The sequence below is a fragment of the Streptomyces sp. NPDC023481 genome (genome assembly GCF_055560195.1).
Genome location: NZ_JBVHJE010000006.1, coordinates 56,921 through 168,811 on the forward strand (window position 1 = coordinate 56,921; position 111,891 = coordinate 168,811).

At 72.2% G+C, this 111,891-nt stretch carries 101 protein-coding genes, 1 tRNA gene and 3 pseudogenes (1 of these 105 running past the window's edge); 54 read left to right on the top strand and 51 right to left on the bottom strand.

All coding sequences use genetic code 11. The features are described 5' to 3' along the window. Positions 1-24: 24 nt before the first annotated feature. The 4 genes from ACZ3ZD_RS14465 to ACZ3ZD_RS14480 form a co-directional block, all read right to left on the bottom strand. The gene (locus tag ACZ3ZD_RS14465; protein WP_467396609.1) at positions 25-702 is read right to left on the bottom strand and encodes a DUF8185 domain-containing protein; all 678 of its coding nucleotides are present in this window, start codon (positions 700-702) and stop codon (positions 25-27) included. Beyond that, positions 699-1,115: an acyl-CoA thioesterase gene (locus ACZ3ZD_RS14470; protein ID WP_467396611.1), complete on the bottom strand. Its 417-nt coding sequence runs from the start codon at positions 1,113-1,115 to the stop codon at positions 699-701. Before ACZ3ZD_RS14470 ends, ACZ3ZD_RS14465 begins: the two co-directional genes overlap by 4 nt. Positions 1,116-1,121: 6 nt before the next feature. Continuing rightward, positions 1,122-2,786 carry an energy-dependent translational throttle protein EttA gene (ettA, locus tag ACZ3ZD_RS14475; RefSeq protein WP_467396613.1) on the bottom strand — a complete coding sequence of 555 codons (1,665 nt, stop codon included), beginning with the start codon at positions 2,784-2,786 and terminating at the stop codon, positions 1,122-1,124. Positions 2,787-3,218: 432 nt separating this feature from the next. Next, positions 3,219-3,494, bottom strand: coding sequence for a hypothetical protein (locus ACZ3ZD_RS14480; protein WP_467396615.1), 276 nt, complete (start codon positions 3,492-3,494; stop codon positions 3,219-3,221). 206 nt (positions 3,495-3,700) lie between these two features. Between ACZ3ZD_RS14480 and ACZ3ZD_RS14485 the strand changes: the two genes are divergently transcribed. Then, positions 3,701-4,192 (top strand): MSMEG_6728 family protein, encoded by a 492-nt coding sequence (locus tag ACZ3ZD_RS14485; protein ID WP_467396617.1) that lies wholly within the window; start codon positions 3,701-3,703, stop codon positions 4,190-4,192. A gap of 35 nt (positions 4,193-4,227) precedes the next feature. Here ACZ3ZD_RS14485 and ACZ3ZD_RS14490 read toward each other — a convergent pair whose 3' ends face one another. The 4 genes from ACZ3ZD_RS14490 to ACZ3ZD_RS14505 form a co-directional block, all read right to left on the bottom strand. Further along, positions 4,228-5,592, bottom strand: coding sequence for a Cys-Gln thioester bond-forming surface protein (locus ACZ3ZD_RS14490; RefSeq protein ID WP_467397180.1), 1,365 nt, complete (start codon positions 5,590-5,592; stop codon positions 4,228-4,230). A gap of 357 nt (positions 5,593-5,949) precedes the next feature. Then, positions 5,950-6,429, bottom strand: coding sequence for a single-stranded DNA-binding protein (locus ACZ3ZD_RS14495; protein WP_467396618.1), 480 nt, complete (start codon positions 6,427-6,429; stop codon positions 5,950-5,952). Positions 6,430-6,733: 304 nt separating this feature from the next. Then, positions 6,734-8,914 carry a YfjP family GTPase gene (locus ACZ3ZD_RS14500; protein WP_467397182.1) on the bottom strand — a complete coding sequence of 727 codons (2,181 nt, stop codon included), beginning with the start codon at positions 8,912-8,914 and terminating at the stop codon, positions 6,734-6,736. Positions 8,915-9,106: 192 nt separating this feature from the next. Then, positions 9,107-10,714 (bottom strand): dynamin family protein, encoded by a 1,608-nt coding sequence (locus tag ACZ3ZD_RS14505; protein ID WP_467396619.1) that lies wholly within the window; start codon positions 10,712-10,714, stop codon positions 9,107-9,109. 320 nt (positions 10,715-11,034) lie between these two features. Between ACZ3ZD_RS14505 and ACZ3ZD_RS14510 the strand changes: the two genes are divergently transcribed. The 3 genes from ACZ3ZD_RS14510 (at position 11,035) to ACZ3ZD_RS14520 (ending at position 13,573) form a co-directional block, all read left to right on the top strand. Next, positions 11,035-11,110: transfer RNA gene (locus tag ACZ3ZD_RS14510), tRNA-Arg, on the top strand. A gap of 1,186 nt (positions 11,111-12,296) precedes the next feature. Further along, complete coding sequence (locus ACZ3ZD_RS14515; protein WP_467397184.1) at positions 12,297-12,401, top strand: CPCC family cysteine-rich protein; 105 nt, start codon at positions 12,297-12,299, stop codon at positions 12,399-12,401. 800 nt (positions 12,402-13,201) lie between these two features. Further along, entirely contained in the window at positions 13,202-13,573 is a 372-nt protein-coding gene (locus ACZ3ZD_RS14520) for a hypothetical protein (RefSeq protein ID WP_467396621.1), read from the top strand. Positions 13,574-13,575: 2 nt separating this feature from the next. Here ACZ3ZD_RS14520 and ACZ3ZD_RS14525 read toward each other — a convergent pair. Continuing rightward, a pseudogene (locus tag ACZ3ZD_RS14525) lies at positions 13,576-13,677 on the bottom strand (IS5/IS1182 family transposase); the annotation flags it as partial. A 1,480-nt stretch (positions 13,678-15,157) separates the two neighbouring features. Here ACZ3ZD_RS14525 and ACZ3ZD_RS14530 point away from each other — a divergent pair. The 8 genes and pseudogenes from ACZ3ZD_RS14530 (at position 15,158) to ACZ3ZD_RS14565 (ending at position 19,353) form a co-directional block, all read left to right on the top strand. Further along, positions 15,158-15,337, top strand: a complete 180-nt coding sequence (locus tag ACZ3ZD_RS14530) for an excisionase family DNA-binding protein (protein ID WP_467397185.1) — start codon at positions 15,158-15,160, stop codon at positions 15,335-15,337. Positions 15,338-15,393: 56 nt separating this feature from the next. Continuing rightward, a pseudogene (locus tag ACZ3ZD_RS14535) lies at positions 15,394-15,691 on the top strand (hypothetical protein); the annotation flags it as partial. Positions 15,692-15,791: 100 nt separating this feature from the next. Next, a complete protein-coding gene (locus tag ACZ3ZD_RS14540; protein ID WP_467396623.1) occupies positions 15,792-16,013 on the top strand; it encodes a hypothetical protein in 222 nt (73 codons plus the stop codon). A gap of 48 nt (positions 16,014-16,061) precedes the next feature. After that, the gene (locus ACZ3ZD_RS14545; protein ID WP_467396625.1) at positions 16,062-16,241 is read left to right on the top strand and encodes a hypothetical protein; all 180 of its coding nucleotides are present in this window, start codon (positions 16,062-16,064) and stop codon (positions 16,239-16,241) included. Positions 16,242-16,342: 101 nt separating this feature from the next. Continuing rightward, positions 16,343-16,651: a hypothetical protein gene (locus ACZ3ZD_RS14550; RefSeq protein ID WP_467396627.1), complete on the top strand. Its 309-nt coding sequence runs from the start codon at positions 16,343-16,345 to the stop codon at positions 16,649-16,651. A 347-nt stretch (positions 16,652-16,998) separates the two neighbouring features. Then, positions 16,999-17,457: a hypothetical protein gene (locus ACZ3ZD_RS14555; RefSeq protein ID WP_467396629.1), complete on the top strand. Its 459-nt coding sequence runs from the start codon at positions 16,999-17,001 to the stop codon at positions 17,455-17,457. Between the two features lie 306 nt (positions 17,458-17,763). Continuing rightward, on the top strand, positions 17,764-18,723 hold the full coding sequence (locus ACZ3ZD_RS14560; RefSeq protein ID WP_467396631.1) for a D-2-hydroxyacid dehydrogenase family protein: 960 nt from the start codon (positions 17,764-17,766) through the stop codon (positions 18,721-18,723). 339 nt (positions 18,724-19,062) lie between these two features. Further along, entirely contained in the window at positions 19,063-19,353 is a 291-nt protein-coding gene (locus tag ACZ3ZD_RS14565; protein ID WP_467396633.1) for a chaplin, read from the top strand. Between the two features lie 102 nt (positions 19,354-19,455). Here ACZ3ZD_RS14565 and ACZ3ZD_RS14570 read toward each other — a convergent pair whose 3' ends face one another. From ACZ3ZD_RS14570 to ACZ3ZD_RS14600, 7 genes are all read right to left on the bottom strand, one after another. Then, positions 19,456-20,316, bottom strand: coding sequence for a tyrosinase family protein (locus tag ACZ3ZD_RS14570; RefSeq protein WP_467396635.1), 861 nt, complete (start codon positions 20,314-20,316; stop codon positions 19,456-19,458). Next, a complete protein-coding gene (locus ACZ3ZD_RS14575) occupies positions 20,300-20,815 on the bottom strand; it encodes a tyrosinase family oxidase copper chaperone (protein ID WP_467396637.1) in 516 nt (171 codons plus the stop codon). The genes ACZ3ZD_RS14570 and ACZ3ZD_RS14575 overlap by 17 nt, the downstream gene beginning before the upstream one ends. Before the next feature lie 100 nt (positions 20,816-20,915). Further along, positions 20,916-21,428, bottom strand: a complete 513-nt coding sequence (locus ACZ3ZD_RS14580; protein ID WP_467396639.1) for a hypothetical protein — start codon at positions 21,426-21,428, stop codon at positions 20,916-20,918. Between the two features lie 187 nt (positions 21,429-21,615). Further along, positions 21,616-22,119, bottom strand: coding sequence for a DUF5949 family protein (locus ACZ3ZD_RS14585; protein ID WP_467396641.1), 504 nt, complete (start codon positions 22,117-22,119; stop codon positions 21,616-21,618). A gap of 157 nt (positions 22,120-22,276) precedes the next feature. After that, positions 22,277-22,564 (bottom strand): hypothetical protein, encoded by a 288-nt coding sequence (locus tag ACZ3ZD_RS14590; RefSeq protein ID WP_467396643.1) that lies wholly within the window; start codon positions 22,562-22,564, stop codon positions 22,277-22,279. A 153-nt stretch (positions 22,565-22,717) separates the two neighbouring features. Beyond that, entirely contained in the window at positions 22,718-23,677 is a 960-nt protein-coding gene (locus tag ACZ3ZD_RS14595) for a hypothetical protein (RefSeq protein ID WP_467396645.1), read from the bottom strand. A gap of 297 nt (positions 23,678-23,974) precedes the next feature. Continuing rightward, positions 23,975-24,214 (bottom strand): chaplin, encoded by a 240-nt coding sequence (locus ACZ3ZD_RS14600; protein WP_467396647.1) that lies wholly within the window; start codon positions 24,212-24,214, stop codon positions 23,975-23,977. Between the two features lie 213 nt (positions 24,215-24,427). On the opposite strand from ACZ3ZD_RS14600, the gene ACZ3ZD_RS14605 reads away from it, so the two are divergent. From ACZ3ZD_RS14605 to ACZ3ZD_RS14645, 9 genes are all read left to right on the top strand, one after another. Then, positions 24,428-25,483, top strand: coding sequence for a DUF3344 domain-containing protein (locus ACZ3ZD_RS14605; protein ID WP_467396649.1), 1,056 nt, complete (start codon positions 24,428-24,430; stop codon positions 25,481-25,483). 55 nt (positions 25,484-25,538) lie between these two features. Beyond that, complete coding sequence (locus ACZ3ZD_RS14610; RefSeq protein ID WP_467396651.1) at positions 25,539-26,789, top strand: glycosyltransferase family 4 protein; 1,251 nt, start codon at positions 25,539-25,541, stop codon at positions 26,787-26,789. Next, a complete protein-coding gene (locus tag ACZ3ZD_RS14615) occupies positions 26,786-28,207 on the top strand; it encodes an exopolysaccharide biosynthesis polyprenyl glycosylphosphotransferase (protein WP_467396653.1) in 1,422 nt (473 codons plus the stop codon). The genes ACZ3ZD_RS14610 and ACZ3ZD_RS14615 overlap by 4 nt, the downstream gene beginning before the upstream one ends. A gap of 3 nt (positions 28,208-28,210) precedes the next feature. Beyond that, the gene (locus ACZ3ZD_RS14620; protein ID WP_467396655.1) at positions 28,211-29,569 is read left to right on the top strand and encodes an O-antigen ligase family protein; all 1,359 of its coding nucleotides are present in this window, start codon (positions 28,211-28,213) and stop codon (positions 29,567-29,569) included. Between the two features lie 385 nt (positions 29,570-29,954). Beyond that, a complete protein-coding gene (locus ACZ3ZD_RS14625; protein WP_467397188.1) occupies positions 29,955-31,616 on the top strand; it encodes a lipid II flippase MurJ in 1,662 nt (553 codons plus the stop codon). After that, positions 31,600-32,361 (top strand): polysaccharide deacetylase family protein, encoded by a 762-nt coding sequence (locus ACZ3ZD_RS14630; protein WP_467396657.1) that lies wholly within the window; start codon positions 31,600-31,602, stop codon positions 32,359-32,361. Before ACZ3ZD_RS14625 ends, ACZ3ZD_RS14630 begins: the two co-directional genes overlap by 17 nt. Then, positions 32,358-33,515 (top strand): glycosyltransferase, encoded by a 1,158-nt coding sequence (locus tag ACZ3ZD_RS14635; RefSeq protein WP_467396659.1) that lies wholly within the window; start codon positions 32,358-32,360, stop codon positions 33,513-33,515. The genes ACZ3ZD_RS14630 and ACZ3ZD_RS14635 overlap by 4 nt, the downstream gene beginning before the upstream one ends. After that, the gene (locus ACZ3ZD_RS14640; RefSeq protein ID WP_467396661.1) at positions 33,512-34,159 is read left to right on the top strand and encodes a lipopolysaccharide biosynthesis protein; all 648 of its coding nucleotides are present in this window, start codon (positions 33,512-33,514) and stop codon (positions 34,157-34,159) included. The genes ACZ3ZD_RS14635 and ACZ3ZD_RS14640 overlap by 4 nt, the downstream gene beginning before the upstream one ends. Further along, on the top strand, positions 34,156-35,295 hold the full coding sequence (locus tag ACZ3ZD_RS14645) for a GNAT family N-acetyltransferase (protein WP_467396663.1): 1,140 nt from the start codon (positions 34,156-34,158) through the stop codon (positions 35,293-35,295). Before ACZ3ZD_RS14640 ends, ACZ3ZD_RS14645 begins: the two co-directional genes overlap by 4 nt. Positions 35,296-35,344: 49 nt before the next feature. Here the strand turns inward: ACZ3ZD_RS14645 and ACZ3ZD_RS14650 are convergent, their stop codons facing one another. From ACZ3ZD_RS14650 to ACZ3ZD_RS14665, 4 genes are all read right to left on the bottom strand, one after another. Further along, the gene (locus ACZ3ZD_RS14650) at positions 35,345-36,652 is read right to left on the bottom strand and encodes a glycoside hydrolase family 26 protein (RefSeq protein ID WP_467396665.1); all 1,308 of its coding nucleotides are present in this window, start codon (positions 36,650-36,652) and stop codon (positions 35,345-35,347) included. Between the two features lie 410 nt (positions 36,653-37,062). Next, positions 37,063-37,920, bottom strand: coding sequence for a chaplin (locus ACZ3ZD_RS14655; protein ID WP_467396667.1), 858 nt, complete (start codon positions 37,918-37,920; stop codon positions 37,063-37,065). 104 nt (positions 37,921-38,024) lie between these two features. Then, complete coding sequence (locus ACZ3ZD_RS14660; RefSeq protein ID WP_467396669.1) at positions 38,025-38,267, bottom strand: chaplin; 243 nt, start codon at positions 38,265-38,267, stop codon at positions 38,025-38,027. A gap of 234 nt (positions 38,268-38,501) precedes the next feature. Continuing rightward, positions 38,502-38,900: a rodlin gene (locus ACZ3ZD_RS14665; RefSeq protein ID WP_467396671.1), complete on the bottom strand. Its 399-nt coding sequence runs from the start codon at positions 38,898-38,900 to the stop codon at positions 38,502-38,504. A 244-nt stretch (positions 38,901-39,144) separates the two neighbouring features. On the opposite strand from ACZ3ZD_RS14665, the gene ACZ3ZD_RS14670 reads away from it, so the two are divergent. Then, a complete protein-coding gene (locus ACZ3ZD_RS14670) occupies positions 39,145-39,543 on the top strand; it encodes a rodlin (RefSeq protein WP_467396673.1) in 399 nt (132 codons plus the stop codon). A gap of 95 nt (positions 39,544-39,638) precedes the next feature. Here ACZ3ZD_RS14670 and ACZ3ZD_RS14675 read toward each other — a convergent pair whose 3' ends face one another. The 8 genes from ACZ3ZD_RS14675 to iolC form a co-directional block, all read right to left on the bottom strand. Further along, positions 39,639-40,493, bottom strand: a complete 855-nt coding sequence (locus ACZ3ZD_RS14675; RefSeq protein WP_467396675.1) for an ABC transporter permease — start codon at positions 40,491-40,493, stop codon at positions 39,639-39,641. Next, a complete protein-coding gene (locus tag ACZ3ZD_RS14680; RefSeq protein WP_467396677.1) occupies positions 40,490-43,141 on the bottom strand; it encodes a CocE/NonD family hydrolase in 2,652 nt (883 codons plus the stop codon). Before ACZ3ZD_RS14680 ends, ACZ3ZD_RS14675 begins: the two co-directional genes overlap by 4 nt. A 138-nt stretch (positions 43,142-43,279) precedes the next feature. Next, the gene (locus ACZ3ZD_RS14685) at positions 43,280-44,671 is read right to left on the bottom strand and encodes an APC family permease (protein WP_467396679.1); all 1,392 of its coding nucleotides are present in this window, start codon (positions 44,669-44,671) and stop codon (positions 43,280-43,282) included. Positions 44,672-45,050: 379 nt separating this feature from the next. Further along, positions 45,051-46,553: a CoA-acylating methylmalonate-semialdehyde dehydrogenase gene (gene mmsA, locus ACZ3ZD_RS14690; RefSeq protein ID WP_467396681.1), complete on the bottom strand. Its 1,503-nt coding sequence runs from the start codon at positions 46,551-46,553 to the stop codon at positions 45,051-45,053. Positions 46,554-46,569: 16 nt separating this feature from the next. Continuing rightward, positions 46,570-48,447: a 3D-(3,5/4)-trihydroxycyclohexane-1,2-dione acylhydrolase (decyclizing) gene (gene iolD, locus ACZ3ZD_RS14695; RefSeq protein WP_467396683.1), complete on the bottom strand. Its 1,878-nt coding sequence runs from the start codon at positions 48,445-48,447 to the stop codon at positions 46,570-46,572. Further along, complete coding sequence (gene iolB, locus ACZ3ZD_RS14700) at positions 48,444-49,283, bottom strand: 5-deoxy-glucuronate isomerase (protein WP_467396685.1); 840 nt, start codon at positions 49,281-49,283, stop codon at positions 48,444-48,446. Before iolB ends, iolD begins: the two co-directional genes overlap by 4 nt. 7 nt (positions 49,284-49,290) lie before the next feature. Further along, a complete protein-coding gene (locus ACZ3ZD_RS14705; RefSeq protein WP_467397190.1) occupies positions 49,291-50,169 on the bottom strand; it encodes a Cgl0159 family (beta/alpha)8-fold protein in 879 nt (292 codons plus the stop codon). 431 nt (positions 50,170-50,600) lie between these two features. After that, entirely contained in the window at positions 50,601-51,551 is a 951-nt protein-coding gene (gene iolC / locus ACZ3ZD_RS14710) for a 5-dehydro-2-deoxygluconokinase (protein WP_467396686.1), read from the bottom strand. A gap of 313 nt (positions 51,552-51,864) precedes the next feature. Here iolC and ACZ3ZD_RS14715 point away from each other — a divergent pair, with 313 nt between their 5' ends. Further along, positions 51,865-52,065, top strand: a complete 201-nt coding sequence (locus ACZ3ZD_RS14715) for a helix-turn-helix transcriptional regulator (protein ID WP_467396688.1) — start codon at positions 51,865-51,867, stop codon at positions 52,063-52,065. Between the two features lie 42 nt (positions 52,066-52,107). Here ACZ3ZD_RS14715 and ACZ3ZD_RS14720 read toward each other — a convergent pair whose 3' ends face one another. Continuing rightward, entirely contained in the window at positions 52,108-53,151 is a 1,044-nt protein-coding gene (locus tag ACZ3ZD_RS14720; RefSeq protein WP_467396690.1) for a zinc-dependent alcohol dehydrogenase family protein, read from the bottom strand. A 358-nt stretch (positions 53,152-53,509) separates the two neighbouring features. On the opposite strand from ACZ3ZD_RS14720, the gene ACZ3ZD_RS14725 reads away from it, so the two are divergent. The 4 genes from ACZ3ZD_RS14725 to ACZ3ZD_RS14740 all read left to right on the top strand — a co-directional run bounded on the left by ACZ3ZD_RS14725 (position 53,510) and on the right by ACZ3ZD_RS14740 (position 55,277). Continuing rightward, on the top strand, positions 53,510-53,752 hold the full coding sequence (locus tag ACZ3ZD_RS14725; protein WP_467396692.1) for a hypothetical protein: 243 nt from the start codon (positions 53,510-53,512) through the stop codon (positions 53,750-53,752). A gap of 154 nt (positions 53,753-53,906) precedes the next feature. Further along, a complete protein-coding gene (locus tag ACZ3ZD_RS14730; RefSeq protein WP_467396694.1) occupies positions 53,907-54,248 on the top strand; it encodes a hypothetical protein in 342 nt (113 codons plus the stop codon). Positions 54,249-54,416: 168 nt separating this feature from the next. Continuing rightward, positions 54,417-54,674 carry a hypothetical protein gene (locus tag ACZ3ZD_RS14735; RefSeq protein WP_467396696.1) on the top strand — a complete coding sequence of 86 codons (258 nt, stop codon included), beginning with the start codon at positions 54,417-54,419 and terminating at the stop codon, positions 54,672-54,674. 258 nt (positions 54,675-54,932) lie between these two features. Continuing rightward, positions 54,933-55,277, top strand: coding sequence for a hypothetical protein (locus ACZ3ZD_RS14740; protein WP_467396698.1), 345 nt, complete (start codon positions 54,933-54,935; stop codon positions 55,275-55,277). 144 nt (positions 55,278-55,421) lie between these two features. Here ACZ3ZD_RS14740 and ACZ3ZD_RS14745 read toward each other — a convergent pair whose 3' ends face one another. From ACZ3ZD_RS14745 to ACZ3ZD_RS14755, 3 genes are all read right to left on the bottom strand, one after another. Further along, entirely contained in the window at positions 55,422-55,712 is a 291-nt protein-coding gene (locus ACZ3ZD_RS14745) for a hypothetical protein (protein WP_467396700.1), read from the bottom strand. A gap of 123 nt (positions 55,713-55,835) precedes the next feature. Further along, positions 55,836-56,126 (bottom strand): hypothetical protein, encoded by a 291-nt coding sequence (locus tag ACZ3ZD_RS14750; RefSeq protein WP_467396702.1) that lies wholly within the window; start codon positions 56,124-56,126, stop codon positions 55,836-55,838. A 219-nt stretch (positions 56,127-56,345) separates the two neighbouring features. After that, a complete protein-coding gene (locus ACZ3ZD_RS14755; RefSeq protein WP_467396704.1) occupies positions 56,346-56,828 on the bottom strand; it encodes a hypothetical protein in 483 nt (160 codons plus the stop codon). Between the two features lie 456 nt (positions 56,829-57,284). Here ACZ3ZD_RS14755 and ACZ3ZD_RS14760 point away from each other — a divergent pair, with 456 nt between their 5' ends. After that, entirely contained in the window at positions 57,285-58,106 is an 822-nt protein-coding gene (locus ACZ3ZD_RS14760) for a hypothetical protein (RefSeq protein ID WP_467396706.1), read from the top strand. 89 nt (positions 58,107-58,195) lie between these two features. Then, positions 58,196-58,471 (top strand): hypothetical protein, encoded by a 276-nt coding sequence (locus tag ACZ3ZD_RS14765; protein ID WP_467396708.1) that lies wholly within the window; start codon positions 58,196-58,198, stop codon positions 58,469-58,471. A 388-nt stretch (positions 58,472-58,859) separates the two neighbouring features. On the opposite strand, the gene ACZ3ZD_RS14770 is transcribed toward ACZ3ZD_RS14765, so the two are convergent. Beyond that, positions 58,860-59,573 (bottom strand): chaplin, encoded by a 714-nt coding sequence (locus ACZ3ZD_RS14770; protein ID WP_467396710.1) that lies wholly within the window; start codon positions 59,571-59,573, stop codon positions 58,860-58,862. Between the two features lie 259 nt (positions 59,574-59,832). On the opposite strand from ACZ3ZD_RS14770, the gene ACZ3ZD_RS14775 reads away from it, so the two are divergent. After that, positions 59,833-60,072: a heavy-metal-associated domain-containing protein gene (locus tag ACZ3ZD_RS14775; RefSeq protein ID WP_467396712.1), complete on the top strand. Its 240-nt coding sequence runs from the start codon at positions 59,833-59,835 to the stop codon at positions 60,070-60,072. An 87-nt stretch (positions 60,073-60,159) separates the two neighbouring features. After that, the gene (locus ACZ3ZD_RS14780; RefSeq protein WP_467396714.1) at positions 60,160-62,415 is read left to right on the top strand and encodes a heavy metal translocating P-type ATPase; all 2,256 of its coding nucleotides are present in this window, start codon (positions 60,160-60,162) and stop codon (positions 62,413-62,415) included. Positions 62,416-63,058: 643 nt separating this feature from the next. Here the strand turns inward: ACZ3ZD_RS14780 and ACZ3ZD_RS14785 are convergent. From ACZ3ZD_RS14785 to ACZ3ZD_RS14800, 4 genes are all read right to left on the bottom strand, one after another. Next, on the bottom strand, positions 63,059-64,348 hold the full coding sequence (locus tag ACZ3ZD_RS14785) for a citrate synthase (protein WP_467396716.1): 1,290 nt from the start codon (positions 64,346-64,348) through the stop codon (positions 63,059-63,061). A 133-nt stretch (positions 64,349-64,481) separates the two neighbouring features. After that, positions 64,482-66,803: an SF1B family DNA helicase RecD2 gene (gene recD2 / locus ACZ3ZD_RS14790; protein ID WP_467396718.1), complete on the bottom strand. Its 2,322-nt coding sequence runs from the start codon at positions 66,801-66,803 to the stop codon at positions 64,482-64,484. Between the two features lie 41 nt (positions 66,804-66,844). Then, positions 66,845-67,036 carry a DUF397 domain-containing protein gene (locus tag ACZ3ZD_RS14795; RefSeq protein WP_467396720.1) on the bottom strand — a complete coding sequence of 64 codons (192 nt, stop codon included), beginning with the start codon at positions 67,034-67,036 and terminating at the stop codon, positions 66,845-66,847. A gap of 8 nt (positions 67,037-67,044) precedes the next feature. Then, positions 67,045-67,881, bottom strand: a complete 837-nt coding sequence (locus ACZ3ZD_RS14800) for a helix-turn-helix domain-containing protein (RefSeq protein ID WP_467396721.1) — start codon at positions 67,879-67,881, stop codon at positions 67,045-67,047. Positions 67,882-68,063: 182 nt separating this feature from the next. Between ACZ3ZD_RS14800 and ACZ3ZD_RS14805 the strand changes: the two genes are divergently transcribed. From ACZ3ZD_RS14805 to rbsD, 8 genes and pseudogenes are all read left to right on the top strand, one after another. Next, on the top strand, positions 68,064-68,474 hold the full coding sequence (locus tag ACZ3ZD_RS14805) for an ATP-binding protein (RefSeq protein WP_467396723.1): 411 nt from the start codon (positions 68,064-68,066) through the stop codon (positions 68,472-68,474). A gap of 44 nt (positions 68,475-68,518) precedes the next feature. Next, a pseudogene (locus ACZ3ZD_RS14810) lies at positions 68,519-68,908 on the top strand (hypothetical protein); the annotation flags it as partial. A 307-nt stretch (positions 68,909-69,215) separates the two neighbouring features. Next, on the top strand, positions 69,216-69,644 hold the full coding sequence (locus ACZ3ZD_RS14815) for a DUF5959 family protein (protein WP_467396725.1): 429 nt from the start codon (positions 69,216-69,218) through the stop codon (positions 69,642-69,644). Positions 69,645-69,978: 334 nt separating this feature from the next. Then, a complete protein-coding gene (locus ACZ3ZD_RS14820; protein ID WP_467396727.1) occupies positions 69,979-71,016 on the top strand; it encodes a LacI family DNA-binding transcriptional regulator in 1,038 nt (345 codons plus the stop codon). Continuing rightward, entirely contained in the window at positions 71,013-72,530 is a 1,518-nt protein-coding gene (locus ACZ3ZD_RS14825) for a sugar ABC transporter ATP-binding protein (protein ID WP_467396729.1), read from the top strand. Before ACZ3ZD_RS14820 ends, ACZ3ZD_RS14825 begins: the two co-directional genes overlap by 4 nt. Further along, positions 72,520-74,469: an ABC transporter permease/substrate-binding protein gene (locus ACZ3ZD_RS14830; RefSeq protein WP_467396731.1), complete on the top strand. Its 1,950-nt coding sequence runs from the start codon at positions 72,520-72,522 to the stop codon at positions 74,467-74,469. The genes ACZ3ZD_RS14825 and ACZ3ZD_RS14830 overlap by 11 nt, the downstream gene beginning before the upstream one ends. 78 nt (positions 74,470-74,547) lie before the next feature. Then, a complete protein-coding gene (locus tag ACZ3ZD_RS14835; protein ID WP_467396733.1) occupies positions 74,548-75,450 on the top strand; it encodes a ribokinase in 903 nt (300 codons plus the stop codon). Beyond that, positions 75,447-75,836 carry a D-ribose pyranase gene (rbsD, locus tag ACZ3ZD_RS14840; protein WP_467396735.1) on the top strand — a complete coding sequence of 130 codons (390 nt, stop codon included), beginning with the start codon at positions 75,447-75,449 and terminating at the stop codon, positions 75,834-75,836. Before ACZ3ZD_RS14835 ends, rbsD begins: the two co-directional genes overlap by 4 nt. Positions 75,837-76,020: 184 nt before the next feature. On the opposite strand, the gene ACZ3ZD_RS14845 is transcribed toward rbsD, so the two are convergent. The 3 genes from ACZ3ZD_RS14845 to ACZ3ZD_RS14855 are packed head-to-tail and all read right to left on the bottom strand — an operon-like array spanning position 76,021 to position 79,153. Next, positions 76,021-76,821, bottom strand: coding sequence for a sugar phosphate isomerase/epimerase family protein (locus tag ACZ3ZD_RS14845; protein WP_467397192.1), 801 nt, complete (start codon positions 76,819-76,821; stop codon positions 76,021-76,023). Between the two features lie 32 nt (positions 76,822-76,853). Beyond that, positions 76,854-78,005, bottom strand: coding sequence for a dihydrodipicolinate synthase family protein (locus ACZ3ZD_RS14850; protein ID WP_467396736.1), 1,152 nt, complete (start codon positions 78,003-78,005; stop codon positions 76,854-76,856). Next, a complete protein-coding gene (locus ACZ3ZD_RS14855; protein ID WP_467396738.1) occupies positions 78,002-79,153 on the bottom strand; it encodes a Gfo/Idh/MocA family protein in 1,152 nt (383 codons plus the stop codon). The genes ACZ3ZD_RS14850 and ACZ3ZD_RS14855 overlap by 4 nt, the downstream gene beginning before the upstream one ends. A 223-nt stretch (positions 79,154-79,376) precedes the next feature. Between ACZ3ZD_RS14855 and ACZ3ZD_RS14860 the strand changes: the two genes are divergently transcribed. From ACZ3ZD_RS14860 to ACZ3ZD_RS14875, 4 genes are all read left to right on the top strand, one after another. Further along, on the top strand, positions 79,377-80,423 hold the full coding sequence (locus ACZ3ZD_RS14860; protein ID WP_467397195.1) for a LacI family DNA-binding transcriptional regulator: 1,047 nt from the start codon (positions 79,377-79,379) through the stop codon (positions 80,421-80,423). Positions 80,424-80,536: 113 nt separating this feature from the next. Further along, positions 80,537-81,133 (top strand): dihydrofolate reductase family protein, encoded by a 597-nt coding sequence (locus tag ACZ3ZD_RS14865; protein ID WP_467396740.1) that lies wholly within the window; start codon positions 80,537-80,539, stop codon positions 81,131-81,133. 73 nt (positions 81,134-81,206) lie between these two features. Then, positions 81,207-82,007: a sugar phosphate isomerase/epimerase family protein gene (locus ACZ3ZD_RS14870; RefSeq protein WP_467397197.1), complete on the top strand. Its 801-nt coding sequence runs from the start codon at positions 81,207-81,209 to the stop codon at positions 82,005-82,007. 319 nt (positions 82,008-82,326) lie between these two features. Beyond that, entirely contained in the window at positions 82,327-84,156 is a 1,830-nt protein-coding gene (locus ACZ3ZD_RS14875; protein WP_467396742.1) for a glycoside hydrolase family 3 protein, read from the top strand. Between the two features lie 16 nt (positions 84,157-84,172). Here the strand turns inward: ACZ3ZD_RS14875 and ACZ3ZD_RS14880 are convergent, their stop codons facing one another. From ACZ3ZD_RS14880 to ACZ3ZD_RS14910, 7 genes are all read right to left on the bottom strand, one after another. Further along, positions 84,173-84,580 carry a hypothetical protein gene (locus tag ACZ3ZD_RS14880; RefSeq protein ID WP_467396744.1) on the bottom strand — a complete coding sequence of 136 codons (408 nt, stop codon included), beginning with the start codon at positions 84,578-84,580 and terminating at the stop codon, positions 84,173-84,175. A 112-nt stretch (positions 84,581-84,692) separates the two neighbouring features. Next, entirely contained in the window at positions 84,693-88,421 is a 3,729-nt protein-coding gene (locus tag ACZ3ZD_RS14885; protein WP_467396746.1) for an ABC transporter ATP-binding protein, read from the bottom strand. A gap of 98 nt (positions 88,422-88,519) precedes the next feature. Further along, on the bottom strand, positions 88,520-89,440 hold the full coding sequence (locus ACZ3ZD_RS14890) for a serine hydrolase (protein ID WP_467396748.1): 921 nt from the start codon (positions 89,438-89,440) through the stop codon (positions 88,520-88,522). A 121-nt stretch (positions 89,441-89,561) separates the two neighbouring features. Next, positions 89,562-90,485 carry a serine hydrolase gene (locus ACZ3ZD_RS14895; protein ID WP_467396750.1) on the bottom strand — a complete coding sequence of 308 codons (924 nt, stop codon included), beginning with the start codon at positions 90,483-90,485 and terminating at the stop codon, positions 89,562-89,564. Positions 90,486-90,674: 189 nt separating this feature from the next. Next, the gene (locus ACZ3ZD_RS14900; protein WP_467396752.1) at positions 90,675-92,363 is read right to left on the bottom strand and encodes a thiamine pyrophosphate-binding protein; all 1,689 of its coding nucleotides are present in this window, start codon (positions 92,361-92,363) and stop codon (positions 90,675-90,677) included. Then, a complete protein-coding gene (gene speB / locus ACZ3ZD_RS14905; RefSeq protein ID WP_467396754.1) occupies positions 92,360-93,340 on the bottom strand; it encodes an agmatinase in 981 nt (326 codons plus the stop codon). The genes ACZ3ZD_RS14900 and speB overlap by 4 nt, the downstream gene beginning before the upstream one ends. 56 nt (positions 93,341-93,396) lie before the next feature. Then, entirely contained in the window at positions 93,397-94,851 is a 1,455-nt protein-coding gene (locus tag ACZ3ZD_RS14910) for a sodium:solute symporter family protein (RefSeq protein WP_467396756.1), read from the bottom strand. A gap of 189 nt (positions 94,852-95,040) precedes the next feature. On the opposite strand from ACZ3ZD_RS14910, the gene ACZ3ZD_RS14915 reads away from it, so the two are divergent. Together ACZ3ZD_RS14915 and ACZ3ZD_RS14920 are read left to right on the top strand one after the other, a co-directional pair. After that, on the top strand, positions 95,041-96,801 hold the full coding sequence (locus tag ACZ3ZD_RS14915; RefSeq protein WP_467396758.1) for a PucR family transcriptional regulator ligand-binding domain-containing protein: 1,761 nt from the start codon (positions 95,041-95,043) through the stop codon (positions 96,799-96,801). 78 nt (positions 96,802-96,879) lie between these two features. Next, the gene (locus ACZ3ZD_RS14920; RefSeq protein WP_467396759.1) at positions 96,880-97,671 is read left to right on the top strand and encodes a phosphatase; all 792 of its coding nucleotides are present in this window, start codon (positions 96,880-96,882) and stop codon (positions 97,669-97,671) included. A gap of 75 nt (positions 97,672-97,746) precedes the next feature. Here ACZ3ZD_RS14920 and ACZ3ZD_RS14925 read toward each other — a convergent pair whose 3' ends face one another. The 4 genes from ACZ3ZD_RS14925 to ACZ3ZD_RS14940 form a co-directional block, all read right to left on the bottom strand. Further along, positions 97,747-98,103 carry a hypothetical protein gene (locus tag ACZ3ZD_RS14925; protein WP_467396762.1) on the bottom strand — a complete coding sequence of 119 codons (357 nt, stop codon included), beginning with the start codon at positions 98,101-98,103 and terminating at the stop codon, positions 97,747-97,749. A gap of 242 nt (positions 98,104-98,345) precedes the next feature. Beyond that, complete coding sequence (gene tesB, locus ACZ3ZD_RS14930) at positions 98,346-99,218, bottom strand: acyl-CoA thioesterase II (RefSeq protein ID WP_467396764.1); 873 nt, start codon at positions 99,216-99,218, stop codon at positions 98,346-98,348. Between the two features lie 35 nt (positions 99,219-99,253). Next, the gene (locus tag ACZ3ZD_RS14935) at positions 99,254-100,411 is read right to left on the bottom strand and encodes an acyl-CoA dehydrogenase family protein (RefSeq protein ID WP_467396766.1); all 1,158 of its coding nucleotides are present in this window, start codon (positions 100,409-100,411) and stop codon (positions 99,254-99,256) included. Positions 100,412-100,554: 143 nt separating this feature from the next. Next, complete coding sequence (locus ACZ3ZD_RS14940; RefSeq protein WP_467396768.1) at positions 100,555-101,151, bottom strand: SACE_7040 family transcriptional regulator; 597 nt, start codon at positions 101,149-101,151, stop codon at positions 100,555-100,557. A gap of 107 nt (positions 101,152-101,258) precedes the next feature. Between ACZ3ZD_RS14940 and ACZ3ZD_RS14945 the strand changes: the two genes are divergently transcribed. The 9 genes from ACZ3ZD_RS14945 to ACZ3ZD_RS14985 all read left to right on the top strand — a co-directional run. Then, positions 101,259-102,890 (top strand): carboxyl transferase domain-containing protein, encoded by a 1,632-nt coding sequence (locus tag ACZ3ZD_RS14945; protein WP_467396770.1) that lies wholly within the window; start codon positions 101,259-101,261, stop codon positions 102,888-102,890. 11 nt (positions 102,891-102,901) lie between these two features. Beyond that, complete coding sequence (locus tag ACZ3ZD_RS14950) at positions 102,902-104,818, top strand: acetyl/propionyl/methylcrotonyl-CoA carboxylase subunit alpha (protein ID WP_467396772.1); 1,917 nt, start codon at positions 102,902-102,904, stop codon at positions 104,816-104,818. A gap of 17 nt (positions 104,819-104,835) precedes the next feature. Next, positions 104,836-105,771, top strand: a complete 936-nt coding sequence (locus ACZ3ZD_RS14955) for a hydroxymethylglutaryl-CoA lyase (RefSeq protein WP_467397200.1) — start codon at positions 104,836-104,838, stop codon at positions 105,769-105,771. Positions 105,772-105,776: 5 nt separating this feature from the next. Beyond that, positions 105,777-106,937 carry an acyl-CoA dehydrogenase family protein gene (locus ACZ3ZD_RS14960; RefSeq protein ID WP_467396774.1) on the top strand — a complete coding sequence of 387 codons (1,161 nt, stop codon included), beginning with the start codon at positions 105,777-105,779 and terminating at the stop codon, positions 106,935-106,937. Positions 106,938-107,230: 293 nt separating this feature from the next. Beyond that, a complete protein-coding gene (locus ACZ3ZD_RS14965; RefSeq protein WP_467396776.1) occupies positions 107,231-107,662 on the top strand; it encodes a hypothetical protein in 432 nt (143 codons plus the stop codon). A gap of 107 nt (positions 107,663-107,769) precedes the next feature. Then, complete coding sequence (locus ACZ3ZD_RS14970; RefSeq protein WP_467396778.1) at positions 107,770-108,816, top strand: ABC transporter substrate-binding protein; 1,047 nt, start codon at positions 107,770-107,772, stop codon at positions 108,814-108,816. A 50-nt stretch (positions 108,817-108,866) separates the two neighbouring features. Further along, on the top strand, positions 108,867-109,709 hold the full coding sequence (locus ACZ3ZD_RS14975; protein ID WP_467396780.1) for a siderophore-interacting protein: 843 nt from the start codon (positions 108,867-108,869) through the stop codon (positions 109,707-109,709). 120 nt (positions 109,710-109,829) lie between these two features. Then, positions 109,830-111,272 (top strand): lysine decarboxylase DesA, encoded by a 1,443-nt coding sequence (gene desA / locus ACZ3ZD_RS14980; RefSeq protein ID WP_467396782.1) that lies wholly within the window; start codon positions 109,830-109,832, stop codon positions 111,270-111,272. Continuing rightward, positions 111,256-111,891, top strand: partial view of a lysine N(6)-hydroxylase/L-ornithine N(5)-oxygenase family protein gene (locus ACZ3ZD_RS14985; RefSeq protein ID WP_467396784.1) — the start only. Its footprint extends 651 nt past the window's final position; the window shows 636 of its 1,287 coding nt (coding positions 1-636); its start codon is at positions 111,256-111,258; its stop codon lies beyond the right edge, outside the window. The genes desA and ACZ3ZD_RS14985 overlap by 17 nt, the downstream gene beginning before the upstream one ends.

Below are 111,891 nucleotides of genomic sequence, written 5' to 3' on the forward strand. Positions count from 1 at the left end.
ACCGGGCGGCGGTGCGGCGCAGCCTCAGCGCACGCTCAGCCCGAAGGACCCGAGCCCTGTCCGCCGTACCGCCACCGACCCGTACGGCGTACGCAGCCGCAGCCACGCCCCCGACGAGAACAGCCCGGTGTCACCCGGACCGGTGCCGGGCCGCAGGAAGCCCAGGGACTGCGCCGCGTGCACGGCGCGCACCGGCAGCCGGGTGCCCCTGATCTCCCGGGACCAGATGTCCCGCCCGATCCGGTCCAGCTCCGCGCGGGTACGGCCCTCCGGCGCCAGTTCCTCGGTGCGCGAGCGGAACTCGGCCACCGCGGCCGCGACCGTGGCGCGCAGCGCGTCCGGCGCGGGCAGCCCGGGCTCCTGCTGCCAGCCGGTCCGCGGCGGCAGCAGCCCGGCCCACGGCGGCCCGGTCACCGCGCCCGGCACGGCGGCGGTGGCCGCCCGCTCGTCCACGGACTCCAGGAGCTCGCCGGCGGAGACGGTCACGTCGAGGCTGACGCTCAGCCCGTCCTCGTACGGCTTGGCCAGGCGCACCGCGCGGACGGCCAGGATCTCGAAGGACGGCGGCCGGCCGAAGACGGCGAGAGCGGTGCCGGCCGCCTGCAGCCGCACCGCGGCCCCACGGTCGTAGTGGAGCAGCCGGGAGAGGAAGGCGGCGAGGCCCGCCGCCTCCGTCTCGTCGGCCAGGTGCAGCACCGTCATGCCGCGACGGCCTCCTCCTTCTCGGTCCCGTCCCGGTACTCCTCGAGGAACGCGCGCTCCTCGGCGGTGAGCCGGCGGGGCCGCTGGCCCTCGAAGTCGTACGGCACGACGACCGTCGAGGCCCGCACGTACACGAGATCCTCGTCCTTCACCTCGTAGGTGATGGTGAAGGACGCGGCCCGGATCTCGGTGACCCACAGCTCGATCTCCACCGGGTGGTGCCGGTGCACGAGCTGCCGTCTGTAGTCGATCTCGTGGCGCGCCACCACCGATCCCTGCTGGAAGTCCTTCTCCGGACGGAACAGGAAGTCGATACGGGCTTCCTCCAGGTAGCGGACGAAGACCGCGTTGTTGACATGGCCGTAGGCGTCCATGTCCGACCAGCGCAGCGGACAGCGGTAGAGGTGCCGCAAGATCGATCAGCCCCGGGTCAGCTTCTTGTAGGTGGCGCGGTGCGGACGCGCGGCGTCCGGACCGAGCCGCTCGATCTTGTTCTTCTCGTAGGACTCGAAGTTGCCCTCGAACCAGAACCACCGCGACTCGCCCTCGTAGGCGAGGATGTGCGTCGCCACGCGGTCGAGGAACCACCGGTCGTGGGAGACGACGACGGCGCAGCCGGGGAAGTCCAGCAGCGCGTTCTCCAGGCTGGAGAGCGTCTCGACGTCGAGGTCGTTGGTGGGCTCGTCGAGGAGGAGCAGGTTGCCGCCCTGCTTCAGGGTCAGCGCCAGGTTGAGCCGGTTGCGCTCACCGCCGGAGAGCACACCGGCCGGCTTCTGCTGGTCCGGGCCCTTGAAGCCGAAGGCGGACACGTACGCCCGGCTCGGCATCTCGACCTGGCCGACGTTGATGTAGTCGAGGCCGTCGGAGACGACCTCCCACAGCGTCTTCTTCGGGTCGATGTTCTCGCGGCTCTGGTCGACGTAGGAGATCTTGACGGTGTCGCCGACCTTGATGTCACCGGAGTCCGGGGTCTCCAGACCCTGGATCATCTTGAACAGCGTGGTCTTGCCGGCGCCGTTCGGGCCGATGACGCCGACGATGCCGTTGCGCGGCAGCGTGAACGACAGCCCGTCGACCAGCACCTTCTCGCCGAAGGACTTGGTCAGGTCGTTGATCTCGACCACGACGTTGCCCAGCCGCGGGCCCGGCGGGATCTGGATCTCCTCGAAGTCCAGCTTCCGCATCTTGTCCGCCTCGGCGGCCATCTCCTCGTACCGCGCGAGACGGGCCTTGGACTTGGCCTGCCGCCCCTTGGCGTTGGAGCGGACCCACTCCAGCTCTTCCTTGAGCCGCTTCTGCCGCTTGGCGTCCTTCTGGCCCTCGACCTTGAGGCGGGCGGCCTTGGTCTCCAGGTACTTGGAGTAGTTGCCCTCGTAGCCGTGGAGGCGGCCGCGGTCGACCTCGCAGATCCAGCCGGCCACGTTGTCCAGGAAGTACCGGTCGTGGGTGACGGCGACGACGGTGCCCGGGTACTTGGCCAGGTGCTGCTCCAGCCAGTTCACGGACTCGGCGTCGAGGTGGTTGGTGGGCTCGTCGAGCAGCAGCAGGTCGGGCTGCTGGAGCAGCAGCTTGCACAGCGCGACGCGGCGCCGCTCACCACCGGAGAGGTTGGTCACGGGCCAGTCGCCGGGCGGGCAGCCCAGGGCGTCCATGGCCTGCTCCAGCTGGGCGTCCAGGTCCCAGGCCTCGGCGTGGTCGAGCTCCTCCTGGAGCTTGCCCATCTCCTCCAGCAGCGCGTCCGAGTAGTCCGTCGCCATCAGCTCGGCGATCTCGTTGAACCGGTCGAGCTTGCCCTTGATCTCGGCGACACCCTCCTGGACGTTCTCCAGGACGGTCTTGTCCTCGGTCAGCGGCGGCTCCTGCAGCAGGATGCCGACGGTGTAGCCGGGCGACAGGAACGCGTCACCGTTCGACGGCTGCTCAAGGCCCGCCATGATCTTCAGCACGGTCGACTTACCGGCACCGTTCGGACCGACGACACCGATCTTCGCCCCCGGCAGGAAGCTCAGGGTGACGTCGTCGAGGATCACCTTGTCGCCGTGCGCTTTGCGCGCCTTGCGCATGGTGTAAATGAACTCAGCCAAGAGAAACCGTCCGGCAGCTTGAAATCTGGCAGTGGGCAGATACACCCCATCTTGCCGTACGGCCACCCCTGCACGGAAACGCGTCGGGGCGCACGCCCGTGACCTGCGACGTCACCCCACGCTTCGGTAGCCGGTCCGTCACGGGCGGTGCCCGCCGGGCCGCCTCGGCCGCCCGTGCCCGGAGCGCTGCCACGCCCCGCGGTCACGGACGGTGTCGAGGCGGCCGCGCGGGCGGACGGAGCGCCGCGAGACGGGCCTTCTCCGCCCCAGCCTCACAGAGCGATCTACGGCCGCCTCACGGAGCCCGATCTACGGCCGGCTCGGCTCTTCCACTGCCACATCTTCGAGATCTTCGAGATCTCGAAGATCTCCGAGCGGTCGGGAATACACCTGCCCTGGAACGCCCGACCGCACCGCAGTGATCTTCCCGTTTCAGCCGGCCACCCGGTGTTCCGGGAATTCATGGACACTGGCCGTCAGGGTGCCGTCCTGTTGCTCGTAATGGGACAGGGCGAGACCGAGACCGAAGAACGTGGGAGCCCACTCGCCCACGAAAAGGCCCCACCGGTCCGCGCGGTCGAGCCCGGTGCCGGGTTCCGCCTTCAGGCTGGTCGCCCAGGCGACGACGGTCAGGCCTATCGAGGTGAACGCGGCCATGTAGGCGTGCTCGCTGCGGACACCCATCTCGTGCATTTTCTTGACGATCATGTCTGCTCTCCCGGTGCGCATTACAGCAGTCACTGTTCTCGCTGGGTTGTTCTGCCTGGGTTCCCCACATTCCTGAGCCGCACCCCGGATCCGGGAAATCCGACGACATTTTTATTTGCCTATTCAACGTTGGTACGGCAGTCAGCGTGGCACCGCGCGGAGCACTCCCGTAATCTTGGACTTCCCCGGCCGACTGGGGGCGAGGCATGCAGACTTTCCTGCCCTATTCCGACTTCAGGTCCTCAGCGGAGGCCCTGGACCGTCGGCGACTCGGAAAACAGCGGGTCGAGGCGCTGCAGGTACTCCGCGGACTCGTCGTACCGGGGTACGGATGGCGCCACCACCCGGCGGTGCGCATGTGGGCGGGATACGAGGAGGCCCTGGTCCGCTACGGCCTCGAAGTGTGCGCGGTGTGGCGTGAACGCGGCCATCAGGACAGCTGTGCGGCCACCCTGGTCGCCGACCTCCTCGCGTTCCGGCCCGGTGCGTCGGTTCGCCGGCAGGGGCAGCTGGCGGCCGCCGGGGAACTGCCGCCGTGGCTCGGTGACGAGGCGTTCCACCGCAGCCACCGGTCAGCGCTGGTACGCAAGGACCCGGAGACCTACGCGCCGCTCTTCCCCGATGTGCCGGACGATCTGCCCTACACGTGGCCGACGTCGGACCGCGCGGGAGGCCGGCCGGGTGCCGCCCCGCCGTGACCGGTGCGGCGGCTCGGAGCCACGCCGGCCCCGCCTCACTCGCCGGCCGGGTTCTCCCTGCGGCGCAGGACGACCAGGACCGCGCCGCCGATGACCACGAAACCGATGGCCACGCCCGCTATCAGGGGGGTGACGGCGGAGCCGCCGGTCGCGGCCAGGTTGGTGTCGGGGACGGTGCTGCCGCCCACCGTGGCCGGGCTGGGGTCGTTGCGGAGCTGGGCCGTCTCCGTGGTGAGCGTGCCCTGGGTCCTGCAGTCCAGGACGCCGGTGAAGCGGTGGCTGAAGCCGTGCGGGCCGGTGATCGTGAAGTCGTAGGCCTGGTCCTCCTGGAGCGGCACGGTCACCGTGCGGGACGCGCCCGCGGGGATGGTGTGTCCGGCGCCCATCAGGGAGAAGGTGAACGGCGCGTCGCCCTTGTTGACCGCGGTGATGTCCACCCCGCCCTTGGCGCAGTTCTTTCGGGCCGAGACCGCCGGTATGGCGCCGTCGGCCGCCCAGCCGGCCGTGGCGGTCGCGGAGACCGTGGACTCGCTGGAGCCGGCCAGGATCTGGGTCTGGCTGCGGCTGTCGGAGGTGAAGGCCCGGCCCACCGGCACGGTGGTCGACGCCTGCACGGACAGCTCGGCCGATCCGTCCGCCGCGTCCTCGGGGACGTCGACGAACAGCTGACTGCCGTCCTTCGCCGAGGTGATCACCTTGCCGGTCCGGTCGATGATCCGCACTCCGCTGGTGGCGGCGTCCGCCGGCGGACTCACCGTGACCGCGCCCGCGTTGGTGTGCACGGTCACCGGCCCCAGCAGGTCGCCGGGGCGCCCGGAGACGGCGGGCGGATCCAGGGTGAGCGAGGCCTGCGGCTCGGCGACGCCCCGGGCGCTCTTCTCCAGGTAGTCGGCGAGCTTCTCGGCCCGCGGGTCGACGGCGTCGACCTTCGCGCCGTCGGAGTAGCGCCAGATGGCCACCTGGGTGCCGGCCGCCGCGTCCTGCTCGGTCAGCCCGCTCGTGCCCGCCCGCCTGGCGAGTGCGGCGAGGTCGTTGACCTGGGGGTAGGAGTTCTGCAGGATCCAGTTGATCCGGCCCGCGTCCGTGTTGGTGCCCAGCGAGGTGCCGCTCCAGGGCGTCTCCTGGTAACGGGCGTCCCGCTGGGTCGGGTTGTGCAGGTCGACGCAGTACGTCTGCAGGGTGCCGCCGCCGTCCACGGACATCTCGAACAGGCCCGCGGACACCCGCTGGTCGGCGTCGTTCCCGACCCCGTGGATCACGGCCTCGCCGTAGGTCTTCAGGCCGTTGATCGTGGCCGTCGCCCCGCCCTGTGTCTGCGCTCTCTCCTCGGCCACGGCCGTACCGGCGCCGGACAGCACGCCGGCCGCCACGAGGCCGGTCACCGTGGTGGCGGCGGCCAGGCGGGCCGTCCCGGTGGAGCGGCAGAACCCAGAGAACGCAGCAAGCACAGAATTCCCCTTCGAGCAGGACCCGTTGGACGTGGGGGACGGTCCCACCAGCAGAATCGGCAGCCCCTAGGGGCACGCCCGGCATCCTATGGATCAGCCGGAGCCTCTCCCGACGGTCGGATCATCCGATGGCCGATCCGATCCGCAATCGTTATCGCCGGGACCGTCCTTGAGCTGGCCATATCGACAAATCCACCGGTTCGTACGGTGTGTTGGGGCAGGCCGACGGCAGCCCGGCGGCCGTCCCGGCGGCCACCCAACGGCAGTCCCACGGCGTCCCGCTGACGTCACGTCACCGCCAGGACCACGTCACGTCACCGCCAGGACCTCACCCTCCGGTTGCGGCGCCCCGTCCTCCTCCCGCGGGTCCGCCGGGCGCGGTGTCTCCCAGTTCGGCTCGGGCCGGGCGGTCGTCGGCGGTGCCTCCGGTTTGACGGCGCGTTGGAAGGCCGCCGTACCGCGCGACAGGTCGTGGCCGATCGCGACCGCGTCGATGTCGGCGGAGGCCCACTGCTGCTGTCCGTCCCGCATCTCCGTGCGCACCTTCAGCCGGCCCTGGACGACGACCGGCTGGCCCACCTCCACGCACGCCGTCACGTTGACCGCGAGCTGCCGGTTGGCCCACACGGTGAAGAAGTTGGTGTGCCCGTCCGTCCACGCGCTCTTCTCCCGGTCCCAGTAGCGCGCGGTCACCGCCAGCCGGAATCGGGCCGACGGCCCCGCCGCCAGCTCGCGGTACGCCGGCGGGGTCGCCACGTTGCCCACCACACAGACCATGGTCTCGTTCATGTCCTCGCTCCCCTCCCCCGCCCGTCCTCTTCCGGCCGGGCGGGCACACGTACGGGCCCGTCCCGTACGGCTGCGTCTGCCGTGCCGCGCCTACGACCGCCGTACGCGCCGGCACGTTCCGCGACCGCCCGCACCGCCCGCCGCTTCCGCGCCCGGACCGCCGTGCGATCGCCGTGACCTCAGACTGCCTCCGCCGGGCCGAGCCCGCTGAGCCCTGTGGACCACCCCACGCCTGTGGAGAACTCCGCCACCCGGACGGGTGAGGCCTCGTCCGGACGCCCTCACCCGCCCCTCTGCCGCCCCCTCAGCCCACCCTGGACGCGGCCCGCACGATCCTGCCGTACTGCTCCCGCACCTCCCGGTACCGCAGCAGCTCCGACGCCACCGGATCGAGCACCCGGGCCCGGCCGCAGCTCGCCGCCGCCTCCCGCAGCCGCCGTTCCGCCTCCTGGCCGTAGCGCCGGGCGGGCCCCCGGGCCGCCATCCGGCAGGCCCACTCCACCAGCGGCCCGCCGACGATCCCGCACACCATCAGCAGCACCGGCACCCCCAGGTTGGGCGCCATCACCCCGGCGATCTGCCCCACCAGCCACGCGCCGCCCGCGATCTGCAGCAGGGTCATCGCGGCCTGGACCATTACGGCCACCGGCCACCAGCCCGGCCGCGGCGGGCGGCCCGGCGGCAGCCCCGCCCGTGCCGCCAGGTCGTCCAGTGCCTCGGACAGCCCCTGGGAGCCGCGTACCGCGGCCTCGCGCACCGCCTGCGCCCAGGGCGCGGGCAGCCCGGCCGACGCCCGGTCGGACACCGTACGGACCGCCTGTTCGACGCGCTGGCGGGCGGTGGCCTCCTCGTCGGCCTGCGCGCGTACGGCGTGACGGCCGGTCGTGGAGTCGCTCCGGCCCTGGTACCAGCGCCACAGCCGCAGCCAGGGCGTACCGCAGGCACGGTTGGCGTTGCGCAGCCAGGCGCGCTCGGCGGCCTCGCCCGCGGCGGTGGCGCCCACCGCGTCCGCGAGCCGCGCGGCGAAGTCCTCGCGCGCGTCCTCGCTCAGGCCGGCGCGTCGGCCGGTGGCGTAGACGGGCCGCAGTTCGGCCGCGGCGGCGTCCACGTCGGCCGCCACCCGGCGGGCCGCAGCGCCGCGCTCCGCCACGAACTGGCCGAGCATCTCGCGCAGTTCGCCGACGCCGTCGCCGGTGAGCGCGGACAGCGCGAGGACGGTGGCACCCGGTTCGCCGTGCTCGCCGAGCGCGATGCCGTCCTCGTCCAGCAGCCGCCGCAGATCGTCCAGGACCTGGTCGGCGGCATCCCCGGGCAGCCGGTCCACCTGGTTGAGGACGATGAACATGATCTCCGCGTGGCCGGCCATCGGCCGCAGGTAGCGCTCGTGCAGGACGGCGTCGGCGTACTTCTCCGGGTCGACGACCCAGATGACGGCGTCGACCAGCTTCAGGATCCGGTCGACCTGCTCGCGGTGCTGTACGGCGGCGGAGTCGTGGTCGGGCAGGTCGACCAGGACCAGCCCGCGCAACTGCCCCTCGACGTCCGGACTGTGCAGCGGGCGGCGGCGCAGCCGGCCCGGGATGCCCAGCCGGTCGATCAGGCCGGCCGCGCCGTCGCTCCAACTGCACGCGATGGGCGCTGCCGTGGTCGGCCGCCGTACCCCGGTCTCCGAGATGGGCACCCCGGCGAGCGAGTTGAACAGCTGGGACTTGCCGCTGCCGGTCGCGCCGGCGAGGGCGACGACGGTGTGCCGGCCGGAGAGCTTGCGGCGCGCGGCCGCCTCGTCCAGGACCCGGCCCGCCTCGGCGAGGGTGCCGCTGTCCAGACGGGTGCGGGACAGCCCGACGAGTTCCCGCAGGGCATCCAGGCGGGAGCGCAGCGGGCCGTCGTACGCCAGCGGGGCCGGGCTGTGGCCGCCCGCCCCGCGGTGCGCCGGCTCCCCGGTGGAGGCGCGGTCGGCGGCGAGGGCGGCGGCGTTGGCCTCGGTGACCCGCCGCGCGATGAGCCCGTCGTCCCAGGTCTCCGCGGAGGAGTCGGGCTCGGCGTCCGCCCTGGGGGGTACGGCGTCGGCCTTGGGGGGTACGGCGTCGGCGGCGGGGCGGGGCTGCGAGGGGTGCGCGTGCGGCCGGGGGACGGGGACACCGCCCTCCTCGGAGCGGTGCCCGCGCGCGGGACGCTCGTTCTCGTCCCGCACGCGCGCGGGTTCGTCCCTCAGGCGCGCGGGTTCGTCCCTCAGGCGCGCGGGGCGAGTGTGGTCGTCGCGGGAGGGGCGCGCGTTGTCGTCCTGGCCGCCGTTGCCGTCCTGGGCGTCCTGGTCGTCCCTGTCGCCCTTCACGCGCGCGGGACGGCCGTCGTCGTCCCCCTCGTCGTTCTTGACGTCCACGCGCGCGGGGGACCCGCCGGCCGCGTCCATGCCGCTGTCTCCGCCCGCCGCACTCGACGCGCCCCCGGCGCCCTCCCCCCGCTCCTGCTCCTGCTCCTGCATCGGTCTGCCGGAAGCCTCGCGGCCGGGGCCGTCGTCCTTCCCCAGGCTCGGGCGCGCCTCCGTGAAGCCGCCCGCGCGCTGAACGCCGTCCACGGCACCGGAACCGGCGTGACCGGCGTGACCGGAAGGACCGGCGTGACGGGCGTGCTCGGTGTGATCCGTGTGGTCCTGGTCAGTGACGGCGGTCACCGGTCACCTCTCCTTCTGCAGTACGGACAGCGCGGCGATGAGTTCGGCCTGGGGCTCGGGATGGACGTCGAGGGCGTCCAGCGGAGCGAGACGCCGCTCGCGTTCGGCGTTCATGACACGGTCCACGTGCTCGACGAGCAGCCGCCCGGCCCGGTCGCGCAGCCGCAGTACGCCGTGGGCGCCGAGCCGTTCGGCGAGACCCTCGCCCGCGGTACGGGCCCTGCGGCCGCCCAGTACGGCCGTGGCGACCAGGGCGGCGACCACCTCGGGGTCGGGGCCGCCGGTGCGTTCCAGGACCCGTACCTCGTCCTCGGCGTACTCCTCCAGCTCACGCCGCCAGCGCCGGGCCGCGAGCCCGATACGGTGCTCGGCCCGCTCCAGGGACGCCTCGCGGCCGGCGAGTTCCGGGGCGTCGGCGGCGGGTTCGCGCCGCCAGGCGTCGTCGACGCGCTCGTCGGCGGCCGTGACCGCGCACAGCAGGAGCGCGGCCAGGCTCTCCACGAGGGCGTCCAGGAGCTCGCCGGCGGTGCAGTCCAGGGGGAAGGCACGCCACCGCTTGAGGGCGTCCCCGGCGAGTACCGCGCCGGCCTGGAGGCGGGCCCGTACGCGCGCGTGCTCCTTGTCGTAGGCGGACTCCACGGCGGAGGTGAGCCGGAGGGCCGCCGCGTACTGGGCGGCGGCGGCGCCTGCCAGCTCGGGCATGCGGGACTTGAGCGAGTCGAGGACGCCGTGGGCCGTACGGGCCATGGCGTGCTGCCGGGCGGCGGGATCCTGGGCGTGCTGGACGAGCCAGCTCTTCAGGGGCGCGACGGCGGTGGCGGGCAGCAGCCCGGCGCCCCAGGCGGACTCGGGCAGTTCGGGCACGGTGAAGCGGGGTACGTCGCCGAGCCCGGCCTTGGTGAGCAGGGCGCCGTACTGCCGGGAGACCTCGGAGACGACCTGGTGGGGCACCCGGTCCAGGACGGTGATGAGGGTCGCGTCGTACTCCTTGGCGGTGCGCAGCAGGTGCCAGGGGACGGCGTCGGCGTAGCGGGCGGCCGTGGTCACCATGATCCAGATGTCGGCGGCGCAGATCAGTTCCGCGGCGAGGACACGGTTGTCGGCGATCAGCGAGTCGATGTCAGGGGCGTCGAGGAGGGCGAGCCCGCGCGGGAGGGAGTCGGCGGTCTCGACGCGCAGCACGCGCGCGGGCTCGTCCTCGGAGATCACGAGTTCGTCGGCGGGGTCCTGTTGGGGCACCCACACGCGCGCGAGCTGGGGCAGCACGCGCATGCCGCTGAACCAGTGATGATCCTCCGGATGGCAGACCAGCACCGGCGTCCGGGTGGTCGGGCGCAGCACGCCGGCCTCGCTCACGCGCCGGCCGACGAGGGAGTTGACGAGCGTCGACTTGCCCGCGCCGGTGGAGCCGCCGACGACGGCCAGCAGCGGCGCCTCCGGCTCGCGTAGCCGGGGTACGAGGTAGTCGTCGAGCTGCGCGAGGAGTTCGTCGCGGTTGGCACGCGCGCGTGGCGCCCCCGCGAGGGGCAGCGGAAAGCGTGCGGCGGCGACACGGTCGCGCAGAGCGGAGAGTGTGTCGAGCAGCTGAGGCCGTACGTCCAAGGTCACCACATGCGAAGAATGCCCAATTTTAGGGGAATTCTGAAGCATATGGACATGTCTGCGCGCCGACGGAACAGAAAGGGCGGAAGGGATGACCGGGACATGGGCACAGGCCAGGCATAACGAGTGCACAACACCCGGTGCGTCGGACGCCAAAAGCGGTGCGCGATTCGTACCTGCCTGCGATTATCAGGACCGCTTCACTGAACCTCCACATCGAGCCACGGAGGCGAAGCGACAGGGTCAGGGAACCGGGAGCCCTATCCTTGACCCCGGCAACGTCACGGATCAGCCCGCCCCAGGGCACCGCACACGAGGCCACCCCACCGGCCCCCGTAGCTCAGTGGATAGAGCAGGCGCCTTCTAAGCGCTTGGCCGCAGGTTCGAGTCCTGCCGGGGGCGCCAGTTTCCGCCCTCCCGCTCGGGAGGGCTTTTCGCAGGTCAGAGTGGATGTCGGCGGGTACGACGAAGCCCCGGACGCCCTCTTGATGATCAAGGGCAGACTCCGGGGCTGTCCGGCTGTCACCGGGTTTTCGCGGGTGGCCGTGTCGAATACGTGTCGAGTTCCCGACCGGTCGAAGATCAGCCGGCGCCTGCCCTCTGGGGCGGGACTGCCTTCCGCGCGCTGCGCCAGGCCCGACGGACGACGGAACCGGCGAGGATGCCACCGGACTCACCCTGCAAGAGCAGATCACCCGGCCGGAGCTGTTCGTCCGCGATGTGCTGCCGCAGGATGCGGGTCAGGGCTGGATGCCCCAGCACCGTGCGTGTCTCACCTGCCTTCTGCCTGAGAAATCGCGCCGTCCCTGTATAGGGGTGAGGTGAAGCCCCCCGACCTGCCCTCCCCACATCGGGTCGATCATCCCATTGGTGCAGTCAACTGACTTGGCTTAAGCAGGCTGCGAAGGAAGCCGAGTAGCCCGCGGTCGTGCCACGGGCCGGGGGGTGAAGCGGCTGCTCCGGGTGGCTGCCTGCGGTCGCTGGAGACGCGACGTGGAACCAGCCTGGTCACAGGTTGACCAGCCTGTTCGAAGGGAACCTCGCATGCTCCGCAAGCTTGCAGCCGCCGCCGCTGTGGCCACCGCCCTCGTCGCGGTAACCCCCACCGTGGCGTCAGCCGCGCCTGGCCCGACGTCCAACACCAATGGCGCGCCCCTGATCAATGCGCAAGACCTCCAGAACAACAACGTTGGGGTGTGCGCAAACAACGTCAACGTGCTCGGCGTCCAAGTGCCAGTTCTGGCTGCGGGGGTCAACGTAATTGGCGGGTTGCTGAGCGCGGTTTTGCCTACTGCGGGTGGTAACGCGTCTCCCAGCTTGTGTGCACCGTAGAACTCCACCATCTGATCAGCCGTGCACGGGATGCGCGGCCGTCGGTGGTCGCGCATCCCGTGCGAATGGCTCGTGCTCGCGTCGTCGTCTGCCCGGTCGCGGAGGGCGGCGGGCGCCGCGTGCGCGTCGACGGCGAGGCCACGGCATCGCCCACAGCCAAGTCGTCCTGATGGAGTTTCTGCGACGCGCCGGGCTTTGGGGAGGATGACGGGCAGGACGATCACGATGCTGACCGAGTGCGAGGCGGCCCAACGGCCGGCTGAGCCTTACGGAAGCACGAAGGAACTTCCGCGCTCTGGGCGCTTGCGATGAGCGATGTACCCAGTTCGTACGTGCCCCTGCCGAACGAACACCCACGGTCTGACATCACCAGCTGACATCAACGTCATTGGGCGACGGCAGACCCCGGCAACCGGAACTGGACTACGGACCGCCCGTGAACGAGCCAGGGCCGTGCGTACGGTTGAGAGATCGAACTGCTAAAGCGGTGCTCATCCGCCAGCCGGCTCAGGGCAAGGGAGAGAAACCGGCGGACTGGTCGAGGTGAAACGGCGAGCCCGCCAGAGTGGGGAACCAGCCCTCTCGTAGGGCGGATGCAATGGCATTGGCGACATCGGAAGGTAGTACCGAGTTGCCCGGGACTCCGAGCCAGTTGCTGAGGTGAGGCTGGTTCGTGGTGACGACGAGAGTTGTCCCGGGACAATCCGCATGCTCCACGACGTAAGTGCACGGCGACCAGCAGAGAGCCTGGCTGTAGGTGGGTCTGCGTCGCAGCTGCCAGCGGTAGGCCGTGCCATCGACGACTATGCGCCGTCCTCCCTTGCGCCCCAGTGCCATATCTGCCCCCTTCGGTCCCGGGATGTTAGCGAACCCAGCTCAACGAAGGCCCCACGCGATATTCGGCCCGTCTCCGGGCCGTCAAAGGTCGGCCAACGCCGACCGACAACGACAGAAGCCCACAGCATCTGGGCTGGTCAGATCCGTGGACTTCCCGGCTTCCGACGCCTGCGGATCCGGTGGGAACGGAGAGCCCATCTCCACGAAGCGTTCCTGAAGCTCGCCTGCTGCCTCATCCCCCATCGACAGCTCAGGGTACTGAGCCTTTTCCAACTTCAGGCGATAGCCGATCGGCGCTGTGCCACGGACGTCTGGTAGACCCTGGCTATGACGTTCTTGGCGGTGGTCGAGGGTGATGTGGGCGGATGGCGCATTGATCGAGATGCGCTGACAGACGCGATCCGTGCCCGGTGGTCTGAGGTTGAGATCGACTCGATGCACCGCAGTGAAGTACGCAGTTTCAGATGGCAGTTTGAGACGGAGAACGGCCCAGGTGAGGCGTATCTGCACCAGGACGCCACATGCCTGTACATGGACGTCTGGGAGGAAGACGCGATCTGGTTGGCGATCGTCTTCCGCGAGCTGGCGCCCATGGACCTTGACCTGGTGTTCTGCGATGAGGGTTACACCTTCGACGTTCGTCTGCGAGCGGGCACGACCGAGGCCGAATTGACGGACCTGGTGAATGCTGCGGGTTGATCTCAGCCCGAGGCGGCGAGCTCGAGGACCAGAACGGCTTGGACGAGGCTTGTGATCCGGGTCGTCGAGCAGCGAAGCTTGCGGAGGAGTCGCCAGGACTTGAGGTGGCAATGACCCACTGTGCCGACGTTGGTGCAAGGCCGCTGGTCGCCCTCTGGATGGGGGGCTTATGCCATGATCCGGACTCATGAGTGACCGTTCAGTTTCACCCGCTTGGCTGGCTTCGTGGACAGCCAGGGTCTCCGTGACGCTCACGGCAAGACGGGTGAGTTCGAGCGTCGACACGGCTTTCCCCCCGGCACCAACGAGGTCCGGCCGGCAACCGCGACGATCAAGCCGCGGCTCGCACGCTTGGCCAAGCGGCTCTCATACCGGCTGATCTGGTCACCTTCTACGACTCCGGGAGTACGGCGCTGTCGAAGTCGACGCGAACCAGAAGGGCCCTGGTCTGGTCATCGGCTCGAATGGCGGCGGCCTGTCCTACGTCGCGAGCCCTGATGGGTCGGTTCATCGGACACGGACTGCGTCGCTGAACGAACCGGAACTCGACAAGGTAGCCGATGACCTGGGGCAGTTTCTGGAACTGCTGGAGCAATCCCTGACGCGGTTCGTCGCCGACGGGGAGCCAGGATCTCTCTGGGTCAGCCCGCGGAGCCCATTCTGTTAGCTGTTGTTGAAGCGGCGCTCGCAAGCAGCGCATCGGCGACCCGGCACAGTGGCGGCACGGAACGCGCCAACCAGCGCCCCACAGCGGGCCCGCACCCTCTGACGTTCTCTGGCGCATAGGGAGCGCCTGCCGCCATGCTGGCCTGGTTGTCACACCGTGTCCGTCAGGGGAGGTCAGCGTGGTGTGGTGGACAGCGTGCTTATGGGGGCTCGTGGGTTCCGCTGCGGTTGAGGCTCTCGATCTTTACCGCGCCATCCAGCGAGTGAAGGGCTTCCCATGGAGGCTGCCGGACGAGATACCACTAGCGCCGTACTTGGTTGCCGTGCTCATACGCAATGCCCTTGGAGCCGGCCTGGCTGCGGCCTTTGGGACGTCGGGTCAGATCGCGGGCCCGCTGGGGGCGATCGCCGTTGGTGTCGCCGCCCCCAAGATAGTTGAACAACTGATGCGGCAGGGACTATCCCACCCCGCTGTGGAACCGGCACCAGTAGCGGCAGCGGCATCACCCGCGGGGCAGCCTGCCGCCGCGGCGCCGGTCGCACAGCCTCAGCCCTCAATCGAAGGAGAGGCCGGTGCAGCTTAAGTCGTTCGCCCGTCAGGTCCGCATTGCGCTGGCCCGTGAGACAGACGCCTTCCGTCCTGCCACACATGGGGTCCGCTCACGTGACTTCGCCGGCCAGGTCGCCGCTGCGCTCACCCGCGCCCCCATCGTCGTCATTCCACCACGAGACCAAGCCACCGATGGTCTCGGCGCTACCCCTCCCCCGCCACAGGAAGAAGGCGAGCAGTCGACGGAGCCGTCCGGGTCGGAGCGCCCAACGATTGGACCTTCCGTCCCGGCATCTCAAAAGACGCGGCTTCGTCACACAGAGCTTCGCCGCCCACAGCCTCCAGCCCGCAGGCGAAGCCGAAACTTCCTGACCGTCGCGGAGGTTGCTAGTAGATTGGCTGTGTCCAAGATTGCTGTGTATCGGATGATTCACTCCAATGATCTGGATGCCATCCGAATAGGTCGGACCTTCCGCGTGCCCGTAGCTGCCGTCGAGCAGATGGAAGAGAGTCTCAGAGTCACTCAGACGCTGCGTGATACGCCCTGAATCGCCGACCACCTCAGCATGGGAAGCCCCACGGCGGACAGCCGGGCGACGATGGCCAGGGAGGGCCGCACGCCGGGGCGGGTGTCGTCAACCGCATGGCCGCGATCGGTGTCACCGTCAGCCAGGCGGACGTACTGCAGCGACGAGGGACAGCCCGTGGAGACGGCGGACATCGCGGTGCCTGCCGCTCACTGCGAGATCGTTTACACAGGTCAACGAGGGTGTGACCCAAGACCCACCAGGCGCGCCCTCCAAGCGCTTGGCCGCAGGTTCGAGTCCTGCCGGGGCGCCCACGCTCCGCCCTCCCCCGCCGGTAGGGCGTTTTTGCTGATCGGGGCAGTTTTTTCCGCTTAACGTGCCGAAACCGCAGGTCAGTGGCCTGAAGCGGCTGTTCGCGGCCGGATCTGTGCCCATGACCACAGCGAAGGGGGCGTAAGTAGGCTCATACTGAGCCATGACCAAGCCTGCTGCGCCGAAGCGTCATCTGCCTACCAGCCCCTTCAAGGCCCCGGTTCCCCCGGCCCCCAAGCACTTCGCCATGGGCGATCAGGTGACCCACGACATGTACGGCCTCGGCCGGGTGATCGGCATCGAGGACGGCGTCGCGGCGCTCGTGGATTTCGGTTCGGCCCAGGTGCGGGTCCTGAGCCCGTACGCCAAGATGACCAAGTTGTAGAACCGCCGTGCCCGGGCACGGTACCCCCAGGCCCCCGAGGGGCCTGCCATGAAAGAGAGCCCTCCCATCGAACTGACATCGCTGTTCTCCGCCCCGGAAGGGCAACCGCGCCGCGCCGCCGCGGCGTCGCCCGCTCCGACGACCAACCCCTTCCAGGCCCCCGACTTCGGGGAAGAGGAGATCTGGCCGCTCACCGAGGACGCCCAGGTGGCCTGCCTCCCCGAATGACGGCGGCGCCGGGTGCGCCGCGGACGGGGCTGGTTACTGGCGAGTTGGTCTGCTCTGTAAGATCAACTTCGACCAACTCGAGCCCTGTCTGGGGGAACAACATGAACAAGCGCCTTTCCGCGCTGGCCGTCTCCGCGGTCGTCGCCGGCGGCTTCCTCGTCACGTCCGTGCCCGCTCACGCCGCCACGTCGGCCGGCCGGACCTCGGTGGTGGCCAAGGCCACCATCACGTGCAATGACAGGCAGATGCGCCAGGAGATCGCCCGCCTCAAGACCAAGGCGGCGAAGCTGAAGCAGCTGGGCGAGAACGCGGCGGCCAGGAAGGCGCTGAACGACGCCGCGGCCCTTCAGCGCAGGCTGAACGCGTGCATCAAGGCAGAGGACGAGCAGAGCAAGCCGTTCCCCGGCTGAGCCACCGCCTCCCTCACGCGGCGCCGCCCACCCGTTCCACGGGGGGTGGCGCCGCACGCTTTTCCGGCCGCGTACACCGCCCCACGCGCCGCACGCCGCGACACCGGGGCCGGAACCCAGGCATACGCCACCCCACGCGCCCCACACCGCGACACCAGACCCGAAACCCGTGCACACACCGCCCCGCGTACCGCACTACCCAGTCCGGAACGTTTCCGCAGGTCAGCACGGGCGCTCTACGATCCCTCACTTCGGTGAAGCGGGCGGGTGCGCCGCAACGGAAGTGGGCGGGGCGCGGTTGCCCTGGTGTCCATCGGCCGACCACCAGGAGGGGAACGACCTTGGCCATGCCGAACCTCAGGCGCCTCGTTGCAGGCCTTGCCGCGACCGCGGCCTTCACTCTCACCACACCGACGACCGCACACGCCACCGCCGTCGGCTCGACACCGGTGCGTACGTTCGAGTACAGCGTGGGCGGGATGACGGTGAAGGTGCCGACCGGCTGCATGTTCACCCACATCGTCCGCGGCAGCGGCAGGAAGATCACCTATCAGAACGCCGGTGTCGACTGTGCCTTCGTCGCGGCGCTCGGCAGCGGCTTCTGCAACTGGCGTATCGACTTCACCTACGCCGACACCGACAACCGGACCTACCGCACGTCACGGGGCAGGACGCACAGCGAGTGCAAGATCGACCCCATGCGGAACAACTCTCCGCAGACACTGCCTCGTTACGGCAAGACGTGCGCTCACCTCTACGTCAACGGGGTGCGCCGCGTGAGCCAGTGCCACCACATCACCAAGTGAGGTTGTCCATGACCGGTCAGCAGGAATCGGGGGACCGCACCCACCGATGGGCAGCGCGGCCGTGGGTAGGGGCTGTCGGGTTCGTCGGGGGGCTTCTGGGCACTTTGGCGTTCTTCGCCTTCTTTCCCGGGCTTCCCCATGTCATCGACTGGGGAGCGGTCCTCGTCGCCCTCGGGGTGGGTGCTCTCGTGCGGTGGGGATGGTCGGCCTGGACAAGGCGGCAGCCGCGCTGAAGGCCGCCCTCGTGACCCTCGGCCCACAAGCGGGATCGGGAGGTCGGTACAGTCGCCCCGGAGGGGAGACGACGTGCGACTTCGCTGTGCTGTGCTGGACGACTTCCAGGGTGTGGCAACCGAGTTGGCCGACTGGTCGGCGGTCGAGGAGCGGGTGGAGGTCGTCGCGCTGCGCGAGCACCTCGACGGGGAGGACGCGCTCGCGGAGGCGCTCGCCGGCTACGACATCATCGTCACCCTGCGCGAACGCGTCCCCTTCCCCGGCTCCTTGATCGCCCGGCTCCCCCGGCTGAAGCTGCTGATCGCCTCCGGGATGCGCAACAGCGTCATCGACTACGCCGCCGCCGAGGCGCACGGGGTCACCGTGTGCGGTACGGCGAGTTCCAGCACCCCGCCGGTCGAGCTGACCTGGGCCCTGTTGCTCGGTCTCGCCCGCGGGGTCGTCCAGGAGAGCAACGCCCTGCGCGCGGGCGGCCCCTGGCAGTCGACCGTCGGAGCCGATCTGCACGGGCGCCGGCTGGGCCTGCTCGGACTGGGGAAGATCGGCGGCCGGGTCGCCCGGGTCGGGCTCGCCTTCGGTATGCGCGTCAGCGCGTGGAGCCGGCATCTCACCAAGGAGCGCACCGAGGAGGTGGGTGTCGAACTCGCCGCTTCCAAGGAGGAGTTGCTGCGGGAGAGCGACTTCGTGTCCGTCCATCTCGCCCTCGGCGACCGCACCCGCGGCCTCCTCGGTGCCGCCGAACTCGCCCTGATGAAGCCGAGCGCCTATCTGGTCAACACCTCGCGCGCCGCGATCGTCGACCAGGACGCGCTGCTGGCCGCGCTGCACGAGGGGCGGATCGCCGGTGCGGGCGTCGACGTCTTCGACACCGAGCCGCTGCCCGCCGACCATCCGATGCGCACCGCGCCCCGCCTCCTCGCCACACCCCACCTCGGCTACGTCTCCCACGCCAACTACACGACGTACTACGGCCAGGCCGTCGAGGACATCCAGGCCTATCTGGCAGGGGCACCCGTACGACGGCTGCCCTGACGGCGGCTGCCCTCACGGCGGCGGCAAGGCCCGACAGCCCGGCACACCCCCGCCCGGCAACCGCACCGCACCCCACCGCACCGCACACGTCCGCAGGACCCCCTCGCCGGAACACACCGACCCCCGCCGCCCGGCCACTGCCCGCCGCCCCGCCACTCCCTGCCGCCCCGCCGCTCCACACCGCCCCGCCGCTCCTTGGCACCGACGGCCGCTGTCTGCCCGTTAAACGAGTGATTCCGAGCTGATCACCGTGACCAGCCTCGGGTGCCGCCGTTGAACGGGGAGTGCGGCGGCTGGATTGCCGTCGTGCTTTTTTCCGAGCTACAGAAGGAGATCGTGATGTCTCGCATCGCGAAGGCAGCCGGTGTCGCTCTCGGCACCGGTGCCGTGGTGTTCAGCGGGGCCGGACTGGCCCTGGCCGACGCGGGCGCCGAGGCTGCCGCCGTCGGTTCGCCCGGCGTGCTGTCCGGCAACGTGATCCAGGTCCCGGTGCACATCCCCGTCAACGTCTGCGGGAACACCGTGAACGTCATCGCCGCGCTGAACCCGGCGTTCGGCAACGCCTGCGTCAACGAAAGCGGCCACTCCGGCAAGGTGGGCACCCCCGGCCCCGGCGGCTACGGCAACTGAGCAGACCGGCACTTCCAGGCAAGAGCCCCGGCGCTGCGAAGGCCGGGGCTCTTGTCGTGTCCGTGGCCGGTACGCGGGCCCGTGCGCACGCGTACCGGCCGTTCACGCGTACCGGTAGATCCGGCTCATGTCCTCCAACTGGTCCGGTGTCTCGTCCCACGGCGGCAGCTTCTCGTGCCGGGCGACGACCCGCCGGTGCTGTGCGCCGCCGGGCGGCTCGGCCGGGAGGTAGCGGTGGCTGCGGTGGGCCCGCTGCCAGCGGTACCACTGCAGGTCGAGGAAGGCGTGGTGCAGCCAGAACACCGGGTCGTTGACGGACGCGCCGCCGAGCATCGCACCGCCGACCCAGCGGTGCACCCGGTTGTGGTTCTTCCAGGAGCCGCTGCCGGTGCCGGCCCCCCAGCCCTCCAGCTTGTTGCGGAAGCCCTTGCGGACGGTCGAGTCCCAGGGCCAGGCGTCGTAGACGGGGTCGTTCAGGGCCGACTGCAGCTCGCCGCGGGTGGGCAGGCGGAGGGGGGCGGCCCGGCGGCCGAGGTCCCGGGTGAGGTAACGGCCGTCGGTGACGCCCTCCTTGATCGTCCAGTGACCCGCCGCGTAGGCGAACGGCCCGGTCGTCACCTGCCGGTCGGAGCGCCGCCCGTTCCCGCCGAGCAGGTCCTTCGTCCACGGCACGGAGGTCGTCGTACGGTCCCGGGTCCAGTCCCAGTACGGCACCGTCACCGAGGAGTCCATCCGGCGCAGCGCCCGTTCCAGTTCCAGCAGGAACCTGCGGTGCCAGGGCAGGAAGGACGGCGCCATGTGGGCCGTGCGCAGTCCGTCCTCGCCGTCGGCGGTGTAGAAGGCGATGTGCATGCGCACGAACTCGTCGTACTCGCCGCGCCGTTTGAGGGCGAGCAGCGCGTTGACGAACCGCCGGCGCTCGCTCGCGGTGAGGGTGCTGACGTCCTTACGCACGTACGCCATGCGGTCCCCCCATGTGCCCGGGCCCTTCCGGGTGCCCGCCGGTGAGCCGGCCCGGCGCGAGGTCGCGCAGCTGCCGGCCGGGCCCGATCTCGTCCACGGCCGCCCGGGTCGCCTCCAGCGGTGTCCGGTACGACGTGTAGTGGTCGACCATGCTCAGCCAGCTCCCGTCGGCCCGGCGCATCAGGTGCAGCGGGTGGCCGTCGACGGTGATCCGCCACTCGCCGTGGGCCTCCTGGCCCCCTTCGGCGGGCACCAGGACACCGCGGATGTGGCGGCCCCGGTAGGTCTCCCCGAAGGAGCCCCGGCGGCCGGCTGGTTCATCGACGCCGGGGCCTCCGGCCGGGGGCGCGGGCCGGGAGGCGACGGCGAGCGGCGCCAGCGCCACCGCGGTGGCGGAGGCCAGCAGCCCCCGCGCCATCTCCCTCCGGGACGGTCTGGTGCTCCGCGCCCCGGCTCCCGGCTCCGCACCGACCCCTACTCCGTCCACGCCGACGACCATGTTCGCTCCTCCTGCGGTTGCGATGTCCGTACCGGCTAACCGGTCGAGGGGGCGCGGGGTCACCGGCAAGGGTCCGAACGGCGGGCAGGGTCGTGCCCGGCTACCGTCCCGGGCCCGTCCCCACGTTGCCGTCCACGACGGTCCGCAGCGCCGGGGGGAGGACGGCGGCGTGCGGGGCCTTGGCGGCCGGCAGGCCGTGGCCGGCTGCCCGGGGTGCGGACAGGGGGAGGTCCAGGGACAGACCGGGGGTGAGGGCCCGCAGGTCGCCGGTGGGCGAGTCCACGTCGAGGTGGTCGGAGCCGTCGTCCAGGAGGTGCGGCAGCGGGGCCCTGGCGTCCGCGCCGGGCAGCCCCCCGCTCACCGGCAGCCGGGGCACGGTCCGGTCGGGGAGGAGCCGGCCCGTGACGTACCGGGGCCCTTCGGGGGCGCCGGTCCTCAGCAACGGCAGTTCGGCACCGAGCCTGGGCGCGTCCACGCCGAGCGGCTGGGAGACGCCGGCCAGGGGCACCGGGACGGGGACCGTGCCGGACGCGGCTGCGGGGACTGCGGCACCCACGGTGGCCGCGACGCCCGTGACGACGACGGCAAGGGTTCCTCGGGTGGTCGGCTTCATGTCAGGTACGGTCCTTTTCAGGAGGCGGGGTTCGGGGGTCCGTACCGCGTAACGAGCGGAAAACGCCTTCATTTCGCAATTCCCCCGGATGCCGTAATAGTCGGCCCGGAGGAAACGAGCGGGCCGGGGCGCCGGTGCGGGCGGGCGGCAGGACGGGCCCCCTGCCGCCGCCCCTGCGACCGGCGCGTCAGGCGCGCAGTCTGCGGGCGGGCAGGTAGACGTGCGCTGCGGCGTTCGTCGTCTCCGGGGCCCCCGCGAACGCGCCGAGTTCCGCGCCCGCGACCGGCTGGCGGGGGCCGGTCGTGGGGCAGACGCGCGTGGTGAACATGAAGTAGGCGTAGCCGAGTTTCTCGACCGCCGCCAGCCACTCCGCCGGCGGCGTGACCTGCGTGGTGACGTTCGGCATCTGCAGGACGATCTGGCCGGCGACGACCAGCATGCCGACCTTCAGGCTCGGCCCGTTGATCCCGTCGACGGGAGGACCGCCCACCGGGAGCCGCATCTCGTCCAGGAGCCGCGCCGCGGCCGCGGACGCGCCCTCCGGTCCGCCCGGCCCGTCCCCCAGGGAGCAGGCGAGCAGGCAGGGGGTGCTGCCCTCGCCCTGTTCGTTCCTGGCCATCCAGGCGAGCAGGGCGAGCGTGCCGAGGTCGGCGCCGCGGAAGGGGCGGGTTTCGCTGGATAGTGAGGTCACCGCGCGACCATATCGACGGGCCGTGGTGCGGCCCGGCGGCTTCTCACCCGTACGGAGCAGCGCTGGGGGCCGCTCCACACGATCGGGGGATTCCGTCCGTTCACACGCCGAGGGCCGGTTCCGCGTGGCTGCGGGACCGGCCCGGGGGCGGAGGGCGTCAGCGCTTCAGGGGCAGACCACCGAGCAGCGGCCGGTGGTTGAGGGCCGTGGTGGCGTCCTTGACGTTCCCCAGCACGGAGCCCTTGTTCTCGGTGTCGAGCGCGTCCGACTGGTGCTGGAGCGGCATCAGGTCCTTCACCGTGGGCGGCTCGTCCACGAGGTGGGTGAGCGCGCCGTTGACGCTCATCGGCGGCAGGTGGTGGGAGTCGTAGGCGAACGCGGGTGCGGCGGCGCCGGCAAGGGCCACGGAACCGGCGACTACGGCGGCGGCCTTGAGGGACTTCATCGTGTTCCTTTCGTCGGCGACTCATGTCACCCAGGGACTTCTGACGCCGTGCCTAACGATGTCCGGCCGGGCCGGAAACTCCGCATCGAGAAGACATATGAAATTGCCGTGCGGCCACCGGAAACCACGCGTTTCCGCCGGTCGTCGGCCGGGTCACGCCGCGGGGAGGGTGGGCAGCGGGGGCAGCGAGGGCAGGGACGCGATGCTGGGAGCGGGCATGTCCGTGCCGAGGAGGGTCACCCCCAGCAGGTCGACCAGGCCCGATACGACGTCGCCGACCGACGTCAGGATCTGGTCGAGCTGCCCGGTGACCGCCTTCACCAGGTTGTCCACCGCGGTCTGCAGGGCGGAGAGCGCGTCGTCGGCGAGGTCACGGGACGAGGGCGGGTTGACGACGCCCGCGTGCCGGATGGCCGCCCGCGGGCCGAGGGCCGCCGGGAGGGTGGAGACCGCGGGAGGGGTGGAGGCGGACGGGGACGCGGGGGCCGACGGGGAGGCGGCCGTGGTCGGGTTCGCGGGACTGGCGGGGGCCGACGGGGAGGCCGGGGTGGTCGGCTTGGCCGAAGCGGTCGGGTTCGCGGGCTTCGCCGGCGCGGTGGGCGTGTGGGGTGCGCTGGGCCTGGCGGAGGCGGTCGGGGACGCGGAAGCCGCGGGCTTCGACGGAGTGGCCGCCGCGGGCGGCACGGACGCCGCCGGCCCGGTGGGCGCCGTCGACGACTGGGGTGGAGTCGTCGGACGCGCGGGGGCGGTCGTCTGGGCCGGGGCCGTCGGCTGCGCCGTGGCAGCGATGGGCTCCGGGTCGGCGGCGGCCTTGCGGATCGCCTGCTTCGCCGCCTCCCCCAGCCGTTTGGCCTCGTCGGCGGGGAGCCGGCCCTGCTCCAGCGACCGGTTGAGCAGGTCGACGACCGGATCGAGGACGGAACCGGCGCTGCCGAGGGCCCTGACCTGAGCGAGCAGTTTCTCCTTCTCCGCTTCCCGGCCAGGCGCCGGGGAGGCGGTACGGTCGTGCTCCCGGGCCGTGTCGGCGGCGACGGCGGCCGGACCGGTGATGCCGACGAGCACGGACGCGCACAGGACGGTGGACGCGAGGCGCCGGGCGGGCAGATCACGCATGGGCGTTCCTTTCGGTGAGCGGTGGGACCTGGGTCCTCTCTCTCGGATCCGGCCGGAGTCGGTCGGCCGAAAGGCACCGCCGCCCCGAGCCGACCTGATCCGAAAGAGAGGGCCTGAGCCCACCGTCGGCTCACCGGTTGCCCGTCGCAACCGCTCGCGTACGGCGCGTGATCCGTTCGGCGGAACGCAGAACCGGCCGCCCGCCCCGCGCATCATCGCGGGTCGGGCGGCCGGCCGAAGGGTGGCGTCCCGACGTCAGTCGTTGCCTCGACGTCCGTCGTCGACGTTGCCCCGACGTCAGTCGTTGACGCAGACGTTGCCGAATGCGGGGTTGAGCAGGGCGATGACGTCCACGGTGTTCCCGCACACGTTGATCGGAACGTGGATCGGGACCTGGATGACGTTGCCCGACAGCACGCCCGGCGAGTTGGCGGCGACGGCGTCGGCACCGGCGTCGGCGGAGGCCATACCGGCACCGCCGGCGACGGCCGCGACGGCGGCGGAGGTCAGAACCAGGCCCTTCGCGATACGCGACATGGAGAGGTGCTCCTTGGGATCGACACAAACATCCGAGCGGATGCCCGGCGCAGTGTCAACGCGCGGCGCTGCCGGGGGTTCTGCCGCCAAAGGGGTGACATACGGACGGGCCACTTCACCTTTCCACCACATTTATCGCCTTTGTCCGTATTAGTAGGCATGTAAGCAAGCGTTGCGGACATCTCCCGTACGTGCGAAAGGGCACCGCCGGTCATGCGCAAGTTCCTCGGTCCGCTGCTGCGTACAACGGCGGGCGCCCTCGCCTCCACCGCCCTCGCCGTCCTCCCCGCCCCGGGGGCCGCGGCACACGCGGCCCTCACCGAGCGCCACCACGCCCTGCAGCACGGCGGCTTCGTCCGCGCGGCGAACACCTGGCTGGGCTGCGGCGCGCCGGAGACGTCCGCGTGCCAGGCGCTGCGGGCCGGACGGACCGCGGTGAACGGCGACTTCGGCACGCGCTACATCGATGTCGACGACGACCCCCGCACCTACGACTCCTCGCGGGCCGAGGTCCGCGTCCCCGAGGGCGGGCGGGTGACGTACGCCCGGCTGTACTGGGGCGGCGCATCGCCCGCAGGCGGCCGGGAGCCGGCGCGCGACGGCGGGCGGGTGCTGATCGCCGGGCCGGGCGGCGCGTACCAGGAGGTTCGGGCCGACACGCTGGAGAGCCGCCGGTCCGACGAGACGGACGCCTTCCAGGCCTCGGCCGACGTCACCCGACTGGTACGGGAGAGTGGTTCGGGGCTGTACACCGTCGCGCGGGCCGGCAGCGCCACGGGGAGCCCGGCGGCCGGGGCGTGCGGCGGCTGGACCCTGGTGGTGGCGTATGAGAACCCCGCGGAACCGCTGCGCGAGCTGGCCCTCTGGGACGGCTTCGCGGCACTGGACTCCCCCGTCGACGTCCGGCTCGCCGGGATGCGCGTACCGGCGGGGGCGAGCGGACGCGTCGGCCTGGTGGCGTACGGCGGTGAGCGGGGCAGCGCGGGCGAGACGCTCACGCTCTCCCTCGGCCCCCGGCGTACGCCCGTCGCACTGCGCGACGCTGTCAATCCTCCGGACGACGTACTCAACTCCACGATCAGCGAACCGGGTGACGTGCCCGCACGGCGGGTTCCGGCCTACGCCAACACGCTCGGCTACGACTCCGACGTGTTCGATCTCGGCCGGGCTCTGCGGCGCGGCGGTGACCAGCCGGGCTTCCGGCTCGTTTCCCACGCGGACGCGGCATGGGCCGGCGGGCTCTTCGCCGCCGTGGATGCCCGGGAGTAGGAGGCGCGTTCACGACCGCAGTCCCGAGCGCTCCCCTGAGCGAGGTATTCCGCGCATGCACCAGTCAGCCCCCGACGTCCGGCCCCGGGTCCTGCACCTCGCGCAACCCGTCGACGGCGGCGTCGCCCGGGTCGTGCTCGACCTGGCACGGGCTCAGCTCGCGGCGGGCCTGAGGGTCACGGCGGCCTGTCCCGGCGGCGCACTCGCCGCCGGCCTGCGGGAACTCGGCGCCGACGTCCGGCACTGGCGTGCCGACCGGTCCCCGGGACCCGGTCTGCCGGGCGAGGTGCGGCGGCTCGCACGCCTGGTCGACGAGGTACGGCCCGAACTGGTGCACGCGCACAGCGCCAAGGCGGGACTGGCCGCGCGGCTCGCCGTCCGCGGACGCCTGCCGACCGTGTTCCAGCCGCACGCCTGGTCCTTCGAGGCCGTCGGCGGCGTCACCGCGGCGCTCGCCCTGCACTGGGAACGCCGGGCGGCGCGCTGGGCCCACCGGGTGGTGTGCGTCAGCGAGGCGGAGCGTGCGACCGGCCTGCGCGCCGGGGTGCGCGCGACGTACTCGGTCATCCCCAACGGCATCGACACGACCCGCTTCTCACCGGCCGCGCCCGGCCGCACCTCGGGCCCCTCCTCCCCGCCGGGAGCCGCCGACGACGAATCCCCGCCGGGACCGGCCCCGGCCGACGGCGCGCACCGCCCCCTCGTCGTGTGCGTGGGCCGCCTCTGCCGCCAGAAGGGCCAGGACGTACTGCTGCGGGCGTGGGAGGAGGTCCTCGGCGTGCTGCCAGGGGCGCGGCTCGTGCTCGTCGGCGACGGACCCGACCACGCAGCCTTACGGCGACAGGCGCCCCCCTCCGTGCACTTCACCGGCGCGGTCCCCGACCCGGTGCCCTGGTACCGGGCCGCCTCCCTGGTGGTGCTGCCCTCGCGCTGGGAGGGCATGGCCCTCGCCCCGCTGGAGGCACTGGGCTGCGGGACCCCCGTCGTGCTCACCGACGTCGACGGCGCCCGGGAGAGCCTGCCGGCCGCGCTCGCCGCGCACTGCCTGGTACCGCCGGAGGACCCTGCGGCGCTGGCCACGGCGGTCACCCGGCTGCTGGCCGATCCGCCGCTGCGCGCGGCACTCGGCGAGCAGGGCCGTCGGCACGTGCTGTCCACGCACGACGTGAACCTCACCGCCGAACGCTTCGCGGCCCTGTACCGCACCCTCCTCGGCGCCGCCCGCACCGGCCGCGGCGCCCGGGCGGCGGCCGGCGGAGCAGCCCAGCTCGTACCCTCCGAGTGCAGGGAGTCCATCCACCCGTGACCGCGGAAAGCACCGTCCCCTCCCCCGGCGCGCAGCCATGGGACCACGGATTCGCGCCCGTCTCCGTCCTGCCGGCCCGCTCGGAGGGCGGCTTCCGGTCCCCGCTGCGGCGTCCGCCCCTGCGGCCCGCCTCGCCGCTTCCGCTGCTCGCCGCCGACCTGTTCGCCGCGGCGGTGGGCGGGGGCGCGCTCGACGAGGTCGCCCGCCGGCCGCTGCCCGCCGCCGTGCTGGTGTCCGGCACGCTGCTGCTGCGCCCGCACTCCGCACGGCCGGTGTCCGGCGTACTCGACGAACTGCCCGCGCTCTGCGGACGGATCGCGGTGGTCTGGCTGGGTCTGGCCGCGCTGCTCGCAGCCTACGACCCGGGGCACGTCCTCACCGCTTCCGCCCTGCTGCTGGGCTGCGCGCTGCACGCGGCGGCGGCCGGGGCGGGGCGGGGCGCGGTGCACTGGCGGCGCCGGGTGGCCCTGCGCCGCCGGCCGCGTCCCGCCCTGGTGATCGGGCCGGCGGCGACCGCCCGGCGGGTGGCGGCCGCGCTGCTGCGGCAGCCGGGGTGTGGAGTGCGCCCGGTGGGCGTGGTCGCGGAACGCCCGGACGACGCAGGCGGGCTGCCGGTGCTGACCACCGGCGAGGAGGTGGAGCGGGCGCTGATCCAGAACGGGGTGCGGGTCGCCCTGACCGTCCACCCGGCCGTGCGTACCGAGAAGGGGCCGCTGCTGCGGGCCCTGGCCGACTCCGGGTGCGCGCTGTGGGAGGTGGACCCGGAGAGCCCGGCGTACGAGAGGCGCGACCAGCTCGCCGGGTTCGCCGTGCGCCGCCTGGACCTGGGCGCGGGACGGCGGACGAGCGTGGGCAAGCGGCTGCTGGACATCGCGGTGTCCGGCACGCTGCTGTTGCTGGTCAGCCCGGTGCTGCTGGGGTGCGCGGTGGTCCTGCGGCTCACCGACGGACCGGGGGTGGTGTTCCGGCAGGAGCGCATCGGCAAGGACGGCCGGCCCTTCACCCTGCTGAAGTTCCGTACCCACCGTCCGACCGACGAGCACGAGGCCGCCACCCGGTGGAGCGTGGCCGGTGAGCGGAAGATGAGCCCCTTCTGCCGGTTCCTGCGGCAGACCTCGCTGGACGAGCTGCTCCAGTTGTGGAACGTCGTGCGGGGTGACATGAGCCTGGTCGGCCCGCGCCCCGAACGGCCCTACTTCGTCGCCCAGTTCAGCGAGACCTACCCGGGCTACGCGGCCCGCCACCGGGTGCAGACCGGGATCACCGGGCTCGCCCAGATCAACGGGCTGCGCGGCGACACCTCGATCGAGGACCGGGCCCGCTTCGACAACGCCTACATCGACAACTGGTCGCTGTGGCAGGACGTCTGCATCCTGCTGCGCACCGCCGCCGCGCTCGTACGATCCACAGGGAGCTGACGGATGGCCCTCACCCCGGCGTTCCGGCGCGCCGCACGATCCCCGGTGCTGCCGGTGGCGGCCGTGGTCGCCCTGCTCGCGCTGCCGGTCGCCCCCGCCGACGAGAGCGGCGCGGGTGCCGCCGACGTGCTGTCCGCAGTGGTCGTCCTGTTCTGCGCGGTACGGCTGCTGCGCGCGCGCCGCCGCCCGCTCACCGCCGTCGCCGCACTGGTCCTCGGGCTGCCGGTGGCCGGTGTCGCGCTGGCCGCCGCGCACGCGGTGTCGCCGGGCGCCGGGCTCACCGGGCTCGGCCGTTACCTCCAGCTCTTCGTCCTCGTGCCGGCCGCCGTCGCGCTCCTCGTCCGCGACCGGGCCGACTTCCGGCTGCTGGCCTGGTCGGTGGTGGCCCTCGCGGGGTGGCAGGGGGTGGTCGGCGTGCACCAGTACGCCACCGGCACGGGCGCCTCCTACCAGGGCCAGGACATCCGCGCGGTCGGCACCTTCGGGGCGACCGACGTGATGGGCATGGCGACGGTGGTGGCCTTCGGACTGGTGTGCGCGGTGGGCCTGGCGCTCGGCCGGTCCGGGGGGCGGGAGCGGACGCTCGCCGTCAGCTGCGCGCTCGCCCTCGCGGTTCCGCTCGCCCTGTCCTTCAGCCGGGGCGCCTGGATCGCGACCGCTGTCACCCTCGCCGTCCAGCTGGTCCTGGCCGGGCCGCGCCGGGCGCTGATGGCGGGAGCGGCCGTGGTAGCCGCGGGTGTGGTGCTGGTCGGCGGGTTCGGAGTGGGGACGGCGATGCTCCAGGAGCGGCTGGACAGCATCAGCCAGGTCACCGACGCGCCCGACCAGTCGGTCACCGACCGGTACACGATGTGGGCCGCGGCCACCGACATGTGGCGCGACCGCCCGCTGACCGGTGTCGGTCTGAAGGGCTTCCCCGAGTACCGTGACGGGCACGCCTCGCTCGCGCTGTCCTCGGGCAGCGACATCGCGGGCGCGGGCGCCGCCTACCACCGGCAGCCGCTGCTCTCACCGCACAACATGTACCTGCTGGTGCTGAGCGAACAGGGCCTGCTCGGGCTGGTGTGCCTCGCTGGCTCCTGGCTCGCCCTGCTGGTGTGCGGGCTGCGCGGCCTGCGGCGGACCCGCGCGGTGGGCGGCCGCGGCCTGGACTGCGCGCTCGTCGCCTGCGGCCTGCTCGTCTGGCAGCTCGTGGACTTCGCCTACGCCGACATCGGCGGCCCGACGACCGTTCTGATGGCGGTCTGCTTCGGCCTGGTCGCCTGGTGGGCGCTGGTCGGCGCCGACCGGGTGGTCCCCGGTGGCGTCGCCGTCGTACCCACCGCGCGGGACGGGGCGGCGGGGGAGGCGGCCCTGCGATGACGATCACCCGGCGAAGCCGACGCCGACAACCGGCACGCCCCCCTGGCCAGCACCGCCATGCGGTCGCACTTCACCGTGCAGTCGACTGCCAGGCGTCCGCGCTGCCCCGCCGAAACCGGAGGCGGACGACGTGACACGCCACAGAACCGGCGGAGCGCCGGGGCCCCAGCCCGGTACGGCACACGGACCCACGGTGGACGCCCGGCCCCAGCCCGGTACGGCGCACCGGCCGGCGGTGGACGCCAGACCCGGGGCCGGCGGGGTCACCCTGCCGGTGGCCCGGTCGGCCGAACCCCCCTCGGCCGGGCCCGCCACCACCGGAGCGGGCCACACCCGCCCCCCGGCCCGCCCCGCCCCGCCCGCGACGCCCCCGACCCCGGCCCCCATGACACCGCTCCTCGACCCCGTTCCCGCACCGACCCCGACCCCCCATGCCCCGGCCCCGGAACCCGTCCCGGCCCCGCCGGCTCCCGAACCCGGCCCGCCCACCCGGCGCTTCCTCGCGCACGCCACCCTCGTCACCGCCTCCCTGTCCATCGCGGCGGCACTGCTCGGGCTGGTGCGGGACCAGTCACTGGCCCGGCTGTTCGGGGCCGGGCGGGACACGGACGCCTTCCTGGTCGCCTGGACCGTGCCGGAGTTCGCGGCCACGCTGCTGATCGAGGACGGGCTGGCCTTCGCGCTGATCCCGGCGTTCAGCATGGCCCTGGCCCGCCGCGCGCGGGGCGAACCAGGGGATCCGGTGCGGTCGCTGGTGGCCGGCACCCTGCCCCGGCTGGCCCTGGGGTTCACGGCGATCGGCGCCCTGCTCGGCCTGGCCGCCCCGCAGTTCGTCGCCGTGCTCGCGCCGGGCCTGCCCGACCCGGGCGTCGCCGTGGACTGCACCCGGCTCACGGCGACCTGTGTGCTCAGTTTCGGCCTTGCCGGGTACGCCAGCGCGGCCCTCCGGGCACACCGCCGCTTCCTGGCCCCGGCGGCGATCTACCTGGCGTACAACGCCGGCATCATCACGGCGATGCATGTGCTCGGCGGCCGCTGGGGCGTACGGTCGGCCGCGTTCGGCGTGGCGGCCGGCGGCTGTCTCATGGTGGCGGTCCAGCTCCCCTCCCTGGTACGGCAGTTGCGCCGCCGCCGGATCAGCGGGACGGAGGCCAGGGCCGCCGCCGGGGCGCAGCCCCTGGACGTGCCGCTGCTGGCCACCGTGCTGCTGTTCGCGCTGTGCCGGCAGTCGCAGGTGCTGATCGAGCGGTTCCTCGCCTCGGAGCTGCCGGCCGGGGCCATCTCGCACCTGAACTACGCCCAGAAGGTCGCGCAGATCCCGATGACGCTGTCGATGATGCTGTGCACGGTGACCTTCCCGGTGGTGGCGCGGGCGCTCGCCGACGGCGACACCGAGCGGGCCCGGAACCGGGTGGAGCAGGACCTGGCGCTGGCCGGCTGCCTGGTGCTGCTGGGCGCGGCCGCGGTCGTGGCCTGCGCCCCGCAGCTGATCGGGCTGCTGTTCCAGCGGGGCGCGTTCACGGCGCAGGACACCGCGGCGACCGCCGGTGTGATGCGCGTCTACGCGATCGGCCTGCTCGGCCAGACCCTGACCGGCGTCCTGGTGCGCTCCTACTTCTCCGCGGGCCGCGCCTCCTGGTATCCGGTGGCCGCGATGACCGCGGGCATCATCGCGACCTCCTGGATCGGCGCCTGGACGCTCGCTTCCTGGGGGGTCACCGGCATCGCGGCGGCCAACGCCGCCGGCATCAGCCTCACCGCGGTGCTGCTCCTCGCCGGGATGCGGCGCCGCAGTGTGCCCATCCGGACCGGGCCGGTGCTGCAGGAGCTGAGCCGGCCGCTGCGGGCGGCGGCCGTGGCCGCTGTGGCCGGCGCCTTCGTCGCGGGCGTGCCGTCGGATCCGCTCGCCGGGCTGGCCGCCGGGGGTGCCACGGTGACCGTCGTGTTCGTCCTGCTCGGCCGGGCGTTGGGCGCCCAGGGCTTCGCACCCGCACTCCGTTCCGTACGCTCCCTCACCCGAAAGCTCGCCCATGCCGTCCTCCGTTGAGTCCCCGGCCCCCGCCCGGCGCCCCGCCTCGGGCCCGGTCCCGTGGATCGCCATGTACCACTCGGTCGGCGACCGCTCCGACGACCCGTACCACGTCACGGTCACCCCGGACCGGCTGGACCGGCAGCTGCGCTGGCTGCGCCGGCGTGGGCTGCGCGGGGTGTCGGTCACCGAGCTGCTCGCCGCCCGGGCCCGCGGCGACGGGCAGGACCTGGTGGCGCTCACCTTCGACGACGGGTACGCCGACTTCCTCGACAACGCCCTGCCGCTGCTGGCCGAACGGGGGTGCACGGCCACGCTGTTCGTGCTGCCGGGCCGGCTCGGCGGTGACAACGCCTGGGATCCGCTCGGCCCGCGCAAGCCGCTGCTCACGGGCGACGGCATCCGGCGGGCCGCCGCCGCGGGCATGGAGATCGGCTCGCACGGCCTCACCCACGTCGATCTCACCCGGGCCGACGACCGCCGCCTGAAGGCCGAGGTCGCCGAGAGCCGCGTGGCGCTGGAGGAACTGACGGGCGCTCCGGTCACCGGGTTCTGCTATCCGTACGGGACGGTCGACCGGCGCGCCGTGCAGGCCGTGCGGGAGGCCGGTTACGCCTACGCCTGTGCCATCGACCCCGGGGAGCTGACCGGTCCGCACGTCCTGCCCCGCGTGTACGTCGGGCAGAACGACACCGCCGTACGCCTGTTCCTGAAGTACCGGCTGCACCGGCTGCGCCGGCGGCCCGTGGCGGGGTTGCGGTGAAGGCCCTGCACATCATCACCGGGCTCGGCGTGGGCGGCGCCGAGCAGCAACTGCGGCTGCTGTTGCGGCACCTGCCGGTCGCGTGCGAGGTGGTGACGCTGACCAACCCCGGTCCGGTGGCCGACGGGCTGGCGGCCGACGGGGTGCCCGTGACCCACCTCGGGATGGCCGGGAACCGCGACCTGGCCGCGCTGCCCAGGCTGGCCCGGCACATCCGGCGCGGCCGGTACGACCTCGTGCACACCCATCTGTACCGGGCCTGCCTGTACGGCAGGATCGCCGCCCGGCTGGCCGGGGTCCGCGCGGTCGTGGCCACCGAACACTCCCTCGGTGACGCGCAGATGGAGGGCCGGCCGCTCACCGCGGGGGTCCGCGCCCTGTATCTGCTGGGCGAGCGGCTGGGCCGGTACACCGTCGCCGTCTCCCCCACGGTCGCCGGCCGGCTCGCCCGCTGGGGGGTGCCGGAGCCGCGCATCGCGGTCGTCCCCAACGGCATCGACCTGGCGCGGTTCGCCTTCGACGCGGACGCCCGCGGGCGCACCCGCGCCCGGCTCGGGCTGCCCGCCGACGCGTTCGTCATCGGCGGCATCGGGCGGCTCGCCCCCGGCAAACGCTTCGACGTCCTGATCCACGCCCTCGCCCGGCTGCCCGCCGACTGCCGGCTGCTGCTGGTCGGCGGCGGCTCGCAGGAGCCCGCGCTGCGGCGGGCCGCGCGTGCGGCGGGGGTCGCCGACCGGGTGCTGTTCGCCGGCGAGCGGCCGTACCTGCCCGACGGCTCGGCGGGGCCCGACCTGCCCGCGCTGGCCTCGGCGATGGACGTGCTGGCCTCGCCCTCCCCCGAGGAGGCGTTCGGGCTGGCGGTGGTGGAGGCCCTGGCCGCCGGGCTGCCGGTGCGCTACACCTCCTGCCCCGCCCTGCAGGACCTGCCGCCCGGGGCCGCCCCGGACGCGGTGCGGGTCCCGTGCGACGCCGACGCCTACGCCCGCGCGCTCGCCGGGCTCCGGGCCGCCGGGCGCGGCCCGCGCACCGCGCCCGAGGCGGCTCGCCACTACTGCATCACCCGCAGCGCCGCCCGGCTCATGGACGTCTACACGGCGGCGTCCACCCGCACTGCCCCCCCGTCCCGATCCCCCGAGGGAGTCAGCCCTTCATGACCGAGAACCACGTGCCGCACCGTCGAACCTCCCGTCTCGGCGCGCTCCCGCCCTGGTCGCTGGTGGCGGCCGGGGTCCTGGCGGGCGGGCTGCTGGGCGGCGGGTACGGCGTGCTGAAGCCTCCGGAGTACACGGCGACCAGCTATGTCGTCGCCGTACCCGGAGAGAGGACCGACACCGCCACGGCGCTCGGCTTCGCACAGGCCTACGGCCGCGTCGCCACCCAGGTGGCGGTGCTCGGCGACGCCCAGGCGTGGGCCAGGGTGCCGGTGCGCACCCTGCGCGACAGCGTGCGCACCGCGACCTCACCGGACGCGCCCATGGTCGCCGTCTCCGCCACCTCCGCCCACCCGGCCAAGGCCGCCGACATGGCCAACGCCGTCGCCCGGGCGCTCATCCGCCACGCCGACGCCGCCAAGGCCGACACCCACGTCGGGCTCCTGCAGTTCTCCCGCGCGGTGAAACCCAGCGCGCCCGCCTCGCCGTCCGCCGCGGTGACCGGACTGGTCGGTGCGAGCGCGGGCGGGCTGCTCGGCGCCCTCACGCTGCTGGTGCGGCCGAAGCGGCGTACGGAGGAGGAGGGCACGCGGCCGGCCTCCGTGCCCGGTCCGGCCGTCGCGGCCGACGCGAACGGTCAGCTGTGATCCCCACGTACCCGGCGGGCACCGCGCGTCCGGTCCGGGCCACGGGACTGTTCAGCGAACTCGTCACCGACGAGGAGCGGTTCGCCGCCCTGGCCCCCGCCTGGGGGCGGCTCTTCGCGCGGTGCGCGGCCGCGACACCGTTCCAGGACCACGCCTGGCTGCACTCGTGGTGGCGGTCGTACGGCGCGCCCGGGCGGCTTCGGCTGCTGGTCGTGCACGCCGGACGGGAGCTGGTGGCCGCCGCGCCGCTGATGCTGGTGCGCCGTCCGCTGCCGGCGCTGGTGCCGCTCGGCGGGACGATCTCCGACTACGCCGACGTGCTGGTGGACGACGACGACGCCGGGCGGGCGACCGGCGCGCTCACCGAGGCGCTCACGGACGCGGCCGGCTCGGCCCTGATCGACTTCCGCGAGGTGCGCCCGGGCGGAGCGGTGGAACGGGTCTACGACCGCTGGCGCGGGCCCCGCCGCGCGGTGAGCGACTCGTTGTGCCTGGAGCTGCCCGCCGTACCCATGGACGAGCTGATCGCCCGGCTGCCGTCGGGCAAGGCCGCCCAGCGGGCGCGGGCGAAGCTGCGCAGGCTGGCCGCCCTGGGGGTCCAGCGGCGGACGGTGGGCCCGGAGGAGGTGGACGCGGCGATCGGCCGGCTGCTGGAGCTGCACCGGCTGCAGTGGCAGGACCGGAAGGTGACCGGCGAGCATCTGCGGCCCCGGTTCCATCAGCACCTGGTGCGCGCGGTGCGCCCGATGGTGCGTTCGGGGAACGCGGCGGTCACCGAGTTCCGGATCGGTGACGAGGTGGTGGCCGTCGACCTGACCCTCGTCTCGCGCGGCCTGGCCGGCGGGTACCTCTACGGCGCCCATCCGAGCCTGCGGCAGCTGAAGGTGGACGTGGCGGTGATGCTGCTGGACGCCTGCACCGAGCACACCGGCGGCAGCGAGCCCCGCACGCTGAGCCTGCTGCGCGGCGACGAGCCGTACAAGCACCACTGGCGGCCCGAACGGGTCGTCAACCGGCGGCTGCTCATGGCGCGGCGGCGCACCGCCCCGCTGCTGACGGCCGCGCTGTGCGACGTGGCCGCGCGAGAGCACGGCAGGGAGGCACTGCTGCGGTGGCGGGAGTGGAGGCGGGGCTAGGGTCTGCCGGCCGGATCCGTCCGGATCCGGCCGGCTTGCCGAGGGCGGCCTAGCGGCTGCGCGACCACCAGTCGAAGCGGATGCAGAGCTTCCCGCCGAGCCAGTACTCCACCCAGTCGCCCAGGTCCAGCGGCGAGCAGCCGGCCGGAGGTCCGGTCGGTGCGGGCGTGGGGGTGGGTGTGGGGGTGGGCACCGGCTTGGGTGTGGGTGTCGGCACGGGTGTGGGCGTCGTGACCGGCTGCTCGGGGCGCCCGTACAGGGCGGCCCGGTAGATCCGCGCCGCACGGGGGTTGGCCGAGCACTGCCACACGCCGTGCGGGCAGTAGTCGGTCAACGTGTTGTACAGCGGTCTGTGCTCGTCGATCCAGGCGAGCATGCGCCGCATGTACTCGGTGTTGTCGCCGTTGCGGAACAGTCCCCATTCCGGGTAGGAAATGGGCTTGCCGTGGGCTTTCGCGAAATCCACCTGCTGCTGGAGGCCGAAGGGCTCTTTCACCTGCTCGTCGAACGACAGTCCGCTCGGCTGGTCGTAGGTGTCCATGCCGATGATGTCGACCGTGTCGTCCCCGGGATAGCACTCGGTCCACGGCACCGCGTCCCGGCCGCGGCTCGGCGTGAAGTCGAACCGGAACTTCTGGCCCGGAACCGCGCGCATGGTGGCCACGATCCTCTTCCAGTACGTCTTCCACGCCTGCGGATCCGGTCCGCAGCGGTGGGTGTAGGTGGTGCCGTTCATCTCCCAGCCGAGCACGATCACCGTGTCCGGTACCTTCAGCTCCACCAGCCGCTCGGCCAGGGCCCTGAAGTGATGGTCGAACACGCCGGTCGCGGCCTGCCGCAGCAGCAACCGCACCTGGTCGTCCGTGAGGTTCTCCTCGTTGCGCTCCTGCATCGGCACGTTCAGCACCAGCATCCGGTCCGCCTGCCGGCGCCTCCAGTCCGCCCACACGTCCAGGAAGCCGGGCGAGCCCTCGACATCGCTCCAGTGCACGCCGGGCAGATAGGTGTGGGCGACCTTCAGTTCGGTCCCGCCGAGCCACCGGCTCAACTCGGCCATCCGCACGACGCCGGGGGCCCCGGAGTCGAGGAACGCACCGAAAGGCGGAAGGACACGGCCGGACGGCGGGGTGGGGGCCGCCGAGGCCGAAGGGACCGCCGGAGCGGCCGGGACGGTGGGAGCCGCCGAGCCGACCGGGGTCGTCACGGTCGTCGGGGGCGCGGTGGGGGCGGTGGCGGCGCTCGCCGCTCCCCGGGCCACGGTGAGGCCGGGGCCGACCGCCAGGGCGACCGACACGACGGCTGACGCCGCGATGACGGCCGGCCGCCAGGGCCGGGCCTTGCGCTGTTGCGGAGCCATGCCCGCTCCTCTCGCCACTCACCGTCGGCTGTCCAGTCGTTTCCGGTTATTGACACTCAGTCATACAGATATGAATGGCGCCACTTCGGATACTGCTTTCGCAGCCTGCCGACCCCCGCACGGGCGAATGCGCGGGCTCGGGCGAAGACCGGGAACCGGGAGCGACGGATGCCGGAGAAGCGGTCGCGACGGGGTGCCGGACGCTTGGTCCGGCACCCGGCGCGCTGGGTCCTTTCTTTCGGATCAGGTCGGCCTGGGACGGCGGTGCCTTTCTGCTGACCCGAGCGGGGTCTGGTGCGTGCAGCTGCAAGGCGGAGGAGGGAGTCGACGCGGAGCGTCGGCGACCGACGACAACGCCGCAGATGTACGTGCCAGACCCCGCGACGCCGGCAAGATCCGAAAGAGAGGGCCTAACGGTGTCCGGCCGACCGGCCTCGCCGGTACAGGACCGTGCCGGCCGCGATCAGCGCGGCACTGGCGGCCGACGTCGCGATCATGGCCCGGCTGTTCCCACCGGTGTGCGGGAGCGTGGGCGGCTGCCCGGGGTGCTCGCCACCGCCGTGCGGGGGCGGGGTCTCCTCGCCGCCATAGGGGGGCGGGGTGGTTTCCTCGCCGCCGTAGGGGGGCGGGGTGGTCGCGGGCGGGGTCGTCTCCTCGCCACCGTAGGGAGGCGGGGTGGTCGCGGGCGGGGTCGTCTCCTCGCCACCGTAGGGAGGCGGGGTGGTCGCGGGCTGGGTCGTCTCCTCGCCGCCGTAGGGAGGCGGAGTGGTAACGGGCGCGGTGGTTTCCTCACCGCCGTAGGCAGGTGAGGTGGTCTTCTCGTCGCCGTAGGCAGGCGGGGTCGTCTCCTCGTCACCGTAGGCGGGCGAGGTGGTCTCCTCGTCACCGTAGGCGGGCGAGGTGGTCTCCTCGTCGCCGTAGGCGGACGGGGTGGGCTGCTCGGTCTTGGTGGGGGACGTCGAGGGGGTGATTTGGGGGGCGAGTCGGTCCTCGTGGGCGCCGGTGTCCGCCGGAGCCCCGTGCCGGGAGTCCTGCGAACCGGCCTTGCCGGTATCCGCCGGGCCCCCGCCGGGGGAGGTGGAGGAGTCGCCGTTGCCGTCGGACTGAGCCTTCGCCGGCGCCTCGGTGACGCTTGCGGACACCGCACCGGGAGAAGACTGCGCGGCACCCTGCGCCCGGGAGTCGGCGAGCGCGGAGCCGCCGTACAGGGACAGCACGCCGGTCACGACCGCGGCCACGGCCATGCGCTTGCTGAGAGTCTGTCGCAATCTCGTGGTCTTCCTGCTCGAAGAAGTGGAAAGCCGGCCCCGGAACGACGAGACGATCCGGGGCCGGCCAAGGTCAGCCGGTGGCTGGCGCGTGGTGCGCGCCGTCACTTACTGGCGGTGCCGCCGTTGCTGCAGGCGTTGCCGAACGCCGGGTTCAGCAGGGCGAGGATGTTCACCGTGTTCCCGCACACGTTGATCGGCACGTGAATGGGGATCTGGATGACGTTGCCGGACAGCACACCGGGGGAACCGACGGCAGCAGCCCCCGCACCGGCGTCGGCGAAGGCAGGTCCGGCCATGCCCAGGGCCAGGATGGCGCCCGTGACGACAGCAACGGTCTTCTTCATGGATGTTCCCTTCTCTGGGGTCATGCCCCAATGACGGCCAGAACCGTGTGAGCACGACGTGAACGGTCGCGGCACGGAACGAGGAATAGACACTTTGGGATGCCGCAGAACGCGGAAAGCGCGATAATCACTCGATCGCACCCCTCCCTGGTGAGTCTTTCCGCCCCCAACCGCGGAAAAAGCCCGGGCGGCCCGCAGACGATGCAGCGGGCCGCCCGGGCCGGTGAAATCGGCTCAGCCTTCGCCGTTGGCCGAGAGAACGGAGATGTCCTCCAGCACGTGGGAGAGCGCTCCGTCACGCTTGGCGTTCGTGGAGTTGTCGGAGCACTGCTGCTGCAGGTGGTCCGAGAGAACCGGGATGTCCTGGGCGGTGACGCCGATGAGCGCGTCGACGGCGACGTCGACGTCCTGGACACCGACGCACGGCTTGTTGACCGAGCCCTGCACCAGGGAGAGCTGCGGGCTCATGTCGCCCTTCGTCGCCGAGTTGCCGAACGACGACACAGCCCCGTTCCCATTCGCGATGGTCGGTCCGTCGTCGTTGCCGATGGCAAGCGCCTGCGGCGCGGCCGCCACCGCCATTCCCACGACAGAAGCGGCGGTCGCGGCGGCGACCATTGCCTTCTTGAGCACTTCGCGTTCCTTTCCTCGTAGCGACGCATGCCCTACGGCCTCATCAACCCGGAGCATGGGGAATAGTTCCGCCGATTCACTCGGTTGGATACCGGAAGCTCCGAGGATGACGGGGTGCGCCCATCGGAAAACCACACCACCAGTCCAGCGCATCGGCCGACAGGGTGAACGGCAGAAACCAAGAGGACGCACCGGAGTTGACCAGAACGCTCCGGTGGACGGGGTTGTGAGAAAGGACTGGCCAGTGATCAAGAAGATTGTTGCCACGGCGGCCGTCGCCGCTTCAGCCATGGGCGCCGCCGGTGCCGCGGCCCCGCAGGCGCTGGCGATCGGGAACGACAGCGGTCCCACCGCCGCCAACGGCAGCGGTGCGTGGCAGAGCTACGGCAACTCGGCGACCTACGGCAACATGAGCCCGCAGATCGCCCTGATCCAGGGCTCCTTCAACAAGCCGTGCATCGCCGTGAACGACATTCCGGTCGGCGTCGGCGCCCTCATCGGCGTCAACGTGCAGGACATCCCGGTCCTGTCGGACCACATGCAGCAGCAGTGCACCGAGAACTCCTCCAACGTCAAGCGCGACGGCGCGCTGGCGCACCTGCTGGAGGATGTGTCGATCCTGTCCCAGAACAGCGAGAAGTGATCTCATGACCGAAGCGGGTCGCCGAGTGGTCCGGCGGCCCGCTTCGGCATGTCGGCGGTGCCGCAGCGCCTCGGTCCGCGCCGGTCGGCCAGGGGTCAGGACACGATGTCCTTGCGGGCGAAACCCCGGAAGGCCAGGGCGAACAGCACCAGGGCGTAGGTCAGGGAGATCGCCGTGCCCTGGATCATGCCGGACCACTCCAGGCGGGGCTGGACGGCGTCGGCCCAGGCGAACTGCCAGTGCGCGGGCAGGAAGTCGCGCCAGTGGCCGAGGGCGGTGACGGCGTCCAGGACGTTGCCGACGATGGTCAGGCCGACGGCGCCGCCGACCGCGCCGAGCGGGGCGTCGGTCCTGGTCGACAACCAGAACGCCAGCCCGGCGGTGACCAGTTGCGACACGAAGATGTACGCCACGGCCACCAGGAGCCGCTGGACCGCCGTACCGGTGCCCAGCGCGCCGCCGGTCGGTATCTCCAGCGGCCCCCACCCGTAGGCGGCCGTGCCGGCGGCGAGCGCCACCAGCGGCAGCAGCACCATCGCGGCGAGGCTCATCCCGAGCGCGACGACGAGCTTGGACCACAGCAGCCGGGCCCGGGGCACCGGCGCGGCGAGCAGATAGCGCAGCGAGGACCAGCTCGCCTCCGAGGCGACCGTGTCCCCGCAGAACAGGGCGACCGGGATGACCAGCAGGAAGCCCGCCGAGACGAACAGGTTCACGGCGGCGAAATTGGCGCCGGAGGCGGTGGCCGTGTCCATCAGGGTGACCTGGTTGTTCCGGCCGCCCGGGTCGCCGCCGATCGCGAAGGCGATGAGCAGCACGAACGGCAGGACGGCCAGGACGGCACCCATGACCAGGGTGCGGCGCCGCTTGAGCTGGCGGGCCAGCTCGACCCGCAGCGGCAGGGTGCGCCCCGCCTGGTAGCCGGAGGCGACCTCGGTGAGCGTGCTCATGCGGAACCTCCGATCAGGGTGAGGAAGGCGTCTTCCAGCCGGCGGTGCGGGCCGACCGAGGCGACCGGCACCTCCAGCCGCACCAGCTCCACGACGAGCCGCTCGGCCGTGCCGCCGGGTTCGAGCCGGACGAGCAGTCCGTCGTCGGTGCGCACCGCGGAGGCGACGCCGGGCAGCGTGCCCACCTTCTCGACCACCGGCTCCGTCACGGGTACGGCGGTGCCGACGAGCAGGGTGTCGCCGGAGCCGACGATCTCCCGGACCGGGCCGGCCTGCACCAGCCGGCCGCGGTCCATCACCACCAGGTGCGTGCAGGACTGCTCGACCTCGGCCAGCAGATGGCTGGAGACGATCACCGTGCGGCCCCCGGCCGCGTAGCGGATCATCACCTCGCGCATCTCGCGGATCTGGGGCGGGTCCAGGCCGTTGGTGGGCTCGTCCAGGATGAGCAGGTCGGGCAGGCCGAGCATGGCCTGGGCGATGGCCAGACGCTGGCGCATGCCCTGGGAGTACGTGCGCACCGCGCGGGCGAGCGCGTCGCCGAGCCCGGCGATCTCCAGGGCCTCGTCGAGGTGGGCGTCCTGCGGCGGGCGGCCGGTGGCCCGCCAGTACAGCTCCAGGTTCTCCCGGCCGGACAGGTGGGGCAGGAAGCCGGCGCCCTCCACGAAGGCGCCGACCCGGGAGAGCACCGACGCGCCCGGCCGGATCGCGTGGCCGAAGACGCGGATCTCGCCCTGGTCCGGTCCGATCAGGCCCATCAGCATGCGCAGGGTGGTGGTCTTGCCCGCGCCGTTCGGGCCGAGCAGGCCGAGGACCTGGCCCTTCTCGACGCGGAAGGAGAGGTCCCGCACGGCGTACCGGTCGGTGGACCCGGCGTACCGCTTGCTCAAGTCCTCGATCAGGAGCGGGACTTCGGCCAGCTCCGGGTCGGGTGCCGGGGCGGCCGTGCGGCGGCGGGTGGTGAGCAGCAGGGCGAGGGCGGCGGCCGCGCCGGCCGCGGGCAGCCACCAGACCCAGGCGGGCAGGGGCGCGGCGGCGGTGCTGACGGCGGGGGCGGTCGGCACGCTCAGGCCGCCCTTGAGGGAGACGGTGTAGGTGGCCGGGGTGACCGGTGACGCGTACCCGAGGTCGGTGGAGGCGAGGACCAGGCGGAGCCGGTGGCCCTTGCGCACCTCGTGGTCGATCGCCGGGAGGGTGACGGTGACGTCCTTGCCCGCCTTGGCGCCGGTGACCCGGAAGGGGGCGGCGAGCTGGGCGGGCAGCACCTGCCGGGTGCCGTCGGGGTCGACGTCGTAGACCTTGCCGAACAGGACGGCGTCGTCGCGGGTGGAGGCGATGTGCACGGTGGCGGTGGGGGCGCCGGTGATCTGCAGGTCGCGGGTGAGCGGCGCCGAGTCGAACTTCGCGTACTGGCCGGGGAAGTCGAGGGAGACGCCGACGCCGAGCGCGGACAGCTGGGAGAGGCCGCCGGTTCCGCCGAGGCCGGGCAGGGCGGAGACGCCGGGCGGGCTGGCGCCGGCCGGGTTGGCGATGTGCTGGGTGCCGCCGGTGAGGGGGACGGCGCGCGGGTGGTCGCGCAGGCCCGGGTAGGCGGCGGCGCTCGCGCCGCGCAGCTGGGCGGTGCCGTTGGTGGAGTCGACGCCTCCGGTGCGGGTGACGCGGAACGCGGGGCCGGTGTCGGTGGCCTTGTCGTCCTTCAGGTACCGGTCGAACCAGGCATGGACGCGTGCCTCGACCCGGCTGGTCTCCATGTCGCCGCCGTCGTGTCCGCCGGCGATCCAGTCGACGTCGACGGGGGCGCCGTTCGCGCGGATCGCCTTCGCGGCCGCGTCGGCCTGGCCGAGGGGGAACAGGGAGTCCGTCTGCCCCTGCACGAGCAGGGTGGGCACCTTGACGCGGTCGCCGACGGCGGACGGCGAGCGTTGTTCGAGCAGCTTGCGGGCGGCCGGGTCGGGGGTGCCGGACTCGGCGACCCGGTCGTACATCCGGCACAGTGCGGGCTCGAAGCGGGCGCAGCCGCCGCCGGTGTTGAAGAAGCCGCCGGCCCACAGCTTCTTGAACACGCCGTCCGGGAAGAGGGCGTCGGCGAGGTTCCAGTAGGTGATGGCCGGGGCGATGGCGTCGACCCGGTGGTCGTATGCGGCGGTGAGCAGGGAGACCGCGCCGCCGTAGGAGCCGCCGGCCATGCCCACCCGCGGGTCGCCGGGTTTGTCGAGCCGGACCTCGGGCCGCTTCGCCAGCCAGTCGATGAGCCGGGAGACGTCGGCGACCTCGCCCTTCGGGTCGTTCAGGCCGATCTTCCCGGTGGAGCTGCCGAAGCCGCGCGCGGACCAGGTCAGCACCGCGTACCCGTCCCGGGCGAGGTCCTCGGCCTGGCGGCGCATGTCCTGCTTGCTGCCGCCGAAGCCGTGCGCCAGCAGGACGGCGGGGTGGCGGCCGCCGTCGTCCGGGGTGACGTACGTGGTGTCCAGGCGCACCCCGTCGACCGCCATGACCCGGTCGCTGACGCGCACGGCCGGCGTGTCCCCGGAGGCGACGGCCGCCGCCCACGTCCCGGCGCCGGCGAGGACCACGACGGCGGCCGCGGCGGCGGTGAGCCGGCCGGGCCGCCGCGTCAGGCCGCGCAGGGCGGGCAGTCGAAGATCCATGCGTCAACGGTACGGGGCGGGACCGACAACCGCGGCAGACCCCGGAGTGAGGGGCTGACCCTTCTGCGGGCGTACGGGCCGGTGGCCTCGTACCGCAGCCGTGGTACGGCCGCCGGCCCCGCACCCCCGCACGGGTGCCTACGCGCGGGCGTCCTCCGGGATCGACACCAGCCAGCGGGTCTCCCTGCGCGGGCGCAGGTACAGGGCCCAGTACAGGGTCGCCGCGGCGACGATGCCGCCGGTCCACAGGAGGTAGACCGTCTCCTGCTGGGTCAGGACGTAGGCCAGGACGGCGATGAGCAGGACCGGTACGGCGGGCCAGAGCGGCATGCGCCAGGCGGGGGTGTGCCGGTGGGAGCCGCGGCGGGCGAGCAGGGCGGCGACCGCGACCAGCAGGTACATGCCGGTCACCGAGACGCCGGTGACGCCGTACAGGGTGTCCAGGTTGACGAAGCAGAGGATCGCGCCGGGGACTCCGACCGCGAGGGTGGCGACCCAGGGGGAGCCGAAGCGGCCGAGCTTGGAGAAGACGGCGTTGACCGGGCCGGGCCAGGCCTTGTCGCGGGCGGAGGCGAACAGGACGCGGGAGTTCTGGATGACCATGACGATGCCCGCGTTGATGATCGCCAGGGCCACGCAGAGGCTGACGAAGGTGCCGACCGCGGAGTTGGACCAGGCGGTGACCATGGAGCTGATGTCGCCGCCGGTCAGCTCCTTCAGGTCGCCGGCGCCCATGGTGATCGCGGCGACCGGCACCAGGATGACCACGGTGGAGATGGCGAGGGTGGCGAGGACCGTGCGGGCGACGTTCCGGCGGGGGTTCTCCAGTTCCTCGGAGAGGTAGACGGCGGTGGAGAAGCCCTGGGTGACGAAGAGGGCGATGGCGAGGCCGGAGACCACCAGCATGGCCGTCACGGTGTCCGTGTGGCCGTGGGCGCCGGCCACCTGCATGGAGACCAGGCTGCCCACCCCGCGGTGGCTGTGCGAGAAGCCCAGCAGGGCTACGACCCCGGCGGCGACGACCTCCAGGACCAGGAAGATGCCGGTGATCCAGGCGTTGGCCCGCAGGTCGAGCAGGCCGGCGAGGGTGGCCAGCAGCATCACGCCGGCGCCGGTCAGGGAGGGGTCGAGGTGGACGAGGGGGGCGAGGTAGTCCGCGGTGCCCATGGCGATCACCGGGGGCACGATCATCACGACCAGCAGGGAGAGCACGAAGACGAGCCAGCCCGCGAGCCGTCCGGCCATCGTGGAGACCATGGCGTACTCGCCGCCCGCGCTGGGGATGAGGGTGCCCAGCTCGGAGTAGCAGAAGGCCACGGCGATACAGAGCAGGGAGCCGATGGCGATCGTCAGGGCGGTGGCGGTGCCGAGGGAGCCGAACAGATCCGGGACGACCACGAAGAGCGTGGAGGCGGGGGTGACGCAGGACAGCGTCAGCAGGGTGCCGCCGACGACACCGATGGAGCGCTTCAGCCCCGGCGCGGGGGCCGGCGCGGTGTCTGCCACGGACTTCTGGAGCGTGTCGGTCATACGGCGGTTCCGATCGACTCGTGCGACTGGGGTGGGGGTCGGGAGCGCTATCGCCTCCGGCGGTTCGTCGTACGTTCGTCGTGTCCGCTCCCGGCGTTGCTTAGAGAACCCCGACGAAAACCGTCACGTCAATGGCCGTTTACCTGCGGAATCCGCAGCCTGGACGGTCCTTACGTCGCATCACTTTCGTAGGCTGCGACGTCCTATAGGTGCATCCATCAAGACCTTCCCGAAAGTGACCTTGCTTTCAAAGGTCATCTGCTCTTCACCCCTTCGTCACCCGTTTCGTCCCGCATGAACGGGAACCGCAGCCGACGTGTCAAAAAAATGTCAGGCCGTCCGGAATCCGGACGGCCTGACGAGGGGGTCCCGCCGGCGCTCAGTGGTTGCGCGGGAAGCCCAGGTCCACCCCGGCCGGGTCGTCGGCCGGGTCGGGCCAGCGCGTGGTGACGACCTTGCCCCGGGTGTAGAAGTGCGTGCCGTCGTTGCCGTAGATGTGGTGGTCGCCGAAGAGCGAGTCCTTCCAGCCGCCGAAGGAGTGGTAGCCCACCGGCACCGGGATCGGCACGTTCACACCGACCATGCCGGCCTCGATCTCCAGCTGGAAGCGGCGGGCCGCGCCACCGTCCCGGGTGAAGATCGCGGTGCCGTTGCCGAACGGCGAGGCGTTGATGAGCGCCACGCCCTCCTCGTAGGTGTCGGCGCGCAGCACGCACAGCACCGGGCCGAAGATCTCGTCCTGGTACGCCTTGGCGCTGGTCGGCACCTTGTCCAGCAGCGAGATGCCGATCCAGTGACCGTCCTCGAAACCCTCGACGGTGTAGCCCGTGCCGTCCAGCACCACCTCGGCGCCCTCGGCGGCGGCGCCGGAGACGTACGAGGCCACCTTGTCGCGGTGGGCGGCGGTGATCAGCGGGCCCATCTCCGACGCCGGGTCGTTGCCCGGACCGATCTTGATCTTCTCGGCGCGCTCGCGGATCTTCTCCACCAGCGTGTCGCCGACGGCGCCCACCGCCACGACGGCCGAGATGGCCATGCAGCGCTCGCCCGCGGAACCGTAGGCCGCGCTGACCGCCGCGTCGGCCGCCGCGTCCAGGTCGGCGTCCGGGAGGACCAGCATGTGGTTCTTGGCGCCGCCGAGGGCCTGCACCCGCTTGCCGTTGGCGGAGGCCGTGGTGTGGATGTAGCGGGCGATCGGGGTGGAGCCGACGAAGGAGACGGCCTTGACGTCCGGGTGCTCCAGGAGACGGTCGACGGCCACCTTGTCACCGTGCACGACGTTGAAGACACCGTCGGGCAGCCCGGCCTCCGACAGCAGCTCGGCGATCCTGATCGACGCCGACGGGTCCTTCTCGCTCGGCTTCAGCACGAAGGTGTTGCCGCAGGCGATGGCGATCGGGAACATCCACATCGGGACCATCGCCGGGAAGTTGAACGGCGTGATGCCGGCGACGACCCCGAGCGGCTGGCGGATGGAGGAGACGTCGACGCGGCTCGCGACCTGCGTGGACAGCTCGCCCTTCAGCTGGACGCTGATCCCGCAGGCCAGGTCCACGATCTCCAGGCCGCGCGCGACCTCGCCGAGCGCGTCCGAGTGCACCTTGCCGTGCTCGGCGGTGATCAGCTCGGCGATCTCGTCGCGGTGGGCGTCCAGCAGGGCGCGGAAGCGGAACAGGATGGTGGTCCGCTGGGCCAGCGAGGACTGGCCCCAGGTCAGATAGGCGTCCTTCGCGGCCGCCACGGCCGCGTCCACCTCCTCCACCGACGCGAACGCGACCTTGGTGGTGACCGCGCCGGTGGCAGGGTCGGTGACCGGCCCGTACGTACCCGACGCGCCTTCGGCGGTCTTCCCGCCGATCCAGTGGTTGACGATCTTCGTCATGCCCCAAAACTCCTTCTCACAGATGGCGGCGCCGGGTCGAGACGTGCCGTTCGTACAGCTCACGTGCCTTGACCGCGGACGGCCGGGTCGCGGTCTCGGCCACAGGAACATCCCACCAGGCCTGCGCCGAAGGCGCGCCCGACACAGTGTCGGACGTTTCGGTCTCCACGTAGACACATGTGGGAGTGTCGGCGGACCGCGCCTCGGCGAGCGCCTCGCGCAGGTCCCCCACGGTCTTCGCGCGCAGCACCCGCATGCCGAGGCTGGCCGCGTTCGCGGCGAGGTCGACGGGCAGCGGGGCGCCGGTGAAGGTGCCGTCGTCCGAGATGAAACGGTAGGCGGTGCCGAACCGCTCGCCGCCCACCGACTCCGAGAGCCCCCCGATCGAGGCGTACCCGTGGTTCTGCACCAGCAGCACCTTGATCGCGATGCCCTCCTGCACGGCGGTCACGATCTCCGTCGGCATCATCAGGTACGTGCCGTCGCCGACCAACGCCCACACGTTCCGCTCGGGCGCGGCGAGCTTCACGCCGAGGGCGGCGGGGATCTCGTAGCCCATGCAGGAGTAGCCGTACTCCAGGTGGTACTGGTCCGCCGAGCGTGCCCGCCACAGCTTGTGCAGGTCGCCCGGGAGCGAGCCGGCCGCGTTGACGATGATGTCCGACTCGTCCACCAGCGCGTCCAGCGCGCCGATGACCTGCGGCTGCGTCGGCCGGGCGTCGGTCTCGGCGGCCTCGAAGCAGGCGTCGACGCGCTCCTCCCAGCGCTCCTTGTCCTCGGTGTACCCGGTGACGTAGGCGTCGGGGACCCGGTAGGCGTGCATCTGGAGCCGCTCGGTCAGCTCCTCCAGACCGCTGCGGGCGTCGGCCACCAGCGGGAGCGCGGCCAGCTTGTGGCCGTCGAAGGAGGCGATGTTGAGGTTGAGGAAGCGGACGTCCGGGTGCTCGAAGAGGGTGCCGGAGGCGGTGGTGAAGTCGGTGTAGCGGGTGCCGACGCCGATCACCAGGTCCGCGGTGCGGGCCAGCTCGTCGGCGGTCGCGGTGCCGGTGTGGCCGATCCCGCCGACGTCCTGCGGGTGGTCGTGGCGCAGCGAGCCCTTGCCGGCCTGGGTGGAGGCGACCGGGATGCCGGTCGCGGCCGCGAACTCCGCGAGTGCCTCCTCGGCGCGGCTGTGGTGGACCCCGCCGCCGGCCACGACCAGGGGCCTGCGCGCCTCGCGGATCGCCCGGACGGCCTCGGCCAGCTCGGCCGGGTCCGCGCCCGGCCGTCGTACGGTCCACACCCGGTCGGCGAAGAACTCCTCCGGCCAGTCGTACGCCTCCGCCTGGACGTCCTGCGGCAGGGCGAGGGTGACGGCGCCGGTCTCCACGGGGTCGGTGAGCACCCGCACGGCCTGGAGGGCGCTCGGGATCAGGGCCTCCGGACGGGTGACGCGGTCGAAGTACCGGGACACCGGGCGCAGGGTGTCGTTGACCGACACATCGCCCGCGTACGGCAGCTCCAGCTGCTGGAGCACCGGGTCGGCGGGGCGGGTGGCGAAGACGTCGCCGGGCAGGAGCAGCACCGGGAGGTGGTTGACGGTGGCCAGTGCGGCGCCGGTGACGAGGTTGGTGGCGCCGGGGCCGATCGACGTCGTCACCGCGTGCGTGGACAGCCGGTTGGACTGGCGGGCGTAGCCGACCGCCGCGTGCACCATGGACTGCTCGTTGCGGCCCTGGTGGTACGGCATCACGTCGGCGTACTCGACCAGCGCCTGGCCGAGGCCGGCGACGTTGCCGTGCCCGAAGATGCCCCAGGTCGCGCCGATCAGCCGGCGCCGCTCGCCGTCGCGTTCGGTGTACTGGGCGGCGAGGAAACGGACCAGCGCCTGGGCGACGGTCAGCCGGATCGTCATCGGTAGCCCCCTGTGCTCTCTACGTGGTCGGGGTGGAAGCAGATCCGCCACTCCCGGGTCTCGCCCGGACCCGCCATGACGTTCAGGTAGTACATGTCGTGCCCGGGCTGGGCGATGGACGGGCCGTGCCAGCCGTCGGGGACGAGGACGGCGTCGCCGGAGCGGACCTCGGCGAGGACGTCCGAGCCGCCCTCGCGGGAGGGGAACACGCGCTGGTACCCGATCCCGTTCGGGCCGTCGATCTCGAAGTAGTAGATCTCCTCCAGCTCGGACTCCTCGCCCGGCCGGTGCTCGTCGTGCTTGTGCGGCGGGTACGAGGACCAGTTGCCGCCGGGGGTGACCACCTCGACGGCGATCAGCCTGTCGCAGTCGAAGGAGTCCGCGGAGGCGAAGTTGCGCACCCGGCGGGCGCAGGTGCCGCTGCCGCGTTCCTCGACGGGGACCTCCGGCGCGGGGCCGTAGCGGGCGGGGAGTCGTCGCTCGCACTTCGCTCCTGCCAGGGCGAAGCGGCCTCCCGCGCCGGAGGCGATCAGGACCCGGGCGTCCCGGGGCGCGTACGCGAAGTCGGATACCCCGCTGAACACGCTGTCCCGGCCCAGGAGTTGGAACTCGGTCTGCTCGGCTGACGCAGCCTCGATTTGTACGGTACATCCGCCTTCCAGCGGAAGCACGATCCACTCGCTGTCGCCGGTGGTGAACGCATGGCTGTCACCGGGCGCCAACTCGACCACGCGCAGGCTGCTGTGGGTCCAGCCGGCCGTCTCGGGGCCGATGTCGACGGCGTACCGGGCGTTCGCGGTGGCGCCCCGGGGCAGATGCAGATCGGTGCTGGTCATACGGCCCTCACAGCAGTCCTACGGCGGTGTCCACGGCGGCGGCCACATCGCCGTCCGCCGGGTACAGCAGCGAGCGGCCGACCACCAGGCCGCGCACGGTGGGGAGTTGGAGCGCGCCGCGCCACTTCTCGTAGGCGGCGACCTGGTCCTCGGGCGAGTCGCCTATGTCCCCGCCGAGCAGCACGGCGGGCAGTGTGGAGGTCTCCATGACCCGGGCCATGTCGTCGGGGTTCTCGGTGACCGGCACCTTCAGCCAGGTGTAGGCGGAGGAGCCGCCGAGGCCGGAGGCGATGGCGAGGGACCGGGTGACCGCCTCGGCGGACAGGTCGTTCGCCAGCTTCCCCTCGGGGGTGCGGCGGCTGATGAACGGCTCCACGAACACCGGCAGCCGGCGCGCGGCCATGGCGTCGATGGCCCGGGCGGTGGCTTCCAGGGTCGTCAGGGAGCCCGGGTCGGCGTAGTCGACGCGCAGCAGCAGCTTGCCCGCGTCGAATCCGAGCCGCTCGATGTCCTCGGGGCGGTGGCCGGTGAACCGGTCGTCCAGCTCGAAGCTGGCCCCCTGGAGCCCGCCGCGGTTCATGGACCCCATGACGACCTTGTGCTCCAGGGCGCCGAGCAGGAGCAGGTCGTCCAGGATGTCGGCGGTGGCGAGAACCCCGTCGACACCGGGCCGGGACAGCGCGAGGCAGAGACGTTCGAGCAGGCCGGCCCGGTTGGCCATGGCGAGCCTGCGATCCCCGACACCGAGCGCGCCCCGGGCCGGGTGGTCGGCGGCGACGATCATCAGCCGCCCGCTCTCGCCCAGCAACGGCCTGCGCGCCCGACGGGCGGCGGCCTCGGCGATCGCCTCGGGGTGCCGGGTACGGATCCGAACGAGTTCGGCCACGTCGACACGGGTGCCCGCGGCGCTTCGGCGGGAGGTGGGCGCGGGGGCACCGGGGTGGGTCGCGGTGCCCCGGCGGGCGGCGGCGCCCCCTTCCGGGGAACCGCCCGCGGCGCCCTCGCGGGCGGCGGTGGCGGCGCTCACCCGGGGTACGCCCGCCGCGGTGCCCCGGCGCGGGGCATCGGCCGCGGCGCCCTGGGGGGAGGCCGCGGCGCCCTCGCGGGGTGCGCCCGCGGTTTCCGCGGGGGCTTCGCGAGGGCCGGTCGCACTCACGTCCGTGCGCGAGGCCTCGGCGTCCTCGCCGGGTGCCCCGGCAGCGTCCGTCTCGTGGTGCGTGCCCGAGGCCTCGGCGTTCTCGCCGGAGGCGCCCGCGGGTTCCGTGAGGCCGGCGCTCGGGCCTGTCTCGTGGTGCGTGCCCGTGACGCGGCCCGCCCTCACAGGATCGCTCCGGAGGCAAGGGCGTCGGCGATCTCGGCCGGGGTCGGCATCGCGGAGGAGCATTCCAGGCGGGAGGCGACGATGGCGCCGGCCGCGTTGGCGTGGCGCATGATCTTCTCCAGGTCCCAGCCGGACAGCAGGCCGTGGCAGAGGGAGCCGCCGAAGGCGTCACCGGCGCCGAGGCCGTTGAGGACGGTGACGGGCAGCGGCGGGACCTCGGCGGACTCGCCCTCCCGGTTGACGGCGAGGACGCCCTTGGGGCCCTGCTTGACGACGGCCAGTTCCACCCCGGCGTCCAGGAGGGCGCGGGCGGCGGCATGCGGTTCGCGGACGCCGGTGGCGACCTCGACCTCGTCCAGGTTGCCGACGGCGACGGTGCTGTGGCGCAGGGCCTCGGTGTAGAAGGGGCGCGCGGCGCCCGGGTCCGACCAGAACATGGGGCGCCAGTCGAGGTCGAAGACGGTGGTGCCGGCCCCGGCCCGGTGGGCGAGGGCCGCGAGGGTGGCCGTACGGCTCGGCTCCTCGCTCAGCCCGGTGCCGGTGACCCAGAAGATCCGGGCCTCCCGGATGGCGTCGAGGTCCAGGTCGTGGGCGTCGATCTCCAGGTCGGGCGCCTTGGGCTGCCGGTAGAAGTAGAGCGGGAAGTCGTCCGGCGGGAAGACCTCGCAGAAGGTGACCGGGGTGGGCAGGCCGGGGACGGGGGTGACCCAGCGGTCGTCCACGCCGAAGCCGCGCAACGCCTCGTGCAGGTAGGTGCCGAACGGGTCGTCGCCCGTGCGGGTGATGACGGCGGTGCGCCGGCCGAGCCGGGCGGCGGCGACCGCCACGTTCGTCGCCGACCCGCCGAGGAACTTGCCGAAGGACGACACCTGGGCGAGCGGGACACCGGTCTGCAGCGGGTAGAGGTCCACCCCGATCCGCCCCATGGTGATGAGGTCGTAGGCCATCGGCTTCCCTTCGTCACGGCTCTCCCCGGCTTTCTAGCCCCGCACGACTCACCCTGTCAATGTTTTGTCCGGACATTCGGACCAGTCCGCTCCGGGGGTCCGCTCCATGTAGTCACCGCGTCACAAATACCCCCTTCCCGTCACACATGTCCCGACTGTGCGGGCCCTGCGTCACACCTGGCCCACAGGCGTTCTCCCCCGGTCACCCCGCCTCGTTCAACGGGCACAGGCCTGGTGATCGCCAGCGCAGCGCCCGGTCCCCCCGGCGGCCTCCCCCGGTCGCCGCCGCGGCGCGCGCGGGGAGGTACAGCTCATGACCGACCGAAGCCTCTGGTCGTACAAGGAGATCGCGGCGCACATCCGGGTGCAGCCGGACACCGTGCGGTCCTACCGCAAGCACGGGCTGCTGCCCCCGCCCGACCGCGTCGAGCGGGGCAAGCCCTACTGGTACCCCGACACGGTCCGCGCCTGGGTCGCCTCCCGCCCCCGCAACCGCGGCCGCGTGGACGACTGACCCGCGCCACCGGATCCGGCGGCCGGCCGAGGGGGGAGGCCGTCAGCTCCGGGGTTCGATGACCGTGACGCCCGCGCCCGGCGCCGTGTCCATCGCGGCGAGGGCCGCCGGGGCCGCGTCGAGCGGGATCGTCCGGGTGACCAGGAGGTCCGGGCGCAGGACACCGGAGCCGACCAGCCGGAGCATGGCGGGGTAGGCGTGCGCGGCCATGCCGTGGCTGCCGAGGAGTTCCAGCTCCAGGGCGACCGCGCGGCCCAGCGGGACCGGGGTGGTGCCGTCGGCCGAGGGCAGCAGGCCCACCTGGACGTGCCGGCCGCGGCGGCGCAGGCCGTTCACCGAGGCCGCGCAGGTGGCGGGCGAGCCGAGGGCGTCGAGGGAGAGGTGCGCTCCGCCGCCGGTCAGCTCGCGGACGGCGGCGGCCGGATCGGACACGCCGGACGCGTCCAGGCACGCTGCCGCGCCGAACTCCCGCGCCAGGTCCAGGGCCCGGGGTGAGACGTCGACCGCGATCACCCGGGCCCCCGAGGCCGCCGCGATCATCACCGCGGACAGGCCCACCCCGCCGCAGCCGTACACCGCGACCCACTCCCCGGCCGCCACCCGGCCCTGCTGCACCACGGCCCGGAACGCGGTCGCGAAGCGGCAGCCGAGAGCGGCGGCGGTGGTGTACGCCATGTCGTCCGGGAGCGGGACCAGGTTGACGTCGGCGTGGTCGAGCGCGACGTACTCGGCGAAGGAGCCCCAGTGGTGGAAGCCGGGCTGGGTCTGCCGCTCGCACACCTGCTGGTCGCCCGCCCTGCAGGACGGGCAGGTGCCGCAGGCGCACACGAACGGCACGGTGACCCGGTCGCCGGGCCGCCGGCCGGTCACCCGCGCGCCCACCGCCTCCACCACACCGGCGAGTTCGTGCCCCGGCACGTGCGGCAGCGTGATGTCCGGATCGTGCCCCATCCAGCCGTGCCAGTCGCTACGGCACAGACCGGTGGCCTCCACCCGTACGACCACGCCGTGCTCCGCGGGCTCCGGGTCGGGTACGTCCCGTATCCCGGCCGGTTTGCCATACTCCTCGAACACCACCGCGCGCATGCCTGCTCCTTCCGGGGGCCTGCGCGAAGGCTAGGGCCTCTCCTCCCGGAGCAGGGACGGCGCCGGACGCCACGGGATTCCCGGGCCGGCCCATCATCCGTACCGGGCCGGGACGTTCCGTGGACCCGCGGGGCGTGTCCTGCCGCGACCGCTGTGATAATCCGCGAACTCGACGGCCTCCGGGGCGCGGAACAGGTGTCCCCCTGTGCAACCGACGCGCGTTTTCGCCGAGTTGCCCGCCCGCGCTCCCTTCGTGACACGGGCGTCCGGCGCGGGACGACCCCACAGTCACTGCTAGTATCTGCTCGGTAACAATGGGCAATCAGCCTCAACGGACAAGCAAAGAGCCGAGGGTTCCATGCGCAAGTTTCAGCAGGTTGTGATCGCGGCAGTGGCGGCCGGCGGCCTGTCGGCCATCGGCGCCGGCACCGCCATCGCCGACACCTCCGACAGCGGGCCGCAGGTCAACGACCTCTACCGCCCCTACCAGGAGTGCAGCCCGCAGACGGTGTCCGAGAACGACATCCCGGTCGCCGTCCTCGGTCTCGCCGACACGATGGACACCACCTGCGGCCAGTACAACAACGCTTTCGCCGGCTGAGCTTGACCGCACCATCGCACGCGGCGCTCGGCGAAGCCCTGCGAGGTGAGCCAACCCCTCCAGGGCTTCCCCCTCCGGCCGTCGCCCGAGCGTCGAAGACAGAGCCCCGGCGCGGCCGGCGCCCGGGCACCCTTACCGAGGGACACCGCATCACATGTTCGACACGAAGAAGATCGTGGCCGTCTCGGGGCTGCTCGGCAGCCTCGCTCTGACGTGCGTCGGCACCGCCCAGGCATACGCCGCGAGCGATCCGGGGGTCTGCACCAAAGACCTGCTGGGCAGCCTCACCTGCTCACAGCGGATCTCGGGCGAGTTCCCCGACGACGGCGCCGTTCCCCACCAGGAGAACTGCCAGAAGGTGGAACCGCTGACCCTGCCCGCCGCCCTGGGCAACGGCCGGATGCGGCTCGGCCCGGAGGTGACGTGCTCCCCCGCGACCAGGGGAGTGCGCGAAAGGGCCGACCGCCGGCCGGAGTCTCCCGGCCCCTGGGCCTGACCGCGCGGTTCGAGGCCGCCCCCGCCCGACGTCTCGCGACGCCGATACACCACACGAGGGCACGACGCGACATGGCGAGCGCAGATCCTGAATAACTACTCGATGTGAGTATACGATCACTCCGAGTTGTCAAGCCGGGCGTCGCGTCCGGGTGAGAAAGGGTCAAACATGCGCAAGTTTCAGCGTGCTGCGATCGTAGCGGTGGCGGTCATGGGGCTGTCCACCCTCGGCGCCGGGGTCGGTTTCGCCTACGGTGGCGACGAAGGGGCTCCGGGCGTCACCGCCGTGGCCAACTCGTCGGCGAACGCCCTGGCCGTCGGTGGCGACTACGTGCAGCCGCAGGAAATGCACGAGGGCCAGCCGGAGGAGCAGGGCAACCCCGGCCCCGAGCAGGAGCAGGGTTACGGCGAGCACGAGGGCGAGTAACGACGTAACGGGGCCCACCTCATCGGTGCCACGGTCGCTCGATCCCGTTCGACGGTGCACCGAGTGACACCCCACGGCCAACTCAGCCCGGACGCGCGGCCATCCAGTGGCCCGCGTCCGGGCTGCCGCCGTCCCGCCCCCGCGCTCGGCTCGCGACGCGCTCCGGTGCGGGATGACCTGTTCCGATGTTCTCGGGCCCGGGCGCACGCCGGTCAGTGGCACAGGCGCCCGGGCCTCCGTCGTCAAGGAAGGCAGCACATGTTCCATCTGCAGCGGATCGCCACCCTCTCGGGGCTCGTCGGGGGTCTGGCCCTGGTCTGCGTCGGCGCCGGACACGCGTACGCGGACCCGAGTCCGGGTGACTGCAAGACCACCCCGCAGGGGGGGACCGTCTGTGTGCACCAGAGCGAGACCCGGATCGACAAGGACGACACACACACGCTCAGGCAGGAGCAGGACTGCTCGATGGCCGACCGGCCGCGCGTGGTGCTCCCGGACGACCGGCTGACGGACAGCGGGTCCGCCACCGTCGGACAGGCGGTGGACTGCTCCAACAGGGCGGAGCTGCCCAAGGGTTTCAAGAAGCCGCACATCACGTTCTGAACAGTGTCAGCGAGCGCCGGTCCGGGATGACCTCGGACCGGCAATTCTTTTTCACGGACAGGTCCGCCGGCAAAACGAATTCCCGGTACCGCGGCCGTGGCCGGGTACCGGGAAAGGGATTACCGCGCTGCCGGGATTACCGCTCTACCGGCCGCCGAAACTGTTGCTGCAGCCCATGGACGAGCCGATGTCCGTGGCCTGGGCCCCCGGGTTGCCCTCGCCGTTCAGCAGGTTGCCGCCCAGACCATTGGCGATACCGACTTCGCCGAGGATGTCGAGGTTCAGGTCGTGCGACGTGCATTTGCTGCTTTGCTTGACGTCGAAATTGTCGCCTCCCTTGCCCCAGCCCTGGTCGGCTTGGGCGGCGCCGGCGCCCAGGAGCCCGACGCTCCCGAATGCGGCGAGGAGGACGGCAGCCATGCGGAGCCTGTGCATTTCATCTCCCGTGATGTGAGGGGCGGATGCCTGTCGGTGTGCGCAAATGGTCCCGGCAGCCTGCCTGATACTCGGTTGCCGGGACCATTGGTCGTCCTGCGCCTGGCGCGCCGGACCTAACTCCTAGAAGGCGCTGTTGTTGCAGCCCATCGTCGAGCCGATGTCGGTGGCCTGGGCACCCGGGTTGCCCTCACCGTTGAGGCCGTTGCCCAGCAGGCCGTTGAGCACGCCCACCTCGCCGAGGAGGTCGAGGTTCAGGTCGTGCGACTTGCACTGCGAGCTCTGCGTGATGTTGAACCTGTCGCCGTGGTCACCGCCCTTGCCGCCACCCTGGCCCGCGTGGGCCGTGCCGCTCACGAGTCCGATGGTGCCGAGCGCGGCGACCAGGACGGCAACGTTGCGAAGCTTGCGCATGTCATCTCCGATGGGATTGGTTGAGCGCGATCCGTGATCGATCGACTCGTCTCAATTACGGGAGACTAATACGAAGTATCCCAAAACGGACAACGGCGCGCCGAATTCCTGAACAGGCAAAAGAGATGACCCGAAAAGCCGAATCGGACGCGTCAAGTCCCGTCGACAGGTGGCCCCGTACTCCCGTACCGAGGTTCTGGTGCCGACCGTTCGCCAGGGTTACTGGCGCATCGCGGTCGCGCTGGCGAGGGAGTTCGCCTGGCTGTTGGCCTGGGTGCAGTCGACGCCGCGCGTCTCGGACGCCGCGAGCAGCGCGACAGGGACGTTCGCGTCGAGCAACGTCTGCGGGCTGCACTCCTGGGACGGCCGGAACAGGTTGTTCTGGTGCACCGGGGCGCCCTGTTGGGACTGCGGGGCCTGGGGGGTGACCTGCGGGCTGATCTGCGGGTTCAGCTGCGGGTTGATCTGCGGGGCGATTTCCGTTCCCCGCTGCGGGGCCACCGGCCGCGGGGCGGGCTGGCCGTAGGTCTGCGCGGTGGCCTGTGATGTGGTGGCCGCGGCGGCCTGGGCCTCCTGCTGGGAAACGGGGGGCGGCGCAGCCCCGTTGTAGGCGGCGGGGGCGGCAGAGCTGGGGCCGGCGCCGACGGCGGAGAGACCACCGGCCGCTGCGACGACGAGCGCGACTTGGCGAAGCTTGCGCATGGAATCCTCGGCCCTTCATTGACCTGTACACGGAACCTGGTGAAATGCTGATGCGGCAGCACGTTGTCACTGTTCCTGCCGCCTTCCGCCGCGGCAACGATTGCATCGCGCTCGGCTCCTGAAGGAACGAGGCGGTAACCGGCTCAGATACGGGCACCTCCCGGGGGGTCACCCATTTGCCTCAACGGCGCGTGGGCCACCGAGCCGCTCGTCTCAGCGCAATCGGGTGACGGCTCGCCGAGAACGTGACCACAGCGAGGAACCGTCGTTCCAACGGGGAGAGGGGCAGCGGCCGTTCATCCGAAGAGGGGTGAGCGACTTCGCTGTCGGCTCGGACGCGAAGTCCGCGTGCTATTCAGCATTACCGCTGCTGACCTTTTGGTGCGATAACCACACTCGCCGCACGCGTGACCGCGCTGAATGCAATGTTTCAGGTATCGAAGGGCCGAGGGTTTCATGCGCAAGCTTCACAAGGCCGCGCTCGTCGTCGCGGCGGCCGGCGGTCTGTCCGCCATCGGCGTCGGCGTCAGCCATGCCGACACGCTCGGCGGACCTGGCGGTCCCACTCCGGCGCCGGCTCCCGACTATCCAGCTCCCCAGTACGCACAGCCGGCGCCCGCCCCTCAACAGGCCCCGCCGCCCCAGTACGCACAGCAGGCTCCGCCACCCCAGTACCAACAGCAGGCACCGCAGCCCCAGTACCAGCAGGCACCGCCGCCCCAGTACCAGCAGCAGGCCCCGCAGCCTCAGTACGCACCGGCCCCGCAGCCTCAGTACGCACCCGCCCCCCAGCAGGCTCCGCCACCCCAGTACGCCCAGCAGGCACCGCCGCCCCAGTACCAGCAGCAGGCGCCGCAGTACCAGCAGCAGGCACCCCAGCCTCAGTACGCACCGGCACCGGCGCCACAGCAGCAGACCGGCTACGCCGCGGCCTCGGCCACATCGCAGGGAACGGCGCAGGCCTCCACCGCGCCGTATCCGCAGCAGGCCGCTCCCCCGCCGCCGGTCCAGGCCGCTCCGCCGCAGCCGCAGGTGGTGCCGCAGGTCATGCCCCAGGTCATGCCGCAGGTCGCCCCGCAGGTGGCGGTGCCCCAGGCGTTCGGTCCGGAGCCCCCGGCCTTCGTCGCCCCTCAGGTGAACCCCCAGGTGAACCCGCAGATCAACCCGCTCTTCAATCCGCAGGTCACGCCGGGGAGCGTCCCGGAGCTGGCCCCGGTCGGCCTCGGGCAGGTCGCGGCACCGCCCGTCGGCCAGCTGGGACTTCCCCGGCTCGGCTGAAGCCCGAGCTCGGCTGAACCCTGACCCACCTCATCCGAAAACCGACCCGATCCGATGCAGATCGGGTCTCCTCAACCAACGGAGAACCAATGGGCAAGTTCCACAAGGCGGTCCTCGTGGGCGCCATCCTCGGCGCTGTCGGCTCGCTCGGCGCGAACACCGCCTTCGCGCACGGTGAGTCGGGCCAGGACCTCGACATCACCCAGGGCACCGAGTGCCGCTCGCACGACATGAACATCGAAGTGATCGGAAGCATCGGCGCCATCACCGGCCTGGCGGGCAACCTGCTGAACGGTGAGGGCAACCCCGGCGCGCAACAGAACCACCTCGGTTCGGACATGGGCTGCAACAGCCAGGCGCTCTGAGAGCCCGACCGCCCTCGGCCCGGGCACGCACAGATCATTCCTTCGAGACCACGTCCCATGCCCTCGCGTGCGGCGTGGTCTCGTGGTCTGTGGGTGCCCCCCGCGCGACGCGCTGCGCATGACCGACACCGTCGGCCGCCGCAGCGCGTCGCCGCGTGGGCCGGTCCGTGCGGCCGGACGCGTCAGGGCCCCGGGAGGTGCTGCACGAGACTCCCGGGGCCCTGCCCGAAGCGAACGCGCCGGGGGCCGCGTGAGCGCACGCGGCCCCCGGTCGCCGGCACCGGGCCGGCGTACGGCTCCTGTTCGGCGCTGCGGGTCCGGGAGAGGACACAGTGGGCCCGCAGCACATGTCCGGACCGGGGCACGCCCCGGGAACCAGGGAGCCGCCTCAGCGGGCGTGCCCCCCACCGAAGCGGCGGTACAGGATGCCGCCCGTGAGGATGAGCGCGGCGCTGCCCGCGAGGGCGGGGGCCGTGAGGTCCGCCCCGGTGTGGGCCAGCGAGGACGCCACCGGGTGGGGGGCGGGGTGGAAGCGGACGGGAGCCGGAGGCGTGGCGGCCCGGGGCTTGTGGACCGGGTGGTGCCGGACCTGGAGCGGGTGGTCGCCGCTTTCGTTGGCCGAGTGGTTGCCGAAGACCGGGTTGCCCACGCCGACCACGTTGACGCTGTTCCCGGAGAAGTTCACCGGCACGTCGACCGGCAGCTCCAGGCCGTTGCCCGAGAGCAGCCCGGGCGAGTGAGCGGTCCTGCCGTGCGCCGTCGCCCCGCCCGACGCGACCGATCCGCCGCCGGCGGCCTTCGTCACGCCGCTGGTCCGGGCACCGTGGACCCTCGCCGTACCGCTCTTCCCGGCAGCGGCGGCCTTCGCCGTGCCGCCGTTCACGCAGGTGTTGCCCGCGGCCGGGTTGAGCAGTCCCACCACGTCGGCGGTGTTGCCGCAGATGTTCACCGGCACGTGCACCGGGACCTGGACGGAGTTGCCGGAGAGCACCCCGGGCGAACCGGCGGCCACCGCGTCGGCACCGGCCCCGTCGGCCGCGAAGGCGGCGGACACCGGGAGCGCCACGACCATCGCGCCGGACGCGGCTGCGACGGCGAACACACCGTTTCGGGTAGTCCGTCTCATTGGTTTCCTGCCTTCCTGACATCATCGCGGGCACTCACCCGCACCCCCATAAAACGGACGTGCCCCGTGCGGAGTTATGGCGTGCCGCCGTCCAGTTGCTCCCGGGGCGGGAAATCGCCCTCCCCGCGTCGGCCGATCCCGCGTTGCTTGATACCCCCTAGGGGTATAAGGTGAGAGAGCGTGGACATCCCCAGGAGCACCACCGCCCCCGAACACCTCGACGAGGAGTAACGACATGACCGCCCACACCGACACCCCGGGCTCCGTCACCACCGTCTACCAGGTGACCGGCATGAGCTGCGGCCACTGCGAGGGCGCCGTCTCCGGCGAGATCTCCCAGCTCCCGGGCGTCAGCTCGGTCAAGGCCGTCGCGTCGACCGGCGAGGTGACCGTCGTCTCCGCGGCCCCGCTGGACGAGGAGGCCGTGCGGGCCGCCGTGGACGAGGCCGGCTTCGAGCTGGCCGGCCAGGCCTGAGGAAGACCCTCCGTTTCCCCCGACCGGGCCGTACCGACCAGCTCATACTGGTTCCGTACGGCCCGGTCCGATGTCTGGAGTCCGGACATGACCAGCACCACCGCGCAGACCACCGCCGTCGCGGACGCGACCGCCGAGGTCGAACTGCTCATCGGCGGCATGACCTGCGCCTCCTGCGCCGCCCGCGTCGAGCGGAAGCTCAACCGGATGGACGGCGTCAGCGCCACCGTCAACTACGCCACCGAGAAGGCCAGGGTCGCCTACGCCCCGGGGGTCCGGGTCGCCGACCTGATCGCCACCGTGGAGCGGACCGGCTACACCGCCGAGCAGCCCCCACCGCCCGAGCCCGCGCCCGAGACCGCACCGGACACCCCCGGACGGGACACCGAGCCGGACGCCCTCCGGCACCGCCTGCTCGTCTCCGCGCTGCTGGCCGCGCCCGTGGTCCTGCTCGCGATGATCCCGGCGCTCCAGTTCGACAACTGGCAGTGGCTCTCGCTCACCCTCGCCGCGCCGGTGGTGGTCTGGGGCGGCTGGCCCTTCCACCGGGCCGCCTGGACCAACCTGCGGCACGGCGCCGCCACCATGGACACCCTCGTCTCGGTCGGCACACTCGCCGCGTTCGGCTGGTCGCTGTGGGCGCTGTTCCTCGGCGACGCGGGCACGCCCGGCATGCACGACGCGTTCCGCCTCACGGTCTCGCGGATGGACGGCGCCTCCACGATCTACCTGGAGGTGGCCGCCGGGGTCGTCGCGCTGATCCTGCTCGGCCGCTATCTGGAGGCGCGCTCCAAGCGCCGCGCGGGCGCCGCCCTGCGGGCCCTGATGGAGCTGGGCGCCAAGGAGGTGGCGGTACTGCGGGACGGCCGCGAGGTACGGGTGCCGGTGGCATCCCTGGCCGTCGGCGACCGGTTCGTCGTACGGCCCGGCGAGAAGATCGCCACCGACGGCACGGTGGTGGAGGGCCTCTCCGCGGTGGACGCGTCCATGCTGACCGGCGAGTCGGTGCCGGTGGACGTCGGGCCCGGCGACCGGGTCACCGGCGCCACGGTCAACGCGGGCGGCCGGCTGGTCGTCGAGGCCGCCCGGGTCGGCGCGGACACCCAGCTCGCCCGGATGGCGCGGCTGGTGGAGGACGCGCAGAACGGCAAGGCCGAGGTGCAGCGGCTCGCCGACCGGATCTCCGCCGTCTTCGTGCCCGTGGTCATCCTCATCGCGCTCGGCACCTTCGGCGTCTGGCTGGGCACCACCGGCGACACCGCCGCCGCGTTCACGGCCGCCGTCGCCGTGCTGATCATCGCCTGTCCGTGCGCGCTGGGCCTCGCCACACCGACCGCGCTGATGGTCGGCACCGGGCGCGGCGCCCAGCTCGGCATCCTGATCAAGGGCCCCGAAGTGCTGGAGTCCACCCGCCGCGTGGACACGGTCGTCCTGGACAAGACCGGCACGGTCACCACCGGCCGGATGAGCCTCCAGGCGGTGTACGCCGCCGACGGCGAGGACGAGAAGGAGCTGCTGCGGCTCGCGGGCGCCCTGGAGCACGCCTCCGAGCACCCCGTGGCCCGTGCCATCGCCGCCGGCGCCGAGAGGGCGGGCGCCGGAGCGCTGCCGGCCGTCGAGCACTTCGAGAACGTGCCCGGGCGGGGCGTGCGCGGACGCGTGGACGGCCGTGAGGTGGCCGTGGGCCGTCTGTACGACGAGCTGCCGCCGGAGGTGGCGCGCGCGGTCCGCGAGGCCGAGCAGGAGGGCCGTACGGCCGTCGTGGCCGGCTGGGACGGGCGCGCCCGGGGCGTCCTCGCGGTCGCCGACGCGGTCAAGGAGACCAGCGCCGAGGCGGTCCGCGAGCTGCGCGCGCTGGGGCTCACGCCGGTGCTGCTCACCGGTGACAACCGGACCGTCGCCGAGGCCGTCGCCCGGCACGTCGGCATCGACGCGGCACAGGTGGTCGCCGAGGTGCTGCCCGAGGACAAGGTGGACGTCGTACGACGGCTGCAGCGCGAGGGGCGGACCGTGGCGATGGTCGGCGACGGCGTGAACGACGCCGCCGCGCTCGCCACCGCCGACCTGGGCCTGGCCATGGGCACGGGCACGGACGCGGCGATCGAGGCCGGCGACCTGACCCTGGTGCGCGGGGACCTGCGGGTGGCCGCGGACGCGATCCGGCTGTCCCGGCGCACGCTGGCCACCATCAAGGGCAACCTGGTGTGGGCCTTCGGCTACAACGTCGCGGCGCTGCCGCTGGCCGCCGCGGGGCTGCTCAACCCGATGATCGCGGGGGCCGCCATGGCCTTCTCCTCGGTCTTCGTGGTCACGAACAGTCTGCGGCTGCGGGCCTTCCGGTGAACCGGCGGCCGCGGTGACCGATCTCCCGGTCCCCCTGGAGTCCGGCGCACACCTCACATAAGCTCTTCACAAGGCTCGCGCATCTTCCTTACGCTTGGGTCCCGATCGGCGTATCGGGGCTCTTGCGTGCCTACAGGACATATGCAAGAGACGCAGATCACAGTGATGCGAACGTAACCATCGAAGGGCTTCGAAGGTCTAAGTTGGCGGTGTCAGACCGGCGTCTTGGGGGGCGCCGACTGGCATCTGGGGATGTCTTGGGGGACTTCCTCAGAGTTGCGTTGCCGGGGCACGTACACCGGGAAGCTTTGAGCGGCCCTCCCAGCGTGCGCTGTCCCGGCAGACCGCACCGCATCACTGGAGCACGGCGGGTTCTGCTCGTCGTGCTCGACAGACAGCGATTCAGGCGCTGTCCTCTCCGAGCGCCCGGCCGGATCCCGTGGGGGGAATCCGCACCGGGACATGGGAAGGCGCCCTGGTCGTCGGCCCGTGGGGGGACCGGCGTCTCAGGGCGCCTTCTACTTTTCCACGCCGCCACGCGGTGCGTGGGCGGCACGGCCGACCGCGGCCGGCCCAGGGGCGCGGGGAACCGCGCGACCGGCCCCCGACCGACCCGCACCCGCCCACGCCCGCCGGCCGGGTGTCAGCGCTCCTCGACCGGGACGAAGTCCCGCAGCTCCACACCCGTGTAGATCTGGCGCGGGCGCCCGATACGGGAACCGGGCTCCTTGATCATCTCGGTCCACTGGGCGATCCAGCCCGGGAGCCGGCCGAGGGCGAACAGGACCGTGAACATCTCGGTCGGGAAGCCCATGGCGCGGTAGATCAGGCCGGTGTAGAAGTCGACGTTCGGGTACAGCTTGCGCTCGACGAAGTAGTCGTCGGACAGCGCGTGCTCCTCCAGCTTCAGGGCGATGTCGAGGAGCTCGTCCGACTTGCCCAGCGCGGAGAGCACGTCGTGGGCGGCGGCCTTGATGATCTTGGCGCGCGGGTCGAAGTTCTTGTAGACCCGGTGGCCGAAGCCCATCAGGCGGACGCCGTCCTCCTTGTTCTTCACCTTGCGGATGAAGGTGTCGACGTCGGAACCGGAGTCGCGGATGCCTTCGAGCATCTCCAGCACGGACTGGTTGGCGCCGCCGTGCAGCGGGCCCCACAGCGCGTTGATGCCGGCCGAGATCGACGCGAACATGTTGGCCTGCGAGGAGCCGACCAGACGGACCGTGGAGGTCGAACAGTTCTGCTCGTGGTCGGCGTGCAGGATCAGCAGCTTGTCCAGCGCGGAGACCACGACCGGGTCCAGCTCGTACTCGTCGGCCGGCACCGAGAAGGTCATGCGCAGGAAGTTCTCGACGTAGCCGAGGTCGTTGCGCGGGTAGACGAACGGGTGGCCGATCGACTTCTTGTACGCGTACGCGGCGATCGTCGGGAGCTTGGCGAGCAACCGGATCGTGGAGAGGTCGCGCTGCTTCTCGTCGAACGGGTTGTGGCTGTCCTGGTAGAAGGTGGACAGCGCCGACACGACCGAGGACAGCATCGCCATCGGGTGGGCGTCGCGCGGGAAGCCCTTGTAGAAGTTCTTGACGTCCTCGTGCAGCAGGGTGTGCCGCGTGATGTCGTTCTTGAACGTGGAGAGCTGGTCGACGGTCGGCAGCTCGCCGTTGATCAGCAGGTACGCCACCTCGAGGAAGGTGGAGCGCTCGGCCAGCTGCTCGATGGGGTAGCCGCGGTAGCGGAGGATGCCCGCCTCGCCGTCGAGGTAGGTGACCGCGGATTTGTAGGCGGCCGTGTTGCCGTACCCGCTGTCCAGGGTCACCAGACCGGTCTGGGCGCGGAGCTTCCCGATGTCGAAGCCCTTGTCGCCGACGGTGCTGTCGACCACCGGGTAGGTGTACTCGCCGTCGCCGTACCGCAGTACTACAGAGTTGTCGCTCACGTCTTCCCTCACCGACGTAGTGCCTCATCTTCGAGGTGCCCTGACTGTCTCTACCATCCCCCATTTGGCTCAGGAGAGTGCACTCGGGGTCGACCATTGGGCCTATCGACGGCACTCAGTGCCGCCAACCTGCTCATCCTGCCCCCTCCGCGGGGCTTCTGGAAGTGCTCTGTGACCTTCGTGACTCATTTGATCGATCATTTTCGGTACCGAGCCGGAAGTCGAGGGCCGTGCAGCGGCGTCCGGCCGACACCGTGCGCACCGCCTGCCCGATCGCCCTGCGGGAGCCGACGAGGACGACCAGCCGGCGGGCCCGGGTCACCGCCGTGTAGAGCAGGTTCCGCTGGAGCATCATCCACGCCCCGGTGGTGACGGGGATCACCACCGCGGGATATTCACTGCCCTGCGAGCGGTGGATGGTCACCGCGTACGCGTGTGCCAGTTCGTCCAGTTCGTCGAATTCGTACGGAATCTCCTCATCCTCGTCCGTCAGCACGGTCAGGCGCTGATCGACCGGATCGAGCGAGGTGACGACGCCCACGGTGCCGTTGAAGACACCGTTCTTCCCCTTCTCGTAATTGTTGCGAACCTGGGTGACCTTGTCGCCGACGCGGAAGACCCGGCCGCCGAACCGCTTCTCCGGCACATCGGGCCGGCCGGGCGTGATGGCCTGCTGGAGCAGCCCGTTGAGCGCGCCCGCCCCGGCCGGCCCCCGGTGCATCGGGGCGAGCACCTGCACGTCCCGGCGCGGGTCGAGGCCGAACTTGGCCGGAATCCGCCGTGCGGCCACGTCGACGGCGAGCCGGCCGGCCGCCTCCGTGTCGTCCTCGACGAACAGGAAGAAGTCCTTCAGGCCGTCGGTGAGCGGATGCTGCCCCGCGTTGATCCGGTGCGCGTTGGTGACGACGCCGGACTGCTGGGCCTGCCGGAAGACCCGGGTGAGCCGGACGGCCGGGACGGGACCGCCGTCGGCGAGCAGGTCCCGCAGGACCTCACCGGCACCCACGCTCGGCAACTGGTCCACGTCCCCGACGAACAGCAGGTGGGCCCCCGGCGGTACGGCCTTCACCAGCTTGTTGGCGAGCAGCAGGTCCAGCATGGACGCCTCGTCCACCACCACCAGGTCGGCGTCGAGGGGCCGGTCCCGGTCGTAGGCCGCGTCACCGCCCGGCTTCAGCTCCAGCAGCCGGTGCACGGTGGAGGCCTCCGCTCCGGTCAGCTCCGCCAGCCGCTTGGCCGCCCGGCCGGTCGGGGCGGCCAGCACCACCTTGGCCCGCCGGGCCCGGGCCAGCTCCACGATCGAGCGCACGGTGAACGACTTCCCGCACCCCGGCCCGCCGGTGAGGACGGCGACCTTCTCGGTGAGCGCGAGCTTCACGGCCGCCTCCTGCTCGGGCGCGAGGTCGACGCCGGTACGGGATTTCAGCCATCCGAGCGCCTTGCCCCAGTCCACGTCCCGGAACCCGGGCATCCGGTCCTGGCCGGTGCGCAGCAGCCGCAGCACCTGGGCGGACAGGGACAGCTCGGCCCGGTGGAAGGGCACCAGGTAGACGGCACTGACCGGCTCCTCGCCGCCGTCGGGGCCGGGCACCTTCTCCCGTACGACCCCCGGATCGGCCCCCTCCTCCGGCGTCTGGCCCAGCTCGGCCAGGCACTCGATGACCAGCCCGGTGTCGACCTGGAGCAGCTTGACGGCATCGGCGATCAGCCGCTCCTCGGGCAGGAAGCAGTGGCCCTGGTCGGCGGACTGGGACAGCGCGTACTGCAGGCCGGCCTTCACCCGGGCCGGGCTGTCGTGCGGGATGCCGACCGACTGGGCGATCTTGTCGGCGGTCAGGAAGCCGATGCCCCAGACGTCGGCGGCGAGCCGGTACGGCTGCTCCTTCACGACCGAGATCGACTCGTCCCCGTACTTCTTGTAGATCCGCACGGCGATGGACGTGGACACCTCGACGGTCTGGAGGAAGAGCATGACCTCCTTGATCGCCTTCTGCTCCTCCCAGGCGTCGGCGATCTTCCTCGTCCGCTTCGGGCCGAGCCCCGGCACCTCGATCAGCCGCTTCGGCTCCTCCTCGATGATCCGCAGCGTGTCCAGCCCGAAGTGCTGGGTGATCCGGTCGGCGAACACCGGCCCGATGCCCTTGACCAGCCCGGATCCCAGATAGCGCCGGATGCCCTGGACGGTGGCGGGCAGCACGGTCGTGTAGTTCTCGACATGGAACTGTCTGCCGTACTGCGCGTGCGAGCCCCAGCGGCCCTCCATCCGCAGGGACTCCCCCACCTGCGCGCCGAGCAGCGCGCCGACCACGGTCAGGAGGTCGCCGGCGCCTCTGCCCGTGTCGACCCGGGCCACGGTGTAGCCGTTCTCCTCGTTGACATACGTGACCCGCTCCAGCACACCTTCGACCACGGCAAGCCGCCGCTCACCGGCCTGGGTCCCCGCCTCTTGAGCCATGATCCGACGGTACCGGCGGGGTGTGACAACGGGTGACCGGCTCAGGACCGGGGCTGCGCCTTGAGGGACTGGAGGAAGGCGGCGAAGGCGGGGGTGGGGAAGGTGAGGGGGGTGCGGGCGGGGACTTTCGAGTCACGGACGGCTGTGCGGGTGGGGGTGGCGGCGACTTCCACGCATTCGTTGCCGTCGCCCTCACCGGAGTAGGACGATTTCCGCCAGGCAAGGTGGTCCATGGGGTACCTCACAGCTCCTTCGCCAGCGCGTGGATGAAGTCGCGCGACCGATCCGGCTCAAGCGATACGGCCTCCACTTTACGGAAACGCGTTCGGTAGGCGTTGAGTTGGGCCTCCGAGTCGATGAAGACGGAACCGTGCGGCGCGTCCCGCACCACGGTGTCCAGCTTGCGCACGGGACCGCCGACGTACGTCATGGTGCTGGAAGCCCTGGCGAAGCCGTCCAGGTCGAAGGGGATGACGCGCACGGTGATGTGGTCCGCGTCGGAGAGCTCGACCAACCAGGTGAGCTGGGCCCTTGAGGTGGCGCGGTCGCTGACTCTGATCCGGAGGGCCGCCTCATGGATCACCGCTTCGTACGGGATGCTGAATTTCTGGCGCGTCTTGCGGTGCTGGATGCGCAACTCCAGCTCTTCGGGAGTCAGTTCGGGCAGCCTGGACGAGAAGACGGCGCGTGCATAGTCCTCGGTCTGCAACAGCCCCGGCACGTACAGGATGCCCACGTGCCGGAGGAACCGTGCGTGGTGTTCCAGCTCCGAGAGGTCGAGGAAGGGCGTCGGCAGCAAGCCGCGGTACTCCTCCCACCAGCCGCGTGTCCTGTCCGTGGCCATGGCGACCAACGCGTCGACGAACTCATCGTCCGTACACGCGTAGTGGGATGCGAACCGGCGCAGCCGAGCCTCGCTCATCCCGATAAGCCCCGATTCGATGTGGCTGATCTGAGCCCTGTTCATTCCGAGCAGCGCCGCCGATTGGACGGCGGTGAGTCCGGCTGCCTCACGGAGCCTGCGCAGCTCGATCCCCAGGCGCACTTGACGTGCCGTTGGTTCGCGCCTCTGGACCATGAGCTGCTCCTGCTCTTTCGGGTGCGGATGACGCGATCAGCTTGTCACGGGTAACAAGTTACCCCTACTGTCGGTGACGCATCGCATACGCACCGGAAGCGCACCGCGCCGTCCTGTTCATGTCGGCTGCGGCAATGCCACCGCGCGCGGAAATCCCACTCATCGACTGGAGTTGCTGAGTCATGCCCGAAATCGAACCCTGGGACTACACCCTCTACATCCCCAACGACCCCAGAGCCGTGACCGTCTGCCGTCACACCCTGCGCGTGATCCTGACCCTGCACGGGTTGGCGGGGTTGGTGGAGATGGCGGAACTCCTGGCCACCGAGCTGGTGTCGAACGCGGTACGGCACACCAAGGGGCCGGCCGCGCTGCGAGTACGGCGCTCCCCGGCGGGCCTGGTGTGGATCGGGGCGTGGGATACGGACCCCGCGCCGCCGGAGCCGCCGGTGCCGTTGGGCCAGGTGCTGGAGTCGGAGGAGGGCCGGGGGCTGGGCTTGGTGACGGCGTGCGCGGAGTACTGGGGCTGGCAGCCGTCGGCGCGGTTCGGGGACCGGGGGAAGTACGTGTGGTGCGAACTTGCGGCGGCGTAGCTCGTTGATCACGGCGATGGAAAGGAGAGCTGGCGGTCCGCCCCCTGGCATCCGCCCTGCGGACCATCGACCCCGACAGTGCCGCGGTTTTCGTGCAGTTCGTCGACTCCTGCCTGGCCGACCCCCAGGCGAAGCAGATGTGGAGGGAATTGATGACGGCGATCCAGTACTTCTGGCGACACCCGCTGGCCGAGCAGGTACGGGAAGAGGGCAGGGAGCAGGGTTTGGAACAGGGCTTGGAACAGGGCCTGGAGCAGGGCCGTGTCCAGGACCGCCAGGAGATGACCCTGCGCATCCTGGAGTGGCGCGGCGTTCCGGTGCCCGAGGACGTCCGGGAGCGGGTGCTGGCCTGCACGGACCTCGGCCGGCTGGAGGTCTGGGCCCAGCGCGCAGTCCACGCCACCGAGGCGACGGAGCTGTTCACCGAGGAGTGAGCACGTGACCGTCGGGCCGCTCGCTTTCCGGTCGGCGTCGGGTCCTCAGCCCAGCTGACAAGGGGACGTGGGGTGGGTGCGCCGGGGCGGTTTTGCGGCTGCCGGTGGTGGGAGTGGACGCGCGGGCGCGCTTCCCGAGGAAACCGGGCCACAAGCCGCCCGACCCAGCCCGTGCGCCTGCGAAGCGCTCCCGCGTGCCCGCTTCCACCAGCCGAAAGCCCGCTGAGAACCTGACGGAATGGGGTGGCGGGCGTACTGCCGGCTGGGGGACGATCTCTCGGCACTCACCACCGACGCAGGGAAAGCTATGGGCGGCACCGCTTCGAGGGAACTCGTCTTCCTCGCGGATGACGAGGGGAACAGCGTCACCGTCAACGTCCTGGGGCACGCCTCCCGATGGAGCGCCTGGCTCGCCGCCGAGATCGTCGTCAAGACGCCGTTCGTGTCCGGTCGTATCGGCCTGGCGCTGTCGGCCCGGGACCTGGAGAGCTGGGCCACCGCGTTGGACAGGCTCGACGCCGGCGAAGACGTGGCCTGGATGGAGCGGGACAGAGGGCCTTCCCTCTTCGTCCAGCTCAACGGCGAGCGCGGCTGCCCGGAGGTGGTCGTCGAGGACGAGTCCGGGTCCATGGTCACCGTGCGGGTGCCGCTCGTCCCGCCGGACGACTGGATCGCCGACCACCGGCAACGCCTGCGCGAGGTGATGGATCACTGGGTTCCGATGCTGTCGTCGTAGGGAGTCGTAGGGAGTCGGGCCGCCGCCGGCAGATGAGCGCGCATCCGAGGACGAGCGGATCCGCAGAGTGCCGGGCCGGCCCCGGGGCCGCCCGCACATGAGCCGGCCGACGTCGGCGCGGTTGCCGCCAGCCGGGCCGGCGGCCGCGGGATGCCCCCGTGCAGTCCGGACAGAGCGCGCCTCGTCCCCGCCGCACCCGCAGCGTCCCGCCCCCATCACGATTGGGTTTCGGCCACCCTCCGCCTCTTGCCCGGCCCTCGTGTAATCGATTCCAATCCTTCCTGAGCCCAGGGATGTAATCGATTCCACGAGTCACGAGGAGGTGGCGCCGGCGATGGCGGGTATCAAGGATGTCGCCGCTGCGGCGGGGGTGTCCGTGGCCACCGTGTCGCGGGTGCTGAACGGGCATCCGTCCGTCAGTGCCGAGGCGCGGGCCCGGGTGCTGGGGGCCGTGGCGGAGCTGGGGTACCGGCCCAACGCCGTCGCCCGGTCGCTGCGGACCGATCAGACGCACACCCTCGGGCTCGTCATCAGCGACGTGCTGAACCCCTACTTCACCGAGCTGGCCCGGTCCGTCGAGGAGGAGGCGCGGGCCCTCGGGTACAGCGTGATCATCGGCAACGCCGACGAGCGGCCGGAGTTGCAGGACCACCACGTGCGCAACCTGCTCGACCGGCGGATCGACGGGCTGCTGGTGTCGCCCACCGACGGCGGGTCGCCGCTGATGCTGGACGCGGCCCGGGCCGGGACCCCGATGGTGTTCGTCGACCGGTGGATCCCGGGGCTGGACGTCCCCGTGGTCCGGGCCGACGGGCGCGCGGCCGTACGGGATCTCGTCGCCCACCTGTACGGGCTCGGGCACCGGCGGCTCGCCATCATCGCCGGGCCCGCCGCCACCACGACCGGCAGTGAGCGCGTCGAGGCCTTCCGGGCCGCCCTGGCCGAGTACGGGCTCCTCCTCCCGGACGTCTACATCGGGCAGGGCGACTTCCAGGCCGAGAGCGGGCGGCGGGTCACCGAGGGGTTCCTGGAGCTGCCGGAGCCGCCGGAGGTCGTGTTCGCGGCCGACAACCTCATGGCGCTCGGCGCGCTGGACGCCGTACGCGCGCGCGGGCTGCGCGTGCCGGACGACATCGCGCTGGCCGCGTTCGACGACATCCCCTGGTTCGTGCACACCGACCCGCCGGTCACCGCGATCGCCCAGCCCACCGGTGAGCTGGGGCGGGCCGCCGTACGCGCCCTGGTCGACCGGATCGAGGGGCGTGCCCCGACGTCCGTCACGCTGCCCGCGCGGCTCGTCGTGCGCCGCTCGTGCGGTGAACCGGTCATTCCCCGACCGACCCCCTCCCCAGTGCAAAGGAGCACGTCGTGAGCAACCCGGACGAGTTGCTGCGCATCGAGGGCATACGCAAGACCTTCCCCGGCGTGGTCGCGCTCGACGGCGTCGACTTCGATCTGCGCCGGGGTGAGGTCCATGTGCTGCTCGGTGAGAACGGCGCCGGCAAGAGCACGCTGATCAAGATGCTCTCCGGGGCCTACACCCCCGACACCGGCCGGATCCTCGTAGGCGGCCGGGAGGTGCGCATCCACGGTGCGCAGGACTCCGAGCGGCTCGGGATCGCCACCATCTACCAGGAGTTCAACCTGGTGCCCGATCTGACCGTCGCCGAGAACATCTTCCTGGGGCGGCAGCCGCGCCGCTTCGGGGTGATCGACCGGAAGCGGATGGAGGCCGAGACCGAGACGCTGCTGAAGCGGGTCGGGGTCGCCGTCTCGCCCCGCGCGCGGGTGCGGGAACTGGGCATCGCGCGGCTGCAGATGGTCGAGATCGCCAAGGCGCTCAGCCTCGACGCACGCGTGCTGATCATGGACGAGCCGACCGCCGTGCTCACCTCGGAGGAGGTGGAGAAGCTCTTCGCCATCGTGCGGTCGCTGCGCGCGGACGGTGTGGGGGTCGTGTTCATCACCCATCACCTGGAGGAGATCGCCGCCCTGGGGGACCGGGTCACGGTCATCCGGGACGGGCGGAGCGTGGGCCAGGTGCCCGCTACCACGCCCGAGGACGAGCTGGTGCGGCTGATGGTGGGGCGGTCCATCGAGCAGCAGTACCCGCGGGAGCGGCCGGAGAAGGGCGCCCCGCTGCTGTCCGTCGAGGGGCTCGGCCGGGACGGTGTCTTCCACGACGTGAGTTTCGAGGTGCACGCCGGTGAGGTCGTCGGCATCGCGGGCCTCGTGGGCGCCGGGCGGACGGAGGTCGTCCGGGCGGTGTTCGGCGCCGACCCGTACGACCACGGGACCGTGCGGGTCTCCGGCACGCGGGTCAGGCGGCACGACGTGAACGCGGCGATGGCGGCCGGGATAGGGCTCGTACCGGAGGACCGCAAGGGCCAGGGGCTGGTGCTGGACGCCTCCGTGGAGGAGAACCTGGGGCTGGTCACGCTGCGGGCCGCGACCCGGGCGGGGCTCGTGGACCGCAAGGCGCAGTACGCCGCCGCCGAGCGGATCGCCGGGCGGCTGAACGTGCGGATGGCGGGCCTCGGGCAGCGGGTGCGGACCCTGTCCGGCGGCAACCAGCAGAAGGTCGTCATCGGCAAGTGGCTGCTGGCCGACACCAGGGTGCTGATCCTCGACGAGCCGACGCGCGGGATCGACGTCGGCGCCAAGGTCGAGATCTACCAGCTGGTCAACGAACTGACGGCCGCCGGGGCCGCCGTACTGATGATCTCCAGCGATCTGCCCGAGGTGCTCGGCATGAGCGACCGGGTGCTGGTCATGGCCCAGGGCCGGATCGCCGGTGAACTCTCCGCCGAGGAGGCCACGCAGGACGCGGTGATGTCCCTCGCCGTCAGCACTCCCACCGAGAAGGAGGCCCCCCGTGGCCACTGACACGCTCAAGAGCACGACGGGCGCGGGTGGCGCCCCGGGCGGCCTGCGCCGGCTGCTCCTCGACAACGGCGCGCTCACCGCGCTGATCGTCCTCGTCATCGCCCTGTCGGCGCTGTCCGGCGACTTCCTGACGACGGACAACCTGCTGAACATCGGCGTCCAGGCGGCCGTGACGGCGATCCTCGCCTTCGGTGTGACGTTCGTGATCGTCTCCGCGGGCATCGACCTGTCCGTCGGCTCGGTGGCCGCCCTGTCGGCGACCGTGCTGGCCTGGAGCGCCACCCAGCACGGTGTGCCGGTCGTGCTCGCGGTGCTGACGGCGGTCGCCACGGGTGTCGCCGCCGGCCTGGTGAACGGTTTCCTCATCGCCTACGGCAAGCTGCCGCCGTTCATCGCGACGCTGGCCATGCTGTCGGTGGGCCGCGGTCTGGCGCTGGTGATCTCCCAGGGCTCCCCCATCGCCTTCCCGGACTCGGTCTCCCACCTCGGGGACACCCTCGGCGGCTGGCTGCCGGTACCGGTGCTGGTCATGGTGGTGATGGGGCTGCTCGCCGCGTTCGTGCTGGGGCGGACGTACATCGGCCGGTCCATGTACGCGATCGGCGGCAACGAGGAGGCAGCGCGGCTGTCGGGCCTGCGGGTGCACCGGCAGAAGCTCGCCATCTACGCCCTGTCCGGTGTCTTCGCCGCCGTCGCGGGCGTGGTGCTGGCGGCCCGGCTGTCCTCGGCGCAGCCGCAGGCCGCCGACGGTTACGAGCTGGACGCGATCGCCGCGGTCGTCATCGGCGGTGCCTCGCTGGCCGGCGGCACCGGCAAGGCGTCCGGCACGCTGATCGGCGCGCTGATCCTGGCGGTGCTCCGCAACGGCCTCAACCTGCTGTCGGTGTCGGCGTTCTGGCAGCAGGTCGTGATCGGTGTCGTGATCGCGCTGGCGGTGCTGCTGGACACCGTGCGCCGCAAGGCCGGGGCGACCCCGGTGGCCGCCGGCGCGGGCGGGCCGAAGGGCCGGCAGGCGGTGACGTACGCGCTGGCCGCCGTGGTCACCGTGGCCGTCGTCGGCGCCACCTCGTTCCTGCACGGCGGTTCCCCGGCGTCCGCGAAACCGAAGCTGGGTCTGTCGCTGTCCACGCTGAACAACCCGTTCTTCGTGCAGATCCGGGCGGGCGCCGAGGCCGAGGCGGAGAAGCGGGGCGTGGACCTGACCGTCACCGACGCCCAGAACGACGCCTCCCAGCAGGCGAACCAGCTGCAGAACTTCACCAGTTCCCGGCTGGGCGCGATCATCGTCAACCCGGTGGACTCGGACGCGGCGGGCAACTCCGTCAAGGCCGCCGACAGGGCGGGCATCCCGGTCGTCGCCGTCGACCGCGGTATCAACAAGGCGTCCGTGGACACCCTGGTGGCCTCGGACAACGTCGCCGGTGGCGAGCTGGCCGCGAAGACCCTGGCGCAGAAGCTGGGCGGCAGGGGGAAGATCGTCGTCCTGCAGGGCCAGGCGGGCACGTCGGCGGCGCGGGAGCGGGCGGCCGGGTTCGCCCGGGGCCTCAATGCCTACCCGGGCATCCGGGTGCTGGCCCAGCAGCCCGCCGACTTCGACCGCACCAAGGGCCTCGACGTGATGTCGAACCTGCTGCAGGCCCACCCGGACGTGCAGGGCGTCATCGCCGCCAACGACGAGATGGCCCTGGGCGCGGTCAAGGCGCTCGGCTCGAAGGCGGGCCGGTCGGTGCAGGTGGTCGGTTTCGACGGCACCCCGGACGGGCTGAAGGCGGTCGAGGGCGGCACGCTGTACGCGTCCGTCGCCCAGCAGCCCTCGCAGCTGGGGCGGATCGCCGTGGACAACGCCCTGAAGGCGGTCCGCGGCCAGAAGGTGGAGCCGACGGTGAAGGTGCCGGTGAAGGTGGTCACGAAGGACAACGTGGCCGGCTTCGGCGGCTGACACGGACGGACGGGCGGGCGGCCTTCCGGGGTTTCTCCGGGGCGCCCGCCCGACGCCCTCTCTCAGGGGAGTCAACTGATGTACGACTACGACCTTCTGGTCGTGGGCTCGGCCAACGCCGACCTGGTGATCGACGTCGAGCGGCGGCCGGCGGCCGGCGAGACGGTGCTGGGCGGCGACCTGTCCGTGCACCCGGGCGGCAAGGGCGCCAACCAGGCGGTCGCCGCCGCCCGGCTGGGTGCCGGTACGGCCCTGCTGGCGCGGGTCGGCGACGACGGACACGGCCGGCTGCTGCTCGACTCCCTGCGCGCGGCCGGGGTCGACACGGTGGGGGTGCTGGTGGGCGGGGCCCCGACGGGGGTGGCGCTGATCACCGTGGACCCTTCCGGTGACAACAGCATCGTGGTGTCGCCGGGCGCCAACTCCCGTCTGCTGCCCGGGGACGTGCGGGCGGCGACGAGCCTCTTCCACGCCTCCCGGGTGGTGTCGGCGCAGCTGGAGATCCCGCTGAAGACGGTCGTGGAGGTGGTGCGGAACCTGGCGCCGGGCAGCCGCTTCGTGCTGAACCCGTCGCCGCCGCGGGAGGTGCCGGCGCAGGTGCTGGCGGCCTGTGACCCGCTGATCGTGAACGAGCACGAGGCGCGGGTGCTGCTGGGCGCCGCCTGTGTCAGCGAGGACCCGGCCGACTGGGCCCGGCTGCTGCTGGCCAAGGGCCCGCGCTCGGTGGTGGTGACGCTGGGCGCGCGGGGGGCGCTGGTGGGCGACGCCTCGGGGGTGGTCCCGGTGCCGTCGGTGCGGGTGGCCGCGGTGGACACCACCGGTGCCGGGGACGCGTTCACGGCGGCCCTGGCCTGGCGGCTGGGCACGGGTGCGGCGCTGGTGGAGGCGGCGGCGTACGCGGCCCGGGTCGGCGCGGCGGCCGTGACGAGGCGGGGCGCGCAGGAGTCGTACCCGACGGCGGCGGAGGTGGACGCGCTGTGAGGAAGGCGGGGATCCTCAACCGGCACCTGGCCGGTGCGCTGGCCGAGCTGGGCCACGGGCACGAGGTGCTGGTCTGCGACGCGGGCATGCCGATACCCGAGGGGCCGCGGGTCGTGGACCTGGCGTTCCGGGCCGGGGTGCCGTCGTTCGCCGAGGTGCTGGACGGTCTGCTGGCCGAACTGGTGGTGGAGGGCGCCACGGCGGCGCGGGAGGTGCGGGCGGCGAATCCGGCGGCGGCCGGGCTGCTGGCGGACCGCTTCCCGGAGCTGGTGCTCGTCCCGCACGAGCGGTTGAAGGAACGGTCGGCCGGGGCCCGGCTGGTCGTCCGCACCGGGGAGGCCCGGCCGTACGCGAACGTGCTGCTGCGCTGCGGGGTGTTCTTCTAGCCGGTCGCCGCGGACGTTCCGAGGGGGTGTGTCCGGGCCCACGGGCCCGGACACACCCCCTCGCTCTCCCCTCCCCGCCGGAACCCGCACCCCCCCCGGGTCCCCCGTGGTTCCGACGTCAGGTACGACACGGCGGGCGGCGGAATGGTTGCACCCGCTTCCGCGGTTTCCTCCGCGCGGCCCGCTAGCGGATCACGTGCTCCACGAACCGCTGTGCCGTCCGGGCGAGGACCTCCCGGCCGTCCTCGGCCCACAGACCCTCGTTGAACAGCTCGACCTCGATGGGCCCGGTGTAGCCGGCGGCCTCCACGTACCCCTTCCACTCGCGCAGGTCGATCGAGCCGTCGCCGAGCTGGCCGCGGCCGTTGAGGACGCCCTCGGGCAGCGGGGTGGTCCAGTCGGCGAGCTGGAAGGTGTGGATCCGGCCGGCCGCGCCCGCGCGGGCGATCTGGACGGGCGCCTGGTCGTCCCACCACACGTGGTACGTGTCCACGGCCACCCCGACCTGGTGGGCGGGGAAGCGTTCGGCGAGGTCCAGGGCCTGGGCGAGGGTGGAGACCACGCAGCGGTCGGCGGCGTACATGGGGTGCAGGGGCTCGATGGCGAGCCGTACCCGGTGGTCGGCCGCGTAGGGGGCGAGGACGGCGAGGGCGTCCGCGATGCGTTCCCGGGCGCCGCGCAGGTCCTTGCTGCCCGCAGGAAGGCCGCCGGAGACCAGGACGAGGGTGTCCGTGCCGAGCGCGGCGGCCTCGTCGACGGCCGCGAGGTTGTCGGCGAGGGCCGCGGCACGCTCGGCGGGGTCGGTCGCCGTGAGGAAGCCGCCCCGGCACAGGGTCGTCACCGTCAGGCCCGCGTCGCGGACCAGCTCGGCGGTCGCCGCCAGGCCGTACGCCCGGACCGGCTCCCGCCACAGGCCGACCCGGCCGATACCCAACCCGGTGCAGGCGTCGACCAGTTCGGGCAGGGACAGCTGCCTGACCGTCATCTGGTTGACGGAGAAGCGCGCGAGGTCCGTGCTCACCGGTCCACCCCGTAGACGCTCAGCAGGCTCTTCATCCGCTCCTCGGCCAGCTTGGGGTCGGGGAACAGACCGAGGGAGTCGGCGAGTTCGTAGGCGCGGGCGAGGTGGGGCAGGGAGCGGGCCGACTGGTGGCCGCCGACCATGGTGAAGTGGCTCTGGTGGCCGGCGAGCCAGGCGAGCAGGACCACGCCCGTCTTGTAGTAGCGGGTGGGGGGCTGGAACAGGTGGCGGGACAACAGCACGGTCGGGTCGAGGAGTTCGCGGAAGCCCGGGACGTCCCCGGTGTCCAGGGCCCGTACCGCCCGGGCGGCGAGCGGTCCCAGCGGGTCGAAGACGCCGAGCAGGGCGTGGCTGAAGCCCTGGCCGTCGCCCGCGATCAGCTCGGGGTAGTGGAAGTCGTCGCCCGTGTAGCAGCGCACGCCCCGCGGCAGCCGCCGTCTGAGGTCGACTTCGCGCCGCGCGTCCAGCAGGGAGATCTTGACGCCGTCGACCTTGTCGGGGTGCGCGGCGATGACGTCGAGGAAGGTCTCGGTGGCCGCGTCCAGGTCGGCCGAGCCCCAGTAGCCCTCCAGGGCCGGGTCGAACATCGGGCCGAGCCAGTGCAGGATCACCGGTTCGCCGGCCTGGCGCAGCAGATGGCCGTAGACCTCCAGGTAGTCCTCGGGGCCCCGCGCCGCCGCGGCCAGGGCGCGGGACGCCATCAGGACGGCCTGGGCGCCGGCCTCCTCCACGACCGCGAGCTGTTCCTCGTACGCGGCCCGGATCTGCGCGGGGCCGCCCCCGGCGAGCTGGTCGGTGCCGACGCCGCAGGCGATACGGCCGCCGACGGCGCGTGCCTCGGCCGCGCTGCGCCGGATCAGCTCGGCGGCGCCCGCCCAGTCCAGGCCCATCCCGCGCTGGGCGGTGTCCATGGCCTCGGCGACGCCGAGCCCGTGGGACCACAGGTGGCGGCGGAAGGCGAGGGTGGCGTCCCAGTCGACGGCGGCGGGCGAGTCGGGGGAGACGTCGGCGTACGGGTCGGCGACGACGTGGGCCGCGGCGAAGACCGTACGGGAGGTGAACGGGGTGGCGGCCGAGAAGGCGAGCGGCTCGGTGCGGGGCTCGTAGGCGCGCAGGGTGCCGTCCGCCGCGGGGAGGTGGAGGGTCACAGGGCGATCTCCGGTACGTCGATGCGGCGGCCCTCGGCGGAGGACTTCAGGCCCAGTTCGGCGAGTTGCACGCCGCGGGCGCCGGCCAGCAGGTCCCAGTGGTAGGGGGCGTCGGCGTACACGTGCTTGAGGAACAGCTCCCACTGGGCCTTGAAGCCGTTGTCGTACGCGGCGTTGTCGGGCACCTCCTGCCACTGGTCGCGGAAGACCTCGGTGGCGGGGATGTCCGGGTTCCACACGGGCTTGGGGGTGGTGCTGCGGTGCTGGACGCGGCAGCGGCGCAGACCGGCGACGGCCGAGCCCTCGGTGCCGTCGACCTGGAACTCCACGAGTTCGTCGCGGTGGACGCGGACCGCCCAGGAGGAGTTGATCTGGGCGACCGCGCCGCCCTCCAGCTCGAAGACGCCGTAGGCGGCGTCGTCGGCGGTGGCGTCGTAGGGCTTGCCCTGTTCGTCCCAGCGCTGGGGGATGTGGGTGGTGGCGAGGGCCTGGACGGACTTCACGCGGCCGAACAGCTCGTGCAGGACGTACTCCCAGTGCGGGAACATGTCGACGACGATGCCGCCGCCGTCCTCGGCCCGGTAGTTCCAGGAGGGGCGCTGGGCGGGCTGCCAGTCGCCCTCGAAGACCCAGTAGCCGAACTCGCCGCGCACGGAGAGGATCCGGCCGAAGAAGCCGCCGTCGACGAGCCGCTTCAGCTTCAGCAGGCCCGGCAGGAAGATCTTGTCCTGGACGACGCCGTGCCTGACGCCCTTGTCGTGGGCGAGGCGGGCGAGGGCGAGGGCGCCGTCGAGGCCGGTGGCGGTGGGCTTCTCGGTGTAGACGTGCTTGCCGGCCTCGATCGCCCGGGTGAGGGCCTCCTCGCGGGCGGAGGTGACCTGGGCGTCGAAGTAGATGTCGACGTCCGGGTCGGCGAGGACGGCGTCCAGGTCGGTGGAGACGTGGTCGAGGCCGTGCCGGTCGGCGATCTCGCGCAGGGCGTGTGCGCGGCGGCCGAGCAGGATGGGTTCGGGCCAGAGCACGGTGCCGTCGCCGAGGTCGAGGCCGCCCTGTTCGCGCAGGGCGAGGATCGACCGGACGAGGTGCTGGCGGTAGCCCATGCGCCCGGTCACACCGTTCATGGCGATGCGCACCGTCTTGCGTGTCACGTGAGTCCCCTTCGTGGGCCGGTGTGGCAAGGTTTAGCAAGCGCTTTCTATCCTAGAGAAGCTAACCTCTGGACGTGGTCTGTACAAGACCGTGTCCGCTTCGAGTTGTTCGAGGGGGCGAACAACCGGGGGTCGTCGCCTTAAGGTCTGCTCGGAACCAGGACGTGTGCCCGGCTGTCTACGTGGGCGTACGACATGACGCGTGACCCCGGAGGACGACGAGATGACGGTGACCCTGGCGGACGTGGCGGCCCGCGCCCAGGTCTCGCCCGCGACGGTGTCGCGCGTGCTCAACGGCAACTACCCGGTCGCCGCGTCCACGCGCGAACGGGTGCTGCGGGCGGTGGACGAGCTGGACTACGTCCTCAACGGTCCCGCCAGCGCGCTCGCCGCGGCCACCTCCGACCTGGTCGGCATCCTCGTCAACGACATCGCCGACCCGTTCTTCGGGATCATGGCGAGCGCGATCCAGGCCGAGATCGGCGGGCCGGGCGGCCGCGCGGGCGGCGAGCGGCTGGCGGTCGTCTGCAACACCGGCGGCTCCCCCGAGCGCGAACTGACCTATCTCACCCTGCTCCAGCGGCAGCGGGCCGCGGCCGTGGTGCTGACCGGCGGGGCCGTGGAGGACGCGCCGCACGCGGCGGCGGTCGCCGGGAAGCTGCGCAGGCTCGCGGAGGCCGGCACCCGGGTGGTGCTGTGCGGGCGCCCGCCGGCACCGGACACCGAGGCCGTCGCGCTCACCTTCGACAACCGGGGCGGCGCCCGCGAGCTGACCGACCACCTGATCGGCCTCGGCCACCGCCGGCTCGGATACATCGCCGGCCCCGAGGAACGCACCACCACCCGGCACCGGCTGGAGGGCCACCGCGACGCCCTCCTCGCGGCGGGCATCCAGGAGGACCCGCGCTGGACCGTCCACGGCCGCTACGACCGCCGGTCCGGTCACGAGGCCACGCTGGAACTGCTGCGCCGGGACCCCTCCCTGACGGCGATCGTCGCCGCGAACGACTCCGTCGCGCTCGGCGCGTGCGCCGCCCTGCGCGAGTCCGGCCTGCGCATCCCCGAGGACGTCTCGGTGGCCGGCTTCGACGACCTGCCGTTCAGCATCGACGCGGTCCCGTCCCTCACGACGGTCCGCCTCCCCCTGTCGGAGGCGGGAGCCCGGGCCGGCCGCATCGCCATGGGCCGGGAGGAACCGCCCCCCGGGAACATCGCCTCGGTCCGGGGCGAGTTGATGGTCCGGGGATCCTCGGGGGCGCCGCGGGGGTGAGGGGGCGGGGCCCGGGGTGGCCGTCGCGCCGTCTTCCCGGTGGCCGATGAGTTCTCCCGCCGCCGGGTGTCTTCATCGTCGTCAGCAACCCACACGAGCCGAGGAGCGAACCCATGCGTGTCGTCGTTACCGAGTTCATCAGTCTTGACGGAGTCGTGCAGGCGCCGGGTGGCGCGCAGGAGGACACGGACGGGGGGTTCGCGCACGGGGGATGGTCGCACCCGTTCTTCGATCCCGAGGTGATCGGCGGGGCGTTCGCCGCGGGCCTGGAGCGGGCCGAGGCGCTGCTGTACGGGCGGCGGACGTATCTGACGATGGCCGCCGCGTGGCCCGAGCGGGCCGGGGACCCCTTCGCCGACCGGCTCAATTCGATGCGCAAGTACGTCGTGTCCGACACCCTCGGGGACGACGAGGCGAGCTGGGAGAACACCGTACGGATCCCGGGTGCCCGGGCCCTGGACGAGGTGCGGGAGCTGCGGGCCGCCGAGGGCGGGGATCTGGCGATCATGGGCAGCCCCACGCTGGTGCGGGCGCTGATCGCGGCCGGCCTGGTGGACGAGTTGCAGCTCGTGGTCATGCCGGTGCTGCTCGGCGGCGGCAAGTCGGTCTTCCCGGCGGACGGCGGCAAGCGGACCTGGGAGCTGGTGTCGTCGACCCCCGCGAAGACCGGTGCGCAGGTGAACGTGTACCGGCCGGCCCGGCAGGTGTAGGAGACGCCGAGTCCGGTAACTCCTGGGGTGCGGGGGAAGAAGCGAGCAGCGAGGAGCGAGTAGGTCCGTGACCATGAAGTTGGCGTTCTCCACCCTCGGTGTTCCCGGCCTGCCCGTCCCGGAGGTCATCGGGCTGGCGACCACCCACGGCTACCACGGCGTCGAACTGCGCGCCCACCCCGAGGAGCCGGTGCACCCGGGCCTGGCGCCCGCCGAACGCGCCGAGACCGCGGCCCTCTTCCGGAGCGCCGGCGTCGAGGTGCTCGGCGTCGCCGGGTACGCGCGGGTCGCCGCCCCCGGCGAGGACGCGCCGGTGCTGGCGGAGATCCGGGACCTGCTCCGCCTCGCCGCCGACCTGGGTGCGCCCTTCGTCCGGGTCTTCCCCGGCGCGGATCCGGACCGGCCCCGCGAGGAGTCGGAGGCGATCGCCGCCCGGCGGCTCGGCACCGCCGCCGAGGACGCCTCCGCGCTGGGCGTGCGGATCCTGCTGGAGACCCACGACTCGCACCCCACGGGCGCCGACGCGATTCGCGTCCTCGGCCCGGTCGGACACCGGCAGGTGGGCGCCCTGTGGGACGTGATGCACACGTGGCTGGGCGGTGAGCAGCCGTCGGAGACGTACGCGGCCCTCGCCCCGCACCTGGGCTACGTCCAGGTCAAGGACATCGCCTCGGCCGAGGACACCACCCCGCTGCCGCTCGGCGCGGGGGTGCTGCCGCTCACCGAGTGCGTGGACGTGCTGACCCGGCAGGGCTGGGACGGCTGGCTGTGCTGGGAGTACGAGAAGCGCTGGTACGAGGGGGCCGCCCCGCTTCCGGGCCTGCTCGGCGCCGGCCGCGAGCACCTGGCGCGGCTGCTGGGAGAGGCGGCCTGACCGGAGCCCCGCACGGGGAATTCCGATGGCGGCCGCACGGGACCGCGGCTAATCACCCCAGGTGATCACGCCGCCGGGGCCGTGCGCCCGCCCGCGCTCATGAGCCTCGTCCGCTTGCGGATGGACGTACGACCGCTGCGCACCTCCCCCGTCTTCCCGGGACGAGGCGTGAGTGCCCGGGTGCCGGACGCGCCCCGGGAATGCGGGGGTCGCGGGCGCTTCCTGGTTACTGTGCATTCCCTTGACGGAAAGAAACTTCCCGGATATTGGTGACTCCTCGGAAGTTTCCTTCAGCGGTTCTCCTCTGGAAGGAGCGCACGTGCACGACACCAGCACGGCAGGCAAGGGAAACACCGTACGGCCGTCCAGACGTGCCGTCCTCGCCGCCACCGCGGGCCTCACCGCCGCGCTGACGGTACCGGCGACCGCCCACGCCGCCTCCGGGGAGCGCCGGCTGCGCGCCCTGATCTCCCGCATGTCCCTGGAGGAGAAGGTCGGCCAGCTGTTCGTGATGCGGGTCTACGGCCACTCCGCCACCGCCCCCGACCAGGCCGACATCGACGCCAACCTCCAGGAGATCGGCGTACGCACCGCCGCCGAGCTGGTCGCGAAGTACCGCGTCGGCGGCATCATCTACTTCACCTGGGCGCACAACACCCGGGACCCGCACCAGATCGCCGACCTGTCCAACGGCATCCAGCGGGCCTCGCTGGACCAGCCGCGCGGTCTGCCGGTGCTCATCGCCACCGACCAGGAGCACGGGGCGGTGTGCCGGGTCGGCGCGCCCGCCACGCTCTTCCCCGGTGCCATGGCGATCGGCGCGGGCGGCTCCCACTCCGACGCGCGCGCCCTCGGCCGGATCTCGGGCGCCGAGCTGCGCGCGATGGGCATCAACCAGGACTACTCCCCCGACGCGGACGTGAACGTCAACCCGGCCAACCCGGTGATCGGCGTGCGCTCCTTCGGCGCCGACCCGGACGCGGTCGCCGAGCTGGTCGCCGCCGAGGTGGGGGGCTATCAGGCGGCCGGGGTCGCGGCGACCGTCAAGCACTTCCCGGGCCACGGGGACACCGCCGTCGACAGCCACTACGGCTTCCCGGTCATCACGCACAGCCGGGAGCTGTGGGAGCGGCTGGACGCGGTGCCGTTCCGGGCCGCGATCCGGGCGGGCGTCGACTCGGTCATGACCGCGCACATCCAGTTCCCGGCCCTGGACGACTCCGGCGACCCGGCGACCCTCTCGCACCCGATCGTCACCGGCATCCTGCGCGGGGAACTCGGCTACGACGGGGTCGTGATCACCGACGCCCTCGGCATGCAGGGCGTGCGCACCAAGTACGGCGACGACCGGGTGCCGGTGCTCGCGCTGAAGGCCGGTGTGGACCAGCTGCTCAACCCGCCGTCGCTTCAGGTGGCCTGGAACGCGGTGCTGAAGGCGGTGCGGGAGGGCGAGCTGACCGAGGCCCGGCTGGACGAGTCGGTCCTGCGCATCCTGCGGCTGAAGGCCCGGCGCGGACTCCTCGACGATCCCTGGGCCGACCCGGCGGCCCTCGACGGCACGGTGGGCACCAGGTCCCACCTGGCGAGGGCGGACCGCATGGCCGAACGCACCACCACCCTGCTGGTCAACGAGGACGGCACCCTGCCCCTCGACCGCCGCCGGCAGCGCAGGCTCCTGGTCGTCGGCGCCGACCCGGCCTCCCCGTCCGGCACCACCGGGCCCCCCACCGGTGTCCTGGCCGCCGCCCTCACCGAGCTGGGCTTCACCGCCACGGCCCTGCCCACCGGCACCGCGCCCGGCGCGGCGGACGTCGACAGGGCGGTGGCCGCGGCCCGGGACGCGGACGCGGTGGTCGTGGCCACCTACAACGTGACCGCGTCCAGCGGCCAGCGCACCCTGGTGGACCGCCTGCTGGGCACCGGCAGGCCGGTGGTCGCGGTGGCCGTCCGCAACCCGTACGACATCGCCCAGCTGCCCTCCGTCCCGGCCTGCGTGGCCACCTACTGCTGGACGGACGTGGAGCTGCGTGCCGCCGCACGGGTGCTGGCGGGCCGGGTGAGGCCGCGCGGGAAGCTGCCGGTGCCGGTCCAGCGGGCCGACGACCCGGCCCGGGTGCTGTACCCGATCGGGTACGGGCTGACCTACTGACCCGCGGTCACACCGCTCAGCACAGGGACCAGCCGGAGCTGACCGAGTACCGGCCCACGGCACCCCTGAACCAGACGCAGCGGTGGCCGGCGTGCACGGTGACCGGGCCGGCGTGATAGCGGAAGCGGCCGCTGTCGACGACGGGCCGGTTGCCGCGGGCCTGCACGCTGACCGACATGGTCCGGGCGGCGCCGGGGTCCTTGGCCACGGTGACGGCGCAGACGTAGCCGTTGCGCTCGTAGACGTGGACGGCCCCGGTTCTGAACGGCAGGGTCTTCACCTCCCGTCCGGCGCAGTCACCGGCCGGCCCGGCCGCCTGTGCGGCCCCCGTCGCCGTGAGCGTGAACGCCCCGGACACGGCCAGCACGGCCGCGCCGAGCACCAGTCGCCTGCGCAGTCGCCGGCCTATCGCACCACTGTCCACTCTCGTCCTCCCCGTATGCGGACACGCTCCCCCGTAGCCCGTACTGATGTACGGACGCACGGGTGTATCGGATGGTTGCACGACCGTCAGCGACACACTTCAGCCGGGGCCCTCAGCGGGACGCGCCGACCGGCTCCTCCGGCTCGGACCGGCCGACGAAGGTCCGCCACAGCTCGGCGTACCGGCCGCCGCCGGCCAGCAGCTCCTCGTGGGTGCCGTCCTCCGCGACCCGGCCGCGGTCCATCACCACCACCCGGTCCGCGCGGGCCGCGGTGGTGAGCCGGTGCGCGACGACCAGCGTGGTACGGCGGCCCGCCAGCCGGTCGGTGGCCTGGTTGACCTGGGCCTCGGTGGCCAGGTCCAGGGCGGCCGTGGCCTCGTCCAGCAGCAGGATGTCCGGGTCGACCAGCTCGGCGCGGGCCAGCGCGATCAGCTGGCGCTGCCCGGCGGAGAGGTTGCGGCCCCGCTCGGCGACCTCGTGCAGGTAGCCGCCCTCCAGGGTGGCGATCATCTCGTGCGCGCCGACCGCCCGGGCCGCCGCCTCCACCTCGGCGTCGGTGGCGTCGGGGCGGCCGTAGGCGATGGCGTCGCGGATCGTGCCCGGGAAGAGGTACGCCTCCTGGGGCACGACCCCGAGCCGGTGCCGGTAGGCGGTGAGGTCCAGGGCGCGCAGGTCCGTGCCGTCGGCGGTGACCCGCCCGGCGGTCGGATCGTAGAACCGCGCGACCAGCTTGACCAGGGTCGACTTGCCGGCGCCCGTCTCGCCGACGAACGCGACGGTCTGCCCGGCCGGGATCGTCAGGTCGATGCCGGACAACGCCTCCTCCTCGTCGCCGTACGCGAAGTGCACGCCCTCGAAGGCGATGTCCCCGCGCAGGGAGAGCACGTCGAGGGGTGCGTCGGCGGACCGGGTGGACGTCGGCTCGCGCAGCAGCTCCTGGATGCGGCCCAGCGAGACCGTGGCCTGCTGGTAGCCGTCGAAGACCTGGGAGAGCTGCTGTACCGGCGCGAAGAACAGGTCGATGTAGAGGAGGTAGGCCACCAGGGCGCCCGTCGTCAGCGTGGCCGCCTCCACCCGGCCCGCGCCCGCGATCAGCACGGCCGCCGCGGCGACCGAGGACAGCAGCTGCACGAACGGGAAGTAGACCGATATCAGCCACTGGCCGCGGATACGGGCGCGCCGGTAGTCGTCGCTGCGCTCGGCGAACCGGCGTCCGCCGTCCCGTTCGCGCCGGAAGGCCTGCACGATCCGCAGCCCGGCCACGGTCTCCTGGAGGTCGGCGTTCACCGTGGAGACCCGCTCGCGGGCCAGTTCGTACGCCTTCACGCTCACCCGGCGGAAGAAGAAGGTGGCCACGACCAGCGGGGGCAGGGTGGCGAAGACGACCAGGGCGAGCCGGAGGTCGAGCACCAGCAGGGCGACCATGATGCCGAAGAAGGTGACGACCGAGACGAACGCGGTGACCAGGCCGGTCTGCAGGAACGTGGAGAGCGCGTCGACGTCCGTCGTCATCCGGGTCATGATCCGGCCGGTCAGCTCGCGCTCGTAGTAGTCCAGGCCGAGCCGCTGGAGCTGCGCGAAGATCTTCAGCCGCAGCGCGTACAGCACCCGCTCGCCGGTACGGCCGGTCATCCGGGTCTCGCCGATCTGCGCGGCCCACTGCACGAGCACGGTCAGCAGGCCGAGCAGGGCCGCCGCCCAGACCGCGCCGATGGCCATCCTCGTCACGCCCGAGTCGATGCCGTGCCGGATCAGCACCGGCAGCAGCAGGCCCGCGCCCGCGTCCACGGCGACCAGCAGCAGGCTGACCAGCAGGGGCGCCCCGAAGCCGCGCAGCAGGCGGCGCAGACCGTAGGAGTCCTCGGGCAGGACCGCGCGGCCCTCGTCGATGTCCGGGGTGTCGGTGGCCGGGGGCAGCGCCTCCACCTGGGCGAGCAGCTCCGGGCCGGCCGGGGTGCCGGACAGGGCCGCGTCCCCGGCGTCCTTCGGTCCGCGGGCGCCCGTCCACAGCCGGGGGGTCACCCCGCGCTCGGCGTCGAACTCGGCGTCCAGCTCGTCCCGGACGGAGGTGTCCTCCCGGGGCTCGGCCTGGGGGGCGTGGCCCGGGGAGACCCCGCCCAGCTCGTCGGGGTCGGTGAGCAGCCGGCGGTAGAGGGCGGATCGCTCCTGGAGTTCCTCGTGGGTGCCGACGTCGGCGAGCCGGCCGCCGTCGAGGACGGCGATGCGGTCGGCGAGGTTCAGGGTGGAGCGGCGGTGGGCGATGAGCAGGGTCGTACGGCCCCGCATCACGTGCCCCAGCGCCTCGTGGATCTCGTGCTCGACCCGGGCGTCCACGGCCGAGGTGGCGTCGTCCAGGACCAGCAGGCGGGGGTCGGTGAGCAGGGCGCGGGCGAGCGCGACGCGCTGGCGCTGGCCGCCGGAGAGGGTCAGGCCCTGCTCGCCGACCGTGGTGTCGTAGCCGTCGGGCAGCTCCCTGATGAAACGGTCCGCCTGGGCGGCGCGGGCGGCGGCCTCGATCTCCTCCCGGGTGGCGTCGGGGCGGCCGTAGGCGATGTTGTTGCGGACGGTGTCGGAGAAGAGGAACGAATCCTCCGGGACGAGGCCGATGGCGGCCCGCAGCGAGTCGAGGGTCAGCTCGCGCACGTCGTGGCCGCCGACGAGGACGGCGCCGTGGGTGACGTCGTAGAAGCGCGGCAGGAGCAGGGAGAGGGTGGACTTGCCGGAGCCGGAGGAGCCGACGACGGCGAGGGTCTCGCCGGGCCGGATCTCGAAGCTGAGCCCTTGCAGCACGGGGCGCTCGTGGTCGTAGCCGAAGGTCACGTCGTCGAACTCGACGGTCGCGGGCGCGTCGGCGGGGAGGGTCTTGGTGCCGTCCCTCAGGGAGGGCTCGGTGTCGATCAGCTCCAGGACGCGTTCGGTGCCGGCCCGGGCCTGCTGGCCGACCGTGAGGACCATGGCGAGCATCCGGACCGGTCCCACGAGCTGGGCCAGGTAGGTGGAGAAGGCGACGAAGGTGCCGAGCGTGATGTGGCCGCGCACGGCCAGCCAGCCGCCGAGGGCCAGCATGGCGACCTGGCCGAGCGCCGGTACGGCCTGGAGGGCCGGGGTGTACCTGCTGTTCAGCCGTATGGTGCGCAGGCGGGCCGCGAAGAGCCGGCGGCCGACCTCGCGCAGCTTGTTCGTCTCCTGGTCCTCCTGTCCGAAGCCCTTCACCACGCGGACACCGCTCACCGCGCCGTCGACCACGCCGGCCACGGCGGCGGCCTGGGCCTGGGCGTACCAGGTGGCGGGGTGCAGCCTGCTGCGGCTGTGCCGGGCGATCCAGCCGAGGGCGGGCGCGACGGCCAGGGCGATCAGGGTCAGCGGCAGCGACAGCCACGCCATGATCACCAGGGAGATCAGGAAGAGCAGGACGTTCCCGATGGTCATCGGGAGCATGAAGAGCAGGCCCTGGATCAGCTGGAGGTCGCTGGTGGCGCGGCCGACGACCTGCCCGGTGGACAGCTCGTCCTGGCGGCGGCCGTCGAGCCGGGTGATCGTGCCGTACATCTCGGTCCGCAGGTCGTGCTGGACGTCCAGGGCGAGCCGGCCGCCGTAGAAGCGGCGGATGTAGGTCAGGGCGTAGACGAGGAGGGCCGCGCCGACGAGGGCGCCGGCCCAGGGGGCCATGGCGCGGGTGCGGGTGCCGATCACGTCGTCGATGATCACCTTGGTGATCAGCGGGACGACGGCCAGGACGGCCATGCCGGCGAGGGACGAGCCGAGGGCCAGGACGACGTCCTTCGGATACCGCCAGGCGTAATCCGCCAGGCGCCTGGCCCATCCCCGTTGCGTTGCCACGCCGGTGCCTTCCGTTCGACCTGCTCTACCGGAAGACACCAACGCGTTCGGCGGCCGATTTCATCCCGCCGTAACAAGGGCGGGAGGGGGCGGAGCGGTCAGCTCCGCGGGGGTACGGCGACGATCGCCTCGCGCGGCGAGTCGGTCGGGGTGTAGCGGGTGACACCGGGGGCCGTCGGCACCAGGTCCTTGTGGATCGCCTCGGCGACGTTCTGGATGGTGGCCACGCCGTAGTCCATGGTGCTGTTGTCCTGGGTCAGCACGGTGATCACGTAGTCGTGGCCGGCGCCGTTGAAGGTGCCCAGGCTGTGCACCCGCCAGCCGTGCGTGGCCCGCTGCAGCCAGCCGTTCTTCACGTGCACGGCCACGGAGGACGGAGCACCGGCCGGCGTCCCCCAGCGCTGGTCCGCGACCACCTGGCTCATCAACTTCAGGATGTAGGCGCGGGAGTTGTCGCTCAGCACGCTGTTCCTGGCGGTGACCAGCTTGAGCAGCTTCTGCTCGTCGTTGACGTTCTCCTGGGTCAGACCCCAGTAACCGTCCGCGCCCGGCACGGTCTTCGTCATGCCGGCCGCCGTCAGGAAGCCCTGGATCTTCGCCACGCCCAGCTGCTTCCACAGCGCGCTGGTCGCGTCGTTGTCCGACTCGGTGATCATGGCCGTGGCGAGCTGGTCCTCGGTGTCGGTCAGGTACCGGTTGGTCTTCTTCGCGTCCCACAGCAGCGTGGCGAGCACGGTGACCTTCACGGTGCTGGCCGAGTCGAAGGCGGTGGTGGCGTTCAGGGTGCAGGTGGTGCCGGTGGAGCGGTCGTACAGACCGAGGCCGACGGTGCCCGTGCGATGCGCGAGGGCCGCCGTGATGTCCTTCTTCAGCTTGGCGGCGAGGGCGGTGTCGGAGGAGGTGCAGTCGACGGTGGCCGCCGGGGCCGCCTCGGCCGGGAGTGCGGTGGTGCAGACGAGCAGTGCGGCACTGAGGGCGGTCGTGAGTACCCCGGCTCTGCGGGATATCCGGTGGGTCATGAAGGGTTCCCCTTTGACGTCGGATGGGCGTCCTGCGGGTACGCATGTTCGCAGAGCGGGAGTTCGAGTAATCGGGAGGGCCGGCCGACGGGCCGTCAGCCCGGCGGCCGGCCCTCCGGGCTCAGCCCTGCGGGGGTACGGCGACGAACGCCTCGCTCGGCCGGCTGGTCGGGGTGTAGCGGGTGACCCCGGAGGTCGTCGGCACCAGGTCCTTGTGGATCGCCTTGGCCACGTTCTGGATCGTGGTGACCCCGTAGCCCATGGTGCTGTTGTCCTGCGTCAGCACGGTGATCACGTAGTCGTGGCCGGCGCCGTTGAAGGTGCCCAGGCTGTGCACCCGCCAGCCGTGCGTGGCCCGCTGCAGCCAGCCGTTCTTCACGTGCACGGCCACGGAGGACGGAGCACCGGCCGGCGTCCCCCAGCGCTGGTCCGCGACCACCTGGCTCATCAACTTCAGGATGTAGGCGCGGGAGTTGTCGCTCAGCACGCTGTTCCTGGCGGTGACCAGCTTGAGCAGCTTCTGCTCGTCGTTGACGTTCTCCTGGGTCAGACCCCAGTAACCGCCCGTGCCCGGCACGGTCTTGGTCATGCCGGCGGCGGAGAGGAAGCCCTTGATCTTCGTCGTGCCGAGCTGCTTCCAGAGCTTGCTGGTCGCGTTGTTGTCGGACTTCGTGATCATGGCCTTGGCGAGCGACTGCTCGGTGCTCGTCAGGTACCGGTTGTGCTTCTTCGCGTCCCACAGCAGCGTGGCGAGCACGGTGACCTTCACGGTGCTGGCCGAGTCGTAGGCGCTGGTGGCCCGCAGGGTGCAGGTGGTGCCGGTGGAGCGGTCGTACAGGCCGACGGCGACGGTGCCCTTGCGGTTCGCCAGTGCGGCCGTGATGTCCTTCTTCAGCTTGGCGGCCAGGCCCGCCTTGGCGGACGTACAGCTCACGGCGGGTGTGGCCGCGGCGGCCGGGGTGGCGGCGGTCACGGCCGGTATGAGCAGCGCGGCACTGACGGCGGCCGCGAGCACACCGGCCCGGCCGGAGGTCCGGTAGGTCATGGAAAAGTCCCCCTAGAAGTCGTACGGGCGTCCCCCTGAACGCCGTTGAGCGCACCCGTGCGCTGTCTGAGTGGACTCGCCAGGACAGTCGAAGGTTGTACATGTGTTCGTGTGCGATCCGTCGGACGTGAGCCGAGACGCGACCGAGGCGCCCGGCGGCCGTCACAGCCGGGCGCCTCGGTGAGGGAGTCAGCGGGTCACGTGCGTCGGGGCGAACATCCTGAGGACCGCGGGGAGTACGACCACCGACGGGCCCGGGGTCGTCAGGGCCTTCGTCAGGTCCTCCTCCAGGGTCTCCGGCGTCGTGCGGACGCCCGGTACGCCGAAGGACTCCGCGAGGGCCACGTAGTCCGGGCGGTGCAGTTCCGTGGCCGTCGGCTCGCCGAAGGCGTCCGTCATGTACTCGCGGAGGATGCCGTAGCCGCCGTCGTCGACGATGAGCCAGGTGACGGGGAGGTCGTACTGGCGGGCCGTGGCCAGTTCGGCGAGGGAGTAGAGGGCTCCGCCGTCGCCGGAGACCGCGAGGACCGGGCGGGTGGGATCGGCCGCCGCCGCGCCCAGGGCTGCCGGGAAGCCGTAGCCGAGGCCGCCGGCGCCCTGGGCCGAGTGCATGAGGTTGGTGCCCTGCGGGTCGAACGCCGACCAGGCCCAGTACGCCAGGATCGTCATGTCCCAGAAGGACGGGGAGCCGGCGGGCAGGGCGCGGCGGACCGACCTCAACACGTCCTGCTCCAGGGTCAGTTCCTGGCCCGCGATGCGGTCGGCGACCTTGGCCAGCAGCTCCCGCACCCGCTCCGGCGCCGAGGTGTCCGTGCGCTCCTCCACCGTCTCCAGCAGGGCCTGGAGCGCCAGTCGGGCGTCCGCGTGGATGCCGAGGGCCGGGTGGTTGGACTCCAGCTTGCCGAGGTCGGCCTCGATCTGGATCACTCGGCCGCGCGGCCTGAACGTGTGGTAGTTCGAGGAGAGTTCACCCAGGCCCGAGCCGACCACCAGCAGGACGTCCGTGTCCTCCAGGAAGTCCGTGGTGTGACGGTCCTCCAGCCAGGACTGGAGCGACAGCGGGTGCTCCCAGGGGAACGCCCCCTTGCCGCCGAAGGTCGTGACCACGGGCGCCTGGAGCTTCTCGGCCAGCGCCCGCACCTTGCCCGAGGCGTCGGACCGTACGACCCCGCCACCCGCGATGATCACCGGGCGGGACGCGTGGGACAGCAGGTGCGCCGCGAGCGCGGTCAGTTCGGGGCGCGGGACCAGGTCGTCCGGGGTCGCGTCCATCGCCGTCACCACGGGCAGGGCGGTCGGAGCGAGCAGGACGTCCTGCGGGATCTCCACCCACACCGGGCCGTGCGGGGCGGTCAGCGCCGATTTCCAGGCCGCCGCGATCGCGGAGGGGATCTGGGACGGGGTGCGGACCGTGTGGACCGACTTCACCACACCCCGGAACGAGGCGGCCTGGTCGGGGAGTTCGTGCAGGTAGCCGTGCCGGCCGCCGCCCAGGCCCGCCGTCGGGACCTGGCTGCTGATCGCCAGGACCGGGGCGGAGGCGGCCGCCGCCTCCTGGAGCGCGGCCAGTGACGTCAGCGCGCCCGGGCCGGTCGAGAGCAGCAGCGGTGCCGCCTCGCCGGTGATCCTGCCGTAGGCGTCGGCCGCGAAGCCCGCGTTGTTCTCCACCCGCAGGCCGATGTAGCGCAGGGTGGAGCGGCGCAGGGCGTCGAACATGCCGAGGGCGTGCTGGCCGGGCAGGCCGAAGACCGTGGTCGCGCCGAGCCCGGCCAGCGTCTCCACGACCAGGTCTCCGCCGTTGCGCCCCGGGGGAGGGTTCAGGGCGGCGGTGATCTGCGCCTGCGTCGGGCGGAGTACCAGGTCGTGGTCGTGGGTCACTTCGCTTCCGCGTCCTTCCGGGCCGCCGCGATCTGGCGGCTCATGATGGTGGTCAGTTCGTAGGCGGTGTGGGAGGCCGCGACCGAGGTGATCTCCGCGTGGTCGTACGCGGGCGCGACCTCGACGACGTCCGCCGAGACCAGGTTGCACCCGGCCAGGCCGCGCAGGATCTCCAGCAGCTCGCGGGAGGTCATGCCGCCCGCCTCCGGGGTCCCCGTGCCGGGCGCGTGGGCGGGGTCGAGGCAGTCGATGTCGATGGAGATGTACAGCGGGCGGTCGCCGATGCGCTGGCGCAGCTGGTCGGCCACCTCGTCGGCGCCCCGGCGGTAGACGTCCGCCGAGGTGACGATGCCGAAGCCCATCTTCTCGTCGTCGGTGAGGTCCTGCTTGCCGTACAGCGGGCCGCGGGTACCCACGTGCGACAGCGCCTCGGTGTCGAGGATGCCCTCCTCCACCGCCCGGCGGAACGGGGTGCCGTGGGTGTACTCGGCGCCGAAGTAGGTGTCCCAGGTGTCCAGGTGGGCGTCGAAGTGGAGCAGGGCGACCGGGCCGTGCTTCTTCGCCACCGAGCGGAGCAGGGGGAGGGCGATGGTGTGGTCGCCGCCCAGGGTCATCAGCCGGGCGCCGGTGCCGAGGAGGTCGTCGGCGGCCGCCTCGATGGTGTCGACGGCCTCGTTGATGTTGAACGGGTTCACGGCGATGTCGCCGCCGTCCGCGACCTGCGCGAGAGCGAACGGGGAGGCGTCCTGCGCCGGGTTGTACGGGCGCAGCAGCCGGGACGCCTCGCGGATGGCGTTGCCGCCGAAGCGGGCGCCCGGCCGGTAGGAGACGCCGGAGTCGAACGGCACGCCGACCACGGCGACGTCGGCGGTGCCGACCTCGTCCAGACGGGGCAGCCGGGCGAAGGTCGCGGGTCCGGCGTACCGCGGGATGCGGGAGGAGTCGACGGGGCCGCGGGGCGTCTCGTTGCTGCTCATGGTGAATTGCCTTCTTTCCAGCGCTTCATCGCGCTTGTACTGCTTTCCCTACGACTCTACTGGGGAGCCGGGACCGGTTCGGACACGAGTTCGGGGGATCGGCCGGCGAGGCGCTCGCGCCAGGTGGCGAGGACCGTCTCGGTGGGCCTGGTCGCCAGCGAGACGACGACGTAGGCGGCGAGGGAGGCGAGCAGGCCGTAGTAGACCGGCTCGTTGGCGAGGATGCCGTAGCCGGCCATCAGGCCGAGGACGGCGAGGCCGCCGACGGCGACGGAGGCCAGCGCGCCCTGGACCGTGCCGCGCTTCCACAGCAGGCCACCGAGGATGGGCACGAGCAGGCCGCCGACGAGGAGGTTGTAGGCGACGGTGAGCGCCTCGACCACGTTGTTCAGGGCGATCGCCGTGCCGATCACGGCCAGGCCCATGACCAGGATGAACACCCGGTTCCCCGTCACCTCGTCGTGGTCCTCGGACCGCCCGGCGACGCCCCGCAGCCGGGACCAGATGTCGTTGTTGGCGACCGTGGCGCAGGCGATCAGGGCGCCGGAGGAGGTGGACATCACGGCGGCGAGGGCGGCGGCCAGGACCAGGCCGCGCACACCGGTGGGGAGTTCGTCCTTGACGATGGTGGCGAAGGCGTCGTCGGGGCTGCCCAGCTTGGGGTAGAGCACCTTGGCGGCGGTGCCGATCACCGCGCCGGCCAGGGCGTAGGCCAGGCAGTAGGTGCCGGCCACCGTGCCGCCCCACCTGGCGGTCGTGTCGCTGCGGGCGGTGAACACGCGCTGCCAGATGTCCTGGCCGATCAGCATGCCGAACGTGTAGATCAGGACGTAGGTGAAGATCGTCTCGCCGCCGATGCCCAGCGGGTCGAAGTACGAGGTCGGCAGCTCGGCCCGCATCCCGGAGAAGCCGCCCGCCTTGACGACGGCGATGGGCAGGAGCAGGAGCAGCACGCCGATGGTCTTGACGACGAACTGGACCATGTCGGTCAGCGTGATGGACCACATGCCGCCGAGGGTGGAGTACGCGACGACGATCGAGCCGCCGAGGACGATCGCGACCGTGCGGTTCATGTCGAACAGGACGTCGAAGATCGTGGCGTAGGCGATGGTCGAGGTCACGGCGAGCATGAGGGTGTACGCCCACATGACCACGCCGGAGATCACGCCGGCCCGGCCGCCGTAGCGCAGGTCGAGCATCTCGGAGACGGTGTAGACCCTCAGGCGGGCGATGCGGGCGGAGAAGAAGACGGAGAGGGCGAGCAGGCCGAGGCCGATGGTGAAGACCATCCAGGCGCCGGAGAGGCCGTACTGGTAGCCGAGGCCCACCCCGCCGATGGTGGAGGCGCCGCCGAGGACGATCGCCGCCATGGTGCCGGAGTACATGGCGGGCCCGAGGCGCCGGCCGGCCACCAGGAACTCGCTCTTGGACCTGGCGCGGCGCATGCCCCACCAGCCCATGGCCAGCATGCCGGCGAGGTAGACGACGATCACTGTGTAGTCGACGGCCATGGGCGGGCCCTCCTTCGCACTGTCCGGTGGCGTGTCGTGCAGGTGCTTCGGGTGTGCCGGCAGCGGCTCGCGGGGACATCCGCCCGTACCCGCGGCTGCCGTGCCCACCTGACACTAGGTGGCCGGAAAGCGACTGCGAAGTGTACGTTTCATCCATTCGAACGGGACGGGATGGAGGGAACGCACACCATGCCGGAACCGATCGCCCCAGCGGTCCCACCGACCCCACCGGTACCGCTGTCGGCGCTGCTCGCCCGCGAGGATCTCGCCCTGCGCCGGATCGCCGGCCCCTCGGACCCCGGCATCGTGATCCACTGGGCGCACACCTCGGAGATGGCCGACCCGTACCCGTACCTGCTGGGCGGCGAGCTGCTGCTGACGGCCGGGGTGCACATCCCGGAGGCGGCGGGCTCGGGCACGTACTTCGACGACTACGTCTCCCGGATCGTGGCGGCGGGCGGCGCGGCCCTCGGCTTCGGCCTCGCCCCGGTGCACGACGCGGTCCCGCGCGCCCTGGTCGCCGCCTGCGAGCGGTACGGGCTGCCGCTGCTGGAGGTGCCGCCGCAGACCACGTTCTCCGGTGTGGCCCGCGCGGTGTGGCAGCTGATGGCGCAGGCCCGGCTGGCCGAGCTGCGCCGGGTCACCGAGGCCCAGCAGAGCCTCGCGGCGGCCGCGTCCCGCCCGGACCCGGTCCCCTCGGTACTGCGCCGGCTGGCCCAGCGCCTGGGCGGCCGCGCGGTGCTCTACGGCCCCGACGGTACGGAGATCGCGGGGGCGGGCCGGGAGATCCCGGAGGCCGTACGGGTGGCCCTGGCGGAGCTGGCGGCGGTGGTACGCCCGGCACCGGCACCGGGTTCGCCGTCGTCGGCAGCGGCGACGGCACCGGGGACACCGGCACCGGCGGCGACGACACCGGCCGGCCCACCGACCCGGCCCGCCTGCGCACCGGGCACGTCGGACAGGCCGTCCGGTCCGGGGCCGGCGTCCACCGCGTCGGCGGCCCCCGCCACCCCCGCGGCACCCTCCGCGCCGGGCCCGGCGACGGCACCGGCCGGCCGGCCGCCCCGCCCGAGGCCCACCTCGGCCCCACCGGCCCCCCACGGCACCTCTACGGCCCCCCCGGCCCCGGCTCCCCACCCGCACCCCGCCTCCGCCACCGGAACCTGTGGCGGGACGCATCTCGCGGTCTACGCCCTCGGGGCCGGGGCCGGGTTCGTGCTCGGGGTGGCCGCTCCCCGGCGTGACCCCGGGGACCACACCATCGCCTCCGTCGCCGCCGTACTGCTGTCCCTGCTGACCGGTGAGCACCAGAGCGGGGCCGGGGCGGCCCGGTCCTCCGCGCTGGTGCGGCTGCTGCTGGGCGCCCCGCCCGAGCGGGTGGCCCCGCTGCTCGGCACCGGGCGGTGGCTCGTCGTGCACGCGCGGCCGGAGGCGCAGGCGCCGGACGCGGTCGCCGCCTCCGCGCTCGGCGCCGCCCTGGGCTCGCCGCTGGTCGACCTCGCCGGTGAGGTCGTACGGGTGCTGGTGCCGGCGGACCGGGAGCCGGGGCCGCAGCCCGGCTGGACGCTCGGGGTGAGCGCCGCGGCCGGGCCGCCGGAGTGGCCGGCCGCCGACACCCAGGCCGCCCGGGCCCTCGCCCGGGCCCGCGCGATCCGCGCCCCGGTGGTCCGGCACGGCGCCCGGCCGGCGCTGGAGGACCTGGTGCCGCGGGCGGACGCCGACACCCACGCCCGGGCGCTGCTCGCGCCCCTCGGGGGGCAGGCCGCGCTCGCCGAGACGCTGCGCACCTGGCTGTCCCTGCACGGCAGTTGGGACCGCACGGCGGTGGCGCTGGAGGTGCACCGCAACACCGTGCGGCAGCGGATCGCCCGCTGTGCCGCTCTGTTGGCCGCGGACCTGGACGACCCGGACGTCCGGATGGAGTTGTGGTTCGCGCTGCGGCGGACCTGACGGGACGGCCGAGTGACCCCGGTCCCAGCGGGCGGTATGCCGGGGACGCGGGCCGCGGGCTCCTCCACAATGGGAGGCATGCCGATATCCGGGACACCCAGCCGCGCCCAGCTCGTCGACCATCTGGTGCGCACGCGTATCGCGGGGGACGTCGTCACGCCCCGCGAGAACAACCTCTCCCACTACCGCCAGCTCGCCAACGGTGTCCGGGGCTTCTGGCTCGGCCTGGAGCTGGGCGACCGCTGGACGGACGAGCAGGACGTCCTCGCGGTGATGGCCGAGCGGGTGGGTGTCAACGACGACCCCGAGTACCGGTACGGGCAGGACACCATCGACCCGGAGCTGACCGTGGACGCGCTGGACCGGATGGCGGGGCGGCTGCGCAAGGCGGCCGAGGGGCGGCAGCGGGTGCTGTTCGCGACCGGGCACCCGGGCGGGCTGCTGGACGTGCACCGGGCCACGGCCGCCGCGTTGCGCGCCGCCGGCTGCGAGATCGTGGTCATCCCGGAGGGGCTGCAGACGGAGGAGGGGTACGTCATGCAGTTCGCGGACGTGGCCGTGCTGGAGCACGGGGCCTCGCTGTGGCACACGCACTCGGGCGAGCCGATGCGGGCCGTTCTGACGGGCCTTGAGCGGGAGGGGCGGCCGCTGCCGGACCTGGTGGTCGCCGACCACGGCTGGGCGGGGTACGCCGGTCAGCACGGCGTGGACTCCGTCGGGTACGCCGACTGCAACGACCCGGCGCTGTTCCTCGCCGAGTCCGAGGGCACCGTCCAGGTCGTCGTGCCGCTGGACGACCATGTCGTCAGCCCGCGTTATTACGACCCCATGACGGCGTATCTGCTCGCCGGGGCGGGGCTGGCCGACTGACGGGCCGGCAGATGTGACGACGCGACGTGCGGTCCCGGTCCCGGGGCCGCACGCCGCGCTCAGTGCGTGGTCGGGTCAGTGACCGTGTCCACCTCCTCCGTTGCCGCCGTGGTCACCGCCACCGCCGCCGTGGTCACCGCCATGGTCGCCGCCGTAGCCGCCGTGATCGCCGCCGTAGCCGCCGTGGTCACCGCCGTGGTCACTGTTGTAGCCGCCGTTGTCGCCGTAGCCGTAGTCGTCGTCATCGTCGCCCCACGAGTTGTGGTCGCCGTGACGTCCGTTGTCGTCGTCTCCCCAGCTGCTGCTGTAGGAGCCGTGGTCACCGTGGTCCGAGGCGAAGGCCGCCCCGGCTGTGCCGATCGCGGCTCCACCGGCCAGCAGCAGGCCGGAGGCGGACAACGCGACAAGGCGCCTGATGCGCTGTGATCGCATGGGAATACCTTCCATCTCCATCGTCTCTCGCGGCTCCCGGCGGAAGGCGCGAGCGGGATGGCCGTGCCGCTGAGGATCAGGGAAGATGCGGCGCGGTCTTCAGATGTCACCGCAGCCGGTTGAACGAAACGGCCTCAAGGCTCCTCGGATACCGGAGGACACAGGGCATGCCGTTCGCTGCGGCTTTCACTCAGAGAGCCTAGTCCCCCATGTGGCACACGTCACCTTCAACGCCACCGTCGTCACGGCTGTCTCGGCACGCGGACAACGCCCTCCTGGATGACCGAGATGGCGAGCCGGCCGTCCTGGGTGTAGATGCGGGCCTGACCGAGGCCGCGGCCGCCGTGCGTCGACGGCGACTCCTGGTCGTACAGCAGCCATTCGTCGGCGCGGAAGGGCCGGTGGAACCACATCGCGTGGTCCAGGGACGCCCCGACGACGTCCCCGACGGCCCAGCCGCCACGCCCGTGCGCGAGCAGGACGGAGTCGAGCAGGGTCATGTCGGAGACGTAGGTGGCGAGGACGACGTGCAGCAGGGGGTCGTCGTCGAGTTTGCCGTTGGTGCGGAACCACACCTGGGAGTGCGGCTCGCGCGGCTCGCCGTACTGCCCGTACGGCGGCTCGTCCACGTACCTGAGGTCGATCGCCTCGCGGGCCTCCAGGAACCGCTCCACCACGTCGGGCGCGAGGTGCCCGTAGCCGCGCAGCCGCTCGTGCGAGGTGGGCAGGGTCGCCGGGTCGGGCGCGGCGGGCATGGGCGCCTGGTGCTCCAGCCCCTCCTCGTACGTCTGGAAGGACGCCGAGAGGTGGAAGATCGGCTTGCCGTGCTGTACGGCGACCACCCGGCGGGTGGTGAAGGACCGGCCGTCCCGGATGCGGTCCACGGTGTAGACGATCGGCGCGCCGGGGTCGCCGGGGCGCAGGAAGTAGGCGTGCAGGGAGTGGGCGGGCCGGTCCGCGGGGACCGTCCGCCCGGCGGCGACCAGCGCCTGCGCCGCGACCTGCCCGCCGAAGACGCGGGGGACGACGGCGGAGCGCGACCGGCCGCGGAAGATGTCCTCCTCGATCTGCTCCAGGTCGAGCAGATCGAGGAGGTCCTGGAGTGCTTGGCTCATGGTCGCAGGTGTACCCGCCGGTGGTGACCGGCGTCCTACAGGCCCATGTCCTTGGCGATGATCGTCTTCATGATCTCGCTGGTGCCGCCGTAGATGCGGTTGACGCGGTTGTCCGCGTACAGCCGGGCGATCGGGTACTCGTTCATGTAGCCGTAGCCGCCGTGCAGCTGGAGGCAGCGGTCGATCACGCGGTGGGCGACCTCGGTGCAGAACAGCTTGGCGGAGGCGGCCTCGGCCGGGGTCAGCTCACCGGCGTCCAGGGCCTCCGTGGCGCGGTCGGCGACCGCCTCGGCGGCGTCCACCTCGGCCTGGCAGGCGGCCAGCTCGAACTTGGTGTTCTGGAAGTGGGCGACCGGCTTGCCGAAGACGGTGCGCTCCTGCACGTACTGCTTGGCGAACCGGACGGCGGCCTTGGCCTGCGCGTAGGCGCCGAAGGCGATGCCCCAGCGCTCGGAGGCCAGGTTGTGACCGAGGTAGGAGAAGCCCTTGTTCTCCTCGCCGAGCAGGTCCTCGACCGGCACCTTGACGTCGACGAAGGCCAGCTCGGCGGTGTCGGAGGTCTTCAGGCCCAGCTTGTCCAGCTTGCGGCCGACGGAGTAGCCCTCGGACTTGGTGTCCACGGCGAACAGGGAGATGCCGTGGCGGCGGTCCTCGGCGGTGGGCGCGGCGGTGCGGGCGCACACGATCACGCGGTCGGCGTGGACACCGCCGGTGATGAAGGTCTTGGCGCCGTTGAGGACGTAGTGCGTGCCGTCCTCGGAGAGCTTGGCGGTGGACTTCATGCCCGCGAGGTCGGAGCCGGTGCCCGGCTCGGTCATCGCGATGGCCCACATCTCCTCGCCGGTGACGAACTTCGGCAGGTAGCGCTTCTTCTGCTCGTCGGTGGCGAGCATCTTGAGGTACGGCAGGGCGAGCAGGACGTGCACGCCGGAGCCGCCGAACTGGACGCCGGCGCGGGCGGTCTCCTCGTAGAGGACGGCCTCGAACTTGTGGCTGTCGATGCCCGCGCCGCCGAACTCCTCGGGCACGCTGATGCCGAAGACGCCCAGCTCGCCGAGCTTGTAGTAGAAGTCGCGCGGCGCCTGGCCCGCGGCGAACCACTCGTCGTAGACGGGGACGACCTCGGCCTCGATGAAGGCGCGAATGGTCTCCCGGAACGCCTCGTGATCCTCGTTGAACACCGTACGGCGCACGCCGCCACCTCCACGTACCTGACATCGGCATGTCTAAGCGCTTGCTCACTCCAAGGTACTGGTGAGTATGTTCAACCGTCCAGGGTGACCTTGACCACGCCCCCCGGGGCCGACGATCGCGCGGGGGGCGATGCCGGCCCCCGTCACCCCTCCCCCGCCGCCGCGAACGCCCCCCGCGCCATGCGGTGCAGCAGGGACGCCGTGGCCGCCCGGCCGGGCAGGGTGCCCGCTCGGCCCAGGTGGGGGGTGGAGTTCAGCAGGCCGAAGACCGAGTGGACCGAGGAGCGGGCCGAGGGCTCCGACAGGCCCGGGTAGACCTCACGGACCACCTCCACCCACAGCTCGACGTACTGCCGCTGGAGCTGGCGCACCAGCTTGCGGTCGCTGTCGCGCAGCCGGTCCAGCTCGCGGTCGTGCAGGGTGATGAGGGGACGGTCGTCCAGGGCGAAGTCGATGTGGCCCTCGATCAGGGAGTCGAGGACGCGGACCGCCGGCACCCCGTCGGCCTCGGCCAGCCGCCGCTTGGCGCCGGTGAGCAGCTGCCCGCTGATGCCGACCAGCAGCTCGGCGAGCATCGCGTCCTTGCCCGGGAAGTGCCGGTACAGACCGGGGCCGCTGATGCCGACCGCGGCGCCTATCTCGTCGACGCCGACGCCGTGGAAACCGCGCTCGGCGAAGAGCCGGGCGGCCTCCTTGAGGATCTGCTCGCGCCGGGTCGGGGCGTCGGTTCTGGTGACCATGCGGTCAATTCTAGACAGCGGGGTTAGCGGTCGTTAACCTGGAGGAAATGGTTAACGCTCATTAACAGCGGAACACAGGTTCGATCACCGGGTGAGGGGACCGCAGGATGCAGGAGGCACCGGAGCTTCACAGCGCGGCAGACCCCGCGTCGGAAGCCTGGCGGGCCAATGAACAGGCCCATCTCGTCCTCGTGGAGGAGCTGCGCGCCAAGCTGGCCGCCGCGGCCCTCGGCGGCGGCGAGAAGGCGCGCGCCCGGCACACCGCGCGCGGCAAGCTGCTGCCGAGGGACAGGGTGGACACACTGCTCGACCCGGGCTCGCCCTTCCTGGAGCTGGCCCCGCTCGCGGCCGACGGGATGTACGAGGGACAGGCCCCCGCCGCCGGGGTGATCGCCGGGATCGGCCGGGTGAGCGGCCGCGCGTGCGTGATCGTGGCGAACGACGCCACGGTCAAGGGCGGCACCTACTACCCGATGACCGTGAAGAAGCACCTGCGCGCGCAGGAGGTGGCCCTGGACAACCGGCTGCCGTGCGTCTACCTGGTGGACTCCGGCGGGGCCTTCCTGCCGATGCAGGACGAGGTGTTCCCGGACCGGGACCACTTCGGCCGCATCTTCTACAACCAGGCCCGGATGTCCGGCGCCGGCATCCCGCAGATCGCGGCCGTCCTCGGCTCCTGCACGGCCGGCGGGGCGTACGTCCCGGCGATGAGCGACGAGGCCGTGATCGTCCGCAACCAGGGCACGATCTTCCTCGGCGGCCCGCCGCTGGTGAAGGCGGCCACCGGCGAGGTCGTCACGGCCGAGGAACTGGGCGGCGGCGAGGTGCACTCCCGGGTCTCCGGGGTCACCGACCACCTCGCGGAGGACGACGCGCACGCCCTGAGGATCGTCCGGAACATCGTGGCCACGCTCCCGGCCCGAGGGTCCCTGCCCTGGGAGGTCGTGCCCGCCGTGGAGCCCAAGGTGGACCCCCACGGGCTGTACGGCGCGGTCCCGGTCGACTCCCGCACCCCCTACGACGTCCGCGAGATCATCGCGCGCGTGGTCGACGGCTCCCGGTTCGCCGAGTTCAAGAGCGAGTTCGGGCAGACCCTGGTCACCGGCTTCGCCCGGATCCACGGCCACCCGGTCGGGATCGTCGCCAACAACGGCATCCTGTTCGCCGAGTCCGCCCAGAAGGGCGCCCACTTCATCGAGCTGTGCGACCAGCGCGGCATCCCGCTGGTGTTCCTGCAGAACATCTCCGGCTTCATGGTCGGCAAGGACTACGAGGCGGGCGGCATCGCCAAGCACGGCGCCAAGATGGTGACCGCGGTGGCCTGCACGCGCGTGCCGAAGCTGACGGTCGTCGTCGGCGGGTCGTACGGCGCGGGCAACTACTCGATGTGCGGCCGGGCCTACTCGCCCCGCTTCCTGTGGATGTGGCCCAACGCCAAGATCTCCGTCATGGGCGGCGAGCAGGCCGCCAGCGTCCTCGCCACCGTCAAGCGCGACCAGGTGGAGGCGCGCGGCGAGGAGTGGCCGGCGGAGGAGGAAGAGTCCTTCAAGTCGCCCATCCGCGCGCAGTACGAGCGCCAGGGCAACGCCTACTACGCGACCGCCCGCCTGTGGGACGACGGCGTGATCGACCCGCTGGACACCCGTCAGGTCCTCGGGCTGGCCCTGACGGCCTGCGCCAACGCGCCGCTTGCCCAGCGGGACTACACGACGCCCCAGTTCGGCGTCTTCCGGATGTGAGGAGGGGAACCGTGTTCGACACAGTGCTGGTGGCCAACCGGGGCGAGATCGCCGTACGCGTCATCCGTACGCTCCGCTCGCTGGGCGTGCGCTCGGTGGCGGTCTTCTCCGACGCCGACGCCGACGCGCGGCACGTCCGGGAGGCCGACACGGCGGTACGGATCGGTCCGGCGCCGGCCGCCGAGAGCTATCTGTCGGTGGAGCGGCTGCTGGAGGCCGCCGCCCGCACCGGCGCCCAGGCCGTCCACCCGGGATACGGCTTCCTCGCCGAGAACGCGGGCTTCGCGCGCGCCTGCGAGGAGGCGGGGCTGGTCTTCATCGGCCCGCCGGCCGACGCGATCGCGCTCATGGGCGACAAGATCCGCGCCAAGGAGACGGTGCAGGCGGCCGGGGTGCCGGTGGTGCCGGGCGGCCGGGACCCCGATCTCGCCGAGGCGGCCCGCGAACTGGGCGCGCCCGTGCTGCTCAAGCCGTCCGCCGGCGGTGGCGGCAAGGGCATGCGGCTGGTGCGGGACATGAGCGTGCTGGAGGAGGAGATCGCCGCCGCCCGCCGGGAGGCCCGCGCCTCCTTCGGTGACGACACCCTGCTGGTGGAGCGGTGGGTCGACCGGCCCCGGCACATCGAGATCCAGGTGCTGGCCGACGGCCACGGCAACGTGGTGCACCTCGGCGAGCGCGAGTGCTCCCTGCAGCGGCGCCACCAGAAGATCATCGAGGAGGCGCCGAGCGTGCTCCTCGACGAGGGGACCCGGGCCGCGATGGGCGCGGCGGCCGTGCAGGCGGCCCGCTCGTGCGGGTACCGGGGCGCGGGCACGGTGGAGTTCATCGTCCCGGGCGGCGACCCGTCGTCGTACTACTTCATGGAGATGAACACCCGCCTGCAGGTGGAGCACCCGGTCACCGAACTCGTCACCGGGCTCGACCTGGTCGAGTGGCAGCTGCGGGTGGCGGCCGGGGAGCGGCTCGGGTTCGCGCAGGAGGACCTGCGGCTGACCGGGCACGCGGTGGAGGCCCGGATCTGCGCCGAGGACCCGGCGCGCGGGTTCCTCCCGTCCGGCGGCACGGTGCTGCTGCTGGACGAGCCCGGGGGCGACGGCGTCCGCACGGACTCCGGGCTGAGCGAGGGCACCGAGGTGGGCAGCCTGTACGACCCGATGCTGTCCAAGGTGATCGCGTACGGCCCCGACCGCGCGACGGCGCTGCGCAGGCTCCGGGCGGCGCTCGCGGAGACGGTCACGCTGGGCGTGCAGACCAACGCGGGCTTCCTGCGCCGGCTGCTGGCCCATCCGGCGGTGGTGGCGGGCGAGTTGGACACCGGTCTGGTCGAGCGGGTGGTGGACGAGCTGGTGCCGGCCGAGGTGCCGGAGGAGGTGTACGAGGCGGCGGCGGCCGTGCGGCTGGAGGCACTGCGTCCGCGCGCGGAGGGCTGGACCGACCCCTTCTCGGTGCCGAGCGGCTGGCGCCTGGGCGGCACCCCGAAGCCACCGTCCTTCGCCCTGCGGGTGCAGGAGCCGGTGACCCACACGCCCCGGGGCACCCACACGGTCACCGGCGACCGGGTGTCCGTCACCCTCGACGGCGTCCGGCACACCTTCCGCCGCGCCGGCGACTGGCTGGGCCGCGACGGCGACGCCTGGCACGTGCGCGACCACGACCCGGTCGCCGCCTCCCTGAACCGCTCGGCCCACGCGGGCGCCGACTCGCTGACCGCACCCATGCCGGGCACGGTGACGGTGGTGAAGGTGGCCGTCGGGGACGAGGTGGCCGCGGGTCAGAGCCTGCTGGTGGTGGAGGCGATGAAGATGGAGCACGTCGTCTCCGCCCCGCACGCCGGCACGGTCGCCGAGCTGGACGTGACGCCGGGCAGCACGGTCGCCATGGATCAGGTGCTGGCCGTCGTCGCACCGCACGAGGAGGTGGCGCCGTGACCGCCGGGTCACTGCCCATGGTCGTACCGGCCCCGGGCCTGCCCGCACGGGTGCGGATCCACGAGGTCGGCGCGCGCGACGGGCTGCAGAACGAGAAGAGTGCCGTACCGACGGCGGTGAAGGCGGAGTTCATCCGCCGGCTGGCCGGCGCGGGCCTGACCACGATCGAGGCGACGAGCTTCGTGCACCCCAAATGGGTGCCCCAGCTCGCGGACGCCGAGGAGCTGTTCCCGCTGGTCCGGGAGGTGGGCGCCGACCTGCCGGTGCTGGTGCCCAACCAGCGCGGCCTGGACCGGGCGCTGGCCCTCGGCGCCGACCGGGTCGCCGTGTTCGCCAGCGCCACCGAGTCGTTCGCGAAGGCCAACCTCAACCGCACGGTGGACGAGTCCCTCGCGGTGTTCGAGCCGGTGGTGCGGCACGCCAAGGACCAGAACGCGCACGTGCGCGGCTACGTGTCGATGTGCTTCGGCGACCCGTGGGAGGGCGCGGTGCCGCTGCACCAGGTGGCCCGGGTCTGCACGGCCCTGCGGGACATGGGCTGCGACGAGCTGAGCCTCGGCGACACGATCGGCGTGGCCACCCCGGGCCATGTGCTCGAACTGCTGTCCCTGCTGAACGAGGAGGGCGTGCCGACGAACGTGATCGGCGTGCACTTCCACGACACGTACGGCCAGGCGCTCGCCAACACGCTCGCGGCGCTGCAACACGGCGTGACCACGGTCGACGCCTCGGCGGGCGGGCTCGGCGGCTGCCCGTACGCCAAGTCCGCCACCGGCAACCTCGCCACCGAAGACCTCGTCTGGATGCTGCACGGACTCGGCATCGAGACGGGGGTCGACCTCGGCCGTCTGACCGCCACCAGCGTGTGGATGGCCGCCCATCTGGACCGGCCCAGCCCGTCCCGAACCGTCCGCGCACTCGGTAATCCGACACAGCCCCACAAGGACCAGTGATCAGCATGGACCACCGCCTCAGCCCCGAGCTGGAGGAACTCCGCCGTACGGTCGAGCAGTTCGCGCACGACGTCGTGGCGCCGAAGATCGGCGACTTCTACGAGCGGCACGAGTTCCCGTACGAGATCGTCCGTGAGATGGGCCGCATGGGCCTGTTCGGGCTGCCGTTCCCGGAGGAGTACGGCGGGATGGGCGGCGACTACCTGGCGCTCGGCCTCGTGCTGGAGGAACTGGCCCGCGTGGACTCCTCGGTGGCCATCACGCTGGAGGCCGGGGTGTCGCTGGGCGCGATGCCGATCCACCTCTTCGGCACGGAGGAGCAGAAGCGGCGCTGGCTGCCCCAGCTGTGTTCCGGCGAGATCCTGGGCGCGTTCGGGCTCACGGAACCGGACGGCGGCAGCGACGCGGGGGCGACGCGTACGACGGCCCGGCTGGACCCGGACACCGACGAGTGGGTGATCAACGGCACGAAGTGCTTCATCACCAACTCCGGTACGGACATCACGGGCCTGGTGACGGTGACGGCGGTGACCGGCCGCAAGCCGGACGGCAGGCCGGAGATCTCGGCGATCATCGTCCCGTCCGGCACGCCGGGCTTCACGGTGGCGGCGCCGTACTCGAAGGTCGGCTGGAACGCCTCCGACACCCGCGAGCTGTCCTTCGCGGACGTCCGGGTGCCCGCCGCCAACCTGCTGGGCGAACAGGGCCGCGGGTACGCCCAGTTCCTGCGCATCCTGGACGAGGGCCGTATCGCGATCGCCGCCCTCGCCACGGGCCTGGCGCAGGGCTGCGTGGACGAGTCGGTGAAGTACGCGCGCGAACGCCACGCCTTCGGCAGGCCCATCGGCGCCAACCAGGCCATCCAGTTCAAGATCGCCGACATGGAGATGAAGGCCCACACGGCCCGCCTGGCCTGGCGTGACGCGGCCAGCCGTCTGGTGGCGGGTGAACCGTTCAAGAAGGAGGCGGCCCTGGCCAAGCTGCACTCCTCCACGGTCGCCGTGGACAACGCCCGTGACGCCACTCAGATCCACGGCGGCTACGGCTTCATGAACGAGTACCCGGTGGCCCGTATGTGGCGCGACTCCAAGATCCTGGAGATCGGCGAGGGCACGAGCGAGGTCCAGCGCATGCTGATCGCCCGGGAGCTGGGCCTGGTGAGCTGACGCCCACCCGACAGGAGGTGCGGGAGCCGGTACCCCGGCCGGCCGCGGTGGCCCTGGAGCCGGCCGGGCGGGGGCTGCTCGGCGTGCGCCGCACGCGGGCCGAGCGCTGCCCCCGGCCCACCGATCCGGCGCTGAACGCTCCGCGACCGCAACGGGAGTTGGCCGACCCGGAGCGCCGGCTCCCGACGAGCGGCCGGCTGACCGGGGACCGAACCACCGGGCGGCGCCAAGGGAAACCGGGGCGCCGGTACCGTGGCAGGCACGCCTGACCAACGTATCCGATGGAGACTCCCGTGAAGCGCACCCCCCGTATAGCCGCCGTTCTCGCGCTCGGCGCCGTCCTGGTCGCCCTAACGTCCGCCTGCACCAAGGAGGCCGCGACGCCGGACAGGGCCGGGGTGGCGGAGAAGCTGCCGGCCGACACGGACGGGACGCGGTCGAAGAAGAACGCCGCGGACTTCCGGTCCTGGGTCGCGGAGCACGGCACGGCGGAGCAGAAGGCCGCCGCCCCTCGCGTGGACCGCATCCTCGGCGAGTGGAACGCGCAGACGGGCAACGCCTACATCTCCACGGACATCAACGGCGGGAAGGCCCCGGTCGAGGACGCACGGGCCACCGCGGCGGCCATCGTCAAGGCCTTCGCGTCGTGGAAGGACACGAAGCAGGGCTACGCCTCCGTCTACGACGTCTACGGGAACGCCGTCATCACCCACTACACGTTCTGACGCTTCGCGGACCGGCACCCGCCCACTGGACATCAGATGAGGTTAGGCTAACCTACCTTGGAACTTGTCCGGCGGGCGCTCCGCCCCGTGCGAAAGCAGTCGTACCCATGCCCCTTGCCCGTGCCACCCACCTCACTCGCCGCGGCCTGCTCGCCGCCGGCGGCGCCCTCGGTCTCGGTGCCGCGCTCGCCGCCTGCGGGGACGACAAGGGCGGGGACAGCGGCTCGGGCACGGGGGCGAAGGGCGGGAAGCCCGGCCCCTGGTCCTTCCGGGACGACCGCGGCCAGACCGTGAGGCTGGACAAGGTCCCCGCGAACATCGTCGCGTTCACCGGTGTCGGCGCCGCGCTGTACGACTACGGCGTCCAGGTGAAGGGCGTCTTCGGCCCGACGAGGACCACCGCCGGCAAGCCCGACGTCCAGGCCGGCGACATGGACATCAGCAAGGTCACCGTCCTCGGCAACGCCTGGGGCCAGTTCAGTATCGAGAAGTACGCCTCCCTCGCCCCGGACGTGCTCATCACCACGATGTTCGACGACGCCGGCACCCTCTGGTACGTCCCGGACGAGTCGAAGAAGAAGATCGCCCAGCTCGCCCCCAGCGTCGGCATCTCCGTCTACGACCGCCCGCTCACCCAGCCGCTGCAGCGCATGTGGGACCTCGCCGAGTCGCTCGGCGCGGACATGAAGGCCGCGAAGGCCGCCGACGCCAGGAAGCGCTTCGAGGACGCCGCCGCCCGGCTGCGCGCGGCCGCCAAGGCCAAGCCCGGCCTCAGGGTGATGGCCGGCTCCGCGAGCGACCAGCTGTTCTACGTCTCCGGCACCAACCTCTCCGTCGACCTGGAGTACTTCAAGTCCCTCGGCGTGCACTTCGTGGAGCCGCCGGAGAGCGCCAAGAAGCAGGGCGGCGGCTGGTACGAGTCGCTCAGCTGGGAGAACGTCGACAAGTACCGGGCCGACATCATCATGATGGACGACCGCTCCTCGGCCATCCAGCCCGCCGACATCACCAAGGCCACCTGGAAGAAGCTGCCCGCGGTCAAGGCCGGGCAGGTCATCCCCCGCTCCCCCGAGCCGATCCTGTCGTACGACAAGTGCGTGCCGCTGCTGACGAACCTGGCCGAGGCCCTGGAGAAGGCCAGGAAGGTCGCCTGACCCCGGCCGAACCCCGGCAGAGCCCTGGACCCCCACTCTCAGGAGCCCCCATGACGACGGCCGTAGCCGCCCCGTTCCGTTTCTTCGCCCTCCAGGTCGTACGGACGAGGCGGCTCGGTCCGTCTCTGGTCCGGGTCACCTTCGGCGGAGCCGATCTGCACGCCTTCCACTCCGACGGCCGGGACCAGTCCCTGTCGCTCTTCCTCCCGCATCCCGGGCAGAGCGAGCCCGTCGTCCCGCTGGAGCTGGGCGACGACTGGTGGCAGGGCTGGCGCGAACTGCCCGACGACGTGCGGGCGGTGATGCGCTCGTACACGCTCAGGGCGCTGCGCCGGGATCCCGACGAGGTCGACATCGACTTCGCGCTGCACGGGGTCGCCCCGGGCGCCGCCGCGACCGCCGGGCCGGCCTCCCGCTGGGCCGCGCGGGCCGCCGCCGGCGACCGGGTGCTGCTGCTCGGGCCGGCCGTCGCCGACAACCGGGCGATCCGGTTCCGCCCGCCCGGGGACACCGGGCTCGTCGTGCTGTGCGGCGACGAGACCGCCGTACCGGCCGCGACCGCGATCCTGGAGTCCCTGCCCGCGGGCAGCCGGGTCCGGGCCTGGCTGGAGGTGCCGCACGCCGGTGACATCCAGGACGTGCGCACGGAGGCGGACGCGGAGATCACGTGGCTCGTACGGCACGACGGCTCCCCCATGGCCGTCGACGCCGTACGGGCCGCCCGACTCCCCGGCGCCGAGCGGGCGTACGTGTGGCTCGCGGGCGAGTCCGGTCAGGTGAAGGCGCTGCGGCGGCACTTCGTCGGCGAGCGCGGGGTGGACCGGCGGCGCGTCACCTTCGTCGGCTACTGGCGGCAGGGCATGACGGAGGAACAGCTCCGCGCCGCGGAGTAGGCGCCGGGCGCACCCCGGTCGGTGACACCGGCCACGCAGAGGTGCGCTCCGGCCCGTTCAATTTAGGTTAGGCTAACCTAAGTTCATCTCGCACGGACCGTCCCCTCGGAGGACCCCCACATGCGCTCGCACCTGCTCAATGGCCTCACCGCGGAGCACTACCGCCGCTCCGTGACCGAAGGAGTCGAGCGGGTGGCGGCCAAACTCGCCACCACAGACCGTCCATTCACCGGCGTCACCGTGGACGCCCTCGCGCCCGCCGTCGACGCGATCGACCTGGACCGCCCGCTCGGCGACACCACCGCCGTGCTGGACGAACTCGAGGGCGTCTACCTCCGGGACGCCGTCTACTTCCACCACCCCCGCTACCTCGCCCACCTCAACTGCCCGGTCGTCATCCCGGCGGTGCTGGGCGAGGCCGTGCTCTCCGCGGTCAACTCCTCGCTGGACACCTGGGACCAGTCGGCCGGCGGCACCCTCATCGAGCGCAAGCTGATCGACTGGACGGCCGCCCGCATCGGCCTCGGACCCGCCGCCGACGGCGTCTTCACCTCCGGTGGCACCCAGTCCAACCTCCAGGCGCTGCTGCTGGCCCGCGAGGAGAGCAAGGCCCCCTCGCTCGCGGACCTGCGCATCTTCGCCTCCGAGGTCAGCCACTTCAGCGTGCAGAAGTCCGCCCGACTGCTCGGCCTCGGACCGGACGCCGTCGTCTCCGTCCCGGTCGACCACGACAAGCGCATGCAGACGGTCGCCCTCGCCCACGAGCTGGAGCGCTGCGCGCGCGACGGCCTGGTCCCCATGGCCGTCGTCGCCACCGCCGGCACCACCGACTTCGGCTCCATCGACCCGCTGCCGGAGATCGCCGAACTGTGCGCCCGGTACGGCGTCTGGATGCACGTCGACGCGGCCTACGGCTGCGGACTGCTCGCCTCGGTGAGGTACCGGGACCGCATCGACGGCATCGAGCGCGCCGACTCGGTCACCGTCGACTACCACAAGTCCTTCTTCCAGCCGGTCAGTTCCTCCGCCGTGCTGGTCCGGGACGCGGCCACGCTGGGGCACGCCACCTACCACGCGGAGTACCTCAACCCGCGCCGCATGGTGCAGGAACGTATTCCCAACCAGGTCGACAAGTCCCTCCAGACCACCCGCCGCTTCGACGCCCTCAAGCTGTGGATGACGCTGCGCACGATGGGCGCCGACGGCATCGGGCAGCTCTTCGACGAGGTGTGCGACCTGGCCCGGGAGGGCTGGAAGCTGCTGGTAGCCGACCCCCGCTACCACGTCGTCGTCGAGCCCAGCCTGTCCACCCTGGTCTTCCGCTACATCCCGGCGGCCGTCACCGACCCCGCCGAGATCGACCGCGCCAACCTGTACGCCCGCAAGGCGCTGTTCGCCTCCGGTGACGCCGTCGTCGCGGGCACCACGGTGGCCGGCCGCCACTACCTGAAGTTCACCCTGCTCAACCCCGAGACCCGGACGGACGACATCGCCGCCGTCCTCGATCTGATCGCCGGCCATGCCGAGCAGTACCTGGGAGAGTCCCTTGACCGCGCGTCCTGAAGCCCCGCACCGTATCCACGACTTCGTGGGAATCGGGCTCGGCCCCTTCAACCTCGGCCTCGCCTGCCTGACCGAGCCGATCGCCGAACTGGACGGCGTCTTCCTGGAGACCAAGCCGGACTTCGCATGGCACCCCGGCATGTTCCTGGAGGGCGCCCACCTCCAGACGCCGTTCATGTCGGACCTGGTCACCCTGGCCGATCCCACCTCGCCGTACTCCTTCCTGAACTACCTGAAGGAGAAGGGCAGACTGTACTCGTTCTACATCCGCGAGAACTTCTACCCGCTGCGGGTCGAGTACGACGACTACTGCCGCTGGGCCGCCGGGCAGCTGAGCAGTGTCCGCTTCGGCACCACGGTCACCGAGGTGACGTACGAGGACGAGCTGTACGTCGTCCGCACCGAGGCCGGCGACACCCACCGCGCCCGGCACCTGGTGCTCGGCACCGGCACGGCACCCTTCGTACCGGAGGCCTGCCGGGACCTCGGCGGGGACTTCCTGCACAACTCCCGCTACCTGCACCACAAGGCGGAGCTGCTGAAGAAGAAGTCCGTCACGGTCGTCGGCAGCGGGCAGAGCGCGGCCGAGATCTACTTCGAGCTGCTCTCGGAGATCGAC

What these genes read in the sequence shown, in the direction of transcription:
- ACZ3ZD_RS14465 (WP_467396609.1), bottom strand. Translation starts at nt 702, where the DNA reads ATGACGGTGCTGCACCTGGCCGACGAGACGGAGGCGGCGGGCCTCGCC.
- ACZ3ZD_RS14480 (WP_467396615.1), bottom strand. Translation starts at nt 3,494, where the DNA reads ATGATCGTCAAGAAAATGCACGAGATGGGTGTCCGCAGCGAGCACGCC.
- ACZ3ZD_RS14485 (WP_467396617.1), top strand. Translation starts at nt 3,701, where the DNA reads ATGCAGACTTTCCTGCCCTATTCCGACTTCAGGTCCTCAGCGGAGGCC.
- ACZ3ZD_RS14495 (WP_467396618.1), bottom strand. Translation starts at nt 6,429, where the DNA reads ATGAACGAGACCATGGTCTGTGTGGTGGGCAACGTGGCGACCCCGCCG.
- ACZ3ZD_RS14500 (WP_467397182.1), bottom strand. Translation starts at nt 8,914, where the DNA reads ATGCAGGAGCAGGAGCAGGAGCGGGGGGAGGGCGCCGGGGGCGCGTCG.
- ACZ3ZD_RS14520 (WP_467396621.1), top strand. Translation starts at nt 13,202, where the DNA reads ATGACGTTCTTGGCGGTGGTCGAGGGTGATGTGGGCGGATGGCGCATT.
- ACZ3ZD_RS14540 (WP_467396623.1), top strand. Translation starts at nt 15,792, where the DNA reads ATGACCAAGCCTGCTGCGCCGAAGCGTCATCTGCCTACCAGCCCCTTC.
- ACZ3ZD_RS14545 (WP_467396625.1), top strand. Translation starts at nt 16,062, where the DNA reads ATGAAAGAGAGCCCTCCCATCGAACTGACATCGCTGTTCTCCGCCCCG.
- ACZ3ZD_RS14550 (WP_467396627.1), top strand. Translation starts at nt 16,343, where the DNA reads ATGAACAAGCGCCTTTCCGCGCTGGCCGTCTCCGCGGTCGTCGCCGGC.
- ACZ3ZD_RS14555 (WP_467396629.1), top strand. Translation starts at nt 16,999, where the DNA reads ATGCCGAACCTCAGGCGCCTCGTTGCAGGCCTTGCCGCGACCGCGGCC.
- ACZ3ZD_RS14565 (WP_467396633.1), top strand. Translation starts at nt 19,063, where the DNA reads ATGTCTCGCATCGCGAAGGCAGCCGGTGTCGCTCTCGGCACCGGTGCC.
- ACZ3ZD_RS14570 (WP_467396635.1), bottom strand. Translation starts at nt 20,316, where the DNA reads ATGGCGTACGTGCGTAAGGACGTCAGCACCCTCACCGCGAGCGAGCGC.
- ACZ3ZD_RS14575 (WP_467396637.1), bottom strand. Translation starts at nt 20,815, where the DNA reads ATGGTCGTCGGCGTGGACGGAGTAGGGGTCGGTGCGGAGCCGGGAGCC.
- ACZ3ZD_RS14580 (WP_467396639.1), bottom strand. Translation starts at nt 21,428, where the DNA reads ATGAAGCCGACCACCCGAGGAACCCTTGCCGTCGTCGTCACGGGCGTC.
- ACZ3ZD_RS14590 (WP_467396643.1), bottom strand. Translation starts at nt 22,564, where the DNA reads ATGAAGTCCCTCAAGGCCGCCGCCGTAGTCGCCGGTTCCGTGGCCCTT.
- ACZ3ZD_RS14595 (WP_467396645.1), bottom strand. Translation starts at nt 23,677, where the DNA reads ATGCGTGATCTGCCCGCCCGGCGCCTCGCGTCCACCGTCCTGTGCGCG.
- ACZ3ZD_RS14600 (WP_467396647.1), bottom strand. Translation starts at nt 24,214, where the DNA reads ATGTCGCGTATCGCGAAGGGCCTGGTTCTGACCTCCGCCGCCGTCGCG.
- ACZ3ZD_RS14605 (WP_467396649.1), top strand. Translation starts at nt 24,428, where the DNA reads ATGCGCAAGTTCCTCGGTCCGCTGCTGCGTACAACGGCGGGCGCCCTC.
- ACZ3ZD_RS14610 (WP_467396651.1), top strand. Translation starts at nt 25,539, where the DNA reads ATGCACCAGTCAGCCCCCGACGTCCGGCCCCGGGTCCTGCACCTCGCG.
- ACZ3ZD_RS14620 (WP_467396655.1), top strand. Translation starts at nt 28,211, where the DNA reads ATGGCCCTCACCCCGGCGTTCCGGCGCGCCGCACGATCCCCGGTGCTG.
- ACZ3ZD_RS14625 (WP_467397188.1), top strand. Translation starts at nt 29,955, where the DNA reads ATGACACCGCTCCTCGACCCCGTTCCCGCACCGACCCCGACCCCCCAT.
- ACZ3ZD_RS14630 (WP_467396657.1), top strand. Translation starts at nt 31,600, where the DNA reads ATGCCGTCCTCCGTTGAGTCCCCGGCCCCCGCCCGGCGCCCCGCCTCG.
- ACZ3ZD_RS14640 (WP_467396661.1), top strand. Translation starts at nt 33,512, where the DNA reads ATGACCGAGAACCACGTGCCGCACCGTCGAACCTCCCGTCTCGGCGCG.
- ACZ3ZD_RS14650 (WP_467396665.1), bottom strand. Translation starts at nt 36,652, where the DNA reads ATGGCTCCGCAACAGCGCAAGGCCCGGCCCTGGCGGCCGGCCGTCATC.
- ACZ3ZD_RS14660 (WP_467396669.1), bottom strand. Translation starts at nt 38,267, where the DNA reads ATGAAGAAGACCGTTGCTGTCGTCACGGGCGCCATCCTGGCCCTGGGC.
- ACZ3ZD_RS14675 (WP_467396675.1), bottom strand. Translation starts at nt 40,493, where the DNA reads ATGAGCACGCTCACCGAGGTCGCCTCCGGCTACCAGGCGGGGCGCACC.
- ACZ3ZD_RS14680 (WP_467396677.1), bottom strand. Translation starts at nt 43,141, where the DNA reads ATGGATCTTCGACTGCCCGCCCTGCGCGGCCTGACGCGGCGGCCCGGC.
- ACZ3ZD_RS14685 (WP_467396679.1), bottom strand. Translation starts at nt 44,671, where the DNA reads ATGACCGACACGCTCCAGAAGTCCGTGGCAGACACCGCGCCGGCCCCC.
- mmsA (WP_467396681.1), bottom strand. Translation starts at nt 46,553, where the DNA reads ATGACGAAGATCGTCAACCACTGGATCGGCGGGAAGACCGCCGAAGGC.
- iolD (WP_467396683.1), bottom strand. Translation starts at nt 48,447, where the DNA reads ATGACGATCCGGCTGACCGTCGCCCAGGCGCTGGTCCGTTTCCTCGCC.
- iolB (WP_467396685.1), bottom strand. Translation starts at nt 49,283, where the DNA reads ATGACCAGCACCGATCTGCATCTGCCCCGGGGCGCCACCGCGAACGCC.
- iolC (WP_467396686.1), bottom strand. Translation starts at nt 51,551, where the DNA reads ATGGCCTACGACCTCATCACCATGGGGCGGATCGGGGTGGACCTCTAC.
- ACZ3ZD_RS14715 (WP_467396688.1), top strand. Translation starts at nt 51,865, where the DNA reads ATGACCGACCGAAGCCTCTGGTCGTACAAGGAGATCGCGGCGCACATC.
- ACZ3ZD_RS14720 (WP_467396690.1), bottom strand. Translation starts at nt 53,151, where the DNA reads ATGCGCGCGGTGGTGTTCGAGGAGTATGGCAAACCGGCCGGGATACGG.
- ACZ3ZD_RS14725 (WP_467396692.1), top strand. Translation starts at nt 53,510, where the DNA reads ATGCGCAAGTTTCAGCAGGTTGTGATCGCGGCAGTGGCGGCCGGCGGC.
- ACZ3ZD_RS14730 (WP_467396694.1), top strand. Translation starts at nt 53,907, where the DNA reads ATGTTCGACACGAAGAAGATCGTGGCCGTCTCGGGGCTGCTCGGCAGC.
- ACZ3ZD_RS14735 (WP_467396696.1), top strand. Translation starts at nt 54,417, where the DNA reads ATGCGCAAGTTTCAGCGTGCTGCGATCGTAGCGGTGGCGGTCATGGGG.
- ACZ3ZD_RS14740 (WP_467396698.1), top strand. Translation starts at nt 54,933, where the DNA reads ATGTTCCATCTGCAGCGGATCGCCACCCTCTCGGGGCTCGTCGGGGGT.
- ACZ3ZD_RS14745 (WP_467396700.1), bottom strand. Translation starts at nt 55,712, where the DNA reads ATGCACAGGCTCCGCATGGCTGCCGTCCTCCTCGCCGCATTCGGGAGC.
- ACZ3ZD_RS14750 (WP_467396702.1), bottom strand. Translation starts at nt 56,126, where the DNA reads ATGCGCAAGCTTCGCAACGTTGCCGTCCTGGTCGCCGCGCTCGGCACC.
- ACZ3ZD_RS14755 (WP_467396704.1), bottom strand. Translation starts at nt 56,828, where the DNA reads ATGCGCAAGCTTCGCCAAGTCGCGCTCGTCGTCGCAGCGGCCGGTGGT.
- ACZ3ZD_RS14760 (WP_467396706.1), top strand. Translation starts at nt 57,285, where the DNA reads ATGCGCAAGCTTCACAAGGCCGCGCTCGTCGTCGCGGCGGCCGGCGGT.
- ACZ3ZD_RS14765 (WP_467396708.1), top strand. Translation starts at nt 58,196, where the DNA reads ATGGGCAAGTTCCACAAGGCGGTCCTCGTGGGCGCCATCCTCGGCGCT.
- ACZ3ZD_RS14775 (WP_467396712.1), top strand. Translation starts at nt 59,833, where the DNA reads ATGACCGCCCACACCGACACCCCGGGCTCCGTCACCACCGTCTACCAG.
- ACZ3ZD_RS14780 (WP_467396714.1), top strand. Translation starts at nt 60,160, where the DNA reads ATGACCAGCACCACCGCGCAGACCACCGCCGTCGCGGACGCGACCGCC.
- recD2 (WP_467396718.1), bottom strand. Translation starts at nt 66,803, where the DNA reads ATGGCTCAAGAGGCGGGGACCCAGGCCGGTGAGCGGCGGCTTGCCGTG.
- ACZ3ZD_RS14795 (WP_467396720.1), bottom strand. Translation starts at nt 67,036, where the DNA reads ATGGACCACCTTGCCTGGCGGAAATCGTCCTACTCCGGTGAGGGCGAC.
- ACZ3ZD_RS14800 (WP_467396721.1), bottom strand. Translation starts at nt 67,881, where the DNA reads ATGGTCCAGAGGCGCGAACCAACGGCACGTCAAGTGCGCCTGGGGATC.
- ACZ3ZD_RS14805 (WP_467396723.1), top strand. Translation starts at nt 68,064, where the DNA reads ATGCCCGAAATCGAACCCTGGGACTACACCCTCTACATCCCCAACGAC.
- ACZ3ZD_RS14815 (WP_467396725.1), top strand. Translation starts at nt 69,216, where the DNA reads ATGGGCGGCACCGCTTCGAGGGAACTCGTCTTCCTCGCGGATGACGAG.
- ACZ3ZD_RS14820 (WP_467396727.1), top strand. Translation starts at nt 69,979, where the DNA reads ATGGCGGGTATCAAGGATGTCGCCGCTGCGGCGGGGGTGTCCGTGGCC.
- ACZ3ZD_RS14835 (WP_467396733.1), top strand. Translation starts at nt 74,548, where the DNA reads ATGTACGACTACGACCTTCTGGTCGTGGGCTCGGCCAACGCCGACCTG.
- ACZ3ZD_RS14845 (WP_467397192.1), bottom strand. Translation starts at nt 76,821, where the DNA reads ATGACGGTCAGGCAGCTGTCCCTGCCCGAACTGGTCGACGCCTGCACC.
- ACZ3ZD_RS14860 (WP_467397195.1), top strand. Translation starts at nt 79,377, where the DNA reads ATGACGGTGACCCTGGCGGACGTGGCGGCCCGCGCCCAGGTCTCGCCC.
- ACZ3ZD_RS14865 (WP_467396740.1), top strand. Translation starts at nt 80,537, where the DNA reads ATGCGTGTCGTCGTTACCGAGTTCATCAGTCTTGACGGAGTCGTGCAG.
- ACZ3ZD_RS14870 (WP_467397197.1), top strand. Translation starts at nt 81,207, where the DNA reads ATGAAGTTGGCGTTCTCCACCCTCGGTGTTCCCGGCCTGCCCGTCCCG.
- ACZ3ZD_RS14890 (WP_467396748.1), bottom strand. Translation starts at nt 89,440, where the DNA reads ATGACCCACCGGATATCCCGCAGAGCCGGGGTACTCACGACCGCCCTC.
- ACZ3ZD_RS14895 (WP_467396750.1), bottom strand. Translation starts at nt 90,485, where the DNA reads ATGACCTACCGGACCTCCGGCCGGGCCGGTGTGCTCGCGGCCGCCGTC.
- speB (WP_467396754.1), bottom strand. Translation starts at nt 93,340, where the DNA reads ATGAGCAGCAACGAGACGCCCCGCGGCCCCGTCGACTCCTCCCGCATC.
- ACZ3ZD_RS14910 (WP_467396756.1), bottom strand. Translation starts at nt 94,851, where the DNA reads ATGGCCGTCGACTACACAGTGATCGTCGTCTACCTCGCCGGCATGCTG.
- ACZ3ZD_RS14915 (WP_467396758.1), top strand. Translation starts at nt 95,041, where the DNA reads ATGCCGGAACCGATCGCCCCAGCGGTCCCACCGACCCCACCGGTACCG.
- ACZ3ZD_RS14920 (WP_467396759.1), top strand. Translation starts at nt 96,880, where the DNA reads ATGCCGATATCCGGGACACCCAGCCGCGCCCAGCTCGTCGACCATCTG.
- ACZ3ZD_RS14925 (WP_467396762.1), bottom strand. Translation starts at nt 98,103, where the DNA reads ATGCGATCACAGCGCATCAGGCGCCTTGTCGCGTTGTCCGCCTCCGGC.
- tesB (WP_467396764.1), bottom strand. Translation starts at nt 99,218, where the DNA reads ATGAGCCAAGCACTCCAGGACCTCCTCGATCTGCTCGACCTGGAGCAG.
- ACZ3ZD_RS14940 (WP_467396768.1), bottom strand. Translation starts at nt 101,151, where the DNA reads ATGGTCACCAGAACCGACGCCCCGACCCGGCGCGAGCAGATCCTCAAG.
- ACZ3ZD_RS14945 (WP_467396770.1), top strand. Translation starts at nt 101,259, where the DNA reads ATGCAGGAGGCACCGGAGCTTCACAGCGCGGCAGACCCCGCGTCGGAA.
- ACZ3ZD_RS14955 (WP_467397200.1), top strand. Translation starts at nt 104,836, where the DNA reads ATGGTCGTACCGGCCCCGGGCCTGCCCGCACGGGTGCGGATCCACGAG.
- ACZ3ZD_RS14960 (WP_467396774.1), top strand. Translation starts at nt 105,777, where the DNA reads ATGGACCACCGCCTCAGCCCCGAGCTGGAGGAACTCCGCCGTACGGTC.
- ACZ3ZD_RS14970 (WP_467396778.1), top strand. Translation starts at nt 107,770, where the DNA reads ATGCCCCTTGCCCGTGCCACCCACCTCACTCGCCGCGGCCTGCTCGCC.
- ACZ3ZD_RS14975 (WP_467396780.1), top strand. Translation starts at nt 108,867, where the DNA reads ATGACGACGGCCGTAGCCGCCCCGTTCCGTTTCTTCGCCCTCCAGGTC.
- desA (WP_467396782.1), top strand. Translation starts at nt 109,830, where the DNA reads ATGCGCTCGCACCTGCTCAATGGCCTCACCGCGGAGCACTACCGCCGC.